The sequence below is a fragment of the Paenibacillus sinopodophylli genome (assembly GCF_005930355.1).
GTDB classification, from domain to species: Bacteria; Bacillota; Bacilli; order Paenibacillales; family Paenibacillaceae; genus Pristimantibacillus; species Pristimantibacillus sinopodophylli.
In genome coordinates, this window is record NZ_VDBO01000003.1 from 1 (window position 1) to 115,343 (window position 115,343).

79 protein-coding genes and 1 riboswitch (1 of these 80 running past the window's edge) are annotated in these 115,343 nt (G+C 45.7%); of the genes, 8 read left to right on the forward strand and 71 right to left on the reverse strand.

Annotated features, from left to right (window positions below):
• Window positions 1–601: 601 nt before the first annotated feature.
• Window positions 602–2,629: a sensor domain-containing protein gene (locus FGT79_RS15050; protein ID WP_171056258.1), complete on the forward strand. Its 2,028-nt coding sequence runs from the start codon at window positions 602–604 to the stop codon at window positions 2,627–2,629.
• A gap of 174 nt (window positions 2,630–2,803) precedes the next feature.
• Here FGT79_RS15050 and ligA read toward each other — a convergent pair whose 3' ends face one another.
• The 6 genes from ligA to FGT79_RS15080 form a co-directional block, all read right to left on the reverse strand.
• Complete coding sequence (gene ligA / locus FGT79_RS15055; protein ID WP_138754035.1) at window positions 2,804–4,804, reverse strand: NAD-dependent DNA ligase LigA; 2,001 nt, start codon at window positions 4,802–4,804, stop codon at window positions 2,804–2,806.
• A gap of 61 nt (window positions 4,805–4,865) precedes the next feature.
• Window positions 4,866–7,247 (reverse strand): DNA helicase PcrA, encoded by a 2,382-nt coding sequence (gene pcrA, locus FGT79_RS15060; RefSeq protein WP_138753656.1) that lies wholly within the window; start codon window positions 7,245–7,247, stop codon window positions 4,866–4,868.
• Window positions 7,248–7,496: 249 nt separating this feature from the next.
• On the reverse strand, window positions 7,497–8,216 hold the full coding sequence (pcrB, locus tag FGT79_RS15065; RefSeq protein ID WP_138753657.1) for a heptaprenylglyceryl phosphate synthase: 720 nt from the start codon (window positions 8,214–8,216) through the stop codon (window positions 7,497–7,499).
• Between the two features lie 33 nt (window positions 8,217–8,249).
• The gene (locus FGT79_RS15070; RefSeq protein ID WP_138753658.1) at window positions 8,250–10,766 is read right to left on the reverse strand and encodes a U32 family peptidase; all 2,517 of its coding nucleotides are present in this window, start codon (window positions 10,764–10,766) and stop codon (window positions 8,250–8,252) included.
• A 181-nt stretch (window positions 10,767–10,947) separates the two neighbouring features.
• A complete protein-coding gene (locus tag FGT79_RS15075) occupies window positions 10,948–12,873 on the reverse strand; it encodes a copper amine oxidase N-terminal domain-containing protein (protein WP_171056259.1) in 1,926 nt (641 codons plus the stop codon).
• 45 nt (window positions 12,874–12,918) lie between these two features.
• The gene (locus FGT79_RS15080) at window positions 12,919–14,034 is read right to left on the reverse strand and encodes a S1C family serine protease (RefSeq protein WP_138753660.1); all 1,116 of its coding nucleotides are present in this window, start codon (window positions 14,032–14,034) and stop codon (window positions 12,919–12,921) included.
• Between the two features lie 311 nt (window positions 14,035–14,345).
• Between FGT79_RS15080 and FGT79_RS15085 the strand changes: the two genes are divergently transcribed.
• Window positions 14,346–15,314, forward strand: coding sequence for a sugar phosphate isomerase/epimerase family protein (locus tag FGT79_RS15085; RefSeq protein WP_138753661.1), 969 nt, complete (start codon window positions 14,346–14,348; stop codon window positions 15,312–15,314).
• A 66-nt stretch (window positions 15,315–15,380) separates the two neighbouring features.
• On the opposite strand, the gene FGT79_RS15090 is transcribed toward FGT79_RS15085, so the two are convergent.
• A complete protein-coding gene (locus FGT79_RS15090) occupies window positions 15,381–15,596 on the reverse strand; it encodes a hypothetical protein (protein ID WP_138753662.1) in 216 nt (71 codons plus the stop codon).
• Between the two features lie 561 nt (window positions 15,597–16,157).
• On the opposite strand from FGT79_RS15090, the gene FGT79_RS15095 reads away from it, so the two are divergent.
• Complete coding sequence (locus FGT79_RS15095) at window positions 16,158–17,177, forward strand: DUF7309 domain-containing protein (RefSeq protein ID WP_138753663.1); 1,020 nt, start codon at window positions 16,158–16,160, stop codon at window positions 17,175–17,177.
• A 73-nt stretch (window positions 17,178–17,250) separates the two neighbouring features.
• Here the strand turns inward: FGT79_RS15095 and uvrA are convergent, their stop codons facing one another.
• From uvrA to FGT79_RS15110, 3 genes are all read right to left on the reverse strand, one after another.
• Window positions 17,251–20,133, reverse strand: a complete 2,883-nt coding sequence (gene uvrA, locus FGT79_RS15100; RefSeq protein WP_138753664.1) for an excinuclease ABC subunit UvrA — start codon at window positions 20,131–20,133, stop codon at window positions 17,251–17,253.
• Window positions 20,134–20,149: 16 nt separating this feature from the next.
• On the reverse strand, window positions 20,150–22,150 hold the full coding sequence (gene uvrB, locus FGT79_RS15105; protein WP_138753665.1) for an excinuclease ABC subunit UvrB: 2,001 nt from the start codon (window positions 22,148–22,150) through the stop codon (window positions 20,150–20,152).
• A gap of 223 nt (window positions 22,151–22,373) precedes the next feature.
• Complete coding sequence (locus tag FGT79_RS15110; RefSeq protein WP_246096466.1) at window positions 22,374–23,525, reverse strand: response regulator; 1,152 nt, start codon at window positions 23,523–23,525, stop codon at window positions 22,374–22,376.
• 544 nt (window positions 23,526–24,069) lie between these two features.
• Between FGT79_RS15110 and FGT79_RS15115 the strand changes: the two genes are divergently transcribed.
• On the forward strand, window positions 24,070–31,026 hold the full coding sequence (locus tag FGT79_RS15115; protein WP_171056260.1) for an SdrD B-like domain-containing protein: 6,957 nt from the start codon (window positions 24,070–24,072) through the stop codon (window positions 31,024–31,026).
• A gap of 54 nt (window positions 31,027–31,080) precedes the next feature.
• Here the strand turns inward: FGT79_RS15115 and FGT79_RS15120 are convergent, their stop codons facing one another.
• From FGT79_RS15120 to ftsE, 5 genes are all read right to left on the reverse strand, one after another.
• Window positions 31,081–32,379 carry a PDZ domain-containing protein gene (locus FGT79_RS15120; RefSeq protein WP_138753668.1) on the reverse strand — a complete coding sequence of 433 codons (1,299 nt, stop codon included), beginning with the start codon at window positions 32,377–32,379 and terminating at the stop codon, window positions 31,081–31,083.
• A 105-nt stretch (window positions 32,380–32,484) separates the two neighbouring features.
• Window positions 32,485–33,942 (reverse strand): S41 family peptidase, encoded by a 1,458-nt coding sequence (locus FGT79_RS15125; RefSeq protein ID WP_138753669.1) that lies wholly within the window; start codon window positions 33,940–33,942, stop codon window positions 32,485–32,487.
• A gap of 177 nt (window positions 33,943–34,119) precedes the next feature.
• Window positions 34,120–35,418 (reverse strand): murein hydrolase activator EnvC family protein, encoded by a 1,299-nt coding sequence (locus FGT79_RS15130; RefSeq protein WP_138754036.1) that lies wholly within the window; start codon window positions 35,416–35,418, stop codon window positions 34,120–34,122.
• A 15-nt stretch (window positions 35,419–35,433) separates the two neighbouring features.
• Window positions 35,434–36,351, reverse strand: a complete 918-nt coding sequence (gene ftsX, locus FGT79_RS15135) for a permease-like cell division protein FtsX (protein WP_138753670.1) — start codon at window positions 36,349–36,351, stop codon at window positions 35,434–35,436.
• Window positions 36,341–37,027, reverse strand: a complete 687-nt coding sequence (gene ftsE / locus FGT79_RS15140) for a cell division ATP-binding protein FtsE (protein WP_138753671.1) — start codon at window positions 37,025–37,027, stop codon at window positions 36,341–36,343. The genes ftsX and ftsE overlap by 11 nt, the downstream gene beginning before the upstream one ends.
• Window positions 37,028–37,193: 166 nt before the next feature.
• On the opposite strand from ftsE, the gene FGT79_RS15145 reads away from it, so the two are divergent.
• On the forward strand, window positions 37,194–38,684 hold the full coding sequence (locus tag FGT79_RS15145; RefSeq protein ID WP_138753672.1) for a VanW family protein: 1,491 nt from the start codon (window positions 37,194–37,196) through the stop codon (window positions 38,682–38,684).
• Between the two features lie 141 nt (window positions 38,685–38,825).
• Here the strand turns inward: FGT79_RS15145 and argH are convergent, their stop codons facing one another.
• The 7 genes from argH to argC all read right to left on the reverse strand — a co-directional run bounded on the left by argH (window position 38,826) and on the right by argC (window position 47,050).
• The gene (argH, locus tag FGT79_RS15150; protein ID WP_138753673.1) at window positions 38,826–40,241 is read right to left on the reverse strand and encodes an argininosuccinate lyase; all 1,416 of its coding nucleotides are present in this window, start codon (window positions 40,239–40,241) and stop codon (window positions 38,826–38,828) included.
• Window positions 40,242–40,267: 26 nt separating this feature from the next.
• Entirely contained in the window at window positions 40,268–41,497 is a 1,230-nt protein-coding gene (locus tag FGT79_RS15155; RefSeq protein ID WP_138753674.1) for an argininosuccinate synthase, read from the reverse strand.
• A 48-nt stretch (window positions 41,498–41,545) separates the two neighbouring features.
• Window positions 41,546–42,505, reverse strand: coding sequence for an ornithine carbamoyltransferase (gene argF / locus FGT79_RS15160; protein ID WP_138753675.1), 960 nt, complete (start codon window positions 42,503–42,505; stop codon window positions 41,546–41,548).
• A 46-nt stretch (window positions 42,506–42,551) separates the two neighbouring features.
• Window positions 42,552–43,754, reverse strand: a complete 1,203-nt coding sequence (locus FGT79_RS15165) for an acetylornithine transaminase (protein ID WP_138753676.1) — start codon at window positions 43,752–43,754, stop codon at window positions 42,552–42,554.
• A 5-nt stretch (window positions 43,755–43,759) separates the two neighbouring features.
• Window positions 43,760–44,545, reverse strand: a complete 786-nt coding sequence (gene argB / locus FGT79_RS15170) for an acetylglutamate kinase (protein ID WP_138754037.1) — start codon at window positions 44,543–44,545, stop codon at window positions 43,760–43,762.
• A gap of 50 nt (window positions 44,546–44,595) precedes the next feature.
• Window positions 44,596–45,837 (reverse strand): bifunctional ornithine acetyltransferase/N-acetylglutamate synthase, encoded by a 1,242-nt coding sequence (argJ, locus tag FGT79_RS15175; RefSeq protein ID WP_138753677.1) that lies wholly within the window; start codon window positions 45,835–45,837, stop codon window positions 44,596–44,598.
• Window positions 45,838–46,000: 163 nt separating this feature from the next.
• Window positions 46,001–47,050, reverse strand: a complete 1,050-nt coding sequence (gene argC / locus FGT79_RS15180; protein ID WP_138753678.1) for an N-acetyl-gamma-glutamyl-phosphate reductase — start codon at window positions 47,048–47,050, stop codon at window positions 46,001–46,003.
• Between the two features lie 382 nt (window positions 47,051–47,432).
• Between argC and FGT79_RS15185 the strand changes: the two genes are divergently transcribed.
• Window positions 47,433–48,038, forward strand: a complete 606-nt coding sequence (locus tag FGT79_RS15185) for a hypothetical protein (protein ID WP_138753679.1) — start codon at window positions 47,433–47,435, stop codon at window positions 48,036–48,038.
• Window positions 48,039–48,153: 115 nt separating this feature from the next.
• Here FGT79_RS15185 and FGT79_RS15190 read toward each other — a convergent pair whose 3' ends face one another.
• From FGT79_RS15190 to FGT79_RS15330, 29 genes are all read right to left on the reverse strand, one after another.
• The gene (locus FGT79_RS15190; RefSeq protein WP_138753680.1) at window positions 48,154–49,038 is read right to left on the reverse strand and encodes a YitT family protein; all 885 of its coding nucleotides are present in this window, start codon (window positions 49,036–49,038) and stop codon (window positions 48,154–48,156) included.
• Window positions 49,039–49,135: 97 nt separating this feature from the next.
• A protein-coding gene (gene prfB, locus FGT79_RS15195; RefSeq protein ID WP_138753681.1) for a peptide chain release factor 2 occupies window positions 49,136–50,234 on the reverse strand; the annotation gives its coding sequence in 2 pieces (ribosomal slippage) (window positions 49,136–50,161 and window positions 50,163–50,234; 1,098 coding nt in all).
• 67 nt (window positions 50,235–50,301) lie between these two features.
• Window positions 50,302–52,809: a preprotein translocase subunit SecA gene (gene secA / locus FGT79_RS15200; protein ID WP_138753682.1), complete on the reverse strand. Its 2,508-nt coding sequence runs from the start codon at window positions 52,807–52,809 to the stop codon at window positions 50,302–50,304.
• A 140-nt stretch (window positions 52,810–52,949) separates the two neighbouring features.
• Window positions 52,950–53,495: a ribosome hibernation-promoting factor, HPF/YfiA family gene (gene hpf / locus FGT79_RS15205; protein ID WP_138753683.1), complete on the reverse strand. Its 546-nt coding sequence runs from the start codon at window positions 53,493–53,495 to the stop codon at window positions 52,950–52,952.
• A 257-nt stretch (window positions 53,496–53,752) separates the two neighbouring features.
• Window positions 53,753–53,950: a cold-shock protein gene (locus FGT79_RS15210; protein WP_028608231.1), complete on the reverse strand. Its 198-nt coding sequence runs from the start codon at window positions 53,948–53,950 to the stop codon at window positions 53,753–53,755.
• Window positions 53,951–54,218: 268 nt separating this feature from the next.
• Window positions 54,219–54,917 (reverse strand): acylneuraminate cytidylyltransferase family protein, encoded by a 699-nt coding sequence (locus FGT79_RS15215; protein WP_138753684.1) that lies wholly within the window; start codon window positions 54,915–54,917, stop codon window positions 54,219–54,221.
• A 1-nt stretch (window position 54,918) separates the two neighbouring features.
• The gene (locus tag FGT79_RS15220) at window positions 54,919–55,968 is read right to left on the reverse strand and encodes a nucleotidyltransferase family protein (protein ID WP_138753685.1); all 1,050 of its coding nucleotides are present in this window, start codon (window positions 55,966–55,968) and stop codon (window positions 54,919–54,921) included.
• Window positions 55,969–56,112: 144 nt separating this feature from the next.
• Complete coding sequence (neuB, locus tag FGT79_RS15225; protein ID WP_138753686.1) at window positions 56,113–57,183, reverse strand: N-acetylneuraminate synthase; 1,071 nt, start codon at window positions 57,181–57,183, stop codon at window positions 56,113–56,115.
• A 38-nt stretch (window positions 57,184–57,221) separates the two neighbouring features.
• On the reverse strand, window positions 57,222–58,370 hold the full coding sequence (gene neuC / locus FGT79_RS15230; RefSeq protein ID WP_246096449.1) for a UDP-N-acetylglucosamine 2-epimerase: 1,149 nt from the start codon (window positions 58,368–58,370) through the stop codon (window positions 57,222–57,224).
• Window positions 58,371–58,398: 28 nt separating this feature from the next.
• On the reverse strand, window positions 58,399–59,574 hold the full coding sequence (locus FGT79_RS15235) for a LegC family aminotransferase (protein ID WP_138753688.1): 1,176 nt from the start codon (window positions 59,572–59,574) through the stop codon (window positions 58,399–58,401).
• 22 nt (window positions 59,575–59,596) lie between these two features.
• Complete coding sequence (locus tag FGT79_RS15240; protein ID WP_138753689.1) at window positions 59,597–60,604, reverse strand: NAD-dependent 4,6-dehydratase LegB; 1,008 nt, start codon at window positions 60,602–60,604, stop codon at window positions 59,597–59,599.
• Window positions 60,588–62,882: a motility associated factor glycosyltransferase family protein gene (locus FGT79_RS15245; protein ID WP_138753690.1), complete on the reverse strand. Its 2,295-nt coding sequence runs from the start codon at window positions 62,880–62,882 to the stop codon at window positions 60,588–60,590. The genes FGT79_RS15240 and FGT79_RS15245 overlap by 17 nt, the downstream gene beginning before the upstream one ends.
• A 103-nt stretch (window positions 62,883–62,985) precedes the next feature.
• The gene (locus FGT79_RS15250) at window positions 62,986–65,160 is read right to left on the reverse strand and encodes a motility associated factor glycosyltransferase family protein (protein ID WP_171056262.1); all 2,175 of its coding nucleotides are present in this window, start codon (window positions 65,158–65,160) and stop codon (window positions 62,986–62,988) included.
• Window positions 65,161–65,385: 225 nt separating this feature from the next.
• A complete protein-coding gene (fliT, locus tag FGT79_RS15255) occupies window positions 65,386–65,712 on the reverse strand; it encodes a flagellar protein FliT (protein ID WP_171056263.1) in 327 nt (108 codons plus the stop codon).
• A gap of 1 nt (window position 65,713) precedes the next feature.
• The gene (fliS, locus tag FGT79_RS15260; protein ID WP_138753693.1) at window positions 65,714–66,106 is read right to left on the reverse strand and encodes a flagellar export chaperone FliS; all 393 of its coding nucleotides are present in this window, start codon (window positions 66,104–66,106) and stop codon (window positions 65,714–65,716) included.
• Between the two features lie 18 nt (window positions 66,107–66,124).
• On the reverse strand, window positions 66,125–67,603 hold the full coding sequence (gene fliD, locus FGT79_RS15265; protein WP_138753694.1) for a flagellar filament capping protein FliD: 1,479 nt from the start codon (window positions 67,601–67,603) through the stop codon (window positions 66,125–66,127).
• A gap of 18 nt (window positions 67,604–67,621) precedes the next feature.
• Window positions 67,622–67,999 (reverse strand): flagellar protein FlaG, encoded by a 378-nt coding sequence (locus tag FGT79_RS15270; protein ID WP_246096450.1) that lies wholly within the window; start codon window positions 67,997–67,999, stop codon window positions 67,622–67,624.
• 167 nt (window positions 68,000–68,166) lie between these two features.
• Window positions 68,167–68,937, reverse strand: a complete 771-nt coding sequence (locus FGT79_RS15275; RefSeq protein WP_138753695.1) for a flagellin N-terminal helical domain-containing protein — start codon at window positions 68,935–68,937, stop codon at window positions 68,167–68,169.
• A 270-nt stretch (window positions 68,938–69,207) separates the two neighbouring features.
• On the reverse strand, window positions 69,208–69,978 hold the full coding sequence (locus tag FGT79_RS15280; RefSeq protein WP_138753696.1) for a flagellin N-terminal helical domain-containing protein: 771 nt from the start codon (window positions 69,976–69,978) through the stop codon (window positions 69,208–69,210).
• 119 nt (window positions 69,979–70,097) lie between these two features.
• Complete coding sequence (gene csrA, locus FGT79_RS15285) at window positions 70,098–70,334, reverse strand: carbon storage regulator CsrA (RefSeq protein WP_138753697.1); 237 nt, start codon at window positions 70,332–70,334, stop codon at window positions 70,098–70,100.
• A 1-nt stretch (window position 70,335) separates the two neighbouring features.
• Entirely contained in the window at window positions 70,336–70,779 is a 444-nt protein-coding gene (fliW, locus tag FGT79_RS15290) for a flagellar assembly protein FliW (protein WP_138753698.1), read from the reverse strand.
• A 113-nt stretch (window positions 70,780–70,892) separates the two neighbouring features.
• Window positions 70,893–71,801 (reverse strand): flagellar hook-associated protein FlgL, encoded by a 909-nt coding sequence (gene flgL / locus FGT79_RS15295; RefSeq protein WP_138753699.1) that lies wholly within the window; start codon window positions 71,799–71,801, stop codon window positions 70,893–70,895.
• A 62-nt stretch (window positions 71,802–71,863) separates the two neighbouring features.
• The gene (gene flgK / locus FGT79_RS15300; protein ID WP_138753700.1) at window positions 71,864–73,393 is read right to left on the reverse strand and encodes a flagellar hook-associated protein FlgK; all 1,530 of its coding nucleotides are present in this window, start codon (window positions 73,391–73,393) and stop codon (window positions 71,864–71,866) included.
• A 15-nt stretch (window positions 73,394–73,408) separates the two neighbouring features.
• On the reverse strand, window positions 73,409–73,906 hold the full coding sequence (locus FGT79_RS15305; protein ID WP_138753701.1) for a flagellar protein FlgN: 498 nt from the start codon (window positions 73,904–73,906) through the stop codon (window positions 73,409–73,411).
• Between the two features lie 15 nt (window positions 73,907–73,921).
• Window positions 73,922–74,200: a flagellar biosynthesis anti-sigma factor FlgM gene (gene flgM / locus FGT79_RS15310; RefSeq protein WP_138753702.1), complete on the reverse strand. Its 279-nt coding sequence runs from the start codon at window positions 74,198–74,200 to the stop codon at window positions 73,922–73,924.
• A gap of 112 nt (window positions 74,201–74,312) precedes the next feature.
• A complete protein-coding gene (locus tag FGT79_RS15315) occupies window positions 74,313–74,729 on the reverse strand; it encodes a TIGR03826 family flagellar region protein (RefSeq protein WP_138753703.1) in 417 nt (138 codons plus the stop codon).
• Between the two features lie 112 nt (window positions 74,730–74,841).
• Window positions 74,842–75,735, reverse strand: coding sequence for a ComFC family protein (locus tag FGT79_RS15320; protein ID WP_138753704.1), 894 nt, complete (start codon window positions 75,733–75,735; stop codon window positions 74,842–74,844).
• Complete coding sequence (locus FGT79_RS15325; RefSeq protein ID WP_246096451.1) at window positions 75,732–78,281, reverse strand: ATP-dependent helicase ComFA; 2,550 nt, start codon at window positions 78,279–78,281, stop codon at window positions 75,732–75,734. The genes FGT79_RS15320 and FGT79_RS15325 overlap by 4 nt, the downstream gene beginning before the upstream one ends.
• 151 nt (window positions 78,282–78,432) lie before the next feature.
• The gene (locus FGT79_RS15330; protein WP_138753705.1) at window positions 78,433–78,894 is read right to left on the reverse strand and encodes a hypothetical protein; all 462 of its coding nucleotides are present in this window, start codon (window positions 78,892–78,894) and stop codon (window positions 78,433–78,435) included.
• Window positions 78,895–79,142: 248 nt separating this feature from the next.
• Window positions 79,143–79,226, forward strand: a riboswitch (cyclic di-GMP riboswitch).
• A 29-nt stretch (window positions 79,227–79,255) separates the two neighbouring features.
• On the opposite strand from FGT79_RS15330, the gene FGT79_RS15335 reads away from it, so the two are divergent.
• Window positions 79,256–80,758 carry a SpaA isopeptide-forming pilin-related protein gene (locus tag FGT79_RS15335; protein WP_138753706.1) on the forward strand — a complete coding sequence of 501 codons (1,503 nt, stop codon included), beginning with the start codon at window positions 79,256–79,258 and terminating at the stop codon, window positions 80,756–80,758.
• A 120-nt stretch (window positions 80,759–80,878) separates the two neighbouring features.
• Here FGT79_RS15335 and FGT79_RS15340 read toward each other — a convergent pair whose 3' ends face one another.
• From FGT79_RS15340 to FGT79_RS15420, 17 genes are all read right to left on the reverse strand, one after another.
• A complete protein-coding gene (locus FGT79_RS15340; protein ID WP_138754040.1) occupies window positions 80,879–81,607 on the reverse strand; it encodes a response regulator in 729 nt (242 codons plus the stop codon).
• Window positions 81,608–81,614: 7 nt separating this feature from the next.
• The gene (locus FGT79_RS15345) at window positions 81,615–82,754 is read right to left on the reverse strand and encodes a sensor histidine kinase (RefSeq protein ID WP_281285975.1); all 1,140 of its coding nucleotides are present in this window, start codon (window positions 82,752–82,754) and stop codon (window positions 81,615–81,617) included.
• Window positions 82,755–82,851: 97 nt separating this feature from the next.
• A complete protein-coding gene (locus FGT79_RS15350; RefSeq protein ID WP_138753708.1) occupies window positions 82,852–85,566 on the reverse strand; it encodes a stalk domain-containing protein in 2,715 nt (904 codons plus the stop codon).
• Between the two features lie 276 nt (window positions 85,567–85,842).
• Window positions 85,843–90,225, reverse strand: a complete 4,383-nt coding sequence (locus tag FGT79_RS15355) for an Ig-like domain-containing protein (protein ID WP_138753709.1) — start codon at window positions 90,223–90,225, stop codon at window positions 85,843–85,845.
• Window positions 90,226–90,403: 178 nt separating this feature from the next.
• Window positions 90,404–91,618, reverse strand: coding sequence for a methionine adenosyltransferase (metK, locus tag FGT79_RS15360; protein ID WP_138753710.1), 1,215 nt, complete (start codon window positions 91,616–91,618; stop codon window positions 90,404–90,406).
• A 159-nt stretch (window positions 91,619–91,777) separates the two neighbouring features.
• Window positions 91,778–92,056 (reverse strand): alpha/beta-type small acid-soluble spore protein, encoded by a 279-nt coding sequence (locus FGT79_RS15365; protein WP_138753711.1) that lies wholly within the window; start codon window positions 92,054–92,056, stop codon window positions 91,778–91,780.
• Between the two features lie 112 nt (window positions 92,057–92,168).
• Window positions 92,169–92,654, reverse strand: coding sequence for a hypothetical protein (locus FGT79_RS15370; RefSeq protein ID WP_246096452.1), 486 nt, complete (start codon window positions 92,652–92,654; stop codon window positions 92,169–92,171).
• A 79-nt stretch (window positions 92,655–92,733) separates the two neighbouring features.
• Window positions 92,734–94,821: a hypothetical protein gene (locus FGT79_RS15375; protein ID WP_138753713.1), complete on the reverse strand. Its 2,088-nt coding sequence runs from the start codon at window positions 94,819–94,821 to the stop codon at window positions 92,734–92,736.
• Between the two features lie 219 nt (window positions 94,822–95,040).
• A complete protein-coding gene (locus tag FGT79_RS15380; RefSeq protein WP_212758588.1) occupies window positions 95,041–97,533 on the reverse strand; it encodes an S-layer homology domain-containing protein in 2,493 nt (830 codons plus the stop codon).
• A gap of 657 nt (window positions 97,534–98,190) precedes the next feature.
• Window positions 98,191–102,378, reverse strand: coding sequence for an S-layer homology domain-containing protein (locus FGT79_RS15385; RefSeq protein WP_138753715.1), 4,188 nt, complete (start codon window positions 102,376–102,378; stop codon window positions 98,191–98,193).
• A 261-nt stretch (window positions 102,379–102,639) separates the two neighbouring features.
• Window positions 102,640–103,782: a glycosyltransferase family 4 protein gene (locus FGT79_RS15390; RefSeq protein WP_138753716.1), complete on the reverse strand. Its 1,143-nt coding sequence runs from the start codon at window positions 103,780–103,782 to the stop codon at window positions 102,640–102,642.
• 103 nt (window positions 103,783–103,885) lie between these two features.
• Window positions 103,886–104,590, reverse strand: a complete 705-nt coding sequence (locus FGT79_RS15395; RefSeq protein WP_138754041.1) for a WecB/TagA/CpsF family glycosyltransferase — start codon at window positions 104,588–104,590, stop codon at window positions 103,886–103,888.
• 64 nt (window positions 104,591–104,654) lie between these two features.
• Window positions 104,655–105,803 (reverse strand): polysaccharide pyruvyl transferase CsaB, encoded by a 1,149-nt coding sequence (csaB, locus tag FGT79_RS15400; protein ID WP_138753717.1) that lies wholly within the window; start codon window positions 105,801–105,803, stop codon window positions 104,655–104,657.
• Window positions 105,767–107,911 carry a DUF5693 family protein gene (locus tag FGT79_RS15405; protein WP_138753718.1) on the reverse strand — a complete coding sequence of 715 codons (2,145 nt, stop codon included), beginning with the start codon at window positions 107,909–107,911 and terminating at the stop codon, window positions 105,767–105,769. The genes csaB and FGT79_RS15405 overlap by 37 nt, the downstream gene beginning before the upstream one ends.
• A gap of 35 nt (window positions 107,912–107,946) precedes the next feature.
• Entirely contained in the window at window positions 107,947–109,674 is a 1,728-nt protein-coding gene (locus FGT79_RS15410) for a phospho-sugar mutase (protein WP_138753719.1), read from the reverse strand.
• Window positions 109,675–109,709: 35 nt separating this feature from the next.
• Complete coding sequence (fabZ, locus tag FGT79_RS15415) at window positions 109,710–110,141, reverse strand: 3-hydroxyacyl-ACP dehydratase FabZ (RefSeq protein WP_138753720.1); 432 nt, start codon at window positions 110,139–110,141, stop codon at window positions 109,710–109,712.
• A 358-nt stretch (window positions 110,142–110,499) separates the two neighbouring features.
• Entirely contained in the window at window positions 110,500–111,033 is a 534-nt protein-coding gene (locus FGT79_RS15420) for a CDP-alcohol phosphatidyltransferase family protein (RefSeq protein ID WP_138753721.1), read from the reverse strand.
• A 304-nt stretch (window positions 111,034–111,337) separates the two neighbouring features.
• Here FGT79_RS15420 and FGT79_RS15425 point away from each other — a divergent pair, with 304 nt between their 5' ends.
• The gene (locus FGT79_RS15425) at window positions 111,338–113,491 is read left to right on the forward strand and encodes an Ig-like domain-containing protein (RefSeq protein WP_138753722.1); all 2,154 of its coding nucleotides are present in this window, start codon (window positions 111,338–111,340) and stop codon (window positions 113,489–113,491) included.
• A 116-nt stretch (window positions 113,492–113,607) separates the two neighbouring features.
• Here FGT79_RS15425 and FGT79_RS15430 read toward each other — a convergent pair whose 3' ends face one another.
• The 3 genes in view from FGT79_RS15430 to FGT79_RS15440 are tightly spaced (at most 32 nt apart) and all read right to left on the reverse strand, a layout consistent with a single transcriptional unit that may run on beyond the window.
• Window positions 113,608–113,922 carry a DNA-directed RNA polymerase subunit beta gene (locus FGT79_RS15430; RefSeq protein WP_171056264.1) on the reverse strand — a complete coding sequence of 105 codons (315 nt, stop codon included), beginning with the start codon at window positions 113,920–113,922 and terminating at the stop codon, window positions 113,608–113,610.
• A gap of 16 nt (window positions 113,923–113,938) precedes the next feature.
• Window positions 113,939–114,781 carry a flagellar hook-basal body protein gene (locus FGT79_RS15435; RefSeq protein WP_138753724.1) on the reverse strand — a complete coding sequence of 281 codons (843 nt, stop codon included), beginning with the start codon at window positions 114,779–114,781 and terminating at the stop codon, window positions 113,939–113,941.
• A 32-nt stretch (window positions 114,782–114,813) separates the two neighbouring features.
• A protein-coding gene (locus FGT79_RS15440; RefSeq protein ID WP_138753725.1) for a flagellar hook-basal body protein crosses the window boundary here: on the reverse strand, window positions 114,814–115,343 show its 3' portion. The gene runs 334 nt beyond the window's last position; 530 of the gene's 864 nt are visible here — the last part of the coding sequence; its start codon lies beyond the right edge, outside the window; the stop codon is at window positions 114,814–114,816.

The following is a 115,343-nucleotide window of genomic DNA, read 5'->3' on the forward strand; positions in this document are numbered from 1 at the left end:
GTATTAGGCACGCCGCCAGCGTTCGTCCTGAGCCAGGATCAAACTCTCCAAATTGGTGTTTGAAATGCTCATTACTTAACTAGCTATTGTAAAACATTATCGGATCGACGTGATCCATTTGTTCAGTTTTCAAAGAACTTGTTTGTCACATTTTGTCGTGACAAGAAACTATATTATCATCTTCATTCAACGTTGTCAACAGCTTGTTTCATATTTTATTATGAATCGTTTATGCTGTTTCCCTGCGCCTCAGAAGCGACAAGAAATAATATATCACTTGCGAAAACAAAATACAAGTTGTAATATTTTACATTTTGCGATTTCTTTCACTACAATCGCTCAGCTTCCAATTGACAACCATTCTCAATAAACTTAACATGATGAAGAAGCTCTGCTGCATCATCGTTCCACATCTATTAATAAGGGAGTGTGTCACATCATATCTATTCCTATCTATGCCGTTCTGCCGCTCTCTTCACTCAACAACGAAAGATTAAAGTTGTTACTGTTTATTATTTTGCTCGTTGCACTCTTGATTAGTACAGCCTTATATATGGTACGCAAATCATCACACTTTCCCACACTCCATTCAGGCAGTAATATGCTATTTAATCATATGAATGAAGGCATTGTTATTTTCGATATTGCAGGCAAGCTTGTTTCTTCTAATAATGCTGCCAATAAATACGGCTTCTCTAAGAACAGCATTAACAAGTTACATGCCAAACCTCTCTTCTATCAAGTAGATGGCATTACAAAGCTGTTGCCTCATGAAGAACCGCTGCAGCTTTTAATAGCAGGAGCACAGGAAACAACACAAGAGCTATGGCTAGTACCCGAAGAAGGGAAAGCTGGCAGCATCGTTCGAATCATCAGCAAGCCTCTTTATTCGAACAAACGTATATTGAAAGGCTTCATGCTTGTCGTACATGATATTACACAGAGCAAATGGGCGGAGAAGAGACTTGAGGTTAGCGAGCAGCGATTCAAATCTCTATTCGATCACAATCCAGACATCGTACTCTGGTTTACATTAGACGGCAAGCTGCTGAGTGTGAATCCTGCGCTAGAAAAGCTAGTAGGCTTTTCACCTCAGGAGCTCAAAAACCAAACCTTCGACGACCTTTTCACAGCTGCGGGCTATGAGCCTTTAAGTGAAATCTTGCTAAAGCTTGAGTCTGGCGAGCCTTTGAATAATGAAGCCACTTTGACTCACAAATTAGGCTGGGCTGTTTACTTGCAAACGACTGTCATCCCCATTACTGTCGACAACCAGCTAGTTGGTGTCTATGTCATTGCCCAAGACATTACAGCGAAGAAACAATCCCTGAAAACGATTCAGCAGATTGCCTATTTTGATACTTTAACGGGTTTGCCCAATCGACATCATTTTTTCGAGAAGCTGCGAACTGCTATTGAACAGCATGACCAGCAAAAAAGCCGCTCATTTGCATTGTTGTTTGTTGATCTCGATCGTTTCAAACTCATTAATGACACCCTCGGCCATCATGCCGGCGATTATTTGTTAACCCAGACAGCTAAGCGCATGCAGGCTTGTATCGCCAGTAGTGATTTCATTTCCCGCCTTAGTGGTGATGAGTTTATTATTCTATTAGCCGACTCCGATGCGAGTTCTGCCCTTCAGCATGCGGATCAAATCAGATACTCGATTGCGCGACCTGTCACCTATGACAATCATCTCATGCATACGTCTGCAAGTATCGGCATTAGTCTTTACCCGGAACATACTACACAACTGGAGACGCTTGTGCAATATGCAGATATGGCTATGTACCGCGCTAAAGAATATGGAAAAAATGCAACCTTCTTCTTTGATTCCGAAATGAATGATGCCATCATACGCAGGACGACGCTCGAGAAGGAGCTGCGATCGGCACTCACAAACAATGAATTTATTCTACACTATCAGCCGCAAATTGACGCCCAGGCAGGTTCCATTACAGGTTTAGAAGCGCTGGTCAGATGGATTCACCCAGAGAGGGGAATCGTATCGCCTCTTGAATTCATCCCGTTAGCTGAGGAAACAGGCATCATTATGGCGCTGGGTGAATGGGTTTTGCGTGAGGCTTGCTTCCAAAATAGAAGCTGGATCGATGCAGGCTTGCCTGCCGTAACCGTCGCCGTTAATATTTCAATGAAGCAATTCCAAGACGAAGAGCTATTCGAGACGATTCAAATGATTTTGGAAGAGAGCAGGCTTCCCCCTTCTTTGCTTGAGCTTGAAATTACGGAAAGCATTGGTCTTCAAGGAACAGAACAGGTCATTAAAAAGCTGACAAAGCTAAAAACACTTGGCGTCCGTATCGCAATTGATGATTTCGGAACGGGGTACAGCTCACTCCACTATTTGCAGAAACTGCCGCTGGACACATTAAAGATCGACAAGTCATTCATTAAAGCCATATCGAATGAAAGAGCAGGAAGCTCAATTGTACACTCCATCATCGAGCTTGCGCATAGTTTGCAGCTGGATGTGCTCGCCGAAGGGGTCGAAATGGACTCTCAGCACCAGAAGCTTGTCTCATTCGGCTGCAATCGACTGCAGGGCTTTCTGTTCTCGCCTCCTGTGACAGCGGAAAAAGCCAAAGAACTGCTCGCAGCTTCATAAGCCACAAGTGTAAACAGCTGAGGCATTACTTTGGCGACGCAGCGCGTTTCATTCCGAGAAATTCAGAGAAAGCATAGCCTAAGGATATGCTTTCCTATATTTTAAATAAAACGGGTCTGCCCAAGAGAATCATCTCTTGAACAGACCCGTTTAACCTAACAGAAGCAGTCTTAATTACGCAATTGTCTCGCCTAACAATCGAAGCAGCTCTGCCTCTTCTTCAATTACGGTAATACCGAGCTCCCTCGCCTTCACAAGCTTACTGCCAGCACTCTCTCCAGCTACGACGAAATCTGTTTTTTTGGACACACTTCCAGATATCTTGGCACCGCATGCTTCAAGCAGCTTTGCAGCCTCATCTCTAGACATTGTCGGCAGCGTGCCTGTAAGTACAACGGTTTTCCCACTGAATACACTATCGTTTCTCGCTGCGAGCTGCTGCTCTGCTTCCGCTTTAACGCCAAGCTCGCGCATTCTCGTTATACTCGCCATAATAATCGGGTCCTGGAAGAAACGAACAATGCTTTCTGCCACAATACTTCCTACGTCAGGAAGCGTAATTAATTCATCCGCTTCAGCCTGCATAATAGCATCTAATTGCCCGTAATGCTCAGCCAGCATTTTGGTCGTCGCTTTCCCTGTATTCGGAATACCTAATGCGAACAGAAATGATGCCAGCTCTCTATCCTTCGATTTCTCGAAGGCTGCCAGCAGCTTTAATGCCTTTTTCTCGCCAAAACGTTCAAGCTTAATCAGATCATCATAGGTTAATGCATACAAGTCCGCCGGATCGCGCACCTCACAATCCTTATACAGCTGGTCTGCTGTCATAACGCTGAACGTATCGATATCCATCGCATCCCGCGAAGCGAAATGGGTGATACGGCCAATAATTTGCGGCTGGCAGCCGAGCTTATTATTGCAGAACAAGTGAGCACCGCGCTGCTCCAACTCCGTTCCACAAGATGGACATACTACCGGGAATACGATTTCCTGACCAGATTCCTCATCTGCTTTCCCTAGAATTTCAGGAATGACATCATTGGAGCGCCTAATCGTAACAAGCGTACCCAAAGCAAACTTGAGGTTTTTGCGTTCAATATCACCGATATTGTTAAGCGTACAATTCTGTACGGTGACACCTGCAAGCTCTACCGCTTCAACACGCGCGACCGGTGTAATTTTCCCAGTACGGCCTACTTCCCATGATACTGCTTCCAGCACCGTTGCGGCCTCTTCCGCCTCGAACTTGAAGGCAACCGCCCAGCGTGGAAACTTATCGGTATAGCCCAGTGCTTCTCGCGTACGCAAGTCTACGACCTTGATGACAGCACCGTCGATTAGAAAGTCCAGCTTATCTCGCTGCTCTGTTACACGAAGCAGCTCCTCCTGCACTTCTTCAATAGTGTTCAGATACGTCACATAAGGATTCACTTTAAAGCGGTTATCGTAGAGAAATTGCTGCATGTCGCGATGATTCGTGAACGAAACGCCGTCAGCAAAACCAATATTATAGAAGAAAGCATTCAGCTTCCGCTCGGCCGTTACTTTAGGATTAAGATTACGAAGCGCTCCAGCGGCCGCATTCCGTGCATTCTTAAGCGGCTCTGCCGCTGTCTCATTATATTTCGCAAGCACAGATAGCTGCATAATGCCTTCACCCTGCACCTCAACGATGCCGTCGTTAAACGGAATTGTTAGCGGAACAGAACGAATGGTACGCACCTGTTCCAGAATGCCTTCTCCTACCGTCCCATTCCCGCGTGTTGCCGCCTGTACCAGCTGCCCATCCTCATAAGTAAGGTTAAGGGTTAATCCATCAAACTTGAGCTCTACCACATAGCTCGGCTGCGGAAGCGGCTCTTCATCCGGATGTTTGGCGTTATAATCAGCCACCGCTTTGAGCAATCGTGTATTCCATGTAAGCAGATCTTCAACGTTTTGTGCCTTATCTAAGCTCCATAATCGAGCGCGGTGCTTATAGGGATCGAAGCCTTTCAACAGTTCAGCGCCTACCCGCTGTGTCGGCGACTCGGGAAGAATGACGCCAAACTCTGTTTCTAGCGCCACTAGTTCATCGTATAGCTTATCGTAATCCGCATCGTTAATCGTCGGTTGATCCATCGTATAGTACCGATAATTATGATCCGTAATAACCGCAACAAGCTGTTGCATCCTCTCTAATTGAGCGCTCACGGCAAGCTCCTCCTTCTAATCGTTCAGAATAACAGACCCGCTATACTTTCGTTATTGGCGCAAAGCCCGCTAACAAGCGCTTAATGCCGATCGGGGCCGGAAAAGCAATATTGAGCTCCATGTCCTTGCCTGTTCCTTTGACGGAGACGATAACACCAATCCCCCACTTGCCATGCGACACTCTCTCACCCGAGGCAAAATCACCAGATGCCGCAGCACCCGCTGCTCCGCCGCCTTGCTGTGCTGTGCGCGCCGCATCTTGAAGCGGTGTGCTCACCCGCACTCCGCCTCTGCCACCAGCAGCAGGAGCAGTGCTACGGGCCGGGGACGAAGCTCCCGCTCCACTACCAGGTGCTCTTCCTTGAATACCTCGGCTTCCCGGCGCGGCTGATCCTGTACCTCCTGTCACACTAACTCCGCTTCTTGAGCCGCCGACTGAACGTGAATAACCGCCGCTGCCACTGGATGCACCCTCTCGAACACTTTCCGGAATTTCTTGTAGAAACCTCGAAGGCAGATTCGAGTTCGTACGCCCGAACAATGTACGCATCCGCGCACAAGTCAGATACAGTCTTTTCTCAGCACGTGTAATCCCTACATAAGCAAGCCGGCGCTCCTCCTCCAGTTCTTCATTGTCAGCAAGTGCACGGCTGTGTGGAAACACACTCTCCTCCATCCCAATAATGAAGACAACCGGAAATTCCAACCCTTTGGCGCTATGCATCGTCATGAGTGTTACGGCGTCCTTATTCTTCTCCGCTTCCTCCTCATCCTTGTTCAAGGAATCAATATCAGCAATGAGAGCAAGATCCGTCAGGAAAGCGACGAGGGTACGATCTTCGTTCCGTTTCTCAAAGTCCATCGTGACAGACAGAAACTCGTCGATGTTCTCAAGCCTCGCCTTTGATTCGAGCGTGTTCTCCTGATGAAGCTCGAGCCGGTACTGAGACAGCTCAAGCACCTTCTCTGTCAGCTCAGTCACGGACAAATATTCAACCATCCGCGTCAGGTTATCAATGATTTCATAAAACTCTCGCAGCAGTGTCCGTGTCCGTCCATTGACCTCGACCTCTCCTAGATTGTTCAGCACACGATAAATCGAAGTACCTCTGCGCGCAGCCTCATCGGCAAGCTTGCCCACCGTTGTATCTCCAATACCCCGCTTCGGCACATTAATGATCCGTACCAAGCTGATATCATCATCCGGGTTCGATACGAGCTTCAAATAACCAAGGATGTCCTTGATCTCTTTACGATCATAGAACTTAATGCCGCCTACGATCTGATAAGGAATATCTGATTTGATCAAAATTTCCTCTATAACCCGCGACTGCGCATTCGTGCGATACAGAATCGCATGATCGGCAAACTTTTGCCCCTTGTTCGCACTCTTCCGAATTTCTCCTGTTACGAAATACCCCTCGTCATGCTCAGTATCCGCCTGATAGAGAGAAATAAGATCACCCGCGCCTTGATCTGTCCACAGCTTCTTAGGCTTGCGGCCCGTGTTCAGCTTAATAACCGCATTCGCCGCATCAAGAATATTGGCAGTAGACCGGTAATTCTGCTCCAGCATAATTGTGCGCGCTTCGGGATAATCGCCTTCAAAATTCAATATGTTTGTAATATCGGCACCCCGCCAGCGATAAATCGATTGGTCGCTGTCACCTACGACGCAAATATTATGATGCTTATCAGCAAGCATTCGCGTCAGCATATATTGCGCTCTATTCGTATCTTGATACTCATCTACGTGAATATAACGAAACTTATTCTGGTAGAACTCCAGCACCTCGGGTACATCTTTGAACAGTTGAATCGTCATCATAATAAGATCGTCGAAATCGAGCGAATTGTTGCTGCGCAGCTTTTTCTGATACTTCGTAAACACCTGTGCTACAATGCCGTCGAAGTAATCGCCGACCTTCTGCTCGAATTGCTCAGGCGAGATCAGTTCGTTCTTCGCTCCACTAATCGCCGCTTGTACTGCTTTAGGCTCAAACTTTTTGGTATCGATATTCATATCCTTCATACAGCCGCGAATTACCGATAGCTGATCGGAAGAATCAAGTATGGAGAAGCTTGAAGTGAAGCCGATCCGATCAATGTCTCTGCGTAAAATACGAACGCACATCGAGTGGAACGTCGATACCCATATATCCCGTCCCGACGGCCCAATAAGTGCGCTGACCCGATCCTGCATTTCACGTGATGCTTTATTCGTAAAGGTGATAGCGAGAATACTCCAAGGCGCTACACGCTTCTTCTCAATGAGGTAAGCTATACGATGAGTCAGAACGCGCGTCTTGCCGCTGCCCGCTCCAGCCATAATCAACAGCGGTCCGTCAGTCGCTTGAACAGCTTCTCGCTGCGGTGGATTGAGCTTCTGTACCGCTTGCTCGATGCTCATGAAATTAAACATAATCCGACTCCTTTGTTCCCATTTGTTCGCCTCTTCTCAGTGTAGACAACGCCCTCCACTGTGTCAATTTACTTATCCCCAAATCCTGTTCTATCTCTGCCTTTATAAAGGATAATTAATCGATTGCTAAGATATCCCTGCTCGCGAAGGCACATATACAGACAAATAGTGCCGCACAGCATAAGAAGCGAGTCTCCCTATGACGTACAGCACTATTCGGTACCCTGTAAAATATTTAATAATTATGATTTATTTCATTTCAAGACTGCTGCTAGCAACCTCTTGTACGGCTGTCACTGTAGCCAACGCCGAAGCTAAATTGCTGTATATCACATTTCCAACGACAACAGTATGCGCAACCTCGGCTGCCTGCCTTGCTTTGTCCTCGTTATCAATCCCGCCGCCATAGAAAATCCGCGCTTGAACCGCAGCCGTACGCGCACGCTTGACCAGCTGCATGTCGCCAAATCTACCACTATACTCCAAATAAATAACAGGCAATCTCATAAGTCGATCCGCCATACGAATATGGGCAATAAGATCCGTTTCTGAGAGGTCTGTCTTTGCTTCTGTCAGCTTAGCGGCAGTTGCATCCTCATTTAATATAATATAGCCTTGAGCAGCCGTTTCCTCCCAAGGAACAAACGTCCCGTACTCCTTCAACCCCTCCGTCTGCCAGCCCGTTATCCACTCCGCCTTGCCCGTATTGAGAACCATTGGAATAAAGTATCCATCAAATCCAGGAACCGCGCCGTCCAAAGTCGATACCTCTAGTGCACAATCGACTTCATATCTCCGAATTCGCGACATCAGATCAACGATATTCTCGAAAGTAACACCACTTGATCCGCCAACAATGACCGCATCTGTTCCCGAGGTACAAATCGCATCGAGCGCTTCATCCGATATTTCCCGTTCAGGGTCGAGCTTAAACACATGCCTCCAGCTCGCAAACCAACTACCATTCACGAATGACCACGCCCCGCTTTATAATTGCTATCGTTATTTCACCAACTGACCCCGTGTAACGCCAAGCTGATTAATCGCCTTGAGGCTGCGCCATACCTGCGTTCCGCTAATACGTCCATCCAGTGCGTCGCGGTAAAGCCCCAGCACTTCAAGCACCTTCTCCGGTGTTTCTTCCAGAAACTCAACACGGAAATTCGATACGCCCATGCTTACGAAATTACGGATATATTCGGCGCCAGATTGCTCAATCGCGTTGTATACCGTATTGCGGCAGCCTTCATCCACACGTACGGGATGCGCCATTCCGATTCGGTCCTGCAAGGAAGCACGCTGCTCCTCACATGGACGACCACAGTTCGTAAAGTCAGTGCCTTCGCTCATAAAGGTGCAATAGACACAGTGCTCGGTATGAAACATAGGCAAATGCTGATGAATAACCATCTCCAGCATCGACGTATCTGAGCTCTCCAGCAAGTCAACCATCTGCTGAATGTTCAGGTCATACGAAGGCGTAATCAGATCAAGGCCTACCTCAGTGAACAGGCTCACCGCTTTGTGATTGGCCACATTCAGCGAGAAGTCTCCGATCAGTTTCGGGAACGGCTTATCGGGATTTGCAGCGCGTGCACGAAGGTAGTAGTAAAGCGCTCCTGTGTTGCGCACAAGTACAGCATCCGGCTGCAGTTTCAAAATATTCGCATGATAGCCGTTCTCTCCCGGCATATGAATACGCGGCGTCGCAAGTGCAATAGGCTTGCCCGCTTCCCGCGCAGCGGCGATAGCCGCAGGGAATTGCTTAATAAATTCGAAATCGGCATAGACGATAGAGACATCGGTTTTGACTGCTGCCTGCACCTGCTCAAGCGTCCGGCACAACGCGATCAAGTTGGCGTCCTTCCCGCTTTTCGGAGCCAATACATCTTTCTTAGGCACATCCGCTCGTGCATCAACCGCATGTTTAATGTACACCGGCGGCTTCGGACGCTCACCAGACAGCAAGTCCACCGCTTCACGGCGCAGCCGGTTCAGCTCACGGATCGGTACGATCAAGTCACCCTGCAGCTCAACCTCGAGCTTCTCCAGTTGATAGACCGTGCCACCTAAACGACCTAATTGATCCTCCAGCAAAGCAGCGTCCATTGGACGCTTCTGCGCTTGCTCAAGCTCAAGCTCGGTAACGACCTCAATGGTCGTTCCTTTCTGCACATCCGTCCACCATGTACGCATCGGCTGGCCTAAAGCACCCGTTACCCGTATATGAAGCGGAAATACGCGATACGGCTTTTCGGTTTCGAAAGAGGCTCTAAGACGCTTATCCAGCGCCGGATCATTTGTTTTCCAAACACGATCACCTACGTGTACCTTGCGCAGATCCACATCGTTCCGGCCTGCAACCAGCTCGATCATCGTGCCTTCCTGCGCTTCGCCTTCAATCTTCACGCCTTGGCGGCGAATATCGTATACGCGTCCGCCCTCTTCCTTCTTCGTCGGGTCGCCAGCATCAAATACAATGCCGTCGCCGCGCTTCAGTGGTGCGTCGATCCGCAGCGTAACGGCATCGCGCATAATGCGCTCCACCTGTCCGAGGTATACACCGCGGCTTTTCGGGAACGTGCCCTCCACTAACATCTTGTTGTTCGTCCCCGACAGGAAACCATGCGTGAAGCCGCGCGAGAAGCTTTGCTGCAGTTCACGCACATCCTCTACCGACGGCTTCGATAAGTCGCCGTCGAAATATTTGTCGATCGCGCGCCGATACTTGCTCACGACATTCGCGACATACTCCGGACTTTTGAGACGTCCTTCGATTTTGAATGACTTCACGCCCGCTTGGATGAGCTCTGGCACAATATCGATTGCCGCCAAATCCTTCGGCGACAGCAAATATGCGATGTCTCCCATAGGCTGAATCTCGCCATCGACCATAAGATCATACGGCAGCCGGCAAGCTTGTGCGCATTCACCGCGATTCGCAGAGCGTCCTCCCCACATCTCGGATGTCAGACACTGCCCCGAATACGATACGCATAACGCGCCATGCACGAATACTTCCATTGGCAGCTTCGCTTGCTCGCCAATCGTTCGAATCTGCTTGAGGTTGTTTTCGCGCCCTAGCACGACCCGTTCAAGCCCAAAAGGCTTCGTAAACTCGACAGCCTCGGGCGAGGTTATCGTCATTTGCGTCGATCCATGAATGGGGAAGTCCGGAGACAGCTCACGAATCAGTTTCACTAAACCTAAGTCCTGCACGATAACGGCATCTACGCCTGCATCAATACACATCTCAATCAACTTCTGAGCATCTCGCAGCTCGTCTTCAAATACAAGTATATTAAACGTCAAGAAGCCCTTTACTCCATACGTATGAAGAAAAGCCATAATTTCCGGCAACTCTTCGCTGCGGAAATTGTTCGCGCGAGCACGGGCATTAAACTTCTCTACTCCAAAAAATATCGCATCCGCGCCATTAGCAACCGCCGCTCTCATGCAATCCCAATCTCCGGCTGGCGCCAGCAGTTCTATGTCCGATCTAACGATTGTATCTGTCATGTAATTGATCCATTCCTCTCATCCTTGAAACCTGCTTATACTATTTTAACAAACCGCGGACATCTATACCACTACACAATACTGGCATACGTGCACATTCCAGTTCTGTACTCCTCCTTTCTTTCCACACATAGAAAAAGACCGACTCCCTATGCTGGAATCGGTCTCTCCTCTTCGTTCATTAATTGAATCGAATAGATTGAATTGTATCGTTAATGATCTTGGTATTACTGCTCGTTGCATGAACGTCGTATAGCGAGAATATAAAGACCACAGATCCACCGCTTGTATCAAACGCGATTAAGGTTTGAGTGTTGGGAAGATCATCTTCCGGCTTAGACGTATACAGGACAATCTTCCGAGCGGTTTTTCCATTAATCGTTATAGTAGAGGAATCTTTAATGGTATAGCCTTCAGCTACTTGGTCTGGTTCTGATACGAATTCCCGCATGGAAGCAGTCAAATCAGCAGCACTAGCCTCAGATTCAAAAATAGCCATTTCGCCCGATCCATACGTATAAACAACTTCGTCTTTATTGAAATTGTTTTGCAATCCTTGCCAATAAGAAGGCACTTCAATTGAATATCCATTTGTTGTGCTTCGTTTCGTCACTCTAATGCTTCGATCCATCAGATCAAACTCATCTTCAACCTGTCCAAAGCTTTTCTCTACAAAAGCCGTATCCACATCTAGTGAGGCTAACGCTTGTTTAAATACAGCATTACTCTTCGTCGCGCTCGAGGACGGGTAGCCATAATCGATCGAATAGCGATAGCTGCCCGAAATGAACATGACCTCGTGATAAGTAAACCAAGTATTACCGCCATATGTGTATTCATAGCTCAAAATAATGGCTTGACCATCTTTAATCTTCTGTGTAGTCGTAGCGAAATTGCGCAGGTTCTCGCTGATAATATCCTCACGAATTCTCGCTTCACGTCTTGTCGCCCAATTCTCAAGCGTATCTCCTGCCACAATCGACGAGAAGGAATAAGCAAGTACATCTGTTCCGTTAACGTAAGTAGGTGTTGATTCAACCGAATCACTGTACCAATCTGCCGGCAGCTTAACCGTTAAGCCATAATCCTTATCATTAAAGGTAATGTAGCCATCCTTTACCTTTGTAATATTTTTGATCGTTTTGTCCGTTTCGCTATAAGAAGGCGTAAAGCTGTTAAGCAAAGCCTGATAGCTGTTCAACACCGACTTATCCGTTCCTTTAAGTCCAGCAATAACGATGTAATAGTGATCTCCGTTTTGAATGCCACGGTATTCGTAATACATTTTTGTGTCTTTTGTATACGTAATTTGCTTCTCGAAAGTATGACCATTCACGGTAATCGTACGCTTATCCACCGTAATCTCATCCTCGTCGTAATACGCATACAGAACATCACGTTGTTCTTCGCTTGTCAGCTTGTCATCTCCGACATTCTCAATAATGACGTTTACCTGTGCAGCTACCTTTGATGTATCTGCTGTATCTGCCCATTTCACAAAATCACCGTTATCGCTTTGGATGACCTGTACAAGACCAGCAGGATAGTTCAATGTCCATCCGTAGTAGCTATCACCCACTTTTGTTTTCCCATAATCTGAATCAATGGATGTGCCTCCTTGCCCGGATGTTTGGGCGCGCACTCCGATAATGACGGTTTCTTTCGTGGCGCTATCTACGCTGATTTTCGCGCCGAATGCTTCAACAATTACGCGAAGCGGAACCATTGTTGAGCCCTTTACAACGATAGGGGCAACCGCAACTGTTTTTGCTGCTCCATTTATTTTAACCGTTTTACTGCCGAAGGTTAGAATGACCTTGCGATCATTGTACGTCAAAGTCAGAACATTGCCGTTTTCTAATTTGAGTCCTGCACCAAATGCATTCGTAATGACCTTCAACGGAACCATTGTTGTGCCAGCACTCACGTAAGGTGCTTCCACAGTTGATGCCTTGCCATCGATTTTGACCGTTTTGCTGCCTGCCTTTAATCTCACTTCAACCTGACTGCTTTCATCTGCAGCGAACGCTGCTGCTGGCAGCAACGATAATACTAGCAATGCTGGCAGGATGAGCATGATCATTCTTTTCATTACATTCCATTTCATTCGTGTATGGCTCCTCATATTTAAAATAATTGCGAATACGTATGATTATCCCTCGACCAAGGTCAGCTTGCGTGTAATAAGGTCGCCATCGCTTTGGAGCATGACTTCAACCTGCTGGCCAGGCAAATAGCCTTTCAACAGCTCATTGAGCTCCACAATTGCCGACACTTGCTTACCTGCGACTTTATAGAGTAAATCGCCGCTTTTAATACCTAACTTTTGCGCAGAAGCTGATGTGACGTTTTTCACGGTTAAGGGGTCTGATGTCGGGATTCCGATGAGCGCAGACCAGCTTTCTTCCAGTTCAAGACCAAGCGACGCCCGTTTGACATGACCATATTTGAAAAAGTGATTCGTTACGTATTGAACAGTATCCGCTGGAATTGAAAAACCTAAATTATCAACGCCAACTTCTACAAATTTCAGTGAGTTTATGCCGATGACCTCACCTTTCATATTCACAAGCGGACCGCCACTGTTCCCTGGGTTAATCGCTGCATCCGTTTGAAGTAAATTGTAAGCGGAGGATACACTCCGGTTCATACCGCTCAGAATTCCGCTTGTAGCCGTATTGCGAAGCGAGAACGATACTGGTGTACCAATGGCTACAACCGTATCTCCAACCTGAACCTTCAAGGGAGTTGGTGCCATCTTCGCGATCGGAAGCTTTGTTGCTTTGATCTTGACTAATGCAAGATCGCTTGCCTCATCATGATGTGTACGAACGGCATCATATTTCTTCCCGTCCGCCGTCACTACGACCAGATTGCTCATGTCTTCAACAACATGTGCATTCGTTACAATCCAACCGTCTGCACGTATAATGACACCTGTACCATGTGCCAACGCGTAACGCGGATCTGCTGAACCAACATCGTTTGGTTTACCAATAATAGCTACAACTGCCGGCGATACTTTTTTGATAACTGCTGGAATATCATTCGGTGTATAGCTGTAAGTATTTGTCTTCGAATCGAAGGTTCCTGTCCCCCCGAGCACATTGGTAAGCGAACTTGCCTTTACATACACCTCACCATTTATTTTTGTTGCATTCATGGCGTATGTTGCCACGCTGTTCGTCCCTGCGGCCCAAGTCGTGCCTGCGACGAGCAGTGCTCCTAATGCGATTAAACTGCATATGCGGAGCATTCGGTTCTTCATGATCCCACTCTCCCTATCCATCTCTCTAAATCTATCAATCTTTTTTAAACGACTAGACCTTATTCCAAATATAGTAATCAGCAATAAATATATAATATAATCCCATTAATAACAATGAAAATAGGCATACTTTATACACCTAAATTTCAGCGATTATTTTCTGACTTGCACCTGCACTATGCTGGTTTTGCTTTGTTATTATGCGATTGTGGCAAATGTCATTCTGGTTATGTGTTCTGATTATAGAAGTGGTATACTATGTGGGACTACTAAATCAATCCATTCAATGGATTCGGGAGGTAAATGAATACATGAAATTAGGCGTATTTAGCGTTCTATTTGCTCAAAAACCATTCGAGGAAGCACTCGACTATATCGCATCCAAGGGACTCGACGCCATCGAAATCGGAACGGGTGGATATCCTGGCGATGCGCATTGTGATCTTGACGGATTGCTAGCTGACGAAGGAAAACTGAAAGCGTTTAAGCATGCAGTAGAATCACGCGGATTGATGATTAGCGCGCTGAGCTGTCACGCGAACCCCTTGCATCCTCAGAAGGCCATTTCGACCGAGCATGATGAGGTTATCCGCAAAACAATCGAGCTCGCAAACCGACTTGAAGTTGCTGTTGTTAACACTTTCTCCGGCTGTCCAGGCGACCACGAGGATGCTAAATATCCGAACTGGCCGGTAGCCCCTTGGCCAAATGATTTTCAAGATATTCTCAAATGGCAATGGGAAGCAAAAGTTATACCATATTGGTCTGAAATCGCTAAGCTCGCAACTGCGGGTGGTGTGAAAATCGGTCTTGAGCTACACGGCGGCTTCTCTGTACATAGCCCAGCTACACTGCTCCGCCTTCGTGAGGCTGCCGGCAACGCAATTGGCGCCAACCTCGATCCGAGCCACATGTGGTGGCAAGGTATTGATCCCGTACAAGCTGTACATATCCTTGGACGTGCAGGAGCCATTCACCATTTCCATGCGAAGGATACAACAATCGACCCAATAAACGTCAATCATCATGGCGTAACTGATATGCAGTCATATGCGCTTATGTTGGATCGCGCTTGGCAATTCCGTACGGTTGGTTATGGTCATGATCTTAAAGTTTGGTCTGATATTCTTAGCGCACTTCGTCTTGTCGGTTATGATTATGTGGTCAGCATTGAGCATGAGGATGGACTTATGTCCGTTGATGAAGGCTTCACAAAAGCTGTGCAGAATCTGCAACAAATTCTGATCCGCGAGCCGCTGGGCGAGATGTGGTGGGTATAAGTTTAAAAGAAATATAGAAAAAGGTCTGCCAGACTTGTCCGGCAGACCTTTTTCTATACGAAATGACTACGCCAACCATACTTTAGTGATCATAATAAAATCGATCAACAAGAACAATCCAAGCGATACAGCTGTAAAACCGATCGCGAAAATGTTTTTCTTCGGACGAGTCGTCAACAACCGAACGAAACCGATTGCAATCAATACCGTAAAGGCAAGCATAAACCAATCGAACGTACCTATTTTACTTGCGGCTTTAGCTGCTTCTTCTGCCAAAAACATAAAGGGACCTCCTTTTTTTCGCACGTAACCTATTTTATTATATGTTAGCTTTTTGTGGCTTCCGACGCAAGCCTGAATTAGGATTCGTAACAAGTTTGTCACGTTTTTTTTGAAATATAACCATTTATAAGTTTGTTAGCTTATAAAAGACTTATATTTCACCGTCAAAGCTACTTCAGCGTCTAAAGGACGCCAAAGACATTTTTGCTTGAAATATAAGAATGTATAAGTTTCACCCTTATACTCCGCTTATATTTCTCGGACTGAAACGCGCTGCGCCGCCAAAGGACTTCGACAGCCATTTCACCTTGCTGTATTTATACAATGTCCTATTATTTGAATATCTATAACGGTAAAACAACAAAATCCAATCTGCTTTTCATGCAGGTAAACACACTAAGCTGCATCTATCCATTAAATTATTTTTGCTTATATTGTACATTCCTTCATGTTATAATGATTCAAAATTCGCCTGTATATAAAGACATTTTGTTTTCAAACCCTTATGGTTTATAACGAAAAACAACCTATACCAATAAACAGAAAACGAGGAGATTTAACATGCAGCCATCTAGTCAGCAGTGGGAAAGGCTTTATGAAGCCGCAATCGCTTTTAAGGCAGCAGAACCATGGAGCATATTGGAAAACGACGACCTCTTTGCAGTCAAAGACCCAAACTCTGAATTAACAGGCTACTGCTGTGTCATGGGTGCAGGCGGTGAGGTTTATGGGATGGCCTTATATTTGGGCAGAAGCGGTCTAGATACTTTGCTCGCTATGTTTAATGATGAAATAGACGAGGACCCTCTTTTTGTTCAACATTGTCTTATGCTCTCCTTCGATGACCGTGAAGATCTACATCCGAAAGAAAAAGACATCATTAAAAAACTTGGCTTGAAATTTCGTGGCCGCGGAGCATGGCCGAGCTTCAAGCTGCATGAACCTGGCTATTATCCATGGCTGCTGGAGCAAGCCCATGACGTATCCTTTTTAACAGAAGCATTAGAGCAAGCCATACAGGTTGCAGCCACTGTCCGTGAAGATCCACACTTCCTCCATTCGCAGAATGATCTGCTCCTGCACCGTGTAGGGAAACCTCAATCAGACGGTGTATTAGCTTGGCAAAATGAGTGGCAGCTGCCTGCTGAAGAGAACGAGAAACAAGTCGGTCAATCGCCATACGTGCCGAATGAGCTACTGCTTGCTAAGTTAAAAAAAACAATCAAATCATCTAATAGCGTGTGGGAGATCGATCTGTTTTTCGTGCCTGCACCTGTAATGGAGCAAGAAAGACCTTATTTCCCCATGGCCTTAGCTGTAATGGATCAAGACTCGCAACAAATTATTGCCATGCACATGTTTGAGCAAACGGAGGCTCCTATTGTCGTTCCGCAAAAGTTTATAGAACTGCTGCAGATGGTCAAGCAGTTGCCGGACAAGCTTGTGGCTCCTAAAGCTGCTGCCTTTCAACATTTATCACCTGTTATAGACTTTTTCTCTATGAGCTGCTTTATTCAAAATGGTCCTTTGATGCTTGACGATTTCAAACAATCTTTATTCGAACGTTTCGGAAGAAATTAAGCGTATCAAGGTAAATCTACATAAAGTACACAAGAAAGCAGGCTGAGCGAACAGCCTGCTTTCTCATTTGTGCTTATTCTGCGGCAGCAGCAACCTTCTGCTTCTCCTCATGCAACGCAACCGTTCTTGCACGGTCCCGCTCGAGGATCGGCTTTAAATATTTGCCTGTATACGATTGTTCCACTTTGATGACTTGCTCAGGCGTTCCTGTTGCTACGATCATGCCTCCGCCGTTACCGCCCTCCGGACCTAGATCAATGAGGTAATCTGCAGTCTTAATGACATCCAAATTATGCTCGATGACGAGTACGGATTCACCAGAATCGACCAAACGATGCAGCACATGCAACAGTCTGTCGATATCATGTACATGCAAGCCTGTTGTCGGCTCATCTAGAATGTATAGCGTTTTACCGGTCGAGCGACGATAAAGCTCAGCGGCCAGCTTGACGCGCTGTGCTTCGCCTCCGGACAACGTCGTTCCAGGCTGTCCAAGCTTCATGTAGCCTAAGCCAACGTCCAGCAAAGTCTGTACTTTACGCAATATACGCGGAATATTCTCGAAGAACGTGCACGCATCCTCGATTGTCATCTCCAATATTTCTGCGACGTTTTTACCTTTATATTTCACTTCTAACGTCTCGCGATTGTAGCGTTTACCTTTGCAAATCTCACAAGGAACATACACATCGGGAAGGAAATGCATCTCGATTTTGATAATACCATCCCCACGGCAAGCCTCGCAGCGTCCGCCCTTAACGTTAAAGCTGAAGCGTCCCTTTTTGTAGCCGCGAACCTTTGATTCTGAAGTACTTGCGTACAAATCGCGGATATCATCGAATACACCTGTATAAGTAGCTGGGTTTGACCTTGGCGTCCTGCCAATCGGTGATTGATCGATGTCGATGACCTTCTCCAGGTGTTCAATGCCTCGCATCTCCTTGTATTGGCCTGGACGTGTCTTCGCCTTATTAAGATCACGAGCAAGTGTTTTATACAAAATCTCGTTAACGAAAGTTGATTTCCCTGAGCCGGACACTCCGGTCACAGCAGTAAACACACCCATTGGAATTTTCACATTGACGTTTCGAAGGTTATTCTCCTTCGCTCCACGAACCTCAAGCCACTTGTCATTCGTCTTTCTGCGCTCTGAAGGTACCTCAATGAACTTTCGTCCGCTCAAATATTGACCCGTTAAGGAATGTTCATTTGCCATAACCTCTTCAGGTGTTCCCTCAGCAATGATCATTCCGCCATGAATACCTGCGCCTGGTCCGATATCAATAATATAATCAGCAGCGAGCATCGTATCTTCATCATGCTCAACAACGATCAGTGTATTGCCCAGATTGCGCATATGCTCAAGTGTCTCGATCAAACGATCATTGTCCCGTTGGTGTAAGCCGATGCTCGGCTCGTCCAATATATATAGAACACCCATTAAGCTTGAACCGATCTGTGTCGCCAGTCGAATCCGCTGCGCTTCTCCGCCTGACAAAGTTCCCGCTGCACGGCTCAGCGACAAATACTCTAAGCCTACATTAACAAGGAAGCCTAGACGGCTATTGATTTCTTTTAGAATGAGGTTTGCAATTGCAAGCTCCTTCTGCGATAGCTCCAATGAAGTGAAATAGCGCTGCGCATCTCCGATTGAGAACGAAGTAACTTGAGAAATATGATGATTGTGAATCGTAACAGCCAAGCTCTCCTTGCGCAGCCGTTGACCCTTGCAGCCAGCACATGGCTTGGCGCTCATATAATTCTCGATATGCTCTCGCATCATATCAGAGGCCGTGTCTCTGTAGCGCCGTTCCAAGTTATGCACGATGCCCTCGAATGGGACATAAGCTTCCTTCCGATGGCCAAAATCATTCTCGTACAGGAAACGGACGCGTTCTCCTCCCGTTCCGTAAAGAAGCTTCTTCATTTGCTCAGGCTCAAGCTCCGATACCGGCACATCCTGACGGATACCATAATGGACGCAAACGGCGCTCAGAAATTGCGGATAGTAATTCGATGTACTGCCTGCCCATGCAAGAAAAGCAGCATTCTCGATTGATTTGCTCATATCAGGCACAAGCAGCTCCGGGTCGACGATCATTTTGACCCCTAAACCATCGCATTCCGTGCATGCGCCATAAGGACTGTTGAATGAAAACATTCGAGGTTCCAGCTCTTCAATACTAAATCCGCATTCTGGGCATGCCAGATTAGAGCTGAAGAGCAGCTCTTCTTGATCAATAATATCAACCAGTACGCGGCCTTCGGATAGCTTGAGCGCTGTTTCCAGCGAATCAGCTAGTCGTGTCTGAACATCAGACTTTACTACGATTCGGTCTACCACAACTTCAATGCTGTGCTTTTTATTTTTCTCCAGTTCAATCTTTTCACTAAGCTCGCGAAGCTCGCCGTTCACGCGTACCCGCACAAACCCTTGCTTCTGTATATCAGCAAGTAGCTTACTATGCTCGCCCTTGCGTCCTGATATAATTGGAGCCAAAATTTGAAGCTTCGTTTTCTCTGGATACTCCATAATGCGATCGACCATTTGCTCCACCGTTTGCGCTGTAATTTCAATCCCATGATCCGGACAATGTGGTTTCCCGACACGCGCAAACAACAACCGTAAATAATCATAGATCTCCGTTACAGTACCAACTGTAGAGCGCGGGTTGCGGCTTGTTGTTTTCTGGTCAATGGAGATGGCTGGTGACAAGCCATCGATAGAATCGACATCAGGCTTCTCCATCTGGCCAAGGAATTGACGAGCGTAAGCAGATAGAGATTCTACGTACCGGCGCTGTCCTTCCGCATAAATTGTGTCGAAAGCGAGTGATGATTTGCCCGACCCGCTTAGTCCTGTCAGTACGACAAATTTATCACGCGGTATGGTAACATCAATATTTTTTAAATTGTGGGCACGTGCGCCCTTAATTACTATCTTATCACTAGCCAATCGTTTCTCCCCCTACTTAGCCCATCTCGGCGCGCAGCTCAAGCAGCGCATCCCGCAGCTCTGCCGCTCGTTCGAATTGCAAATTTTTCGCTGCATCCTTCATTTCCTTTTCCAGCCTGTCAAGAAGCGCCAGACGTTCCTTCTTATTCATCTTGCCCGCTCCAGCTCCGGTTAAGTAATCGGCCTTCTGCTCCGCCACCTTCGTCGCTTCAATAACGTCATGCACCTTCTTGCGTATCGTCGTCGGCGTAACGCCATGCTTCTCATTGTAAGCAAGCTGTATAGTACGACGGCGCTCAGTTTCTTTGAGCGCGCGATCCATAGAGTCCGTTATTTTATCGCCGTACATGATTACGCGGCCTTCACTATTCCGTGCTGCGCGTCCAATCGTCTGAATAAGCGCGCGATCCGAGCGAAGGAAGCCTTCCTTATCCGCATCTAGAATCGTAACCAGTGAAACCTCTGGCAAATCTAAACCCTCACGAAGCAGGTTAATCCCAATTAGGACATGAAACACACCAAGCCGAAGATCCCGCAGAATAGCAAGCCGCTCCAACGTCTTAATATCGGAATGGAGATATCTAACCTTTATGCCTATCTCCTTCATATAATCAGTTAAGTCCTCGGACATCTTCTTCGTTAGCGTTGTAACAAGAACACGTTCATCCTTCGCAATCCGATCACGGATCTCATTCAGGAGATCATCAATTTGTCCTTTTGTTGGACGAACCTCGATGATCGGATCAATAAGACCAGTAGGGCGAATGATTTGCTCAATCATTTTATCTGTATGTTCAATTTCATATGGTCCTGGGGTCGCAGAAACATAAACCAGCTGCTTCGCCTTTGCTTCAAACTCTTCAAAGCGAAGAGGTCGGTTGTCCATTGCTGACGGCAGCCTGAAACCATGATTGACCAGCATCTCTTTGCGGGCACGGTCACCATTGTACATCGCCCGAATTTGTGGCAGCGATACATGCGACTCATCAATAACAATAACCATGTCATCCGGGAAGTAATCCAACAATGTATAAGGCGTAGCACCACGCTCCCTAAAGGTCAGCGGGCCCGAGTAATTCTCGATGCCCGAGCAGAAGCCCATTTCTGCCATCATTTCAAGATCGTAGCGTGTACGCTGCTCCAATCTTTGTGCTTCAAGCAGCTTGCCTCCTTCACGCAGCTCAGCAAGACGCTCCTCAAGCTCCCTCTCGATATTAACGAGCGCAACCTTCATCGTCTCCTCCTGCGTAACGAAGTGAGAGGCGGGGAAAATGGCAATATGATCGCGTTCGCCGATAATTTCACCCGTAAGCACATCAATTTCTGAGATTCGCTCAATCTCATCCCCGAACAATTCTACGCGAATAGCCCGCTCATTATTGGCAACCGGAAAGATCTCAACAATATCGCCGCGGACACGGAACGTCCCCCTTGTAAAACTAATATCATTGCGCTGATACTGGATGTCTACCAGCTTGTGCAGAATGGTATCGCGTGACTTTTCCATTCCCACTCGGAGCGAGAATACTAAGCCTCCATATTCATTAGGCGAGCCGAGACCATAAATACAAGACACGCTTGCAACAATAATGACGTCCCGACGCTCGAATAAAGCCGACGTCGCGGAGTGCCGCAGCTTATCAATCTCATCATTTATGCTAGAATCCTTCTCAATGAACGTATCCGATGAGGGGATATAAGCTTCAGGCTGATAATAATCGTAATAACTCACGAAATACTCTACTGCATTGTCAGGGAAGAAGCTCTTAAACTCGCTGCATAACTGGGCTGCAAGTGTCTTATTATGTGCAATGACCAGCGTAGGCCGGTTTAGCTTCTCCACCATATTCGCAATGGTGTATGTCTTGCCTGTTCCCGTAGCGCCGAGCAGCGTTTGATGCCTCTTACCGGCGTTAATACCCTCTAGCAGCTGCTCAATCGCTTTGGGCTGGTCACCCTGCGGCGTATATTCCGACTTTAGTTCAAACAGCTTCGTTCCTTTTACAAGCTCGCTCATGCCACGAATCCACCTCATCATTCCCAAGTGCTATTGTTATATCAGTATGGACAATTATATGAATTTCATTTCATTTAAGTTTACAAAATAAGAATGTTTGTTCCCGTTTATTATACCTTTATCTTTTAAACGACGCAATGCACTGGGTTCAAAAAAAATACGCACAGCTCGGTCTGAAATTGACCTTCACTGTCGTATTGTCTCTAAGGAACGGCACTCCCCTTTAGGAGAACCGTTCTTTTCCTATTCTTATGTCCAGCCACTGATTATACCAGCCACTAAGCTGTTCCATTACAGGCAAGCCTAGTTCTGTCTCAAGCGTTTGTACCATTTGCCCATAATGTGCCGTAATCTTATCGTAATAACCCAGCTCATCATAGAGCTTCATAACAATCAAAGCTTCCGCTTCATTATATGGATCGACGATATGGATTCTTTCGAATAACTGCAATGCTTCTGGATGCTGCTCCGCATGTTGGAAATAATACTTAGCAAGATATCTTGCATGACTCAGCCAAATCTGGCGAAGCCGTTCCCTCTCATGCTCCGCCCATACATAACCGTGGTCCTGCAAGTAATCGCCTTCATAATCCCCCAGCAGTTGAAGCAGCTTGTCCTTTCGCAGCTCTAACGGCACCGTTAACTTGTCCAGCTCCTGCTCCCATTTCTCCGTATCCAGCACAACTTGTCCCATATCGAGAATATAGCCTTCCTGAATACTGGAGTTCTGTATAACGAGATCCATGCCCATCTTCTGCAGACACTGCCGAATTTGATAAATCGACGTATAGAGCTGGGTCATTGCCCGTTTCAAATCCATCTCAGGAAAGAACACCTCAAGCAACGTAGACTTATGAACAAGCTGCTTCCGATGGTGTAGCAAATAAAGAAACAGCTCCTGTGCTTTGGCGGTTCGCCATTTCGGTATCTCAGGTGAATTTCCAAGTGATTGAAAGCGAAGCGTTTTGAAGCAATAAATCTTCTGAGACCGATCCACTGCCACAAACGGTTTGATCTGCCCCGATCGGCGCCTTATTAGGCGTTCAACTGTCTTCTGAATGCGAGATTTCTGCAGTGGTTTGAGGACATAATCGACGGCATTCAGCTCGAATGCCCTGATCGCATATTCATCATGCGCCGTCACAAATACAATGTCTGCGTCAGGACAGACTTCTTGGATCATTTCTGCTGCTTGAAGACCTGATATTTCCGGCATATGAATATCGAGGAATACAACTTCCGGCTGCAGTACCGCTGCCTGCTCTACAGCCAGCAATGGATTCTGAAAGCTGTCGATTGCTGTCAGCTCCATCGCATCGCTTAGCATACGTTCCAACTGAACCAGAGCTAGCCTTTCATCATCTATTAAAAGCACTTTCAATCGCTTCACTCCTATTGTTAATCTAAACCCTTCCTAGTTAGTACTGCATCTAATCATTGCTTTCTTTTAGTATATCGGCATATGCCTGATGTTCATTTATGCTTCTTCAAATATATAACCTATCCGATAGGACGAAATTGTTCAGAAATTGTACAGATATAGTCTGTATAGTGAATCATGATGCAGATAAAGTCGTGACTTGACGAAACGTGACGGTATAAGGCGTTATCTGTTCCCTTTTTCTGTGGCCACATTACTTCTCAGGATTCGAGCAGCTTGCTAAATTAGTCAGCATGGGTGAATCGTGCCAAATGTATTCTATCAGGCATTAATTGCCATGGAGATTAGTGAACCAGCTTCTATAATTCTGACATTTCACAAGTACCTGTCGATTACTTCCTAGACTTTTAACTTCTACGCAAGCAGGCTGACTTTATTAAGGAGGCTGATATCGGCTACTTCTCGTTTACCTGGAATAATGCGTCATTCTGCCACATGCAAAAGTATTAACAGACCGAAAGGAAGGAAGAAAGAAACCATGCTATTTCAGAACATGCGGAAAGGTCGTACTCTCCCCCTTGTCATTCTGTTCGCCTTGCTGTTGCAAACAGCGCTGCTTCCCTTAGCAACTCCAGTGCAGGCGAGCACGCCAATTGACGGACTTACGATCATAAAAACCGCGGATAAGACAAATGTAAACGTGAATGATGAATTCAGTTACTTCATTAACGTAGCGCTTGCCAGCACTGTAGCCTTAGCAAAGGATTTGAGGATCGAGGACGTTGTTCCCGCTCCCTTTATCATTCAAGGCGTAACAGGCGCTGGAGCAACCGGAAACACCGTAAGCATTAACCGTCAAATGAGTCCCGGAGATTCGCTGGAAATTGAAATTAAGGTCAAGGTAGGCAACACGTACACCAACTCCCTTGTCACCAAGACTAACACTGCGACCGCTACGGAAATTTCAAACGGAAACGTGAGCTCAAGCAACGTTAATGTCAGCATCGCTGCGGATGCTACGCCAGCTCCTACCGCTCCGCCAACAGCAACACCAACTCCGACACAGTCTACCTATGACAAGTGGGCAGCCTTCAAAACTCAGGAATCCGGGTTTACAGGCACTGTCCTCAATGTAGGCGGAGACATCAGCTATAAAGTCGGTATTAAATCGGTACAGAAGAGTAACACGCTTCCCGCCGGCGCACTTAAAAACATTACCTTGGTAGATACTTACCCGGCAAATGCAACCGTGACGCTTGCAGATATTCAACATTCAGCAGGTCCTAACGTTACTCCTGTAATCAATACGACTAATCGTACCATTACCTGGTCCAATTTCGATTTGGCATCTGGGCAATCATTTGAGGCTCTTGTCACACTCAAATTCTCAGATTCACTCGGTTGGCTTGGACCCATTAATCAAACAAACCAAGTAGACATTACTCAATACACCATAGAAGGACCACCCGAAACTGAGGTGACCCTTGAGCATGCAGAGGTTATTACCAAGTTCGGTCGACCAGTATCAGGTGGAGGCGCGATCAATAAAAACCGTACTTTCGACTATCGTTGGCACGGACAAGAACAAACCTATACCATTGGCGGTATTACGAATACGGCAACTGGCGTGAACTCGGAGCTGCGGAATCTGGTTCTTACAGACACGCTTCCAACTGAGCTTACGTACACGCAGCTGAAAATGCCTAACCGTCAGTGGACATCCTTTACTTATGTACTGAAAAATGGCGGCTCAAACACATTTACTCCAAACAGCAATGGCAATGCCATAGAGAAAGCAGCAACAGGCAGTAACCTATCCATTGGTCCTGCAGGCAATATCATAGTGCCAGTCGGCGATTCATTAGTGAGTGTTTCTTGGACATTTGCATCGTTGCCGATTAACCAAACGATCGGCGGCATTGAAATCAAAGGTTCGGTCTTGGACACAGCTACAGGTCCTAGATCAAGCGAAAATGCAGCCTGCGGTACGGTTACTCCAAATGCAGACCCTAATGTTGAGCAAGGAGATACCATTAAGAACTGTGCTGTCATAACTTATGACGCTTTGACTGAGACATCACCAGGTGCCTGGGGATATGCTCCCAAAACACCCGGAAAAGCAGTAGCGAATTTCCTGATTAACGAGCCTAAGCCTTGGCTTAACGCTTGGAAGGATAGTCAGCCGAACAATGCGTTCTACGGTCCTTTAAGCACTGTTCCATTTACGATCCACATTCGAAATAAAGTAGATGCAACTGGACCTTGGGTAAACCCAGTCATTTACGACCTACTGCCTCAGGACTTCAATTATTATACGAATCCGAAGCAGCTTGATTTGCAGACGGCGCTCGCTGAATCATTTACGATTACCGGTTTGCCATCTGGCGCTGTAGCTCCAGAACTAGAAATTCTGCCCGACTTGAACGGCAAAACACTTGTGAAATGGTCATGGCCTTCAGGCATCTCTCTTGATCCGGGTACTCAGCTAAACATTACTTACAATGGTCAAATCCGCGCAGGTGCTCTAGCGACAGGCGGAGCTGTTATCTACGTCAACAATCTGTATGCAGCTCCGGCTGACCCGACTACGCAATTCTGGCATGATCAAAACAGCAATCCTTTTGACCCTTCCGATTTCCCAGGCTGGGCTGCTGACAACGCAGGACGCTCAGAAACAGCACTTGGATTTGAAATACCCCCTACTGGTCCTGATGTGCGCTACTATGTCAATGCCAGTGCGCCAGTAGTTGTCAGTTCAGCTGCTGTCGTCAAATCAACAAAGTGGAACAAAGGGGATCTCGCTCCCGTATTCGATGCAGCTAATTCAGGCGGATATAGCGGCCCACCTTCTATTTCATTCACTCCATTTGATAGAGTTGAAGGAGATTCTGAATACACAGAATTCCCAAGATTCAGTTCTACTTATGAGGGTGGCTCTGCCGATTACAAGCTTGTTATTCAGAATAGCGGGAATACCCGATTATCCAAGATTGACGCAATCGATATCCTGCCATTTATCGGCGATCAATCTGTACTAGGAAACACAGCTCGTGGTTCCGAATGGCGTCCAAATCTTGCTTCAACCCCTATTTCAGGAACTGGTAAAACATTTACTTATGTCCCTGAGGGTGGCGGCCCAAGCAAAACGATCACTTATGACTTGAACGTCTATTACAGTCTTTCAGCTGACAAAGGCACTATCGTCAACTTTTCAAATGCGGTAGGCAGCAAAAACGGCTGGATTAATCAAGCAAGCTTCACAAGTGATGACCTAACAGATATTCAATCGCTATACTTTGAGTTCAAAAACATCAAAGGCAGTGATGGCAGCAATGATCTGGCTCCTGGCGACTATATCGTTCTTGGCTGGGACATGAATGCACCAGTAGGAACAGAAACAGGTAAAGTTGCTTGGAACTCCTTCGCGATTCAAGCAACCAGCGCAGCCAGTGGCAGAACGATGCTACCAGCAGAGCCAAACAAAGTAGGTTTCTTAGTTCACCCTACTAATCAACATGTGCCTCTTGGCGAGATCGGAAACTTTGTCTGGTTTGATAGTAACCGCAACGGCATTCAGGATGAGGAGTATCCTGGCGACAGCGGACAAGGCGCAGGCATTAACGGTATTCAAGTTAATCTTTATAAAGACGGAGGAACGACTCCGTATAAAGAAACCATTACCGGCTATCATCAAAACGGAAGCCCAGGCTACTATTTGTTCCAAGGTCTTCCTACCGGTCAATATGAAGTAGAGTTTGTTCTTCCGGAGAGATATTCTCCGACAACGGCTAACACGCCAGGAGCAGATCCTACACATGTAGATAATACGGATTCCAACAAGGTCACTAAGCTTGCCACTATCGGCACGTACACGCCATATCGTACGGACAGTATCACTATTGATGTTCTGACAGCAGATAAGATCAAGAACTTTACAATTGATCTAGGTCTTGTTGAGGGTGGTTCGGGAGTTCCTTCGTTCCCTTCAGCTGAATTTGTCAAATCGATTACAAACGTAGCTAAAGGATCTTCAACTGATGCGCCAAGCATTAGCCACGTTGTTGTAGGCAATGAGGTCCAATACGAAATCGAATTTACGAACACTTCAACAGTAACCCTGCACAACATCAAAATATCGGATACGCTTGATCGCAATCAAGCAGGATTTGCTTTCAATAGTCTGACGTATGACGGCTCTGCCATTCCAATTAACGGCAATAGCCATTCACGTTCTGATATTATTTCAAGCATTAGCAATTCAGGAACCGAGCCTTATATCGTTATTAAGAAGTTAGCTCCGAATAAGAAGATTGTACTTACAGGCACTTATTCTGTTACCTCTGATGATTTCGATTTGAGCGAGCTCGATAATAAGGCTACCGTTTATTACAATGAGTCCGAAGATCCTCTGGAGGATACAGCAAGTATTCCTACAGCAGGGGTCGAAGTTGTCAAAACAAGCAGCAGAACCTCCGCATCGAGCGCTGATGCTGGTGATTGGATCGATTATCTCGTAACCGTCTCGAACACAGGCAGCAGCACCTTGACGAATATCGTCATAACCGATACGAAGGTTACAGGAATTCCAAACATTCCATCTCTAGAAGCTGGAAAGTCGATTGAAATTACCTATCCGTATCAATTAACAAGCACGGACGTCAGCGGTGCTACTATCGTTAATACAGTCAATGCAGATCCCGCGGAGACTCCTCCGGTTTCGGATACGCACATCATCACAGTTACAACTGATCCGCGAGGCTCTATTGGCGACTATGTTTGGTTTGACCTTAACGAAAATGGCATTCAAGACGCAAGTGAAAATGGCCTTAACGGCATTACTGTAAAATTGCTTGATGATAACAAAAATGTAATTGCTACAACACTTACTCGCGACAAAGATGGAAAAGCAGGACATTATTCGTTTAAAGGCTTGCCTTTTGCTACCTATTATGTTCAGTTTATTGTACCTGGTGATTATGATGTCACTGCACCGAATAAAGGTACATCCAGCACTGATTCCAATGCCATTGATGCATCGGGTGTAACGGACGCTATTGTGCTTACAGCACTTGCTCCTGATGACCTTACCATTGATCTTGGATTATATCCTCGCGGCGAAATCGGCAATTATGTATGGCTAGATCGCAATCGGGACGGTGTTCAAAACGAGCAAGAAAAGGATGGCATTAACGGCATTGTCGTGAAGCTGTTCAAGGATAACGTAAATGGTACAGAAATTGCTACAACGACAACAGCGAATGATAGCAGCGGCAAGCCTGGCTACTACCTATTCGACCATCTGCTGTCTGGCAACTATTTCGTGCAATTCGTGATTCCTAATGATTACAACAAGACTGTCGAAGGCTCTGTTCCAGGTTCAGGTACAGATTCTAACGTAACAGACAACAACGGCATTACACAGCAAATTGTTATCGGAGAAGCAACTCGCTGGGTTGATCACACGATTGACTTGGGGTTAGTTGGCAAAGGCAGCATCGGTAACTATGTATGGGTGGACCGTAATGACAACGGCAAGCAGGACGAAGAAGAAAAAGACGGTGTCAACGGCATTAAAGTAAACCTATACGATAACAATAAAATCCTTCTCGAAGAAACGGTGACTGGAAACGACTCTAGCGGCAACCCTGGTTATTATTTATTCGAGCATCTGGTCGGCGGAGATTACTATGTCGAATTTGAAGTGCCAAGCATCTTCGGTCTTGCAAAAGCGGCTGCTGCAGGCACTACAACGGCAACAGACTCCAACCCAACTGTCAACGGAATGACACAGGTCATCCAGATTGGAGCGACGGCTCCTGCTGGCTGGAGCGACATGACGATTGATTTAGGTCTTGTCGGCAAAGGCAGCATAGGTGATTATGTATGGCATGACCGCAATCGTGACGGTATTCAGAACGAAAAGGATTCAGACGGTATCAATGGCGTTGTAGTCAAGCTTTACAAAGGCTCCGCTACCGGAACTCCGGTCGCACAAACGACTACCGCCAACGATTCAAGCGGCAAGCCTGGCTACTATAAGTTTACTGAGCTGCTTGAAGGCGACTATTATGTCCAATTCGTTCTGCCAGTAGATTATGAAAAAACAGCAGCAGAACGCGGTGGCAACAATGGTACGGATTCTAATAGTACGAACAACACCCACACCACTGCAAAAATCGAAATCGGTGAAGCAGCTGGTTGGATTGATCCAACGATCGATTTGGGTCTAATTGCTAAAGGTGAAATTGGCAATTATGTATGGCTTGATCGCAATCGTGACGGCGTACAAAACGAAAACGACGCACAAGGCATTAACGGCATCACTGTTAAGCTCTACAAGGATACGGTAACTGGTACACCATATGAAGAGACAACAACGTATACTGGACCAGACGGCAAACCGGGTTATTATTTGTTTGATAACCTGCGCGAAGGCGACTATTTCGTACAGTTCATCTATCCTACAGATTATGAGAAAACAGTTCCAGGTGCTGGTACTGACTCAGCACTAGATTCGAACCCTACCGATACTAGCGGAGTTACTTCAGTCATTACAATTGGTCATACTGAGGGATGGGTTAACCATACGATTGATCTTGGCTTAATCGCCAAAGGCAAAATCGGTAACTATGTTTGGTACGACATCAATTCAAACGGTAAGCAAGATGATGATGCTGAACACGGATTTAATTATGTAGTTGTTAAGCTGTATGACAAGGATAAGGGCTTCCTTGAACAAACAAAAACAGCTAACGACTCCAACGGAAACCCTGGTTATTATTTGTTTGATCAATTGTTAAATGGACAATATTACGTAGAGTTTACCATTCCTGCTGGCTTTGTTGTGACGCAAGCTGAGGCAACTGGTGTATCTGCTGAACTAGACTCCAACAAATTGACACATGGTTTAACAGAGGCGATTTACATCGGGGATAGCGCGCCATTTGGCTGGGAGAACTTAAGCATTGATTTAGGCTTATACAACGCTCCTGTTCCACCGGTGCTGCCTTCGGTAATCCCGCCTGTACAGCCACCTGTACAACCTCCGGTTCTACCTCCTGTTAATCCAGATCCAGAGGTTCCGGTAGTACCTGTCAATCCGCCGGTAGAACATGAAGCAACTGAACAGGACAAACCCATTAAGGGCCATGTCGACATTCCAGTAGACAGCAAGCCTAGCATAGGTGAAAAACCGTCGCATGGTACAGTCACGATTGACGACAAAGGCAACTGGGTTTACACACCTAATCCTGGATACACAGGTAAAGACAAGTTCTCTATTATTGTGAAGGACAAAGACGGCAACGAAGAGGAAATTTTCTTCGAGATCGATGTAGAGGTGCCACAAGGCGGTATAGATAATGGCAATACTATTACACCACCTGTGAGTAATCTTCCAAAAACAGGAGAACAAAGCTACCTGCTTATGCAAATACTAGGATTAAGCTTGCTGCTTCTAGGCGTAGCACTTCAGTTCAGACGTAAGAAATCATAATACAAAAAAAGACTGTATACGGCGATTCTGCCGCGTACAGTCTTTTTTTTGCTCTTAATGTTCCACTTTGTCCACTGAAGCACCACCGCGTCGATTAGAAGCATGATAACTTCTAAGCAGCTCCAGCAACGAGGCAGGGCCTGTTGAAGCGTAGTAGTTAGCCTGTTCATCTGGGGCAAGGATAACGCCAAGCTGATGATGCTCGCCTGCAAATCTCGCCCGTTGCGCGAACTTAATTTCACCCTCCAAATTCAGCACCTCCAGCTTACAAAAAGCGGAATTCAGTACTAGGGCCTCATAGAGATCCTCTTTGGTTTTTACACGTACACCATTCACCTTATGCAAGATTTCACCAACACCAAGCCCCATCGCTGAGGCTGGTGTCCCAGGCACGATTCCCAATATACGCAAGCCACGCGAATCATGGACATAGAGCGGCGACTGTGCGGCCTCCTTAGCACGGCTGCGCCATATAATCGCTTCATGCAAGAGGAGTGAGGCGATTGCAGCAAGCGGCAGGAGAATGGGCTGCCACCATGCGAGAGCAGCCACGCCCGCCAGACAGATGCTGTACAAAAGCAAACCTTTAGCTGCATGCTTCGCTTTCTCGCGCGGCAATAATGACCTTGTCATCTCCGTAAAACCGATAATCATAGGTAATGCCACAAATGACCAGCCTTGCGACCAATCCACTCCGAACAGTGGTTGCCAAGGCAATTCTGCCATTGAAGCGCCATTGCCAGTAGACGGAACCAGCATAAGAAGGGGGATTGGCCAAAATCCTTGCAGCATGTAGCCGCCCACAAGCTTCCCTCGCTTCCCCTCTATAAATAGCGGGGTAGCTAACCGATGCCCTTGCCAGCGGACCAGCAAAGCTTCCGCAAGGTGCAGCATCGCTACCAAGACGAGCAATCCTATTGCATCTATGCTTGCAAGCGAGACTGCTGCGAAGCCAAGCCAATCCGTTCTCTCACCCAGTGCCGTCCATCCGACTAGCCATTGGAGAAGGGTAATGACCCCTGCACTGTAAGCGAAGCATAGGTACCGAATGCGGATAAGCATCAGAATGGCCGCTACTGCCCACAGCCATATTACCGCCGTTCCAGTTAATGCCACACCGATAAAAGCTCCAACGACAGATACTGCAAGACCGATAAGCAAGCCAGCGATTAGCGCTTTCAAAACCAAGCTGGGCCAATGATGCAGCTTAACCGCGAACATTTGCCTCTCCATTCTTATCTGCCTCGTATATTGTAAGATGATAAATAAAACCGCAATATAATAAAATGGCTGTGCAATCAATTGGACAGCCGCTTTCCCGAGCATTTCCAGCAACTCGATCGCCGTTTCCAAAGCTAACACTCCTTCACTCGTTCCACATTTCCTAATCGGTTTAAAAAAATAAAAGGCCGACTCCGTTAAACAGAGTCAACCTCTTATTCATTCGACGCTTGTGGTTTATTTCCTGCTTACGGCTTTAATTGCTGCATGGAGCTGGGTATCGTTCTTCTCATCCTGAATCCATTTAATAACCGCATTCTCAAGCGTATCTCCGGTTAGCTTATCGACCTGTCCCGTAGCCGGCAAGCCATGTTCCGCTTGGAATTTGTTAACGGCCTCTACTGTCTCGGAACCGTAATAGCCATCTTCACGCTTAGGCTCATAACCGAGTCCATGCAGCATAATTTGAACACTGCGGACCTGTTCGCCTAGCATATCTTTTTTCAGTGTCTCTTCGAGGGCAAGCCTCGCAACCTTGTACAAGTCTGGTGGCTCTACAGCAATGTCCGGCTTAATTCCATTTTCATGAATCCAATTGCCTTTAGGCGTCAACCACTTCGCAATCGTCATCTTCAACAAACTGCCGTCTCCTAGTGCTTTATTATAGCTCACTTGAACCGTTCCTTTACCAAAAGAGGTTTCGCCAACAAGCTTCGCGCCAGCGCTTTCCTGCAAGGCACCTGCTAAAATTTCCGAAGCACTTGCGCTTCCAGTGTTCATTAGCACCGCGATGGGATAGGATTTGCTTTGGCCCTCAGAGAGGGTCTTCTCTCGCTTGCCTTCCCGATCCTCTACTTGAACGACTGTCGTGCCTTTAGCCAGGAAGGATTGGGCAATATCGACGACTACCGGAAGCACTCCGCCCGGATTGTTGCGTACATCCAGCACAAGTCCCTTCATGCCTTGCTCCTCCAGCTTGGCCAGCTCCTGCTTAAAGCGCTCTGCCGTATGCAAGGAGAACTGTCTAATCTCAATAACACCTGTCCCATCTTGATGCAGCTTGCCATATACCGTCTCCACATCAATATCATCACGGATAAGCACGAGCTGGATGGGATCGGAGAAGCCTGCCCGCTGTACTTGAATTTTCGCTTTCGTCCCTTTAGGGCCGCGGATTTTGGCAACTGCATCCTGTAGGTTCAAGCCATCAAGCTTATCACCGTTTATAGATAACAGCACATCCTTGGCAAGTAATCCAGAACGTTCAGCCGGGGATCCTTTTATGGGAGATACGACAACAATCTTTCCATTTTCCAGCGTCACTTCCGCACCGATGCCTGTAAAAGAGCCCTCGATAGACTCTGAGAAATGCTGTGCGACATCCTTCTCCATATAAACGGAATACGGATCGTCGAGCGAGGACATCATTCCACTGACCGCTCCGTCGAGCAGCTCATGTCGGTCAACCTTTTGATAATATTTGGTCTCAATTAACTCCAGCACCGCATTCAGCTTCGTTAGCTCGTCCTCTTTCAGTGCGAACCGGTCACCATCGTCAGCTGCTGACGCTGTGAGCGCAGGTGCTGAATGCTGGTCTGGATTAATTAATTGATCCGCGATCGTCAGCGTCACGAGTACCGATGCAATCATCGTCAGCATAACGAACGCAAATACTGTACGTCCTTTGAAATGCACCTGTCTACACCACCTTCTCATCTTCCACGGTCTTAGCTTTAAGACCCCCCTAGTATATGACAATTGACTTCCAATTATTTGTCTTATCCAGAAAAGATGATCATTTCATCAGGTATGGGTCAAAATTTCCAAAGGCAGCCACACGGGCTGCCTCTGAAAGTTGCTTATAGATGAAGCCTATTTTAAATAGCTGCTTGGGTTTACTGGTGTTTGATTTACTCGTACCTCGAAATGCAAATGCGGACCGGTTGAGTTGCCCGTACTGCCAACTTCCGCGATCTTTTGGCCTTTTTGAACTTTCTCGCCTTTTTCAACCTTAATGCCACCATTGCGTATATGGCCATATAGCGTCCACAAGCCATTTCCGTGGTCAATGATGACACAGTTCCCATAACTGCTCCAGCTTTGGGCAACCAATACAACGCCATCCTCAGCCGCATAAATATCTGTACCCTGAGGTGCTGCGAAATCGATTCCTGTGTGCGTATGCTTTTTGCCCGTAATCGGATGAACTCGGGTGCCAAAGTTAGAGCTTACCCGGTAGTTGTCTCTAATTGGCATTCCTAGTTTACCGCCAGAGTATGGATTAGAAATACTATTTTTCTCTGCGTTCAGCTTGGATACCTTTGCAGCAAGCGCCATCAGCAAATCTTCCTGCTCCTTGCTTATGCCTTCTAGCTCTTCAAGCGTGCTGTCTATTTGTTGAAGCTTGCTATCTAACTGATGAAGCTTGCCGTCCAGCTGTTGAATGTTGCTATTATAGCTCGCAATCATCAATTGCTTTTCTTCTTCCTTCTTGGCAAGATGAGCTTCATACTGCTCCAGCTTCTCATAAATTTTGGTCATTTCGCCAAACTGCTTCTCCACCTCAACTTTTTTGAGGGCGACAAGTTCTTTCTCTTGCCTTTGTTCCGCCAAAATGTCGCGATCCTGCGACAAAATAGATTGAAGAGCATCAAATCTGTCAATAAAATCAGTAAAGCTCGTCGCACTCAACAATACATCCATGTACGAAACAAATCCGTTTGTATACATAAGACGCATACGTGACTGCAGAAGCTCATCCCGGGTCGTTACCCGTTCTTCAGCCTGATCAAGCTCTAATCCGGTCTGAAGCAGTTCTTCTTCCTTCTCATCACGCTGTGCCAACGCATTTGTTTTATTAATAACAACATTATCAATTTCAGCCATAATGTTATTAATTGATGCTAGAGCCTCTGCCTTCTTGTTCTCAATGTCACCCTTCTCGCTCTCAGCTACTTCTGCCTGCTGGTGTGCATTAGCCGCTTGCTGCTTCACGTTTGCCGCTTCTCGCTCCGCTTTGGCCGCGCGCTGCTCAGCAGCTCTCATCTCCGCTTTCGCAGCTGCGATTTGTTTCTTGATATCGGTAAGAGAAGCCGCTTCTCCTCCAGTTGGTTGCCATACAAGTACTACGAGCATCATCATAGCCACAACGAACAGCCATTTTCTCTTCATCACGTTCGTATCCACCTACACTTTCAAATACTTGCGTATCGAAATCGTACTGCCCCAAACACCAAGAAGCGTTCCAAGTACAATGAGCAGCGTCGCTGTCAGCAGACCTGACTCCTCTACCGTAACCAGCTTAATCATCATCAAAGACAATTCCATTTGCGAAAATTTCACAAGCTGTGAATATCCAAGCAATACAGCTGCCGTCGTAACAACGGAGCTAATAATGCCAATCAAGGCACCTTCAATGAAGAACGGCCACCGAATAAATGAATTGGTCGCACCTACCAACTTCATGATGCCGATTTCTCTTCTTCTTGCGATAATCGTCATCTTAATCGTATTCGAGATTAGGAACATCGCTGTGACCGACAATCCGATTACAACCACTATGCCTATGTAACGAACAGCATTGGTAATTTTGAATAACGTTTCTACTGTGCCTTGCCCGTACTTGACCTTAGCAATGGGGATAAGCTCGTCTGCTTTATTGATCGCTTCGATCTGCTCTGCTGCAGCCTCGATCGATTGCGGATCATAAACCTCTACCGTAAACGAATCAGGCAGCGGATTTTTTTCCTTCTCATAACCATCCAGCAAGTCCTTGTTGTCCTCGCCCAAGTTTTTTCTCAGCAGCTCAAGACCCTCCGCTTTCGAAACAAATGTTACTTTTCTCACCTCGGTAAGATTACCGATCTTGTTCTGGAGCTCCGTTATTTTTTCTTGCTCCACATTAAGCTGAAGAAACACACGAATTTGAACCTGACTCTCGATTTGAGCAGCCATATGATTAACATTCAAGGCTAGCAGTAAAAATACACCGAGTATGAAAAGCGATATAAATATCGAGCTCATCGATGCGAAAGACATCCAGCCATTTCGGATGATGTTTTTGGCGCCCTCACGGAAATGCCGGGTTACGGTTCTAAGCTTCATAGCCGTACTCCCCTCTAGCCTCATCACGTACGATATCACCATTCTCGATTGCAATAACGCGCTTGCGCATAGAATTTACGATGTCTTTATTATGAGTAGCCATTACGATCGTCGCCCCGCGGAAGTTAATCTCCTCAAGCAAATTCATAATACCCAGCGACGTCTCTGGATCTAAGTTTCCTGTAGGCTCGTCCGCAACAATGACAGACGGATTATTAACGATCGCCCTTGCGATCGAGACGCGCTGCTGCTCTCCGCCGGATAGCTGCGCCGGTAAGCTAGCATGCTTATGTTTCAGTCCAACGAGGTCTAGCACCTCCATCGTCCTTTTCTTAATCACTCTAGTCGGCGCTTCTATAACCTCCATCGCAAAAGCGACGTTTTCGAATACCGTTAATTTGGGTAATAATCTGAAATCTTGAAAAATAACGCCTATGTTGCGCCTCACAAATGGAATTTTGCGCGGCTTTAGTTTTCCTATATTAAATCCATTGACTGAAATTTGACCCTTCGTCGGAACTTCCTCACGATAAATTAACTTCATAAACGTAGATTTCCCTGCGCCTGATGGTCCTACTAAATAAACAAATTCGTTGCGATCTATACGAACAGAGACGCCTCTTAACGCATGCGTTCCGTCGGTGTACGTTTTCCATATGTCTTGCATCTCAATCACATTATCACATCCTGTTTATAGTCAGTACTACTATTTCGACAGTTTGTGCTGAATTCCTTCATGAGAAGCTCGCTTTCCTCATTTTTCACAAATCTCATAAAAAATCGTTTGTCGAATCAACCGTTGAATTCGCTATAGACAAAATTACAGCGTATGGAGCATATACATGAAGTACTGCCTTGTTTTCCACATGCAGAAAGGAGTGATTCATATCATAAAACGGATTCATATTGGCATCATCATCGCTGCTTCCCTGTTGCTTCTCGCAGCTGTAAGCTCAGGCTTTGTCTGGAATTACGCACTGCAAAAAACAGTTCCCGAGCAGGTTGATGCCGGCGGTATTGCCATTGGCGGCTTACCGCTGCAAGAAGCGCTGCATGTGCTGGATCAATATGAGCAAGCGCTGCTGCAGAGGACAATTTCGATTCAAGCTTCTACAGCGGCAGCAAGCGACAGCAAGAGCTGGACCGTCTCCGAGCTCGGCTACAAAGCAGCATTCACCGGTGCACGGGAAGCTTTAGCTAAGCTCACTGAAGGCGATATATGGGAGCGTGCCGTCTATCGGTATCAATTTCAAAAAACATATGTGCTCCTTCAAAGCTGGAATCCTGATGTGTTCGATGCAGCCGTACGCAAGCAATGGAGCTGGATCGAAAAGAATGAAACCAAAAATGCCACGCGAACAATTACGGGTGACGACCAGATTGTTTATGAGCCTCATGTAGATGCTTATCGACTGGATACAGCTGAACTAACCGCTCGCGTTGATGAATGGGTTATCGTTCCTAAGGAAAAAATCGGAGCTCCGGTCGAGAAGGCTTATGAAGCCTCCCTACCGATTTCGACCGTTCACCCCGAACTTACGCTGGAGAAACTGAAGGATGAAGGAATCGAACGTAAAATCATGTCTTTCTCCACAGATTTCAAGACGAGTGCGGAGGGACGTGCCTATAACGTTACCGTTACGGCCGAAGCTCTTAACGACTGGGAGCTTGCACCCGGAGAAGTGTTTGACTACAACAAGCTGATAAAACGCGCTGAGGAACTGTACGAATATCGAGAAGCGCCTGTTATTCTAAACGGAAAGCTAGTTCCCGGCATCGGTGGTGGAATATGCCAAGTATCGAGTACATTGTACAATGCAGCGCTGCGAGCCGGTCTCGAAATTGTTGAGCGTCGCAACCACTCCTTGCCTGTCGCTTATTTGCCGATCGGCCAAGATGCAACCTATGCGGGCGATGCGATTAACTTCCGTTTCAAGAATACGACTGGCAAACATTTGATCATTCGAACGCAAGTAGAGGATCGCAGACTTACCGTCAAGCTATTCGGAACGATGAACGCTGAGGAGAACTATGATATCGAATCCGTCACGCTCCAGACGATCGCCCCTTCCATTCAGGAAAGAAACAATGCTCAATTATCGCCTGGCCAGAAAGTCATCCTAGAAAAAGGAAAGCAAGGCTACATTGTCGAAACCTATCGCACGCTTACGAAAAATGGCAAGCTCATTTCTCGTGATCGTATATCTCGTGATACTTATAAAGCACAACCCACACTGATCGAAGTTGGACCACGCAAGGAAATTGGCGGACCAGCTGTAACACCAACTCCTGCTCCGAGCACAAAGGAGCCTATATTGGAGGACGGCATTTAATGCTCAGTCTTATTGAATAAGTTAAGGAGCAGCTACACCTGGTAAAGTCGATAAGAACAGCAAAAAAGCAGTTCGGCTGATTGCCTGTTAAGGCCTCGCCGAACTGCTTTTCACAATCAACACCACGAATGGCGTTATGTTTTATCTGCTGCGTTCTAAATATTCAGTTACCCACGCTGCAGTCTGCTCTAGTACAACCTCAGCACGTCCGATTGCATCCTGCACCTGCGTTTTGGCTGTGCCGCCGTAAACATTACGTGCATTGACAACTTGCTCAGGTTGAAGCACTGCATAAATGCGGTCATCGAACAGCGTCGAGAACTGCTTGAATTCATCCAACGTTAGATCAAGCAAATATTTGTTTTGCTCTATGCAGTACAATACCGTTTTGCCGATCACTTCATGCGCTTGGCGGAAAGGCAATCCTTTGCCTACGAGGAAATCTGCAATATCAGTCGCATTCGAGAAATCCTGATTCACGGCTTGACGCATACGTTCCTTGTTCACCTTCATTGTAGCAATCATAGGAGCGAACAGTTGAAGTGCGCCTTGGAGCGTCTTCACGGTGTCGAACATACCTTCCTTGTCTTCCTGCATGTCCTTGTTGTAGGCAAGCGGCAAGGATTTGAGCACAGTCAGCAAGCCGACAAGATCACCGTAAACACGACCTGTTTTGCCGCGCACGAGCTCAGGAACGTCCGGATTTTTCTTCTGCGGCATAATGCTGCTGCCCGTACAGAAAGCATCATCAAGCTCGACGAAATGGAACTCGGTGCTTGACCATAGAATGAGCTCTTCGCTGAGACGAGATAGATGCATCATAATGATCGACGCGTCAGCAAGAAACTCAACGATAAAGTCACGGTCACTTACTGCATCAAGGCTGTTCTCATAGACGCGGTCGAATTTCAACTGACTCGCCACAAAGTGACGATCAATTGGGAATGTCGTTCCCGCAAGTGCTCCCGCGCCTAGCGGCAATACGTTAATACGTTTGTAGCTGTCCTGCAAACGCTCGATGTCACGCCCGAACATGGAAACGTAAGCCATCAAATGATGCGCGAACAGAATCGGCTGTGCACGCTGCAAATGCGTGTATCCAGGAACAATTGTATCGATATTCGCTTTCGCTTGCTCAATAAGCGCCAATTGCAGCTTGTAGAGCATATCGACGAACTCGACAACGCGTTTGCGAAGCCATAAATGCATATCTGTTGCCACTTGGTCATTCCGACTGCGTCCCGTGTGCAGCTTACCGCCAACGGAGCCTACATCATCTATGAGCGTTTTCTCGATATTCATATGAATATCTTCATCACCAATAGAGAATTCGATATCGTTACGTTTGATTCGCTGCAAGACACGGTGCAAGCCGTCTTTAATCTTCTCTACGTCGTCAGCCGGCAATATACCTTGCTTGCCCAGCATCGTCACATGTGCAATGCTGCCTTGGATATCCTCCTCGGCAAGCTCTTTGTCGAACATAATAGAAGCTGTATATTCCTCTACCAATTGATCCGTTTTCTTCGTAAAACGACCGCCCCATAATTTACTCACTGGTTCGTTACACTCCCTTGTAAAGCTTATTTATTGCTGACTGCCGAGGAAACCTTCAAGCGCAAAGCGTTCAAACGAATAAAGCCTGTTGCATCGCCTTGATCGTAAGCTTGAGAAGGATCTGCTTCCATCGTTGCAATGTCAGGGTTGTACAAGCTAACCGGACTTTGCACGCCTGCTCCGATAACGTTCCCTTTGTAAAGTTTCAGACGAACAACGCCGCTTACATTCTTTTGCGATTCTGTTACAAGTGCTTGCAGCGCAACCCGCTCAGGAGCAAACCAGAAGCCATTGTATACAAGCTGGCTGTATTTCGCGATCAAGGAGTCACGTAGATGCATAACCTCACGATCCATCGTTAACGATTCCATTTTGCGATGAGCAGTGAATAGGATCGTTCCGCCTGGTGTCTCATAAACGCCGCGGCTCTTCATGCCGACAAAACGGTTTTCTACCATGTCTACGCGTCCAATACCGTGCTTGCCGCCAAGCTCATTAAGGGTATCCATTACCTCAAGCGGACTAAGCTCCTTGCCGTTGATTGCCGTACAATCTCCCTCTGCGAAAGTAAGTTCAACATATTCAGCTTGATCAGGAGCGTTCTCTGGCGATACGCTCAGCACATACATGCTCTCGTTCTCTTCAGAGCTAGGATCGAACCAAGGATCTTCAAGCATACCGCTCTCAAAGCTGATGTGCAGCAGGTTGCGGTCTGTCGAATAAGGCTTAGCCGCTGATGCTGTTACTGGAATATTATGCTTCTCAGCGTACGCGATCATTTCTGCGCGTCCTGGGAACTCCTCACGGAACGCTTCAAGGCGCCATGGCGCGATTACACCGATTTCTGGTGCCAAAGCAGCAGCCGTCAGCTCGAAACGCACCTGATCATTTCCTTTGCCTGTTGCGCCGTGTGCAATATAAGCAGCGCCTTCTGCACGTGCAATATCAACCATCCGCTTAGCGATAAGTGGTCGAGCAATCGAAGTACCTAGCAAATATTGACCTTCATAAAGCGTTCCCGCTTGGAACATCGGATAGATGAAATCCTTTGCGAATTCTTCGCGAAGGTCATCGATGTACACTTTGGATGCGCCAGTTGCTAGTGCTTTAGCCTCCAAGCCGTCAAGCTCATCCTTTTGCCCGATATCTGCTGTGAATGCGATAATCTCAGCGTCGTATGTTTCTTTCAACCATTTGAGGATAACTGATGTATCCAATCCGCCGGAATAGGCGAGTACGATTTTTTCTTTTGCCATTGTAATATATACTTCCTTTCGAATGAATTCATATCGTTAAGTGGTACGCTAGGACATAATAGCTGCCATAATCGCTTTCTGAGCATGGAGACGGTTTTCCGCTTGGTCAAAAATAATAGAGCTGTCGCCATCGATTACGCCTTCGCTCACTTCTTCGCCGCGATGAGCTGGCAAGCAGTGCATAAAGAGATAATCTTTCTTGGCATATTTAATCAAAGCCTCATTCACCTGATAAGCGGCAAAAGCAACTTCCCGCTCCTTCTGCTCCGCTTCCTGCCCCATGCTCGCCCATACATCCGTGTACACGATATCGGCATCGGCAATCGCTTCTTTCGGGTCGCGGCAGATGTGGATTTGGGAGCCTGTTTCCGCTGCATGATCCTTCGTCTGTTGAATAATATCTGCATCCGGCTCATAGCCCTCAGGTGTCGCAACGGACATATGAAGACCAAGCTTGGCAGCACCCATGAGTAGAGAGTGAGTCATATTGTTACCGTCGCCAATATAAGCAATTTTGAGTCCTTCCAGACGGCCTTTCTGCTCAAGAATCGTCTGATAATCGGCAAGCGCCTGACATGGATGCGATAGATCCGTCAACCCGTTAATGACAGGAATCGTTGCTCCACGAGCCAATTCAACAACCTTACGGTGCGCGAAGGTACGAATCATAATACCATCTAGATAACGCGACAGCGTCTGTGCCGTATCCCAGATCGTCTCGCCGCGGCCGATTTGCAGATCATTCCCGCTGAGGAAAAGTCCTTGCCCGCCAAGCTGGTACATCCCCACTTCGAATGATACGCGTGTGCGAGTGGATGACTTCTCAAAAATCATGCCAAGTGTTTTTCCTTTCAGCACATGATGCGTTTCGCCTGCTTTTTGCTTTTGCTTCAAATCAATGGCTAGATCGATCAAGTAACGAATTTCTTCCGGCTTGAAATCGACCAGCATTAGGAAATCGCGCCCCTTCAAGCTTTGCGCAATATCTTCATTTACAGTTCCTTGCATGGTGTAGCCCTCCTTCTGGTTAAAACAATATGCTTTGTGAATCTCATTAGGCAACAGGACGTTTCTCTTCCAATAGCTCCACTAATATCGCAACAGCCATGTCAATTTCTTCATCCGTAACCAACAAATTAGGCAATAAACGAATAACGTCCGGACCGGCTGATATGGCAATCAATCCGCGTTCCTGTGCCTTGTTCAAAAGATCAGCAATCGGTTCTGCACACGCGATGCCGACGAGCAGACCGAGACCTCGCACTTCATGCACAAAAGCATTGCCCGCGAGCTTCTGTCTAAGCTGATCCATCAAGTATTCACCTTTTTGCGCCGCACGCTCAGACAGGCCTTCGCCTACTATCGTCTCCACAGTTGCTTTCACCACCGCTGTCGCAATCGGCGTGCCGCCAAACGTCGATCCATGACTGCCTGCTGTGAACCCTTCGCGCAGCTTTTCCTTCGCTGCCATTGCGCCAACTGGGAATCCGCTTCCGAGACCTTTTGCCATTGTGAAAATATCCGGCTCAATGCCATAATGCTCGTAAGCGAACAGCTTGCCTGTACGTCCCATTCCCGTTTGAATCTCATCAACGATAAGCAGGATGCCTTGTTTCTCACACAACGCAACCAGCGCTTTGAGATATTCAGGGTCAACAGCATTGATCCCGCCCTCTGCCTGTACCATTTCCAGCATAACGGCTGCTGTACGATCAGACACAGCAGCCTCAAGTGCTGCGAGATCGTTTAGTGGAATCGTTACAAAACCTTCTGGGAGCGGTGCAAAACCTTCCTTTACCTTCGCTTGGCCTGTTGCCGTAAGCGTAGCAAGCGTACGTCCATGGAAGGACTGCTCAAACGTAATAATTTCAAAACGTCCGTTATTCAGCACCTTCTGATTGTATCGGCGTGCCAGCTTGATTGCAGCTTCATTCGCTTCTGCACCCGAATTACAGAAAAAAACAGCATCCGCACAGCTATTGTCTGTAATAAGTTTGCCCGCTTCCGCTTGGTTCGGAATATGGAATAGATTCGATACATGCCATAGCTCATCCAACTGCTTAATCAAAGCTTCCTTGATTTGTTTTGGGGCATGCCCCAAGTTCGTAACGGCAATACCGCTCATGAAATCAAGATACTTGGTTCCTTTGTCATCCCATAGCCAGCTTCCTTCGCCCTTAACCAATGCCATCGGATATCTGGCGTAGGTAGGAAACAGAGATTGATCAGCCGCAGCTGCCGTTTTTATATCGCTCATTAACGTTACACCCGCCCTTCATTCGTCTGTACGATCCGAGTACCTACTCCGCCTTCACGGACAGCTCTCGTCAGTACGCCCGGCTCCTCGCCGCTTACAATCACAACCTCGCGGACCCGCCCTTGTATACACTGTATCGCTGCGCGCACCTTTGGAATCATACCGCCATAAATTTCACCACTGGCAATCATTTCTTCAATCTCGGCAACGGAAGCAACCGGAAGCACCTGCTTTTGTCCATCTACCGTTTTGAGAATGCCTGGCACATCCGTTACTACAATCATGCGCTCGACGCCTAAATGGGATGCCACAGCACCTGCAGCCGTATCGGCATTGATATTGTAGCGTTGCCCCTGATCATCAATCCCGATTGGAGCAATAACCGGAATGTAGCCCATCTCCATTACACCTTCAATGATAGCTGCATTCACATCGGTAACATCGCCTACAAAACCTATCTCTTCCGCATTCGCTACTGGTTCAGCCTGTATCAGCTTACCGTCGACACCAGAGAGCCCCAGTGCCCGTGCGCCGTTTAGTTGGATCTTACGAACAATTTCTTTGTTGATACGCCCTGCTAGAACCATCTCGACAACGTCGAGCACGGCGTCGTTTGTTACCCGCAGGCCATTCACGAAACCGGTCTCGATTCCGAGCTTGCCAAGTGTCTCCGAAATCGCTGGACCGCCGCCATGTACGATTACCGGAAGAATGTCAGCCTCTTGCAGCTTGCGCAGCTCATCGAAAAAGCTGTTTGGAAGTGCTGCAAGCGTGCTGCCCCCACATTTCATTACAAAACGTTGCTCCGCCACTGAATCAAAACCTCCAAGACTTTTTTGGATTACGTCCGATACGCCGCGTTAATGCGGACGTAATCATAAGTCAGATCACAGCCCCATGCCGTTGCCTGACCTTCTCCGTTATGTAAGTCAACGCGAATAACGACAGTATCACCTTTTAAATATTCCAAAGCAATCTCCTCATCAAAAACGACTGGACGGGATTGCTCTAATGTTACAATATTACCCAAACGAATATCGACTGTTTCCGGGTTAACCGGTTGGCCTGCACGGCCTACAGCAGCAATGATCCGTCCCCAGTTCGCATCAGCTCCGAAAACAGCAGATTTCACAAGCGATGAACCAATAACCGTCTTCGCAATGGCTTGAGCAGAATCATCGCTGATCGCTCCATTTACCTGTACCTCGACAAGCTTAGTAGCACCTTCACCGTCACGGGCGATCGCCTTCGCAAGCACCTCGCATACGTAGCGAATAGCCGCAGCAAACGCTGCCCAGCCTTCATGAGCTTCCGTCAGCTCATTGTTCCCTGCAAGTCCGCTCGCCATAGCGACCAGCATATCATTCGTACTCGTATCGCCGTCAACCGTAATCATATTGAAAGTCAGGTCTGTCGATTGGCGCAGCAATTGCTGCAGCGCCTCGCTGCCAATCGCCGCATCTGTCGTAACGAAACCAAGCATCGTCGCCATATTCGGATGAATCATGCCAGAACCTTTTGCCGCTCCCGCCACGTAAACGCGTTTCCCATCCAATTCAAGCTCCACACACACCATCTTCTGTACTAAATCTGTCGTGAGAATTGCTTGACAGAAATCATCTGCGCCTGCGCGCGTACCTGCAAGTTTAGCGGGTAATCCGTCTATGCCCGTTCGTACTTTGTCCATCTTGAGCAGTTCTCCAATGACGCCTGTTGATGCTACAGCCACTTGCTCGGCGGGTACTCCAGCAGACTCCGCAAACCTAGCACGCATCTCGTAGGCATCCGCGTCTCCCTGCTTGCCTGTGCAAGCATTCGCATTGCCGCTGTTGACTAGCACCGCACGCAGCACGCCGCCTGCTGCGATACTATCGCGAGTTACTTGCAGCGGTGCAGCTTGAAATACATTTGTCGTATACACGCCTGCAGCAGCAGCTGGCACTTCGCATACAATAGCACCTAGATCATGACGCGTCGTTTTTTTGAGGCCGCAATGCAGTCCACCTGCCGTAAAGCCTTGAGGAGTTGTAATCGAGCCGTCCGTGACGACTGAGAACAAAGCTTTCGAATTTTCCTGTCCCATCGTAAAATCGTTTCTCCTTCACCTGTATGAATTCGGATATAAGCCAAGCGTAAACGGCTGAAGCCATCCTCTGTCGGCTAAGCTAACGTTTCGCGTAGAAATATAGATAAAGTTAGTAAAATGTTATGCTTTCCTATATATTGAAAAACGGTATGATACTTTATTAAGGATATACTGGTACAAATTGCAGACCGAGCGTTTCGTCCCATCCCATCATTAGGTTCAAGTTCTGAATGGCTTGGCCTGCCGCACCTTTTACCAAATTATCAATAACAGACACAATCGTTACGCGCCCCGTACGCTCATCGACTGCGAATCCGATATCACAGTAATTGGAGCCCCATACTTCCTTCGTAGTCGGCCATTGACCTTCTGGACGAATACGTACAAATTTGCGATTGGTGTAATACGAACGGTAAAGCTCAATGAAATCAGCCGTGCTGTGTCCCTCTTGTACAGTCGCATACATCGTAGACATAATACCACGGGTCATCGGTACAAGATGTGTCGTAAAGGTGGTGACAACCGGCTTGTTAGCCGCATCTGAGAGCACCATTTCGATTTCTGGAATATGTTGATGCTGATTTAATTTGTAAGCCTTCAGGTTTTCATTTAACTCCGAGTAGTGCGTACCTAGAGAAGCGCCGCGACCTGCCCCTGAGACACCTGATTTGGCATCAATAATAATCGTGGAAGGATCAATCCAGCCAGCTTTCACTGCAGGAATAAGACCAAGAAGCGTAGCTGTTGGATAACATCCCGGGTTAGAGATAAATGGCGAATCCAATACTTGATCTCCATAAATTTCTGCCAAGCCGAATACTGCTTGCTTCAAGTAAGCTTCATCTGCCGCGGGCTTTTTATACCATTGTTCATAAAGCGCTGGAGATTTCAAACGGAAATCACCAGACAAATCTATAATCTTGAGGCCTGCTTCCAAAAGCGACGGCACCAGCTTTGATGCCACTCCAGCAGGCGTAGCCAGAAACACAACGTCTGCTTTCGCTTTGATAGCAGCAGGGTCTACATCATCCAGCAGTTCCTCACGGATACCCGTCAAATGCGGATAACCCTCCGCTATAGGCGTACCTGCGCTGGAAGACGAAATGACCGACGTCACCTCTGCCAGAGGATGGGATGCGAGCAGACGAATGAGCTCTACACCGCCGTAGCCTGTTGATCCGATAATTGCTATTTTCACCTTTGAGCTCATATTATTCTCTCCCCGAAACGAAATGCCGCAGGCTTACCCATGACGCCACCTGGGCTGTATCTATTACTCTTTCCTTGTACGGAAAGGTTGTCATCTTCTTCAGCTTATAATTGTACAACATTCGGCAGTTGATGGAAATATGCAGGTTGTTCCGTATTATTATACATTCGAATTCATATTAATACAACGAGCAAATGTGTACATTTTAACCCATTCTCAGTTAACATAGATGAAAACTTTTATGCAAATACAAGAACACCTGTTCTTATTTTTATGTTATCATACAACTAGCAGAAATGATATACTATTGGCAACGAGAGAAAGAAGAACGGAGCTCCATTCAGCTAAACAGCTATTCATTTGCATGGGAGGCGATTTCATTATGACAGAACAAATTTTACAACAAATCCTTCACGAGCTAGGTTCATTAAGGGATGGACAGCAAGGCATCCAGAACACCATAGGAGGAATGCAAAGCTCAATAAGCGGCTTAGAGCAAAGCTTTGGTAAATTAGAGCATACCGTCGGTGGCTTGGGGCAAAGTTTTAGTAAGTTAGAGCATACTGTGGGCGGCTTAGAGCAAAGCTTTGGTAAATTAGAGCACACTGTGGGTGGCTTAGAGCAAAGCTTTGGTAAATTAGAGCACACTGTGGGTGGCTTGGAGCAAAGCTTTGGTAAGTTAGAGCACACTGTTGGTGGTTTGGAGAGTACCGTCGGCAGCATGCAGCAGACGCTCACGGAATTAAAGGACGAGCAGCAAACGACAAACCAGCGCCTGCATCGAATTGAAGGGCTCGTCGTTGATATTCCACTCATTCGTCAGGCAACATTAGAAACGCTCGATATTTCCAAACGACTTGATGCTGGTCAAGCAAGCTTTGAGCGCAAAGTAACGTCCGAGTTGAATACGCATGGCTTTGGCATTGACATTCTAAATCGTGAGCAGCTAAATCTCAAAACGGATATCGAGAAGCTTAAACGAAAATAAGCTTTAAACCTAAATCGCCAACAAGGATACAAGCTGCAACGCCATTTCACGGCAGCTTTTGCTTGTATCTCTTCCCGTCTTTCCCTCACCCTTAATACAGCCCGCTATATCTAAACTAAGCTTCAAGCTTAAATCCTTGCCCCAGCACCTCAGCCGTGTTGCTAATAATGACAAAAGCGCCAGGGTCAATCGTCCGTACCAACTGCTTCAACTTAGGAACCTCATTCTGCCCAACCACTACCATAAGAACAGTACGACCTGCCCCTGTATATCCACCGTGACCATCAAGACGAGTTAAACCACGATCCAAGTCATTCAATATCGCGGAGCTCACCTCTTCTGAATAATCGCTAATAATGAATGCTACTTTGGATAGCTGCAATCCACTTTGAACGAAATCAATCGTCTTGCTTGTTACGAATAAACCGATCAACGCGTATAAAGCAACCTCGGGTGATATGATGATGCCTGTCGCCACAATCACACAACCGTCAAAGCAAACGATAGCTAAGCTTAGCGGCAATCCCGTATACCGATGCAGAATTTGCGCTGCCAAGTCCAAACCACCTGTGGAAGCACCTCCACGAAACACCAAACCTAGCCCAAGGCCAACTCCAATACCGCCATAGATAGCTGCAAGAAGAGGATTGTCCGTAGGCGATTCGAACCCAGCCGTCAGCAAAATAAATAGCGGCAATATGATGGAGCCCAGCGCCGTTTTCGCGGCAAACTTCTTACCTAGCAGCCACAGGCCTGCGATGAACAGCGGAATGTTGATGGCCCACTGTGTAATTGCAGGCGTAATGTTCGCTACCCTCTGCACCAGAATAGACACGCCTGATACACCGCCAGAGGCAATACCATTCGGTACCATGAACATATTGAAGCTTATCGCTACAACAACCGACCCGATAAGTAGCTGTGCTATGTTCCATGTTGATTGGGCACGCGGACTCAAGCTCGGTCCGCTCTTCCTTCTTTTCATTGCATTAGCGTTCATTCCACATACCTCCTTCCAAGCTGATTTATCGCAAAAAGAAGAGCTCCACACGCTGACCGTGTCGGAACTCTTCCCCTATTACTATGGTTTAAGCATGTCAAATCTGATGACGCAAATACCCATCAATAAACGCATCAATATCGCCATCCATGACTGCTCCAACATTGCCTGTCTCAACCGAAGTCCGATGATCCTTAACCATACTGTAAGGATGAAATACATATGACCGGATTTGGCTGCCCCAGGCAATCTCAGATTGCTCGCCTCGTATATCGGCAAGATGCTTCAACTGTTCTTCAATCTTTCGATCATACAGCTTGGAGCGAAGCATTTTCATCGCACGTTCCCTGTTCTGAATCTGGGAGCGCTCTTGCTGACAAGCAACTACAATACCCGAAGGAATATGCGTAATACGAATGGCCGACTCCGTCTTATTAACGTGCTGACCGCCTGCTCCGCTCGCGCGGTACGTATCTACCTTCAAATCCTCTGAGCGTATCTCGATCTCGATACTGTCATCAATCTCCGGCACGACATCACAGGACGCGAACGATGTATGCCGACGGCCCGCAGAATCGAATGGAGAAATACGAACAAGTCGATGTACACCTTTCTCAGCCTTCAAATACCCATAAGCATTGAAGCCTTTGACGAGAATGGTAACACTTTTGATTCCAGCTTCATCACCAGGCAAATAATCAAGCAGTTCTACCTTGAAGCCACTCTTCTCCGCCCAGCGCGTGTACATCCGGTACAGCATCAAGCCCCAGTCCTGCGACTCGGTTCCACCTGCGCCAGGATGCAGCTCCAGAATGGCATTGAGTTTGTCATAGGGCTGGTTAAGGAGCAATTGCAGTTCAAAGTCACTGACCTTGCGCATAAGCTTCTCAACGCCGCTCACAACATCGGAGGCTAGCGAATCATCGCTTTCCTCCTCCGCCAGCTCCAGCATCATCTGCAGGTCTTCCTGCTCGCTATTCAGCCCATCATAATGGTCAACGACGGACTTCACAGCATTCAGTTCCGCTATGACGCTCTGTGCTTTTTCATTATCATCCCAAAAATCAGGAAATGTCATCTTCTCCTCGAAGTTGGCAATGATCTCTTGCTTAAGATCTAAGTCAAAGAGACCCCCTAAGCTCTTGGAGACGCTTAGCCATTTCACGCAGGTCTTGTTTCACCGTTATGTCTATCATAGCGTCCGCTTCACCTCAAAATAATTGTTCGTTCTCTACATTATTCCGTGTCTTCCAATGCCGTGCCTTACTTACCGTGGCAAAGCTTATACTTCTTGCCGCTGCCGCAAGGACAAACATCATTGCGTCCAACGCGCTCCTCGCGCTTAGCCGGACGCTTCTCAATCGCTTCTCCGCCGCCACTTGTCGTCGTCGTTTGACCTTGAGCAACCTCTTGACGCTCTAGGTTGTTCTCTACACGCGCCTTCATGATATATCTAGCAACTTCCTCATGAATGCTTTCGATCATTTCCTTGAACATCTCGAAGCCTTCGAACTGATACTCACGAAGAGGATCGGTACCGCCATATGCACGTAGATGGATACCTTGACGAAGCTGATCCATCGCATCAATATGATCCATCCATTTGCTATCAACTGCGCGCAGTACGACAACCTTCTCGAATTCACGCATCGTTTCCGCGCCAAGCTCTTCCTCGCGCTCATCGTAAGAAGCTACGACCTCGGCTAAAATATAGTCGACGATCTCTTCTTTCTCTTTGCCCCAGATCTCTTCCTTAGTCAAAGATCCTTCGTTCAAGAAGGTCGCATGCGCGTAATCCACGATTGCTTGAAGATCCCACTCTTCCGGAATGTCCTCTGCACAATGTGCTTCTACAATACGCTCAATAACAGGCTTAAGCATATCCATTACTTCTTGACGAATATTTTCCGAACTTAGAATGTCACGGCGCTGTTTATAAATAACCTCACGTTGTTGGTTCATCACATCATCATACTGAAGGACTACCTTACGAATGTCGAAGTTGTTGCCCTCAACGCGCTTCTGTGCAGATTCAATCGCTCTTGAGATCATACGGCTTTCAATCGGCTGATCCTCATCAAGACCGAGCTTGTCCATCATGCCCATAATATTCTCAGAACCGAAGCGGCGCATCAGCTCGTCCTCAAGCGACAAGTAAAACTGTGACGAGCCCGGGTCGCCTTGACGGCCGGCACGACCACGCAGCTGATTATCAATCCGACGGCTCTCATGACGCTCTGTGCCGATAATGTGCAGACCGCCAAGATCAGCAACAGCATCACCTAGCAAAATATCCGTACCACGACCAGCCATATTTGTTGCAATCGTAACGGAACCCGCCTGTCCTGCACGTGAAATAATTTCTGCTTCCTCAGCATGGAACTTCGCATTAAGCACCTTATGCGTTACGCCGCGGCGTTTGAGCATATCAGATAGCTTCTCCGAATTCTCAATGGAAATCGTACCGACAAGCACCGGTTGGTTCTTGCTGTGGCGCTCTACGATTTCTTCCACAACCGCTTTAAACTTGCCGTTCTCAGACTTGTAGACTACGTCTGCAATATCCTTACGGATCATAGAACGGTTCGTAGGTACCTGTATAACATCAAGGCCATATATCCGTTTAAACTCTTCTTCCTCCGTTTTTGCCGTACCAGTCATACCAGCAAGTTTACGGTACATACGGAAATAGTTCTGGAATGTAATTGTCGCAAGCGTCATGCTCTCATTCTGAACCTTCAGTTGCTCTTTCGCTTCGATCGCCTGGTGCAAGCCATCGCTGTAACGACGTCCGGACATCAGACGGCCGGTGAACTCATCGACAATGACAACCTCTTCTTCTTCCACAACATAATCCACATCGCGCTTCATAATAAAGTTTGCTTTGAGCGCTTGCTGAACATGATGGTTAAGCGTCACGTTCGCATGGTCGAACAAATTCTCGATCTGGAAAGCTTTCTCCGTTTTCTCAACGCCTGATTCTGTCAGCATGACACTGCGCAGCTTAATATCAATCGTGAAATCCTCTTCAGGCTTCAAACGACTAATAAAACGATCGGCTGCAAAATAAAGCTCTGTCGACTTCGCTGCTTGTCCGGAAATAATAAGCGGAGTCCGCGCCTCATCGACCAAGATGGAATCCACTTCATCGATGATAGCAAAATATAGCGGGCGCTGAACCATTTGTTCCTTGTAGAGCACCATATTATCACGTAAATAATCGAAGCCGAATTCATTATTCGTTCCATACGTAATGTCACAAGCGTAAGCCGCTTGCTTCTCATCATGCGACAAGCCATGAAGGTTACAGCCAACCGTCATACCTAGGAAGCCATACAGCTCGCTCATAAGCTCACTGTCCCGCTGTGCCAGATAGTTATTGACGGTAATAACATGTACACCTTTGCCCAGCAAAGCATTCAAATAAACCGGAAGCGTCGCAACGAGCGTCTTACCTTCACCCGTTCTCATCTCCGCGATCTTGCCCTCATGCAATACCATACCGCCTAACAGTTGCACATCAAAGTGGCGCATACCTAGCGTTCGCTTGGAAGCCTCTCTAACTGTCGCGAATGCTTCAGGCATAATTTTTTCCAACGCTTCGCCTTTTTCAATTCTTGCTTTGAATTCCTCAGTCTTTGCGCGCAACGCTTCATCGGACAATGCCGTATACTTCGACTCTATCGCATTTATTTCATCAACCGTCCGCTGGAGCCGTTTTACCTCGCGCTCGTTATGGTCACCAAATATCTTCTTCACTAATCCGAGCATGGAATTCCCCTTTCGTAATTACGCCTCTTTGCATTAAATTGTATCAGTTTGTAGACACCGCCGCAACGAGGATACTTGTAAAAGAAAAAGCCTTCCTCCTTATCGGAGAAAAGGCCCTTCAATGTTAAGTATAATGACGCTTATCCTTGCTCAATTAATCCATATTTCCCGTCGCTTCGTTTGTATACAACGCTGACTTCCTTGTTGTCTACATTCGAGAATACGAAGAAGCTATGTCCTACCATATTCATTTGTAATATCGCTTCTTCCACGTCCATTGGCTTGAGTGCGAAACGTTTGGTTCGTACTAATTCCAAATCGTCTTCTTCCTCTAACACGCCCACTGCGGAGCCTTCCTCCTTGAACAGTGCACGTACACCGCTGCCTTGACGGAATTTGCGATTTACTTTTGTTTTATGTTTGCGAATTTGTCGTTCGAGTTTGTCCGCAACCAAGTCAATCGATGCGTACATATCCTCGCTTTTCTCTTCGGCTCTGAGCATAACGCCGGTGAGCGGAATGGTCACCTCAACTGCATGTTTGCCTTTGGTGACGGATAATGTCACGTTAATATCGGAGTTGATTGGTGCTTCGAAATATTTATCCAATCGGCTGAGTTTTTTTTCGACGTATTCTCTCAATGCGTCTGTCACTTGAAAGTGTTGACCTCGAATGTTGTAGTTCATGGGGAACTCCTCCTTTACATGTGCTTATTATATCATATGTAAGCGCTGAGATCAAAATAGTTTTTGTTTTATTTCGAATTTTCAGATAAATAAATTAGTAGATGTAATAGAATATTCACAACTGAGGGTGCTCATGCAAGTACATATGTATATCTGTATATGCAAAATACAATAAAAAAAAGCCCCGGTTTTCCGGAGCTGATGTTAATCGCATATGTGATGATCCATAATATGAGTTGGCTGGATCAGCCGAATGATTACAGTTTAACTACGTTTGCTGCTTGTGGTCCGCGAGCGCCCTCTACAATATCGAATTCCACGGATTGGCCTTCTTCAAGTGTTTTGAAACCTTCCGTTTGGATTGCGGAGAAATGGACAAACACGTCGCCGCCTTGCTCAGTCTCGATAAATCCATAACCCTTTTCAGCATTAAACCATTTAACTTTACCTTGCATGTGCAAACATTCCCTTCATCTTCAAATGCTGTGAATCATCTCATTGCATAACCCACAATTTGACTATAACATCGACTTCACGGAATTGTCAAACAATTTGTTGTAAGCGGATTCATACCTGCTGTTTTAGTAATTGCACATGACCAACTCGTGAAACCGCAGGATTACATTCGATCGATACCCATTCCTTCAGCGTCAACTATTCTTGCTCCTCCTGTCGACGAAAGCAATCATTGCAGCTCTGGCTATTCACCCTATTCTTTTACCTTTAGCTCGTTTTACTTGCACTACTTTCAATTAAAATTTCACACAAACGAAAATCGGTTAAAGTATCAATATCGATAGATCTTTCACTCGGCATAACATAGGCTACTGTCTCTTTCGTCAAAAACGTTTCTGTCTGCTTCAATTGTTCGATACTAGAAACGTACACAGCGCCATTCAGAGCATAAACTTTAGGTAACTCCTGCCTCGGTAATGCTATCGTTTCGCCCATTACTGGTTTCATTTTATTCTCTTGATTCACTTCAAACATCCAATAAGGACTTTTCTCTTGCTCGGTTACCGATACGACCGCTGTAGTAGCAGAAGCAACTAACAACTCTATGCATTTATCAATATCATTATAATTCCTGAGAGGTGACGTAGGCTGTAGAAGAACAACATAATCATAACCAGGGATTTGATCGATTGCGTGCAGAACTGGTGAGATGCCTGACGAATCATCTTGTGCCAAGCTTGCTGGACGACTAAAAGGGACATCTCCCCCGTATGCGATGGCTGCTTTTATAATAGCTTCGTCATCAGTAGAGACAACGGCTCTATCTATATATACCGATTTATTAGCCTCTTCGATCGTCCATGCTATAAGCGGCTTTCCACCCAGGTTGCGAATATTTTTACCAGGAACCCCTTTCGAGCCTCCTCTAGCAGGTATGATGGCCAAAACCTTTTTATCATTTATCATATTAGAAAATCCCTTCTAAATATTCGCTATTCGCTCGTTCAAAGTCATCCATTCTGCCGATATCCATCCAATATTCTCGAATCGGAAATGCTGAAGTTGGTGCATTAATCTGCAGCAGCTTGTCGAACAATGAAGGCATATCATAGAAGGTTTCCTCAGGAATATACTGCAGCACCTCAGGAGATATTACATAGATTCCACCGCTAATAAAAAAATGTTGAACGGGTTTTTCTTCTATGCTTTGAAGTCTATAATTATCTACCTTAACAACGCCATAAGGTACTTGAAACTCATATTCTCTGACACACATTGTAGCCTTCGCCCTTGTATCCAAATGAAAATCAAGTAACTGCTGAAAATTTACTTTCGTTAATAAATCGCCATTCATAACAAGTATAGGTTTATCCGGTATGAACGGCAGCAAGCTTAACGCTCCTGCAGTACCTAACCGTTTATTTTCCTGCAGATATATAATTTCAACGCCCCACTTTAACCCATTCCCGAAATACTCCATAATCATCTCTGCTTTATAGTTAACGGATATTATAAAGCGATAAAAACCGTTTGAGATGAAGTTCTCTAATATCACTTCAAGAATAGGCTTGCTTCCAACCTTTAATAATGGCTTAGGACAGTCCCTTGTTAATTCACCAAGTCTTGTCCCTAATCCGCCTGCCATTAATACGACCCAATTGTCGCTGCGTTCATGTCTAATGATCTCACCTAGCAGTTCTAGGCGTACGATCTTCCCATCCGGGTCAGTAATCGGTATTTGCTTTAAGTTATAATTTTTCATCTTGGCAAAAACAATATCTTTACTGTCCGCCTCAAGTGAGGTAATCGGATCCGTTTTCATAATTAAATTTACTTCACTTTTTAAATCAATTCCCTTTAGTATCCCCCTGCGGATATCACCATCCGTAATCGTTCCAATCAGTCGTTGATTGGTATCAACAACAAGTGCAATTTGCGCAGTACCTTTATCAATAATATGTAGAGCCTCTAATATGGAGGCTTGTGGTGAAATTAATAGTTTATCAATCTGCTTCATTCCCAGTCCCCCTCGTTACCCCAGCTTGTACTCTATATATCGGTAAGCGCTCGTTATAAAATAAGAAAAACCGCAAGAATATAGCTCTTTGCGGTCTGGTAAATCATTCTATCGTTCGATATATAAGCTCTATTAAAATTGATTTCAGTCAATTAGATCATCTGCTTGATAAGCTCTACTCGCCTGTTTGCCAAGTAAACTCCAGTAAGCAGATGGAGGCAAACCACTGCCTGGCCGTTTTAGAGTAAGGTTCGCCTCTGTCATTATTTCCCCAACGCCAATCGGCAGTGCCGCAACTATACTTTTCCGGGCTGGACTTGCATTGCGCAACTCCGAAGCTGCCGGAATTTTATTAGATATTCCCATTGCCAGCTCTACATTTCGAATTTGACTAACTAGTCCGCTCAGCTCTTCCGGCTCCATAGAGGCCAAATGGTCAGGACCTTCCAACCGTTTATCTAGCGTGAAGTGCTTCTCTATAACAGTAGCTCCTAATGCAACAGCGGATACCGATACTTCTGCACCAATGGTGTGATCAGAATATCCTGTAAGTAAGCCAAATGCTTGGCGTAAGGTAATCATTTTGTTCAAGTGAACATCACCATACGAAGTAGGATAATCGGTTGTGCAATGCAGAAGGGTTACATTCTTGCGTAGCAATGCCTGTCCTTCCTCTGAACAATAAGCCTCCCTGAAACCAGATAACGAAGGGATGTTCTCATTACCCAAATAGGCAAAAGCTAAAGCACCTAGCGCTTCTTCGATCTCCCCGAGTATGGATATTCCAGTTGATAATATAACGTTGGCTCCACTTTTGCCGGCATGATATAACAGGGGGAGATTTGTAATATCTCCTGACGATATTTTTAATGTTTGCAAGCCTAATTGCTCTGTCAGCAGCTTGAGACTCGATAGATCGAACGGTGTTGACAAAAATTCAATCCCAGCTATCTGACACTCACTCATAAGCTCTACGTGGTCTTCCGCAGACAACTCCAGCCTGCGTATCATCTCCAGTTGCGATTCTTCTGCATCCGTCGTTTTTTTCTGATAGTCCGCTTTAGCCGCATGTCGGCTGACCAGTTTATCTGCCTGAAAGGTTTGAAACTTCACTGCATCTGCACCAGCTGCTGCTGCTGCATGAACGAGTTTCTTAGCCATTTGAAGCGAACCGTTATGATTAACGCCAGCCTCAGCAATAATATATACACTCATGCAATGACCTCCATTTAACTTCTTGCGCAGCTTCCATCTTACCCTTCAATCTCATAAAACTTTTTGTTAATGATTCCGTCTAGATCAGCATTCTTCAAAACGTGTTTAACTTTGCTCGCAGTCATTCCATCTCCATATAAGGACAAGGACTCTTCAACATGTGATTTTATAAACACCGGATCAAGCGCTTCGGATATAGACTTCATAATCTCTTCACTTTGTTCTGAGGTTTCAATTATGGTTGATCCCTTCAGTCTACCCTTCTGCCTGTTCCCAATATCGATTGTCGGCTTTTTAAACATAGGAACCTCAATTATGCCGCTAGAAGAGTTCCCAATTACAACATCAACATATTGCAAGGCACTCAAATACCTGAGCTTTCCAAGCGACTGAAAACTTACGGTACGCCCAGGGTTTTTATGCGTGTAATCATCTATCATATGGCCAATGATTCTACCATTTGTGTCCGCATTCGGTTTAGTGAAAATGATATTGGCATGTTTAAAATGATCTAAAGCCGCTAACAAGGCTGTAGTCAACTCCTCAGAGCTCGCCTGCTTGAGCGTAAGAGGATGATAGGTTACTAAAAAGTTTACGGCTCCCAATTTAAAATCAATTGAAGCTTCAAATTCTTCTCTGGATAGCAAATTTAATTGCCGAATATTATCCAGCCCTATAGCGCCCACGTTAAATACGCGGTCTGGTTGCTCGCCTAGTTGAATGACCCTATTGCGATACTTTTCTGTTGAAACAAAGTGCAGATGCGACATTTTGGTAATTGCGTGTCTAATGGCTTCATCCACAACCCCCTCCGTGCTTTCTCCTCCATGAAGATGAGCAATAGGGATATTCGCTATCATTGCGGCTTGTGCAGCCACCATTGTTTCAAAGCGGTCACCAAGCAACACAACGATATCAGGATTCAAACGGTGGAATACGTCAGCAAAACCAATCAGACCCAAGCCCATTGACTTGGTAACCCCGACACGCGTATCGCTAGACAGTAACATCTCGACCTTTTCATCGATATAAAAGCCGTCGTCCAATATCTCCTTGTAGGTGTTGCCGAACTCAGGAGCTAGATGCATGCCTGTTACGGCTAGCTGCAGCTTCAGCTCCGGATCTGCCTGTATCTCTTTCAATAGGGGATAAAATAAGCCGTACTCAGCGCGAGATCCTGTAACCACGCATATTTTCCTCACTTTGTTTTCTCCCTCACTCCATTAATTTCACACCGCTTGGAATATTAATGACTCGCATTTCCAAGTCTTCAGTAACACTCAAATCCATCCGGGGGCAATTCTGATACATGTGCAAACGATGCATGGGGGTCCATATTGGCCGAGTCATCATGCCAGCTTCGTTCGTGGCATCTAGAATTTGGTTTCTTAAATGCTCATCAGACTGATCGAGTACAATAGCGTTAAGCCAGTAATTACTCGAAACATGATTCTGTTCTTCGAACCACTGAACGCCATCTACTTCCAGCCACGATTCTTTATACCGCTGTGCAAGTTTCCTTTTTCTTGCTAAAAAATCCGGCAGCTGTTCCAATTGTGCACAGCCTAATGCAGCATTCAAATTAGGCATCCGCATATTAAAAGCTGTCTCGTCGTGCTGAAAGGCCCAACGATGCGGAATTTTGGCAGTTGTCGTCAGATGCTTTACTCTTTTGGCTATCTCTTCATCCGCTGTGAGAACAGCACCGCCGCCACCCGTTGTAATAATTTTATTGCCATTGAAGCTTAACGCCGCCAATTTGCCATAGGTTCCTGTATGGCGGCCTTTATAGTAGGAGCCAAGTGATTCTGCCGCGTCTTCGACCATTACCAGCCGATACCTTTCACATACCTCTACTAGCGCATCTAATTCAACCGGGTGTCCAAACGTATGCATGGGAACCACAACAGAGATTCTACGCCCTGTTTGCCGGTTATAAGCAAATCCATCCGGTTTAATGTGTACAATCTCTTGCAAATACTGGTCCAATTTAACTGGATCTACACCCATCGTTTCATTTGCTACGTCAATGAGATGAGGAACAGCACTGCAATAGGAGACTGCATTTGCGGTTGCAACAAAGGTTAAGGATGGAATAAGCACCTCATCATTAGCCTGAACACCTGCCAGCAGCAAGCTGATATGCAGAGCCGAGGTACCATTCATGACAGCAATAGCATAAGGTGAGCCTGTATATTCTGCGAGATCACGCTCGAATTGGTCAACGTATTGTCCTACGGAGGATACCCATCCTGTATCTAGACATGCCTTTACATACTCCCATTCACTTCCCTGGAATGTCGGCTCATGCAGCGCCGTGAAGTTTTTGGGATTAGAAAGTACTTGCTGAATAGTCTCCAGTATTACCGTTGGTAAATGTTCTTTACTCATTGCAAGGCCTCCTAAGTTGTATCTATATATTATATTGATCGGCCTTGTATTTCGACAAATTGTTCTGATTCGTAAACCATTGTACCGTTTGTTCAATTCCTTGCCTAAAGCCTTGAAGCCCTCCGAATTCAGGCGTCCAACCTAGAAGCCGTTCAGCCTTCGAATTGTCAGCCCATAACCGTTCTACTTCACTTTTCTCAGGCCTAAATCGAGCTTCGTCACTTACAATCTCAATATTCTTATCCATGACCTCGCTGATGAGTTTAGCCGTATCGCCGATGGAAATTTCATAATTGCTGCCGATATTAATTTCCTCGCCGATACCGTTATTAGACTCTAGCATCGCAATAAAGCCATTAACCGTGTCCTGAACATAATTGAAATCCCTAGTGGGATGAATGGTTCCGAGTTTAATTTGTTTATAGCCCGATGCAATCTGAGTAATGATAGTCGGAATAACGGCTCTCGCAGACTGGCGGGGCCCGTACGTATTAAATGGTCTTATAATGCCCACAGGTGTTTGAAAAGAGCGATAGAAAGATAAAGCTAGCTGATCTGCAGCAATCTTTGTTGCACTATATGGCGATTGTCCCTGCAGCGGGTGTTCCTCTGTAATCGGAACGAATCTTGCCGTCCCATAAACCTCGCTTGTGGAAGTGTGAATGATTTTGGAAATATTTAATTCACGACCTGCCTGCAATACATTTAGAGTCCCCTTAATATTCGTATCGATATAGGTATCTGGAGAATGATAGGAATAGGGAATGGCAATAAGAGCCGCCAAATGCAGTACTGCGTCGCAGCCTTTCATCGCCTCCTTCACACCATAAGGATCACGGATATCGCCTGCAAATACTTCGAATTTCCCGCGAACATCTTCTGCACACTGATCCAACCATCCCCAAGTATTAAATGAATTGTACATGGTGAAGGCACGAACCTCATACCCGCTGCGAATCAATGCTTCTGTCAAATGTGATCCAATAAAACCATCTGCCCCTGTTACCAAAACCTTACGATAGCTGCTCATAATGTGCTCCTTCTCTTAAATTGATCAGCTCAATTGCGGCTTCCATTCTTTGCTTAGTCTCAATCACAATAGCCATTAGCTCCGCACTTCGGTCGATCATCGTTTTTATAAGAGGCTCCATACTATTGCGATAAAAGATAACTTGATCCCGCAGCGTTGTAGCCGCATTCAACTTCGACAACTCACCTTCAAATTGCTTTAGTTCTCCTCTACACGCCCTCATGTACAACCCTTTAAATGGATTGCTGGTAGAAACGATTTCCCACTGCCTGTCTATTTCGGTAATCGTGGACAAACATTTCTTTGCATTCGTTCTACTTAGCCCTGTAAGGAGCCCAATTTGGGTAACTATTTTTCTACATTGACTCTCGCATACCTTCAATTGCTCGGGTAATTGAGCGATACGTTCGTAAATTTCCGTGGTTTGCTTTTTACTATAGCTTTGTAGACCTATCAATTCTTTACTAAAGAAATTCTCTTGTATAACACTATTATCCAACCGCTGTAAAACTTCTTCCATAGGCTCCCAAATTGTGTGCCTGATTTTTGCACCTAAGTGTGTCGTATTAACAAACCGGATGCCAGCGTATTGCGATAGGAGATCCTCTAAATCGTACAGCATGGCTTTCATTCCGTTACTCGTCCGATTCATGGCTCCTTGTACATTTTCTACTGTAAATGTGGCTTCCTTAATTCTCGTTTCATTTTGTTCTTCAGATAAATGCTTTGCACCACTGGCATATACTTGCGTACCTGAATACGATAAATCCTGCCCTGCAAATACAATTTCCTTACAGCCCATATAAATAGCCGCTTGAACGGCAGTCCCTGTCACGGAATGTGTCGTTTTGAATACCACGCTTTCCGCTCCGCGATTGCCCATAAAATGCTCAATTGTCGAATCACTCTTAAGATGCACATGAAGCAAACCGCCCTCTCTATGTTCGATGATTCGATAATCAATCATCGCTGCAAACAACAGCGGAATATGATTGACGTCAAGAGGCTCGAAAGCTTTATAATTCCCCTCAGACCCATCTATCGAAACAATTAAATGCGGTTCTATTCCATGATGAAGCAAGGCTTGGATCGCTGTACCTGCAGCAATAATGAAAGCATGCTCCTTCATTTTTCGCAAGTATTCCATATCTACTTCCAGAGACGGACCTGCTCCAACGATAACAGCAGTCACTCCATCCAGCTTATTCGCAAGCTCTGCAATGGACGGAGTAGTAAGAAGTGATTTTACATTATACATGCTATTTCTAGTCCATTCGAGTCCAAATCTTTTGAAATTATAAATACCATTATTATGGTCCATAATCGCCTTTTCCGCATAACTGTAAATCACTTTAAGCTCTTCAGCTTTGATCTTACGATATACGAGAAGCACAACAATGTTAGGTCTTTCACTGCTGAATTGGTTAAAGCTTTTCAGCATATCATCCACAGCATCTTTCGAAGTACCAACAGCAAATCCGATTATATTCAAGCTCTCAAAGAGGCTATTTATGTCTATTACGCTCATTGCTGCGAGCAGCACCTGTACGTCTGGCTCATAAAGAAATAGACTGTGCTCGGAGTAGACTTGTGCATACTCTTTAGCATGATATCCATAACCGAAACCGTACATCAGCACCTTTGACTTCACTCGCGCGGTACTCGCCATTTTACTTATCCAGGTTTTTGCCTCGTTCACCGGATTAAACTGACTGTATACCTGCATTGGCTTGCCATTAGTTGCGGATATGCTCAGTGTAGGCATTCCATTTCTAGCGTATGCAATATGGTAATGACGATGATCAATCAACTGTATATGAAGCTGCGAATATACCTTGGGGTAGCTGCTCTTTAGATATTGCATATTGGCAGCAAAACGTTGTTCCCGCTTACTCTTTACATCTCCAAACTCAGCAGCAAGCTGCTTAAATGTGGGTATTAATTCAAATCGTATACATTCACTGGCACCTATGTAATCATCTTGGTCCATGCTTAGGTTCATTGCTCCAAAATTAGCCTTAATGCTTGCAAGAGCACGAACAATGGAATCATGCATAGGATGGTAGCTTGCTTCTTCATCCAGATCTACGTGAATATCATTCAGTGTTTTATAGAGATCATCCATTCCCTCGACCATGTCGCCAAACTGTCGCCACGATTGCTCCGTCATAGGGGCATGAAGCAGGTCCTCAACTACCAAGCAAGCCTCAATAAGTTTAGGTAAAAAAAGTCTAATATCCTCTATCATTTCGTCTATCGGATATGGAGTGTTAGTCATCCGGCGAGCCTCCTGTCATTCTACCCTATATATATCGGTTTGGTAGAAAGATATAATAATAAAAACCGTCAGGAAATAATATCCCTAACGGCTCCATAAAGCTTTACTTGTATACTTGCTGACTGCTATTTATACTCTCTTCTACCCTGCGTTTAGCCTCTTTCACAACTTCAAACAACTGTGGAGAGTAACTAATTAGTTTTTGAATTAGCGGCTGCATAATCTCTTGAATCAGCTTCGATTTTATAACCACATTTTGTTCAGTCGCCAACTCTGGCAGGTCACGCTCGAATCGGTTCAAATCATTTTTGAATATCATAAAATAGAAAGCCTTAAATGGGCTGCTGTGAATAATTGCTTTCCATTCCGTATCAATTAAGTTAAACATCTCATAGCATTTCTTCTGGTTTGTCCTGCTTAGCCCGGATAGCTTCCCTATTGTATCATCAATACGTTTTAAACGTTTCTCATTCAGTAGCATTTCATTTGGCAGCTGTGCAATATGTGTACGTATTTTATTTACACGATTTTCTTCATAGCCCGTCGCCTGTTGCAGCTCTTTAATGAAAATCGTATCCTCAAGACTCTTTCCTTGAAGTCGTAACAGAACTTCCTCCATCGTGTTCCATTCTGTATGCTTGATCTTAGCGCCCATTTGGGTAGTATTAATAAAACGAGCATCTGAAGCAAACTTCAAAGTCATGTTTTCAATATCCAATAAGGTTAAACTCATGGCATGACTGGTTTGATTCTGCGTTCCTTGCACATTCTCTACGGTTACACCCATAGCTTTAATCGCGTTAATGACTATTTCATTTCTCTGCTTCGACATATGCCTAGCACCCGGAGAATAGGTATTTTCATTCGGATAAGATAAGTCCTGACCTGTGAATACTATTTCATTACAGCCCAAATATACGGCTGCTTGTATGGCTGTCCCAGTCACTGAATGGTTCGAATTAAAAATAGGATCTGGTTCTTTTAGTCCCATGAAATGTATCGTAGGCGAGTCATTGATAAAATGAACATGGCACAGGTTTTCATTTTTTTCATCAAGAATACGATACTTGAGCATGGGTGTAAAAAGTAATGGAATATGCTGTATATCCAAACCCTTAAACGCATTGTAATTCGCTTCGGATCCATCCATCGATACAATGAGATGCGGCTCAATCCCAAAATGAAGTAGCGATTGAATCGTTGAACCTGCCGCAATAATGATTGCATGGTTCTTGAGCTTCCGCAGACACTCGATGTCTGCTTCTAATGAAGGTCCTGCCCCTGCAATAACGGCTGTCATTCCCTCAAACTTATTCTTTAGATGTAGAATGGAGGGAGTTGTCAACGTTTTCCCTAAGTTGTACATACTGTTTGTAGCCCACTCCATACCATATTTCTCATACATACGAACAGTGCTGTCATAATTTAATATCGCTGTTTGGGCATCCTTAGAAAACTCTGTTACATCCACATTTGTTATACGATCATAGATAGGAATTGAAATGATTTCCGGGTCACCCTTCATAAACTTTAGAAACCGGAAAAACAGTTTATCCCTATCTGATTTGCTTGGTCCTACTACAAAATCCGTTATGTTAAGTTGATCGAATAATTCCTTCAGATCAATGATACTCATAGCAGCCAATAATAATTGTTCATCAGGCTCATAAATAGAAAGCTTCTGTGTCGGATATAATTTCGCATAGCTTCGCGCATGATACCCTAATCCTAAACCAAACATAATGATTTCTGATTTATGTTCCACTTTTTCTGCAAGTGATTTCGCCCATCGTTCAGTCGCAAAGGCCGGATCGTATTGACTATACAAATAAATTGGTGTTTCTCCATCTGTAACCATGCATAGATTAGGCAAACCATTACGGGCATATGCCTGTTGGTAATGGTTTTTTTCTATTACAACTTTACTCAATTGCATATGCAGCTTTGGGTACTTTTGCTGTAAAAAAGTCATGTTGGCTGCATACCGTTGAGCACTTATTTCCTTAGTATCTCCAAGTTCAATCGCAAGCTGTTGAATAAGTGGCGTTAACTCATACCTTATATAGTCGCTTGCCGTAATAAAATCTTCACCATCCATACTGGCATTCATCGCTTGAAATTTTTCAGGTAATGAATTTATCACAACATTTATGGAAGCCTTCAGCACATCAAAGTGCTCTAGTTCTTCGATCTCTGTATCAATCGAAGTTAGTGCTTTAAACAGATCATCTAAGCCTTCTACTAGTTCTCCGAATTGCTGCCATGTCTGATCCGTCATCGTTTCATATAACACTTCAATGACTGCTTCAGATGCATGAATAAGCTGCGGCAAAAAAAGCTTAATCTGTTCAATCGTTTCCTCTACATACTGTCGACTTTCCATTTTGTCTCCTCCTAGCTTCTAATTAGTATATCGGATTTTACGCGCCTCAAAATAATATGAACCGCTAGATTAAATCTCTAGCGGTTCATATACCCTATTTCCTTTTGTAACTAGAAACAATTAATTTTTTCGATCAATAAAGTAGCTCTCCGATGACGAACTTGAATCGTAGCTATTTTTTTGTATGCGTGTCTTATTAACCTTAATAATCATCGCTGCTGCTTCTTCTTTTAATTCATTCATCCGAGCAACCATAACCTCATCATAACCGACGATTATCCGCAGCATACGCTTCTCTTCTTCCTCTAATTCGGGTCGAAGCTGTAGGATTGGGATGACCTCATCTCTCAACTGAATGAGATCCATCCATTCATCTACGCTCGTATCCTCCAAGCGTCTCGCTAGCTCCAAAGTCGTTTCGTACAATTCAATTAATGTACCACTCACTTTAAACCGTCCCCGATTGAACAGTTCCTGGTGCACTTTTTATCGCCTGCTTCCACGCATCACGAAGCTCCATCAGATGTCCAAGCACTTCGTTGGCCATCTTCGCATCTTTTTTGAAATTCGATTGAATGAGCAAGTTTAACATATACTCATAGATACGAACCAAGTCTTTTGATATCTCATATTCATGGTCGAGCGAAGCAATCAGTTCATTGATAATCGCCTGCGATTTCATCAAGTAAGTATTTGCCATTTCTAAGTTGCGTTTTTCGATTCCTTCTATGGCCGTTTTAGTAAATCTTATTGCTCCTTCATACAGCATAATAATAAGTTGACCTGGTGCCGCTGTTTGAACAGAAGACTGTTGATATACTTTGTATGGCGAATTAAGCAAAACTTTTCACTCCTTTAACTACGAATAAAAGCTACCCAAGGATGAGGATTGGCTATTGTATTTATTGATAGCTGACTCCATAGCGCTAAATTGCTTATAATATTGCTCCTCCATCCGATCGAGACGGGTAAGAAGACTACTTTCTCTCGTTTTCATGTTTCTAATTTGTGTACTTAATGTCGAGTTATCCTTAAAGCTTGCATTAATATCTGTGCTCACAAGCGAAGTACCGGCCTTTTTGGAAAGGGTGTTCAAAGCTGTCATAGATGATTTAGACATTTTACTAAAAACGCCTGTATTCCCCATAAATAAAGCTGTTACCTCACTCGGGCTGGATTCTAGCGCGGTCCTCAGCTTGGTTTCATCTAGTACGAGTTTACCTTTCTCGGTATATCCGCCTGTAGTAATTCCAATTGAAAGCTTCTTGCCGTTTCCATCCACAATTCCGCCAACAAGCGATGTCACGGTAGTTCTCAAATCAGATACAAGCTGGGAAAGCGTACTATCATTACGAAGTGTACCACTCCTTGCTTTGGCTTCCCATTGCTCAATTTCTTTATCCGACATTTCTTTCTTTTCTTCACTCGTTAATGGAGCAAAGCTGCGGTTTCTCGCCTCGGAAAGCTCTGTGTTAATTGAATTTATCAAATTGTTATATTCTGTGACAAACGACTTAATGGTTTCAATCGTTTTATTCGTGTCCTGCGTAGTTGCAATTGCTGTTGAACTGTTTGCAGCAGTCTTCGCTTTAACCGTAAAATCGATGCCGCCAACCACAAAACGATTGTTAGCTTGATTGTATTCAATTCCGTTGATTTGAACCTTGGCATTTTTACCATCGGTAAACGTTTCAGTTGCATTCGTTGCACTAAAGCCACTAACCGCTAACCCATTCACCGTTGCCCCATTAGTGTCTAGTTCCGTAGCACCCGTCTTGGACGATGTTATAGAGAATGAGCCTGAATTAGCATCATACAAGGCCGTAGCTTTAACAGAACCACTAACCGCATTAATTTGCTTTGCAAGCGTACTAAGCGTATCAGATCCATTTGCAGTAATGATAACATTATTGATCTCAATGACAGCAACATTATCGCCAGTAATGTCGAAGCCTAATTCGCTTAACGTTTTATCCGCTCCACCGTTCGTTGTCCCACCGCTGAATTTAAACACAGTATTCGCAGCTTTTGCCACTTCGTCTACGCGAACATCTAGAGATCCTAGAGCCGTTGGAGAAGTAGAATTAACCGTTAGTGCAGCAGTATCGCCGCTAACCTCTGATGTTTTTGCACTCATTGCATTCGACAAATTGAAAGCACTTAGCTTATTATTCCGGAAATCAACAATCTTTGTGCTTATCGAACGATAGTCCTCTTGCTGCCACTCGACCTTTGTCCGATTCTTAATCATAGTATCATACGAGCTTCTCTTAGCCTTCATCAATTCTTTAACCATTGCATCAATATCTAATCCAGAAGCAAATCCTGAAAGTCGCATCTGTCATTACCTCCCTTATTAAACCCTCTCGTCAATGAGGATGCCTGTCAATTCCATAAGCAGCGCAGCCGCGTCGAGTAATTTCTCTTCAGGAATTTCACGAATGACATCCCCGCTTTCCTTATCCTTCACCTTGTAAACAATGTGATTCGTGGCTTCATGTACAGATCGCTCAATGGTCGTATCCGGTCCTTGAACAGCTTCTATTATACGTTTCACGCTTCTTTTCACATGCGAATCATCGCCATTCGAAAACGCATTTTGTTGTTCATTTACGATTACTCGATCATTATTTTGCACTGCTTGAACGACTGCAGCTTCCTTCTCCGGTGTGCTACTTATTTTCTTATCTGTCAAATAGCCCGTCGTGGTGTGTGCGGATGAAATATTCATCATCAATGTTCCCACCTTGTTTTCATTTATCTTCTTATTATAATATCGGCCTTATCTCACGTCTTTGTTAGCATAATTAATAGAAATATACGTATAAAATCATTGTTTTTTATGAAAATATATAAAAAAAGCCCTTAGAATATCTAAGGGCTCTTTTATTACTAAAAGAATTATTGCAGCAAGGACAATACGCCTTGTGGCTGCGAGTTTGCTTGAGCAAGCATCGATTGAGAAGCTTGTAGAAGAATGTTATTCTTCGTAAGGTTAACCATCTCTTTCGCCATATCTGTATCACGGATACGGGATTCAGCTGCTGTAAGGTTCTCTACAGTCGTACCCAAGTTGTTCGAAGTGTACTCTAGACGGTTTTGTACAGCACCCAGCTTAGCGCGCTCTGTGGAAACCGCTTCAATCGCTGATTCAACAGCTGAAAGTGTGCTATCTTTGTCAAGAGCATTAAATGCAGATGTCGTGATTGAACCGATAGAAATCGATTGCGACGCATCATCGGATTGGATAAATGCACCAGAAGTAATGTTTTTACCATTGAATTTCGTGTCGTTCATGATGTTGCCGATTTGCGAGCCGAGCTCATTAAGCTCAACATTGATGTTCGAAATGTCGCCAGCTGTGTATGTACCGCTGTTCAACTTCTGAACGTTCAATTCTTTCATACGGCTAAGCATCGAACTTACTTCGTTCATTGCGCCCTCAGCTGTTTGTACAAACGATACTCCGTCTTGTACGTTCTTTTGAGCTTGCTCAAGACCACGGATTTGACCGCGCATTTTCTCGGAAACAGCAAGACCAGCAGCATCGTCAGCTGCACGGTTGATACGAAGACCGGAAGATAGTTTCTCCATGGATTTGCCAGCAGCGGCGTTGTTAAGACCCATGTTGCGGTGAGTGTTCAAAGCTGTAATGTTGTGATTAATACGCATTGTAATTTCCTCCCTGAAATGGTTATTTAGTCCCACATCCATGTGGTAAGCTTTATTCAGTTGCTCTAATAAGCTCTATACTTATTATCGGTGTTATTCAATAAATGTTTATAGCTGAATTTAATCTTTTTTCATTTCTTTAAGCTTGTTGATGCGCTCACTTGCATTAATGCGCGATTTCTCCACGTTTTGATACATGCTCTCTACTGAAATATGGATATAAAAAAAGAGACCTTAGAATATCTAAGATCTCTTTTATTACTAAAAGAATTATTGCAGCAAGGACAATACGCCTTGTGGCTGCGAGTTTGCTTGAGCAAGCATCGATTGAGAAGCTTGTAGAAGAATGTTATTCTTCGTAAGGTTAACCATCTCTTTCGCCATATCTGTATCACGAATACGGGATTCAGCTGCTGTAAGGTTCTCTACAGTTGTACCCAAGTTGTTCGAAGTGTACTCTAGACGGTTTTGTACAGCACCCAGTTTAGCGCGCTCTGTGGAAACCGCTTCAATCGCTGTTTCAACAGCTGAAAGGTCGCTAGTGCTGGAAAGGCCACTGAAACTACCTGTTGAAATCGAACCGATAGAAATCGATTGCGATGCATCATCAGATTGGATAAATGCGCCAGAAGTAATGTTCTTACCATTGAATTTCGTGTCGTTCATGATGTTGCCGATTTGCGAACCAAGCTCATTAAGCTCAACATTGATGTTCGAAATGTCGCCAGCTGTGTAAGTTCCGCTGTTCAACTTCTGAACGTTCAATTCTTTCATACGGCTAAGCATCGAGCTTACTTCGTTCATTGCGCCCTCAGCTGTTTGTACAAACGATACTCCGTCTTGTACGTTCTTTTGAGCTTGCTCAAGACCACGGATTTGACCGCGCATTTTCTCGGAAACAGCAAGACCAGCAGCATCGTCAGCTGCACGGTTGATACGAAGACCGGAAGATAGTTTCTCCATGGATTTGCCAGCAGCGGCGTTGTTAAGACCCATGTTGCGGTGAGTGTTCAAAGCTGTAATGTTGTGATTAATACGCATTGTAATTTCCTCCCTGAAATGGTTATTTAGTCCCACATCCATGTGGTAAGCTTTATTCAGTTGCTCTAATAAGCTCTATACTTATTATCGGTGCTATTCAGTAATTGTTTATAGCTTGATTAATCTTTTTTCATTTTTTTGAACTGATTAATAAGTTCACTTGCAGTAATGCTTGATTTCTCTGCGTTTTGATTCATACTCTCTACTGAAACATAAAGCTCCTTACGCAATATACCCACTTCTCCCGGTGCTTTTATCCCAATCTTCACCGTATCTCCGGTTAGCTCTAATATGCTTATTTCAATATCATCGCCTATGAGTACTGCTTCGCCTTTCTTTCTCGTCAATACAAGCATTTCATTCGCCCCCTGCCGATACACGCTTTGAAAACAACGGTTGATGAATAGAATAGCCGCCATTCGGCAATATATACTGCATGCCTGTAAGATCGGTTGTATTTATAATAATAGGTGCAGCCAAATTTATCGTTGCAGCATCCAATTCGCCCTGCACATTGACTATGTTATAGACTTGAATCTGTTCCTTGCTATGTAGATTCATCGTTTCTTTCAATTGATCTGGCAAGTCAAATTCATATTCTTGAAAAAAATCAAAAGGAGAAGCGATAATGAAAGCGAGTGAACCATCCTCTACAGACTGTAGATACTGAAAGGGACTTTCCTCTATAACAACAATCGTAAAACATCGATATTTTTTGAAGCCTGGCATTCCTCCCGAAAAGGTAATCACCTTTTCTTCTTCATACTCCAATAAACCAAATCTGCTTGTTTCGAGTTCCATGGTGTTCACACTCCAATTATGTATTTACTAATAGAAGAAGCTACAGCATCGTTACCGATTCCATAGCTTCATGATATACCCTATCGTTGTTTCAACTATTCGAGCCGCTTATATTAACGTAAAAAATCAATTAAAGATTTGCTGATGACCTTAGCGCCTACAGAAAGCGAAGCCTCATAAATCGTTTGGCTCGTTCTAGAATCAATAAGCACCTGCTCCAAATCAGCGTCCTCTACCTTCGATTGCATATCCGTCAAACTGAGCTTAAAGTCTGCCAATCTAGCTTGCATCAGTTCAACACGATTTGCCTTGGCTCCGATTTGTGCACGACCATTTAGCATCCTATCATAGCTGCTTTCAATATTCGGAATTTCAGAGGAAATACCTGTGTAATTTCCGTTATTTAATTGAGTTGTAATGCGATCAATAACTGCAAATACATTATCCGTTGCATTAGCGGCACCGAATACATCATTACCCGTAAGGCTAATTCCTATTTTCACGTTCGTACCGACTGAATAATTAACAGATGTATTATCCGTCACGACCGCTTTCGCGTCAAAAAGCGGATTAGTCGTATCATATGGTATTCTATCGAACATTTCTCCATTAAAAATGTACTTCCCGTTCATTTTGCTGTTGGCAATATCAATCATTTGATTTTTCAGCTCTGCAACTTCGCTTTTTATAGCGTCCAGCGCTTCTTGCGGATTAGTACCGTTAGAAGCTTGGGTTGACAATTCCTTCAACCGCTGCATGATATCACCAGCCTGATTGATGATTGTATCTGTGAAATCAAGCCACGATGCCGCCTGATCTGTATTTTTCTCAAATTGCTCGTTACTTGCAAGCTCCGACCGATAACGCAAGGAATACGTAATGCCTACCGGATCATCTGATGCTTTATTCAGCTTAAGTCCTGATGATGCTTGCTGCTGAATAGAAGACATCGACTTTAAGTTATTATTGATATTACGGGAAAGCTGCGAGTGCATCATTCCTTGCGTAATCCTAAGCGCCATGATGAAGCCTCCTATATAAAAATATACAATCGAGTACTTTAACTTTATATGATCTCATGGAATTAACGTCCTACAGTACCTGTACCATTAATTAGTTTATCCAGCATTTCGTCAAACGTCGTCATGAAGCGTGCTGCTGCAGAATAAGCATATTGATATTTGATCATATCTGACATTTCTTCATCTAAAGAAACGCCGCTGATCGACATTCTACTGTTATCTACTTGGGCTAGTTGTGCCTCAGCGTTGGAATTGTCGCGAGTAGCCGCTTGACTTTTAACGCCTAATGCGCCAACAACAGCGCTATAGAAGTCACCAACTGTAGCAATCTTCACCGTTCCGCCTGATGCCGTCTCATCGAATGAAAACTTCAAATCCGATAATTGACCCATTAGCAACGCTAAGCTATTATTGCCCTTCACGACTGTCGTTACACCATTCTCCACAGTTGTCCTCATCGATGAGGCAATTTTATTGGAATCCGTTGCAATGCTGGCATTAAGCTGGATGCTTGCAGCCGTAATCGTAGTCGAACCATTTTTTATCGTAAAAATATCTTCGCCTGTTGAAGGTGGATTCGTGAGGGTATATCCTAGCTTATGGAGACCATTAATACCCTTTACAACCATTACTTGATTTGTTGCTGTCGGAGTCGTTGTTCCCGGAAGAACAGAGCCAGCCGGTATTGTTACTTCGACGTCGCCATTTGCAATGGTATTCGCTAATGTGTCCAACTGTTGCAAAAGATCCCGAACATCATTCAAAGAAGTATACATACCATGAATTTTACCGCCTGTTAGCGTACCGCCAGCGAAAGCTGTTGCAAGCGTCGCAGGAGTCATTGCCGTGGATGCCCCTCCCTCTACGAGAGGTGCTCCGCCCATTGTAATCGAATAGCCGTCGGCTGTTTCCGTAACGTTAATATTGACAAGGCTGGAAAGCTTGTCAGTAAGGTAGTCACGCTGATCCCGTAAGTCATTTGCATTATCACCGAGAGACTCGATTTTCTTTATTTGTGCATTAAGGGAAGCGATGGAGTTCGTCATCGTGTTCGCTTCCGCAGCTGTTGCTTCTATATTCGAATTCAAATCATCTTGCAAGTCAGTTAGTTTTCCGCTCAAGCCGTTGAACGTATCCGTCAATGCCTGTGTGCGTTCTACCAGAATCTCCCTAGCAGTCACGTTCTCTGGATCTTTACTCAGATCTGACCATGCATCCCAGAAACCAGAGAGCACTGTGCGAATACTCGTTTCTGACGGCTCATTAATAAAGGACTCAAGCTTACTTAACGTGTCCGCTTGTATGGAGGTACTGCCTGCTATATCCGATTGCTCACGATATTGAGCGTCCAAAAAGGCATCCCGAATACGTGTTATCGATGTATACTCCACGCCCGTTCCCAATTGCCCTGGGGCATTTGATTTGGATATGCCATAAGCTTCAATTGGTCTCGTTGCCACCATGGTAACCTTCTGTCTCGTATACCCTTCGGTGTTAGCATTCGATATGTTATGACTTAATGTACTCAAAGCCACCTGTTGTGTAATCAAACTCCGCTTAGACGTTTCCAGGGAGTGGAATGTTGAAGTCATCGACTTGCCTCCTTCTTACGCTCTGCTGTCAAAAATTTTGTTGCTTCGATTGCCTGCTTGCTGATTCATGGGATGACGATAAACGAGATCCTCATTCGGATCATCAACCATGAGACCGATTGAAAAATCTAAATAGTCAAGAGACTGCTGGATGAGTTGCTGATTCAAATCATTCGCATGCTTTAATTGTGTCAGTAAGCTTGTAAGCTTCCCGTGCATGTGAATGAGCTCCTCTTTCTCATTCGGATTAGTAACAGCCTTTATGAGTTCAGACAGCACGCCGCTCCGGATTCGAAAACCAATCTCTTTAATATAGCGTACCGTTAAGAGAACTCTTTGCTGCTCCAGCTTCTCTGCATTAGCAGCCAGCAATTTTTCCTTCTGGGTAAGCACATTCAGAGTAAGAACATCATTCTTCATTATCAAAGCTTTCTTCTTCAGCTCAATGTCAAGAAGCTGCTCATAAAGCCTATATTGCTGCTGAAGAGTATCAACAATCTGGGAAACAGACATGCTTCTTCACCCGTTCTATTCTGATTGTTTGTTTCCGAGATAAGGAAGCAGCTTCTCTGCGATCTTGCCCGCTTCCACATGATAAGTGCCCGATGCAACTGAATTCTTCAGTTCTTCAATATGCTTCGTTCTGTCCGTCCCGTTTGTCTTGCTGGATGTTAGAAGCTCCTTGGCTGCAGCAGAAATTTGGACCTCGTCCTTCTGCTTCGCCTTATCAGCGGAACCTACACGTGCGTCCTTTTGCTTCTGGTAAGGGTTAACTCCACCAATCCGATTCGTTTCATTTATTTTCATCTTATCCACCTCATTTATCTACAGGAACTAAAAAAGCCGATTACCTTTACAAGTATTATCGGCTTCAGTCAAGTGAAATTTTATAGGCAAGAAAATATTAGCATGATTTCGTTTATTTATCTTTATACCTGTCTAATCCTTTATACACTCCGTTTGGATTAAATGCGCTTTTCAAATCTTCTTTTCTTGCTATATCCTGAAACATCTGCTTTTTGTCCTTCTCAATTCGATGGCGGCAGTTATCGCAAAGATTATGCTCTCTAATAAGATTCCCACAAGATTCACAAGGGTAGGACATATTCGGTGCATTCATAATGGAGATGCGGCCCTCGCGTATAAATTTCGTGATTTGCTTAACGGATACGCCCGTTGCATCTGCTACTTCGGTTATGATGGAACCTTTGAACTCACGTAAATAGTTTGCGCAAAGTTCGTATTCTTTATCAATATCTCGCATGCAAACCGGGCACACGTCTCTAAAGTTTTTGGCAAAAAGCTTTCCGCAGCGAGGACAGTTATCCAAGTTCATCGCTCTGAGCCCTCCTTTTATGGTTAAACGAATCAGTTATTACCATTATTCTAAACGAAAGCGCCAACATTTTCACTATGAATCTATTGCTATCATTGGAGTCATCATATAGTTAAGAGCGTGCCCATGTCAAAATATACATTTCAATCGGCCATGCAGCGGAATCTATTAAGGCCTGCGAGCAAGCCTCCGCCGTGCTTCCTGTCGTATAAATATCGTCTATCAACAGAATACGAGAGACCGTTTGACCCTTATTTCTCTCGTTCGTGGAATTGGAAATTCTCGTATACACACGCTGAAGCTGATCCGCTCTGACGTTAAAAAGAGACTGTGTGTCGCGCTGCCGTTCAGCGCGGCTTTTAAAGCTTTGCTTCTCGGTATGTCGGGTTCGAATGAGCAGTTGCATGAGCGGCAGGTTATAATCATTTGCTATACGACTTGCAAGCTGCTCTGCCTGATTAAAGCCCCGCTCGTTCTCTCGCTCCATACTAACGGGAACATAGGTGACAGCATCCCAACAATCTGTGAATCTTGTTTCAGACTTCGTATTCGGTTTTTGGCTTCTACTGGTTCGCAGTATGATTTCAGTCGTCATCGCTTCAAACACTGGCAGAAGCATCGCCGCAAGCAGCGGAGCAAGCTGCTCATTGCCGCGGTATTTATACAGGGCGAGCATCTCTCTCATCGCGGAATTATAATGAACCGCGCTGCGGTTGAATTGAAATGCGCCGTGCGGACTGCGAATGCAGTCCTCGCACGGGATTCCTCGCCCACAGCGAGTGCAGGCGATGCGGGTCAGCCACGGTATGGCGGAGAGGCAATCTCCGCAGAGAGACTCCCGAAGCTGGCGCAGCAGCTTCGTTTGCACTGCGCTGCCCACGCTGCGAGCTGCGGATTGCGGTTTGCCGCATAGGAAGCATGCGGCAGACGTTGGCGCGAGCAGTTGCGCGCCTGCAGCAAAGGCGGAATGCAGCCGCCTGAGCCAAGCTAGCGGCGAGACGGTCATCGGTGCGAGCCTCCTTTACCGCTGGGGAGCAGATAGCCTTGCTTGCGGGCTATCCGGTTCATCGTTCGAATGTGGCTGACGGCTTGCTGCTGCGGGCGATTGCGCTCCCGGCTGCAGAAATAGACATGGCCAAAAGGATCATCCGCCGATCTTCCCGCCCTGCCCGCCATCTGCACCAAAGAAGCTTCATCGAACAGACGACCGTCCGCATCGAGAATGTAGACGTCGCTTTTGGGAATGGTGACCCCTCTCTCCAGTATCGTTGTTGTAACGAGCACACGAATATCCCTTGCCCGGAAGCGCAGTACTTTGTCAGCACGCTCTGCGTCCTGTGAAGAGGTAGCTGCTACTGCCAAACAAGGTAGAGCAGCCCGCAGCAACGCGGCCATTGCCTCTGTTTGCGCAATCTGCTGTACGAACACAAATAACTGTGCTCCACGCGCGAGCGAGGTTCGCAAGGCGGAGAGCAGCTTCGGCGGCAGCTTCCGCTGTTGCAGCATTTGCTTCACTGCAGGCGTTTGAAGCAGCTTGGGTACCGGAAGTGGATGGCGATGATAGCGCACAGGAACTCTTGCATGCGGAAGCTTGCCGCGCTTCGCTGCCCGCTGTAGTTCACTTGGCGGCGTTGCGGACAAGAGCAGCCTTGCTGCGCCTGGTGCACAGCTTTTGTCCGCTGCATAATGCAATAGGGGATCGCCGGCGAACGGAAATGCATCGAGCTCGTCCACTACAACCAGATCAAACCCCTGATAGAAGCGGAGCAGTTGATGCGTAGTTGCCAGCGTAATGTCACCACTCTCCCAGCGCTGCTCGCTTCCTCCGTATAAGGTCACCACAGCCGCGCTCGGAAAAGCTTTGCGTATTCGGGGATCCAGTTCAATCACGACATCACGGCGTGGCGTAGCGATGAGCGCCTTCCCGCCTCGCAGCAGCACAGCCTCCACTAAAGGAAATATCATCTCCGTCTTGCCGGCCCCCGTTACAGCCCACAGCAGAAACTCTCTCGGACTCGAAGGTTCTCCTCGAGGTAAATGCGGGCCGTTCGTGTAGGCCTCCTCCACAAACGTCAACGCCTTTACTGCTGCCGCCGTCTGCGCAGGGCTCAGCTGCCATTTCCTCAGCCGCTGCTCAATTGGCGGCAGCTTGCCCATCATCGCATCGCAAGGCTCTGCTCCGCTCAATCCCGAACGCTGCCCTGTCACCAGCAGCTCACATTCCCGGCTCCGCCCCATCCCAAGGCACGCCGTGCAATAGGCGCAGATCCTCCCGCACGAGGCACATGCCGTGCGGTGCTGGGACGCCTCCCCGCTCCCGCAGCGCAGACATCTACGCTCGCGCCTGCGGCGTCCCAGCGCCCCCGATTGCCCGCCATTTTCGGCGGCAATCGATCCGCTCAGGCGCACCAGTCCGAGCAGCGCGGCAAGCTGGAGCATGGCGCTCCAGTCTGCCGCGGCGCCGGGACTGCCCGCGCCAGACAACAGAGCGTGCGCCTCGCTGCGAAGCAGCGCACGTCCCTGCACCATAGCCGCGGCGCGCTTAGCACCCGCAGCGATCCGCTCCAGCTCTGCTCTCTTCACTCGCATTTGTCTCTCCGCTTCGTCACGGACTGCTCCCTCCATTCGCATTCCCCTCATCGCTTCTCTGCTCGTCGCTCCTTCCATTCGCGTTCCCCTCATCGCTTCTCCACTCTCCGCTCCTTCCATTCGCATCCCACTCATCGCTTCTCTACCCTCCGCTCCTTCCATTCGCATTCCCCTCATCGCTTCTCTGCTCGTCGCTCCTTCCATTCGCATTCCACTCATCGCTTCTCTACCCTCCGCTCCTTCCATTCGCGTTCCACTCATCGCTTCTCTACTCTCCACTCCTTCCATTTGCATTCCCCTCCCCGCCTCGCTCCCCTCTGCTACCTCCATTCGCATTCCACTCATCGCTTCTCCACTCTCCGCTCCTTCCATTCGCATCCCACTCATCGCTTCTCTACTCTCCGCTCCCTCCATCCACGTTCTCCTCCCCGCCTCGCTCCCCTCTGCTACCCTCTCCCAACGCTCTACTAAACTCATCAATCGCTCCGCTCCCAGCTTTATCTGCCGCTTTGACCTACCGCCAAACTGCAGCCACCGCCTACGGCCTGCATCTGCTTTTTCTTGCTCCACTTGGCGCTTTACCTGCTCCACACAGGCTATTAGCAGCTCTGCAGCCTCTCGGTCATCTACGCTGCTCCCCCCATTGTTCCGGAATACAGCTGCAAACTTATTTAAATGATCAAGCTTGTCCACCCGTTCCACTGCTAGCTTATTCCGCTCAGCAATAACGGTCTTCAATCTTTTGCTACTATACGCGGTTTCCCAACATTCCACAGCCAAACAAGCATCACCGAGCGGCATCCCCTCCTGCAGCAGCCATCCCGCTTCTGCGACATCCGAATTTAGACGCCCCGAACCGCCATAGAGGCCATCCATCCAAAAATGTTTATCAACTTCAGCATGAATAGTCATCCTCGCCTGCCAGCTTCCGCATACCTTAATTACATAGATCTGTACTCTCATCCCTGTTCTCCCCTTCATCATCTATCCCATATTCAGCGTCTACTCCTACTCATGCACCCACATGCAGCAAACGAAAAAAAGCACACCCGATAACGCGCAGCGCGTCATCAGGTGTGCTTCACCCAAAATATTCATTTGTCAAAATTATATCCTAAAATGGCATTTTCGACAAATCCGACGGATTCTGTAAATCAATCAGCACAGCGTGATCCGATTGCGATACGACGCCTTCGGCTTGCAGCAACCACAACAACTGCGTACCGTCAGCAGCCTTCATTTGAGAACGCTTACTGTCCACATTTTGAATAGCTGTACTTATTCCACTACTATGCACCTTGACTGCTCTTCCATCTCTGGATAATCGCTCAACAATGGCCAGCGTTTCATCGGTCGCCCCTTGATCGACAATTGTAAGCCGAACATCCTTACCCATTCTCCGCGAGAAAGAAAACAACGACCGCATATACCATTCCATATTTTTTTGCTGAACGTCCGCCACAAGCACATAATGCTTGCTAGTCTGCTGCCTGCCTCGCCAAATGCGATAAGCCAGATGCACCGACAATGCAGCCAGAGCATAACAGCCAATAACCATAAATAAAAGTTCCAACATGGCGGCCACCTCCTTATGCTGTCACTATATGCTCGGAAGAGCCCACTGGTTCCGCCAGACGGGACAAGATTACAAAATGTGTATATAGCCTGAGCAACTTTATTATTACTGTGATTAATAGTCAAAATGCGACAAAGAAACACCCTTGAGCAATTTACAATATATGCTATCATTTTAATACGAAGCCTTGCATATATAACATATGCGTGAACATGAAAGGAAGCGGTGATATACGAACGCTAAGTTCGAACAGCCAGGGAAGCGATGAAGTATAGTCTGTATGTGGACACTTGGATTATATGGAGCGAATAGTGTAACCGGCCCTCTTAGAACACCAACCTATCTAAGAGGAGAGTGAAACATGCGTTTTTTTAGAAAGCAAGTCGCTTTAAGTTTAGCCTTCTTATTGATTTTTTCGATCGCGTTCGGCTCTATAGCCCTGGCGGAAGGAGGGAACGGCGACAATTCTTATGAGGACGATCCGCCTTCTGAGAACAGCTGCGAAGGGTACTCTTCCAATAGGGAATATATTATCGCTACCCATTCCAACATCGTTGACAACGGCGACGGTACGGCAACAGCTACCTTTACGACGACTGAGGATTGCGTAAGAGTAAGCTTCTCCTCCTATGCAGGCCCTGCAGATTGGAAACCCGCTCCTGGTGAAACGACAATCCCCTATCAGAAGCAAGTCCACTTCGATGGATATTCGATCATTTATCCAAAAGCCGGCAGCCACAGCATTACGGTACGCCTTCCTAGCTGCCAACCGTATCAACTCGACATATACAGCGGCGATTTAATTACCAAGCTAGGGGTAGGCGCGCATGGTGACAAGATTAAAGCCTGGAAGCTAAAGCTTACAAGCACATGTACAGGCAGCATCGTGGTTAACAAGCATATCAACCATTCAGAAGGTGCTCCACATGCCGGTATTACCTTTGAGCTTTGGCATAATGATGTATTGTTCCGCACTGGAGCAACAGGCGAAGGCGGCATACTGAAGTTCGAAGATTTGCCAATCGGATCTTACGTCCTGAAGGAAATAACGTTAACAGGTTTTACAACGGATTTATCTTCGAGTGAGCTAATCGAGGTAACCGCAGCTTCGAGCGTATTGCAGATCGTTATCAATACACCTAAGCTGAAATTAGCTACCGCGTGCTCGGCTGATCCAGAAGCGACAAGAAGCTGGATCGTAACCAATGAAAGTAATATTGAGGTTCCTTTCTACTGGGAGGTTCCTGGCTCATCTCAGACTGGCGAAGGGAATATTCCAGGTAATACTTCCGTAACCGTCTCAACTTACGCAGTTGCATCGAACCCTGAACTCCGAACTACAGCAAACCCAAACACACTCACGGTCATTTGGGGCAATGAGAAAGAGCTTTCTCTCGTGAACAGCGGCGAGACTTGTACAACACCTACACCTACACCATCAAATTCACCTACACCTACGCCTACTACATCGACAACACCTACACCTACACCTGAGACTACGCCTACAATTACACCTACTACACCAACAACACCTAGGCCTGAGACTACGCCTTCCTCTGCGCCTACAAATACACCTAGCGCAACACCTTCTGCGACACCAGAGGTTACACCAACGGTATCGCCTACACCTAAGGAGACCGAAGTTGTCATCATAGACGATGAGCAGCCTCCAGTTGGTGGCGGAGATGTAGATCCAGAGGTAGATTCGGCCACCGACACCGTGATCGATGTGCTGGATGAGCAAGTACCGCTTGACACTTTGCCTAAAACCGGCGCTTCGAGTCCCGTTCCTTACTACCTGATCGGCGCATTCGCACTTACGGCAGGAATCATCTCCATCCGCAAGCAGAAGCAAAGTAAGTAGCTTATAGAATCATGAGGCTTAGATAGAGCCTCTGCCGGAAACAAGCTAAATAAACAGAGAAACCCCCGTAATCGATCGATTACGGGGGTTTCTCTGTATGTATTCTTCTAGCAAGTATCTTTACAAAGTAACCCAACCATATTTTATTGATTGGATAACTGCTTGCGTACGGTCATCTACTTCCATCTTCTGCAAAATGCTGCTCACATGATTTTTAACCGTTTTCTCGCTAATAAATAAAAACTCGCCAATTAGCTTGTTGCTTTTGCCTTCTGCCATCAACCTTAAAACCTCAGCTTCACGACGTGTTAACGGGCTCTCATCGCCTGCAACGAATTTAACGCCCGGCTCTTGGGCTGCTGCTGCCCCTGACACAATTCCCATCTCGTCCAAGTACGTCATGCGGCGAAGCTGATTAATAAGCTTGCCTGTTACTTTAGGATGGATGTAAGCATGGCCTTGTACCACAGAGCGAATCGCATTAATGAGCGATTCCGCTTCCATATCTTTCAGCAAGTAGCCAGTTGCCCCTTTGCGAAGCGTTTCAAACACATAACTCTCATCATCGTGGATGGATAGAATGATAACCTTTACATCAGGGAACAAGCTCTTCAGCCGTTCAGTCGTAACGACACCGTTCTCGATTGGCATATTGATATCCATTAGCACAATTTCTGGAATCGTATGATTGCAAAACTCCATGACTTGAATGCCGTCTCCGCATTCGCCAATGACTTCAAGATCATCTTCCATATTCAGAATCCGTTTAAGTCCTTCACGAAATAGCTGGTGGTCATCTGCAAGTAAAATTTTGATTGTATTCACATTGCCAGCAGGTTTCTGGATCATCATCATCTTACTCCTTTCTAGATTCGGCAGTAGTAGGTATATCTATTACAATCTTCGTCCCGCTACCAGGATTTGAGTCTATATCCATCCTTCCTTCAATCAGCTCAATCCTCTCCCTCATTCCTACCAATCCAAAATGTGCGTTTCGAGTAGCGTCTTGCTCAATTAAGTCGCTGTGAAATCCTACGCCGTTGTCTTGAATAAGGAGTGAAATATGCTGCGGCTGATAGTTAATCTCGAGCTTAACATGTGTTGCGCTAGCGTGCTTCAACGCATTGGTGAAAGCTTCTTGAACCAAACGGTATATAGCCGCTTCCATTGCAGAGGGCATTCGAGCCTCTTTGCCAATTAACTCGAATACGGTATGTATTTTTGTTTTCTCTTCGAAATCCTGCGTGAACTTCCGCAATGTAGGTACAAGTCCCAGATCATCCAGAGCCATCGGACGCAAATTGAAAATGATTTTGCGAATTTCCTCTAGTCCAGAACGTACCTGCCCTTTCAAATCTACTAATTCTTCCTGTACCATCACAAATTCCTGCTTGATAAGCATACGTTCTGCAATTTCTGTTCGAAGAACGATATTCGCAAGCGATTGCGCAGGTCCATCATGAATCTCCCTAGCAATTCGTTTGCGCTCTTCCTCTTGTGCTAGAATAATCTTCAAGCCTAGCAGCTGCCTTGTCTTGGCAGATTCAATGATTCGGGTCACCTGATTCAAGTCGCCTGCTAAATATTCAAGCACGACATTAATTTGCGAAGCTATCGTTTCTGCCCGCTCAATGGAATTTTCCACATTACGCACTCGCTTCTGCAAATCATCCCGTCTTGCCTTTAGGTAAGACTCCTTCTCACGATATACCATCAAATCAAGCTGGATTTGGGTCGCCTTCTCATAGGCTGATTTAATATCATCTTCCTTATAGCGCACGAAATCCCGACTAACCTCTGTCAGCCTTATACGCGCACGGCGATAGTCCTGCTCGAGCTGGTCAACCTTTTCGATCGTTTTAACCGTTTCTTGAAGAACGATTTCAAGCTCCTGCTCCAGCGATTCCAATTCCGTGCGCGCTGATTCACATATTTCATAAATTTGATATTTGCTGTCTTCCATGACCTCAATTGCATTCTTAATCACTCGATTTATATCGCCTGTAAGGTGGTCCACTGTAGATCGGCAACCTTTCTGTATTAAAGGTTAATCTACTCTATCATACCACAGATGGGATATCTTTCGTCCATCGTTAATCGATGGTAATCTTTTTGCTTTTCCCGTCGTAGCCCACCTTTAGACCTAGTTTTTCAGAAAATAGGCGTACTGGTATCAAGGTTCGATTATTCCTGACGATCGGCGTTACCTCGGAGGTTTGCAATGCACCATTTAGAATGAGATCCTTTTTACCTAGTGTCATTTCCATCAATTTATTGCCGCGAAGTACCGTTACTTGACCCGTCTGCCCATTGAACAGCAGCTTAGATCCCATCGCATCTGATACAAAACGCACAGGCACGTACGTTACCCCGTTCAAAACGAGCGGCGCCGAATCCAGCTTCAGCGATTTCCCGTTAACCGCTGCAGTCGTATTACCTACAGTCATTTCGACCTTAGTATTCGTATCTACCGTTACTGTAGGTGGATATTGAAGCTTAATATTATCTAGTCCAATTGCACCTGATGGCGACCGCTCATCCTGACCTTCCGCAATGGTTACAACATAAATGCGCTTTAGCTTAACAGGGAATTTCATTCCTGCTGCCGATAGATTGACCTTAACATTTTTCCATCCCGTGAAGTCCAGCTGTTTGGCCAGGTCGAGGAGATGGGCCTTGCCGTCCGCATCAATGAACTCCGCGCGCACCCAGTTCAAACTGTTGTCACCGTAAAGATCTACCGTCATAGAGGTAGGAGATCCTTCTATCGTACGCCCATTTGTATTAAACACTGCATATGATGCTTTCGTTCCCGTACCGTTTGTGAAGTCATATTCCACCCGTAAAGCTTTGGCGGAGGTTTGTGCTACAAAATCAGAAACAAGCTTTACGCTGCCTGTGGTTGTATCAGCAGGTGTCACCTGTGAGGTAATCGGGTACGCTGTCTTCTCGAAATCCTCGAAGGAGCTGACCGCTTCGCCCTGCGTAAACGGAATCATTGCCGGATACCCGTCGTAGCGGGCAATTGCGTAACCTGTGGATACGCCAGCGGTCACCGATTGCACCGTTAAATTATCGCCGGACACACTTGCTGTAAAGCCGATAAACTCCCACTTCACAGAGTCAGCGCTCAGCTTATGTGTACTCCCGTTTTTCAGTTTAACGGTCAAAGGAGCCGTTATAACCGCTCCTTTTGCCAATACGCCAGCTGACGTATCAATGGACAAGGAGGTGATTTGATCCTGTCCTACCACTTCAATATCCTGCTTCGTCGTAATGGCACCCGACTTCACGCTAATTGTCGTCTTGCCCGCTTTAGCAGCCGTAAATTCATTGCCTTTAAACGTACCGATTGCCTTCTCAGTGCTCCACACAGCGGACGAGTTGTCTACATCAAATGGATTGTAATACGTATCATACCCTTTGAGCGAATAAGACGACTTTTGACCTATAAGCATTGTGCTTGCTCCACTAACATTTATGCCTTTCAATGTACCTTTAGGCGCAGAAGTAAAGACTCCAATTCCATTGGCGACGCTTCTTTGAGTCGTGCCATATTGCGTTGCATGTGATAGCTGGAGAGCGTAATTGCCAAGCGGCCGCTCAATCATCGTGGTTGAGCCACCGCCATCAAGATTGACGCCTTTAAAAACACCCAACTGCAGCATTACCTGCTGAAGCTCTTTCAGGTTGAGTCCTGTGTTTCCATTATATCGTTCACTTGTAATCAGGTAGACCTTTGTTCCATCCTTCGAATAGCCGACACCTGACCTAGACGTATAAGATGAGCCGCTGACTCCTGTAATATCGCGGGAGAACGGCGCTGACGCTCCAGCATTGACTAACAATGTATGACCACCGGCCATCATCTCGAAGGACGCAGGATCCACCCTAGCTCCTGTAGTCTGGGATACAAGTGAATAATCGGCTCTTATCTGCTCGCCAATATGCAAATGCTCCTTCACATAAGTCGCTGCTGCTCCATGTGTGCGGAGAATGTAGCCATCCGCTGGTGCTTTGCCCGCAATAGCCTTGTCAATCGAGATCTCCTCGATGATTCCATTGCGCACTAAAACCTCTGTTGGCGTGGAGCCTGAGTTTTTCGGACGCTCTGTACCGCCCCAAGCGCTAGTATAAATATACATCTTATTCACATGACTGTAATTTGAGCCCATTGTCTCTGGCACATATGCCGACTGGTTCAAACCCTCCAGCAAGAAGGTGGAGCCATCCGCAGCCGTTACTAAGCCTTCGAAGGAATAATTGTCGATCATCGGCTTCCGCTCCTTCGACACCGAGAATGCGTACATGCCATTTAGCTTTGAAGGGCTGGACATAAACATGCCACTAGAAACTTGGCCGCCCATCGGCGCCCCTTCATTCCCCATTACAAATACATCCGCATTAATGGCCGCTACCGCTCCGTTTTCCTTCGCCATATTCAGAATCGAGTTAACTTGCCCGATACTATTATTTTTTCCACTTATCGCATTTAAGGATACGTAAGGATTAGATAGGTCGATTTCAATTACATGCACGCTGGTCTGCACCTTCGAGCTGCCCCGCGTTGTATGGAAAACATAGTCTAAGCGTTTAGCCCCTGCAGTAACATACGATTGCTGTGACAGCTTAAGCACAGGATCACTGGCTGCAGCATCTGCTACCGGTGCACCAATTGCCTTCTGCCAGCTGCTTGGTAGAATAGATGCAATCGGCTGAACGAGCAGCGCTCCACCCAACATGACGATAATAATCCGTTTTCCTAAGCCTTCTGACTGCCGTTCATCGTTTTTTTGAGCCTTAACCATTAGATTTGCAACTCTCCCATCCATTAATCTAATAGTTATAGACTACAAGAGTGATAGAAAAGTTACGTCTGATAAAAGACTACTATCGTTTTATTCCAACTGATAGATATGTCCTATGCTCCAGCCATACCAAGTTGAAACGGCTGAAGTCCTCCTCTGGCGGCATAAACTAACGTTTCGCATTGAAATATAGAAAGGTTATGGAGATATGCTATACTTCCCTATATTTGAAAAAAGCTCCACTCATCTTCGCGATGAGTGGAGCTTTCTCTATTATTATGGTGTCAAGAAGCTCACTTTTTGCAGCAGTCGCAAAATCATAACGGCTCCCTCAGCACGGGTAGCATTCGTTAGCGGACTCAGTGTCGTTGCTGTTTTGCCGCCGATAATTCCAGCATAAATCGACTTCGCGACATCTTCCTTCGCCCAAGCGCCTACTTTAGCACGGTCGGTAAAACTCTGTAAATATGAATTGCTCGATTGTGGAAGTTGAACAGTAAGTCCAGCAACCTTCGCTGCCCTCATCATCATAACGGCCATTTCCTGACGCGTAATTGGACTGTTAGGCTTAAAGGTACCATCTGTGTTGCCTGCTACGATTCCTGCTGCTGAGGCAGCACCAATATATGCCCCCATAGCGGTATTCGTATTGACGTCCTTGAACTTAGCTGCTGCTGTACGGTCACTGCTAAGTCCTAATCCTTTGGCGATATAGGTTGCGAACTCTCCGCGAGTAATGCTTTTGTTTGGTTCAAACTTCGTTGCCGTAATCCCCTCTACGATGTATTTCCGGGACAACGTGTGGATAGATGCCGCTGCCCAGTGATTGGACAGGTCACTGAAGCTCGCGGTGTTCGTCACTAGCGCATAAGCACTGTTTCCCTTCCGTTTGAACGTAGCTTTTGTCTTGCCGCTGGTCGTCTCGATCACAGTAGGAACGTAGGATATACCTCCTGTCGTTGGATCGAACCATACGACCGAGGAGTTGCCTGTGCCGACATTCAAGCTCGTCTGAATCGTACGCGACACGTAACCGTTGAAGTCATTGAGCGGCTTCTGTACAGAACCGCTGACAGCTACAACGTCGAAATGATATGGACCCGCAAGCAAGCTTGCGTTAGAGCTGTTTATTTTGGAACTTATGTTACTCGTCAGCGTTGATAAGCCTTGGTCAATTCGAATGAGCAATTGGCCGTTTGCGCTATTGTTGCTCAGCAAAGAATTAATCTTAGTGAAATCTGCTGCATTCAACTGCAGTTCATAAGTCGCATCGCCTAATTGTACCGCGAAAACTGAGTTTGCATTCAAGCGATAGGCTGTGTCCAATGCACTGATTGGCACCGCTACAATCGCTGCACTTTCAGATGCAGGTACTTTAAAGGCTACCCGTGGCGTAGCAAGGCCTGCTGAACGAGCTGTCTGGTAAGCAGTTAGTATCTTCTCTCCATTTACCGTATAACGGTTAGCTTGTACGCCTGCCGGAGAGACGTCTGTTACCGAGGTAGCTGCTGTCGTTTTTATTCCAATACCGCCACCCTCAGATGCTTCATAATCTCCAGATAAACTATCGAGTATCGTCGTTTGGTTTGCTGCACTTATATTCGTAAAACTATTTATTGTCGATCCATTAATAGTACGAAGACCTGTTGTAGCAGAATAATAAGTAACATTAACCGATTCACCTACAGCGATAGGAGCAGCAAGCGTCAAAATCACAGAGGATCCACTGATATCCACTCTTGATACATTTTTTACCGAATCATTAGCTCTAACGAGAAACTGTACGGTTGTGGGAATATAGCTGCTGCTCAAAGATTCTGAGAAATTAATCGTTACCGTCGATCCTTTTGCAATGACACCATAAATGTTCCCGTTTTGACTGCCGCCTGAAGAACCGTTTGACGTGGCATTGTTAAAGGATGCTGCTGCGTTTCCATTCAAATCTGTAATTAATGATATAGAAGCTAAGTAGGACACAGAAACGGATTGGCCTGCATTTACTGCTGATGCTAGTGTTAATAATACTGAATCTCCAGATATGCGTACTTGAATGACAGAACGAGCACTATTATCAACGATTACACTGTATTGACTTACTAATGGAACACTCTGCGAATTTAGCGTTTTATTATACTTCAAGGTAACAGTAGCTCCGCTGAAGCTCACCGTCTGTAATGTTGGCAAACCTGTATCGGGCACGCTGTACAAGCTATAATTTGGAATTGCAGCCAAGTAGTTGCCGCTTACGTCTCTGATGGGAAATGATCCTGGTGTATAAGTAACATTAACGGTTTGATAATTCTGAATCGTACCGTTAATAGTCAGTAATATATTACTGCCTTTGCTTGAAATTGATGTCGCATTGTATTTCACTCCGCCAACACTCACAGCAAACTGGAGATACGCATAGCTGTTTACGGTCATCAAATCTTTATCAAAGGTTAAAGTAACCGCGGTACCAGAGGCATTGCCTCCCACCAATATAGGCAGCGTGATATCCTTTGCACCAGAAACATCCTGATTAGCAAGACTTCCTGCTTCATTGCCTGATGTATCCTGAATAAGACCAATGGCTGCTTTCGTATAAGAAAGCTTAACCACTTGTCCTGCCACAATCGGACTAGACAAGCTAAGGTAAACAGCTTCTCCTCTTATTTGCACTCCAATTACGGCACGCGGCGCACCATTCACCGTTACATAAAAGCTGCCCGTTGATGGAATTGCGTTCACATTCAGATCTTCATTATAGGTCATCGTAATCGTGGATGCGGTCCACTCGATCTTACTGATGACTGGCGCCACCGTATCTGAGCCAAATGTACGGAACGTCCATTGATGCTCATTTAGTATGCCAGCAAAGCTATTTCCAGCCAAATCTGTCACTGCGCTAGCATCGATCGTTATATAATATTGTGAATTTAGATTTAATGCTTGAGTTGGTGATATGACTAATACGTTAGTTTGGCTTCCGTCTACGTAATAAGAAGCTGTGATAGGAGACAACAAACTATTCCCAATTGGATTGAACGTAATCGAGCCGCTATCGCCTTTCTTGATCGCTTCGCTGAACGTTGCGGTGAAGGTCTGGCTAAGCCCCACTGATACTGCGTTGTTAAGCGGGCTTAAGAGCGTTAATGTAGGTCTAACCGTATCTTGAGAAACAGTAAAGGACCATGCATTCGCTGATGTAAGTCCGGCGTAATAATTGCCTGCCGCATCCCTAACAGCGCGGTTACCAATCGTTACATAATACTTCGTGTTATTGACGAAAGCCTTCTCCGCTTCGCTGCTGATGGCTTTGTTCACGTCAACCGTCAACTGATAAGTTCCACCGCCTGTCACACGCTCAGATGTAATCGGAATAGAGCGGAACAACGCACCTGTCGTCGATTCTCTAATTTCAATAGTTCCGCTGCTTGGAAACACCGGCTCATTGAATGTAATTTGGAGCAATGAGGCAAGGCTTGTTATAGAGCTGCCCGTCGTTGGTGTAAAGACCGTAGCCACTGGCGGTATCGTTTCATTGCCGGGATCAGTACTGAAATTCCATATCGATGCTCCGGATATTCCGTGATACCACTGGTCGCCGTTTGGATCTGGCTGTGTAAAGGCGCCTGCATCAATTAATACATAGTATGCCGTATTAGCCTCCAAACTAGTGCTAGGCGTAATTTTGACGGTGTTGTTGGTCACAACGACCCTTGGAGACAGCGCGTTAAAACGCTCAAATGTCGTATTGTTGCTAATTCTGCGAATCTCAATGAACTTGTTGTTGCGTGCTTGCACATTTTTGTCGAAGGTTATGGTAAGTGTCGTATTGGTTGGCACTGATGTAGCATTATCTGCCGGTACGAACGGCGCTGCCACGTTCACAGGCGCTGCAGCAGTCGTTAGGCTCCAAGATGTCCCAAGATACAAATTCCCTGCTGCATCTTGAAAGGCCGTGTTCGGAACGACAACTGAATAGGTAGTATTCGGTTGAAGTGCCGCAGGAGGCTGTATGATAATTTGATTCGTTCCGCTGCCTCTGACTGCATTAGAAGTAACAGCAATCGCTCTGTTGTCCTCCAAGGAGCTTATGAGCACGTTTCCGCTGGCTACATAAACCGGCTCATCAAATGTAATGACGATCGGTGTAGTAATAGCTGCTGCATTTCCTGTAGGAGATAGACCTGTATGGGATGGTCTTGTAGTATCAACGGATGCAACGGTACGGAAATTCCAACTGCTCGCGTTAATAATACCAGCAAATCCAGTCCCGTTGGATTGATTGACGAACGCCCCTGCCTCTACCAGCACATAGTAATTCGTATTTAATGCAAATAACTGGGACGGATCAATAGTTACAATGCGCTGTGATGAATCAATGGTAATACGATTTGATGATAGTGGAATGCTTTCCACCAAATTACTTGTTGCATAGTCATAAATAGAAATAGAAGTTGAGCCTGAGCCCTTGCTAACATTCTCATCAAAGGTCATCTTTAAATCAGCAGTAATGGGGACGTTAATCAGATCGTCTGCCGGACTCAAGCTTAATGCGACCGGACCTGCAGATGCAGCAGACGCCTGCTGTGGTTCTGATGCCCAGCCTGCAAGACTTAATTGAAGCATCAGCATAAGGGCGATAAATGATGACAGCTTGCTGGTTCGATTCATTCCAATTCACTCCTCAAAAAATTACACTCGTACCTTATTTGTCGGTTTCATCACATGAAAAATTTAGGTTATCCTACTTTTTGTTCGGTAACAAAATAAAAAAGCTGATTGCAATGTAGACTAGCTACGTTGCAATCAGCTTTTAGCACCCATAAGGCGATGTTATATTATATAAAGCTTATACGCCGCTTTGTACACCGGCTTCTGCTTTTAGCTGCTCTGCTTTGTCCACGCGCTCCCAAGGGAGATCGATATCCGTACGGCCAAAATGACCATAAGCAGCAGTTTGTCTATAGATTGGACGACGTAGGTCAAGCATTTTGATAATGCCTGCTGGACGAAGATCGAAATTGCTAGTGATCAGCTCAACGAGCTTATCTTCACCGATCTTACCAGTACCGTAAGTGTCCACATTAATGGAAACCGGCTGAGCTACACCAATTGCATATGCCAATTGGATTTCGCATTTATCTGCAAGTCCTGCAGCAACGATGTTCTTAGCTACATAACGAGCAGCGTACGCCGCTGAGCGGTCAACTTTTGTAGGATCCTTACCAGAGAATGCACCGCCGCCATGACGCGCGTAACCGCCATAGGTATCAACGATAATTTTACGGCCGGTTAGACCCGCATCACCTTGTGGACCACCAATTACGAAGCGACCAGTAGGATTGATAAAGTATTTTGTTTCCTCATCAAGCCATTCAACTGGAACAACTGGTTTGATTACATGCTCAAGAATATCTTTTTGGATTTGCTCAAGCGTAATTTCTTCCGCATGCTGTGTCGAAACAACAATTGTATCCACACGAACAGGCTTACCGTCTGCATATTCAATCGTAACTTGTGTTTTGCCATCTGGACGCAAGTAAGCAAGCGTCTCGTTCTTACGAACTTCTGACAAACGACGAGCAATACGATGTGAAAGAGCAATTGGAAGCGGCATAAGCTCAGGCGTTTCGTTTGTTGCAAAACCAAACATAAGACCTTGGTCGCCTGCACCGATATCTTCATTCTCTTGCTTCATATCTTTGCCGTCACGAGTTTCAAGCGCTGCGTTGACGCCTTGAGCAATATCAGCAGACTGCTCATTGAGCGATGTCAATACCGCGCAAGTGCTGGAGTCGAAGCCGAATTTGGCACGCGTGTAACCAATTTCTTTAATTGTGCGGCGTGCAATAGCTGAAATATCAACATAATCAGCACGGCTGCTAATTTCACCAATAACGAGAACAAGTCCTGTTGCTACTGAAACCTCACAAGCAACACGAGCATATGGATCTGCTTCAAGGAATGCATCCAAGACAGCATCGGATATCTGATCACAAATCTTATCCGGGTGGCCTTCAGTAACGGATTCCGATGTGAACAAGTGGCGTCCTTTAACCGACATACGTATCAACCTCCTACAACCTTAGTATGAAATAAGTGCGGACATTCTACATAAAAAATGAACCTTTTCCGTTAGGAAAAGGTTGTTTGACAACTCTTCTAAAACAGTATGATACCGAAAATGTCGCTTTGTGTCAATGGACGCCGCCATATTCACCTGTTATTGGTACCCGTTTAGAACAGATTCTGCCTGCGCGATTAGTCTTTTTGTAATCTCACCACCGACTGATCCTGCCTGCCGTGTAGATAAGCTTGACCAGTGCACAATGTTACCGCTGCCGGCACCTGTCTCGGCTCCCAATTCTCCTGCAAATTCAGAATCTACTCCTGCGCCTGTGAAGCCTCCTGAGGTTAATCCAAATTCTGCAGCAATCTCATACTTCAATTGGTTTAATGCAGCTTTGCTTGTCGGAACGACTACCTTATTCGAACGACTCATGTGAAACACCTCCAGATGAATGTAGAGCACATCACTATTGTGCGTTCTGGTCATTCATTTGAAGCGTATATTCTATTGTCAACTCGGGTAAAATGTAGATCATTCATCCATATTATTGCAACGTGTAGCTGCCCTTAACCAACACAGTCAATCCATTCTTTTGGTTCGGGTCTGGCAATATTCCCCGACCCTCCCGAGGGAACAAGAGCAAATGATTCGTAGGGACGGCCTTGCCCTTCGTTAAATCGGTCCCACCGGTTAAATCTGCAATCCCACTCGCATCTGAGCTATATGCAATGGCTTTGCCAACGCGTACGATTACCTCCGTACCTTGTCCAGCCATCAATGTTTTTCCAGCTGGCACTGTTACGACTTCTAGCTCAGCTGCAGCTACCGGCGTTGAACCTCCTGTTGACCCACTGCCGCCATTCGCCAGCAATGCATCTACATAGCTTTTTGTAACGACAGGGTCCTCTGCTGAGCCAGGGGTCAGCGCATTTGATTCGGCCTCAAGAGGCGAAGCAAAATTCACGCCGACCCATATTCCGGCTCCTACCAATACTGCTGCTACAATTCCTCGTGTTACGTTTTTTTTCACTAGTAACTCTCCTCTCTCTTTCATGCATCTCCTAATAGGATACTAGATTGAACAAGGAGAGACCAGTTTTTTTCGTTTGTTAGTGATTTCCGTCAAGCCAGTTAATTGTGGAAGACATTTGAACTTGTTTTGTGAACAGCTTTTTCTTACTTCCATTGAATGTTTCATAAACATTCAGTGAATAACTGCTCCAATAACGATTTGTGGTCATAGGTTTGTTTATTGCATTATAGTTTTCTCCTACTTTCCACTGAATACTTCCTTCAGATTTCCCTTCCATATCTAACACTTGTGACCATATTACATCATTGGTAGGCTCATATTCTAGCTCAAACAACAATTTGGATTGGCTGAATCCGTTATAGCTATAGTCTCTTGTAACCACACCGCCAACATTCAGAGCTAGTAAATCCTCATAAGCAAAAACATTAAAATAATTCAAATCTAATTGATAAGGGCCAACCTGTAGATCCACATAGCTGTTTGTATCTAGCTTCTCCTCTGGCAATCCGAATAAAACGGCCCTAATATATCCTTTCGGCGTGCCATTAGATACTTTGATTAACCCATTCTCGTCAAAAGCTTCGCCTAGCAACAATTGAAGACCTTCGCTGCTGACATTAGCCGGAAGCTCCGTATAAACAATATATTGGTCTTTATTCGCTGGGCTAATCGCATTAGATGATTTTACTATTTTTGCATCATAGTAATTCCCGCTTACTGTTTTGAAGTACCCCGCGAATAACGGCAATAGATTGCTACGCGTTTGATTATTGGACACGTCCATATAAACGGCGTAGATATCACTCGTATTGCCTTTATAAGTGCGTACATCTGTTACTTTTACAGTCATTTGTGAGCCGTTCGATATCTGCGTGTATGCATTGCCTGATACAACAGAGTAAATAGGTGTAATGACAGACTTAGTTACTTCTGCGACAAGCAGTTTTTCTTCTTTAACGGTTTGATTCAATTTGAGCAGAAACTTCTTCCATTGATACTCGTAAGGAAGTTTTCCAATATAGGTGACTGTCGTTGATGCTCCTGGCGCAAGTCCGATATCACCCGTATTTTTGATTGCCTGGCTTTCAATGGTGATGTTATCATCTACAACCATTGTGCCAGCGAGTGACGGCAAAGGTAAATATACTTTTTCTTTATTCGTAATAACCAATTTCGCTATTACGTTATCATCATTGTTCCAAGGGAAACGTTGAACCGATTGAAGCTCTACTTCATATTGTCCATTGTCGTCTGTAAACGTTTGTTTAGTAGAAGATGTTGTTGTTGTGCTTATCTTGACAGGCACTTCAAATGCCGCAACAGGCAATTCAACCTGCCCGGATTCAGCTGCACCAATTTTTTGTGTAATAATCAGTTGCCAGCCTGTAGTTGGAACTGTGTTTGGAATTAATCCTGTTAGAGAGATCGTATTGAGAACCGTTGGCTCTAATAATTTATTCTGGTCTGTCGTATTTTTGAGCTTAAGTTGAAATAAACCTTTTGAGGTTTTCATGTAATAAGCGTATTCCGGCAAGGTAACGCCTAGTTTACTTGTGTTACGTGCGATATATGAAATGTTGATATTATAAATGTCGTTTACTTTGGTTACACTAACTTTGTCAACACGTGTATTAACTGCTGTATTGTTTATTTTAATGCTTTTGAATCCACCTGCTTTGACTACGTTAGAGTAATTGGTGGGGAATGTGAATTGCCCTATCGTTTTCTCATATCCAGCTACCGAGAAATCAAACTTGATAAAATTCAGAAGCAATTTATCCAATGTCACACTCGCAGCTACTTCACTGTAATACGTTAATGTTGTGGAAGACTTAGGACTTACCTTCTTTTTACTTTCTTTATCCAATAGCGTTAAGGTATAGCTTGTTCCACTTTTTGTTTTCAATCGAGCCCAATAATCAACCAAATTTATAGTCGTGCTGTCCCCATTATAAATCGTGAACGTAAAGCTGGCCGTACCTCCTTTGGAGCTCGGCATTAAATTGGCATCTGTCAGCTCTACATAGGAAGTACCGGACAAATAAACTCTCTTATTGACTGCCGTCACAGCAGCTGCACCTGATATAGGTATTGCAGTTAGTAAAACAGTTAAAGCGACCAATAGTGATATAAAGACAGATAATCTTTTGAAGTTCGTACGCATGTTTGTTTGATCACTCCGCATTTTAGAATTTAATATATTAGACGCATAAGCAACCGCTTTAGTTTCACGAGATTGAAATTTCTTTTAACGGCTGCTGCGTATAATAATTACTATAGCTTGTTAATGTGAACTGCGTGTGAACGATATAAACATCTGAGAATAAAAAAGAAAGCTGAGAGTTAGACTCTCAGCTTTCTAATTTGGTGTTAGTCGTTGTTCTTAGTTAGTTACAACGATGATAACGCCAGCTTCAGCAATACCGCCGTAAGTTGTACCACTTGCTTGAACGACTACTTGGTATTGACCTGTAGCAGGACCGTAGTTAGTACCGTCTGCAGCTACACGAAGATCTGTAAACGATCCAGTAGAAACTGAATCCAGAGCTTTTTTCGCCAAGAAGATTTGTGTGTCAGCAGTTACTACATAAGTAGTGCCACCAGCAACGATTGTTTTAGTGTCATTGTTTACAGTCAACGTAGCTGATACTGCAGTTGGAGCAACAGCTGTAACTTCTTCGTAAACGGAGTTGTTAGAGTTTGCTTTGTCAGACAAAGTAACTAGGCTGTATTTCGCCAAAGCGTTAAGTTGATCGTAAGCAAATCCAAGAGTTGCGTCATTGCTTACTGCAAAAGTTTTGTTTTCACCATTAACGTTTAGTGTTACTGAGTAAGTTGAAGATGTAGCACTTGTTGATGATTTTGCAGTGCTGATGTACAAACCGTGTACTGCAGCAAGATCAGTTGCAACGCCATCAGTTGTAACTACAACATACTTCGCTACGCCAGCTTCTGCTTTAACAGCTACTTTCGAACCTTTAACCGCATCAGCAGCAGTTGCAACTGTGATAGTAGATTTAGTGCTGTCAGTTGCATTAACTGAAGCTTTCAGGTAGATCGTGTTGCTATTAAGAACGTAGTTTGTAGTAGTGTTAGCAGTAGGTGCAGTAGTAAGCTTAGTAGCTGTTACTGCAGTTACCGCTTCGTCTGCAGTTAATGAAACAGCACCAGTTGTTGCTGGAAGGTCAATAACACCATCTGCATCAAACTTAAGTTCTACCAAAGTGTTTTTCAAAGCTACAGTTGTATGAACATCTTTTGTATATACTGTTGCAGCTTTCGAATCTTTCAAGGAGTAGTAAACTACTTTTGTGTAACCATACAACACTTGACCATCTTTGATGATGTCAACGTTAGTTTGAACATCTTGGATAAGAGCGTATTGGCTGTTGTCTACAGCATTAGCAGTTGCATAGTATGCAACTTTGCCATCTTTGTTCAGGTAGTACGTGTACTCAGTACCAATGTTTGCTGCAGCAAGACCCAAACCAGCGTCAACTGCTACGTAAGATTTTCCACCTACATTGTAAGTAGTATCAGTACCGTTTTTACCTACAGACTCAAGTTTACCAGAAACAGTGCTGCGAACTGCAGCTACAGTAACTGCTTCGCCTGCATCATTTACAATCACGTTAAGAACATCAAGTGATTTCAAATCAGCAAGAGTTGCCGCTTTACCATCTAGAGTAATTGTTGAGCTGCTAACTACTTTGAAAGTAGAACCATTCTTAGTAGTTACACGGCTGTAGTCTTTGTATGCTACAACTTCGTCAAGAACTTTGTTTGAATCCCAAACGTTAACCAATAGAGCTTGAACGTTACCAGCGCCATTCAAGAGAATAGTGATATCTCTGTCATTAGCTAGTGCGTAGTTTGTTGCTTGCTTGTCTGTGTTTTCGTAAGTAACGATTCCAGCAGCGGAAGTTTTAACTGAACCATCGTTGTAATAAACAGCGCTAGATACAGTTGAAACATCAGATGTAGCAGAGATGATGTTGCCAGCTGCTTGTGCATCTGTGATAGCAAGAATTTGGTTGCTACCGTTTTTCTTAAGCACGCTTACTGAGTGGCCAAGAAGGCTGCCCAGGCTTTTGCCGCCAGTTACAAAGAAATTAGCTGCAGTAGCTTCGTTAGCATTGTTAAGGCTAACTTCTTTGTTGCTGTTCAATGCAATACCAGTAAGGATTTTGTCTTCAGTAGTTCCAAGTTTGTTGATCAATGGAACAACGTTTGCGTTTGTTGCAATTTTCTTACCTTTTGTATCAACATCAAGTTGATTGCCATCTGCATCGTAACCAACAAGTGTAGCGCCCAAAGTGTTCGATGCCAATTCAGCAACTACACCACGGTTAGCTTTAGTACCTGTTGCAATTTCAACGCCGTTAAACAATTCAAGGTTATCGGCTTGAAGAATTACGTTATAAGGCCATGAACCTGAAAGGTATTTGTCTTGGTAACCAAGAGCACGAACCAAGATTGCTACTACCTCTTCGAAAGCTACGCTGTCGGAAGGACGGTAGTTGCCGTTAAAGCCTTGGATAAAGCCTTTAGCAGCTGCTACGTTGATGTATCCAGTGTACCAAACGTTAGTTTTAACATCTTTGAACGTTGGTTTAACATTGTTCATCAATGTTGCTGCGCTTTCGTTACCAGTAGCGATAACAACGATTTTCGCAAGTTCTGCACGAGTAATCGCGTTCTCTGGTTTGAAAGTACCATCTTCATAACCTGCAAGAATACCTAGTGCAGATAGTTCTTCAACTGCGGATTGTACTGGTTTACCCACTACGTCAGTTGGTGTTGCTGCAAAAGCTGGAACGGATAATGGAAGCACTAGAGCTGAAGCTAGTGCAAATGCTGCTATTTTTTTCTTCATAACCTTTATTTCTCCTCCTCTAGATACGTGCGGTTGTTGAGAGTTTTGTTTAAATAGTGAATTGCTCTTTTCCCTCATAGCCAGTTCACCCCCTTTCCAGAGTTGAGCATAGATTTGATATAAATGATGTCTACGATCACGATAAACCCATTTGTAAGATCATGTCGTAGAAACTTGTAAAAAATACGAGAAAATTGCTAGAGTCGCGCCACCACTATAACATTATACAATGGGCGGGCCGTACCGTAAAGAGGAAGTTGTGAATTCATTCCAATTTCTTTCCAACAACAGTAGGTCTAGCGCATTAATTCGGGTCATTGTTACAACGTCATGTATTTAAACGCACGTTGCAGCGAAAAGTTGCGATGTTCCGAAAAAAAGTTGAAATTTTATTTTGGTTGAACAGTTACTCATAAGCGGAGCTTACTCGTGTTTGTTGATTACTTCGTAAGTATAGCTTGTTTTCATAGAGATCGTCGATGTTAAACATTTTCCATGGATAATGTTTCTCGAACTTGTGGAGAATTGTTATTTGCACAATCGTTGCCTCTGTCATCATGCTCACTAATCTCAAATAAAACGAGGCAGTACCCCATGAATGAGGAGCTGCCTCGTTCTGCTTTAGAATTTTTAGCTCTATGTCATTAAATTAATCAATTACCCAATGCTTGGAAGTTTCTTCAAATCCGCTAATATACGAGCAACGATAATCGCTGCATCAGAACGTAGAAGATTGGATCTCGGTTCGAACACAGAACCAGCCTTTGGATTACTTGCATCGACTGGTGAGCCTAGAATATACTTCTTCTTCGCAATAGCAAGTACAGAGCTTTTTGCGTAGGTATTCACATTCCCTGCATCTTTAAATGTTTTTTCTAAATCCTTATCAATCTTTGAAGAGTCTGTCGCCAGCTTCATATCGAGCGCTCTGGCAATGATAACAGATGCTTCTTCCCTTGTTAAGTTAGAGCTTGGTTGGAATGTTCTCGGGCCTGTTCCGCGGATAAGGCCTTCCCTTGCAGCAGTCTCTACATATCGGTAATCCCACAACGCATCTGGATTAATAATAGCCGGTACGTCATCAAAGTGCGGCTTGCTCAGCTCATAGTTGAGCGGAATATCGAGCGCTTTAACCATCATCCTTGCGAACTCACCGCGCGAGATATAAATGTTTGAGCCGAAGTCATCGAATCCAGCAGCATTCATTATTCCTTTTGCATAAATAGCCTCAAGGAAGTTTCTAGCGTAAGGATGTGATGTCATATCTGTATAAGAATAAACCATTTTACCCACAACATAATAGCCGAATTTATTGAATGGCACAGTTATTGTGTTTTTCTTAACGTCTACCGTACCACCAATATTTTCCCAATACTTTGCTTTCACATCATAACGATATACCGTAATAATTGTACCAACACTATCTTTCATATTCGGGTCGAAAGCTAATGTTAGTGTTCCTGTTTTGGATGTAACAAGCTCTCTATCATCCGGTCGCTCGTCATAAGTAGGTATTTTCGTTCCGCCAGTCCCCTTAGCATTCGGGAATTGGTAAGGATCTACTCCTCTTGTTAACGGATCGTAAGTTGTTGTAGCTGGATCATCGGCTAGACCTGCGTCAATCCAATATACTGGGCTTGCTTTCGTGAACCGCGTTGGATAAGACAGTCTGAATCTTGTACCGAAGCTCTCCAAAATAATGTTGAAGTTTGGCGGCAATGCTTCTAGCTCACGTCGATCAACGACACCGTCCTCTGCATTTGCTATGGCAAACAAAAGATTATGACCAGTAAACACTTGGTTCTTTAATGCTGCTGGTACGTTGAAATCAGTACGTATGAGCGTTGTACCTTTCTCAAATTTCAAATTGACCGCTCCATCAAAAACTTTATGGTTGCTGGCCATTGGATCTAGGTATTGAGCGCCTGGAATATTCGTCGGTGCATATGTGATTTCAATGCTGCTTTGTACTTTATCGTTCGCACTTGTAATAATGAAATCAATTTTGTTTTTCCCGACCTTTAGCTTGTCTACAAATACTCGATAGGTGTTTTTATACAACAGTTCGACAGTTGCAGGGTTGTTGTCGGAATCGAAATCAATTTTTTCCGCTAGCTGTTTGTTGATCGTAATCGATTCTGCACCTGGTGCGTCAATGATAACCTCAACATAGTTTTGGTTTATAATGCTCTTGTTCGGTAAGATCGGGCGCAGAATCGTGTATGGCAGCGAAGTTGGATCCACTTCCAAACGATAGGATGCTTTCGGACCTGTCTCACCATTGTTGAATACCGTAAACGTATATACGCTGGAGCTTCCGTCTGCATTCAATGCTTGTCCTGTCAAAATGAATGAGAACGTTTTGGTTACGATATCATATCGGACAGACAAATTGGCAACATCATTATTAGCGGTATTATTAACCGTGCCAATAATCGTTGTCCCTCTTGTAATGAGAAGCTGTTTGCTTAGATTCCAATAAATTGGATTGGAGAATGCTGTGCTCTCTACTTTGAGAATATAGCTTGTAGAATCGGTCAAATCAGCTGATGAATCCATTTGTTGAATTTTCGTTTGAATATTGCTCACTATAGCTGCATCTGTTGCACCTGCAGCAACAAAATCGATAAAATCAAAAGTACCAAAAATATTCATATTAGCTTCATTAGTCGTATAAACGCCGCCACGATTCACAAAGCTTGGATCATTCGGGAATGGTTCTGTATACTTGCTTCCATACGGGTAAATAGTTGTTCCTTCTACTGGAATGACCGGTAGATTTGTAGGAATCATATACAGCTTGATTGTTTTTTCGTATGAATTTTTGCTGCCTTGGAAAACAAATTTAATTTCATTTTCCCCGCTGAACAATGCATTAAAAGCTTTTTCCTTCTCGTCCACATCGGTTGTCACAGAAGTGTCGTCCAAAATTCTAAAGCTTGTGGCCGTGCCATTGGACTGCAGCCTAATTGGCGTATTATTTACATAGAAAAAGATCGTCTGAGCCGTGTTTGTGCCGCTGTCGAAATCATAACGAATTTCAGACGTGTTATTAATATTGTTAATCACACCTTTGAAACTGCTCAGTGCCGTTGTAATGGCATCGTTTATCCGCTCTGATTTCAATTTATTCGTATCATCATAAACAGTCATATTATCAAATACGCTTGTGTAGCTTACATAAGGTCCGAACAGCATTGTGAACTTAACCTGTTTGGTAGCCCCGCCCGTCCCGCCAACCTGCAGCGTAACCGTTTGTGTTCCTTCGAAAGGCAACTTTTTGAAAATCAAAATTTCACGCTTGTAAATTTTCCCGTTAATGTTAACAAACTTATTAGCCAGCGTGTCAGTCACATTCTCTACATTGTTTACATCCGTGTAGGTGTAGCCTGTTGCTGGCGCGTTTGAGACGTTCTTAATTTCTGTTACAGCAACAGATTCAGCTGTGTCGGATAAGCTTGCATTGCCAACAAGAACTTCCATTGCGAATGGCACGCTATAGAGATTAGCGCCTTCTAGCGGAGTTCCTGTCAAAGCTTCACCATTACCCGTACGATATCCGCTCAGGTAATTAATATTTTCGATGAATTTTTTCGAAGCATCCTGCAAAGAAAAGCTCATAAGGCCTGTACCCTCATCGACAGGTGTCTGACCGAGTGCAACCTTCTTAGCGTTCTGTGCAGTCAACACAATGTTGTAATTTTTGTCCACTACAAGTGGGTTCGCTCCCCCTGCATGATTGGCACCGATATTCGCTGTAAACTCATAAATGAAGAAAGCTTCCTGACCTGTATACGTGCCTACCGGAGTAGCGATTTGTCCACCCGGTTGTACAAGAGTTCCACCATTCCCCGTTATCGTATACTTCATTGGAATGCTTCCTGTACCAGAATTAGGATTCGGATGCGGATCAAGTATGCCATCTTGCGGTGCATCATCGGCCAAATAGTTAGGTACAATAATTTTACCCGTAACTGTAGTCGAGCTCGCATTGGTAACCAGCAAATTAGGGCTGTATTCAAGAGGCTGAGACGAGTTAATCGTACTTCCCGCACCCGTTATGCCATTTAAGTTCACGTCATAGAACGTTACCTCGCCATTATAGAAAGCAACCTCACGAGTCGTTTCAACCGTTTGATTCGCGTTTTTCACTTTGATCGTAACGAGATTTTTACCTTTTTGAAGCGTTATGGGTGACGCCGCAAACTGATAGCTGTTAGAGCTGTTTACGGAATAGGTTTTGCTGCTCCCGTTAACATCTACTGTTACCTGCTGAGCATTCGGCGCAAAGCCCGTAATACTGATATCCGCCGACTGGCGTCCCGCTGATGCAGTAGAATGGACAACCGTCGTTCCCGCTTCTTCAATATTGAATTTGTTTCCATCTAGTTGGGCAACTAAGTCATAAAATACCGGACCATTATGATATTCGATATAGATGGAGTTTGTAACTTCCCCGCCGCCTTGAATACCACGGAATGTGATACGGTTCAAGCCTGGAAACAGCTCGACGTTATAGACCTGTATATTGAAACCATTAATATAGATATTGCTTGTAATGTTCTTACGCTCTGATCCAATCTGATCGTCAGATGGATCTTCATTGCCTTTGTTATTGATAATTTGATGTACACTATACGATACTGATGAAGGGTCTACTCCTGTAATTGAACCTGTTAGAGTCAAACTTGGATCAGTCGTCACCCTCGCCTGCATGGATAAATCCTTCTCCGTTGGGAAGCTAAAACTACCTGTCGCGGCATTCGCCACAGGAGATGAACCGAACGGCGGCAACAATGTAATCAATAACGCCAGTGTTAATGCTAATGACAATAATCTTTTCAAAACAGTGTTCCTCCTTTATGTATATAACGAGCATGGGTATTAGGAAAGTAGTTGGTCAGACGACTGAGCGGCTTAATTATGAATGAACCTTCCTCCCTTTTCCTCTTTAGCCAGTTATCATACGCTTTGCAGTTAGACGCGCTGACCGCAGAAAAGTTCTGTACTGTTGTTATCGGCTTGCAGTCCCTATTTTTTTAGCCATATGAGCATTTAGGAGCAAAAAAAGAGCCCCGTTTCCCATTTGGGACTCGGAGCTCATTGTTATTTGGAACGTGATTCAGCATCAAGCTTCAGCCTGAGCCTCATCCGGGTTAGAAAATTAATTAACGGTCTGCGTGTTTTGTCCACAATCCCAGTCACTTCGGCACCGATCTGCAGGAAGAACATGAGCATGCAAATAACGGCAAAGGTAATCCAGTTCGCTGCACTTGACTGAACGACAGCCGACTGCACGATCGCAAGCGCTCCGAAGATTGCTGCAACTCCCCAAATGATAAGTACTGTGCGGCGGTGACTGAAACCTAGATCACGAAGTCGGTGATGCAGATGGCCTCTATCCGGCGCGAATATCGGCTTCTTGTTCACCCATCGGCGAACAATTGCGAAGAAGGTATCCGAGAGGGGCACCCCGATAATAAGCAGCGGTGTTACGAACGACACAATCGTTACTTGCTTGAAGCCAAGCATGGACAATGTCGCGAGACTAAAGCCGAGAAACAATGAGCCTGAATCGCCCATGAAAATCTTAGCTGGATGGAAGTTGAACACGAGAAATCCTGCAATCCCGCCAAGAAGAAGCGTACTGAGCAGAATAACAGGTTGGAAACCCATCAGCGAGGCCATCACAACGATTGTTGCAATCGCGATGCCCGATACGCCTGCGGCAAGCCCGTCCAAGCCATCAATTAAGTTGATCGCATTCGTAACGCCAACGATCCAAAAGATAGTAAGCGGAATGCTGATCCAGCCCGCGATAGGCTGCATCGTTTCACCAAACGGAATGTTCAGCAAATCGATCTTCACATCGAAGACGAATACAACGACACACGCTGCTGCAATCTGACCGAGCAGCTTTACCTTTGCTGACAGCTCGAAGCGGTCATCAAAGGCTCCCAAAATAATAATCATCGTACCGCCAACAAGCAGCGCATTAATCATGTTAGAATCCTGTGGTCTAAGAAGACCGTCTGGTATGAATGGCGACAAGATAAAAAATGCGCCAACAAATGCGATATAAATAGCTAGACCGCCAAGACGCGGCATGATGCGCGTATGTACTTTGCGGTGGTTTGGTTTGTCTATCGCGCCTACTTTGAATGCGAACTTCTTAACAAGCGGCGTCATTGCAATGGCTAGAACTAAAGCGATAATGAACCCAATTGAATACAGCAAGCCAACCGGCATGTGTGCAACTCCCCTTTTCTTTCTACCGAAGTGAATTATACTCCGATTGGAAAAGAAACTCCAACCCCGTTTTCAACCAATTTAGCCGATTTTAACGAGAATTTCATGGTGTAATCCGAGGTTTTGTTACGTTTTCTTTGTCGCGAAGCACTTTCACTACGAATTTCGGCAAAACAAGCATTCTTTTGTATCGTTTTGGCTCTTGAGCCAAGCGGTAGAACCACTCCATACGAAGCTTCTGAAAGATCATCGGAGCTCGCTTTAGCTTGCCTGAAACGACGTCAAAGCTGCCGCCGACGCCCATAATTAGCGGCACGCCGAGCTTTTGCTTGTATTTCACGATCCATGGTTCCTGCGTATCCGCTCCGCGTGCAACAAATAATAAGTCAGGCGCTGCATTGCGAATTTCCTCAACCACTTCTTCGTCCTGCTCCGGTCCAAAAAAACCGTTCCGATAACCAACAATTTTCACCTGTGGATATTGAAGCTGCAGCTTCTCGGCCGCCGCCTCAATAACCTCTTGCGAAGTACCAAGTAGATAAGCCTTCCACCTTCGCTTCTCCCCTTGCTCAAACAAGCGATGCATGAGGTCAAAGCCCGTTACTCGCTCAGCAACTGGGTTGCCAACGTACTTGGCCGCCCATACGACTCCTGCTCCATCGGGCACGATTAGGTCGGCCCGCCGAATCATGGCACTGTAAGACGCATTCTCTACTGCTGACATAATCATGATTGGATTTGCGGTAATGACATGCGTTACCCGTCTTCCCTCAATCGCTTCTGTTAAATAGTAAACTGTTTCGTCCATGCTCGCCTTAGAGAATGGTATGCCGTAAATGGGCACAGTGGGTAGTTGTTTCGACAAGAGGAACTCACCTCGATAAAGTATGACGCAATAAGTGAATAATTTGTTGCGCCGGTTTTTGCGATTGTTGTTTTAATAAGTCGATTGCTGGCTTATGTCTCGCTTGCCAGCCCGATTTATCGCTCAAAAGCACGCTTGCCTCTTGCGCGAATGTCTCCGGATCAAGCTGTTCCGTGGAGCCGATTGCCCTCAGTCCTAATCGATTAAGAAACTGATCGATCTTTGGGTCGTAAGACAGGCCAAGCATCGGCACCATTTGGCCGGCAGCATAGATGAGCGCATGGAGGCGCATGCCGAGCAAAGCGTCGCACTTGCTGACCTCCAGCAGCATTTGCTGGGGGTCGCCCTCTGGCGCGGCGAGCTCGGCGGTGGAACCGTTGCCGAGCCGGCCGCGCAGCCGTTCCATCACCTGCTCCGACGCTTGCGTGTCGGAGGGGGTGTGGAACGGCAGGAAGCGCAGCCGGACGGGCATGCGCTTCGACAGCGCGACTAGCGCTTCGGCGACGCGGGCCAGATCGGCGCCGTCGCTGCGCCAATGGCGCAGCGATACGCCGACCAGCGGCGGCTCTGAAACTGCTTGTCCCCCCGCGGATGTCTGTGAACCGCTGGGGAGTGGCAGTCCCATAACAGGATCAGGTACGATATCAATCTTATCCGCTTGCACCCCTATTCGTTCAAGCAGTGCAGCAGATTCGGCATCACGCACCGATACATAAGCGCTTCGTCTCATGACGTTACGAATGAGAGGATCCATCCAGCGACGGTTAACAGGACCGATGCCTTGCGAATAAGCAAAGGTAGGTTTGCCGAGCAGCTGCGCCAGCTTCATCACTCCCGTGTAATACGGAATGGTTTTCGTTCCGGTCGCATCCTGCAGCAAGCTGCCTCCACCGCTAATCAAACCGTCGCTGCTCTTCAATGCGTTCCACAGATCAGACGGATGCATGCGGCGAACACTCTCCACACTGTACATGCTGCTTGTCCAGGCTGGGTCGGCAGACAATACAATTGGCTCAATCTTAATGCCTTGTGCTGTGCCCTGTTCTTCTAAAGCTAGCAATATCGAACGAAGTACTGCTTCATCACCGCTGTTGTGAAAGCCGTAATAGCCCGAAATGACTAAGCGACGAACTTGCGAATGATTGCCGGTGCCCATTTACGAATTGCTCCTTCCACTAGCTGCCATGCCACAATCAAAATACAGCCTATTATCATTCCTGTACCCAAGCCAAGCAGTACGCGAATCGCTGAAATATAGAGCGGTGTATGAAGGTGAGCAAATGTGTCGACCATTGAAAGCTGTCCAATCGATCCAATAATAATAAGAAGCCATGCAGCACGATAGCGAAGCGATAGGAAAAGACCTAGCAGCAGCAGCGGATGCGCTAGCAAAAACTCTTTAAACCGCGGTCTAACGCCGAAGTTGGACTCTAGGAAATGTCTAATAACCAGCTCCAGCGAGGTTACTTGTCCGCCATTCCCTGTCCGAGACAAATAATAATAACCGATAATGCCAATTACACCCGCAAGAATAATCCAAGTAAGCGTAATCGGCTTTGAGAGAAGCTGCTTCAATTTGCCTACAGACAGTTGACCATTGTATAGAAGCACATAAACGGCAACCAGTGCAATGGGAGCCAGATGCAGCAAGCTTACACCGCGGAATTGCTCCAGCACCAAATTATAAGTAATGTTATTCAATAAGCCGAATACAATAGGAACGGCTGTCAGCGATATGAGTGTCGCTGCAATGAACCAATTGAGTGCTAATCCAAAACGCCGACCGATAGACAAGGCCGGGAATATCCATTTCATCCGGTTGACATTGTCATATACAGCCCCAGGCTGCTGAGGTGTGTTGCCTTGTTTGCTCCGGCCAATCGACCAATCCTTGCCTCCAAGCACTCGGCGTTCGCCGACCGTCCGAGAATAGATCCGGTTCATTACCCACACGAGAGCAAGCGTCGGTGCAGCAATAGCTGCTCCTAAAGCTAGACCCTGCTCCATAATGGAGCTGTTCAGCTTATACAAACCTGCGCTGCCGAACAATCCAATAATAAATACCGGAATGTACACGCCAGGAATGAAAGCACCGATTAACAATGCAATTAACGCAATTGCACCTGCAGCAACAATGGCTCTAACCGGTTTATTCCAAGATGGCTGCTCATAATCGAATGCTTTTGGCGTGCCTGACGCAAAGCCAGCCTCTGTGAGCCTCTCGATAATACCATTCTTTTCACTGAGCGCTTCAGCAAGCCTGTCCAAGGATTGGACGATTTTGGCTTTGTCCGTATTTGATTGAGCAGTTCCGTTCAAGAAGAACATACGAATGTTGCGATCCTTCGCCGCTAAGAGGAAACGATCAGCAATCGCCTCTGGGGACATGGTCATTCCGTCATTCTCAGACAAGGAGTAGAGTCTGACTACATTATAATTTGTAATATATGCTAATTTATTTATGCCTTCTTGAGGTTTTTTCAAATTTTCAATAGTCGCAAGGCCGAGATCATATTTATTCAGCAGTTCTCCGAACTGATACAAACTGTTATCCATCGCTTGATCCGAAGCACCCTTCACCTTATCCCCATCGAATAAAATGCGATTAACCCCGTATGATTTCAAATTCGCAAGCACTGCATCCGTTGCAGCTTGATCGTAAGGCTTCACACGATCGGAGAACCGCGGAAGTATACCTAGGCCTGCATTATGAATCTCCTGTAAGGACATTGGATCGAAATCCATCGTTTTCATAATCGCTTCTGCAATTGGAATCTCGACAACGATTCCGTTGCGTCCACCATATGACCAATCACTATAAACAGCCTCAGAACGATCAAGCGCCTCACGTACGATTGGACCGATCATTTCTTCTTCTTTAGGACCGTTAAACAAAATATAAGTAAAGTTCTGACCAGCTTGCTCGAACTTGCTCTGCAGCAGTGCAGCATCTCGCGAGCTGTAGAAAGTCAGCCTACCGGATAGCTGAAGCTCCTTGAGTGAGCTCTCATATACAGCCATCGTTGTAATGCCCGCCTCTTTCAGCATCGCAAGCTTCTCTTGCAAGAAAGCCTGTGGCCTTGCCTGACGCTCGGCTACCTCAATAATATCGCGGTAATCAAACACATACTCCACTTGCTTAGACGACTTTTCCATTTCCATTCGAACAGCGCCGAGCGGCATTGCTGCCGCCACCCCTAATAGTGCAATAATCCAAAGTACAAATCTTGCGCGCCGATTCCATTGCTGCCAACGTAAAAACACGTCATTCCTCCGTCCTAAACAGGTTGTTTTTCGTTCTATTCGCTACGGTCTACCCGTTCCATTACAGAGGCTTTCAACGTTTCCAGCGCAGCAGCAGCGGATTCTTTCGACTCGCCTTTCACTGCAAAATAAACCTTGATTTTGGGCTCAGTTCCCGAAGGACGCAAGCAGAACCAAGAGCCGTCCTCACGCAAATATTTCAATACATTCTCAGGGCGTAGGCCATCATGGCCTTTTGCATAATCCAGCACTTGCTCTACTTTAACTCCACCGATTTCTACTGGCGGATTAAGGCGCCAATCATCCATAATCGCTCCGATTTTTTGAACACCGTCAAATCCCTTGAGTGTACGAGACTCCAAGCCTTCCAAATAGAAGCCGAACTCTGCATACAGCTCAAGTAAAACATCGTACAATGTTTTCCCTTGGCTGCTATAATATGCCGCTGCTTCAGCAATCAATAACGAAGCAACGATCGCATCCTTATCTCGTGCGTAAGTACCAGTCAAATAACCATAGCTTTCTTCATAGCCGAACAAAAAGGAGTGCTCACCCGTTTGTTCATAGTTTGTCATTTTTTCCCCAATATATTTGAAGCCCGTAAGTGTGTTTTCTACTGAAACGCCGAATGAACGGGCAACGTCAGCACCAAGCTCACTGGTTACGATTGTTTTGATAACAACGCCATTATGTGGAAGTTGGCCGCGTTCCTTGAGTTGACCGAGCACGTAATGCACCATCAGTGCGCCAGACTGGTTTCCGGTAAGGACTACATATTCGCCCACATTATTTTTTACAACCGCGCCCATCCGGTCTGCATCGGGATCTGTGCCGATAATAATATCAGCATTCACCTGTTGAGCAAGCTTAATCGCAAGCGTGAATGCTTCCCGCTCTTCTGGATTAGGCGATTTGACCGTACTGAAATAGCCATCTGGCTGCTCCTGCTCCGGTACGATATGAACGTTCTTAAAGCCGACCTTCTTCAGTACCTCACGCACTGGCATGTTACCTGTTCCATGCAGTGGGGTAAATACGACGCTGAACTTCTCGCCGATCTCGCCTTTTATCAGATCGCCATTCAAGCTCTGTGCAACAACTGTATCAATGAACTGTTGATCAGCCTCGTCGCCTAGCCAGCGCAGCAGCCCCTTGGCTTCCGCTTCCTCGCGAGAGAGTCTGTTCACTTCGTCAAAACCTGCAATACGGCCAATCGCGGCAATCACTTGCTCCGCCTCTTCAGGAATTAGCTGGCAACCGTCTGCGCCGTAAGCTTTGTATCCGTTGTATTCAGGAGGGTTATGACTTGCCGTTATGACTATGCCGCTAGAAGCCTTGAGTGAGCGAACAGCGAAGGAAAGCTGCGGTGTAGGACGCAGTGCTGTGAACAAATAAGTTGTAATGCCATTGCCTGCAAGCACTAGCGCAGCGTCTAGCGCGAACTCAGGTGAGTAATTGCGAGAATCATGTGCAATGACTACCGATGGAGCCTGTTCCCCCGCTTTAGCTTCGGCAAGCAGCCAGTTCGCAAGTCCTTGTGTTGCTTTCCCAACCGTATAAGCGTTTAAACGGTTCGTTCCTGCGCCCATCACCCCGCGCAGACCTCCTGTACCAAACTCAAGGTCGCGATAGAAGCGATCAGTCAATTCCTTCTCGTCGCCTGCAATGCCGCGAAGCTCTCCCTTTGTTGCATCATCGATAAGCGGATCATTAAGCCAAGCCTCATATTTTTCAATTACGTTAGCGTTCGTTGATTCAGTCATAGGTTTCAGCCTCTTTCATCCAAAAATTTTATTTTTTATGAAGGATTAGATAACGCAAACATAAGCTCGCCTTCGGCAACGATTTGATCGCCCACTCTGGCGGTGCCTTGTCCTTTTCCAATCGAGCCCTTCAGGCGCGTAATCTGTACTTCCAGCGTCAGCGTATCCCCTGGTTTCACTTGGCCGCGGAACCTGAAGCCATCAATCCCCGCAAAAAAGCCGAGCTTGCCTTTGTTCGCTTCAATCATCAGCATCGCAACCGTACCTACCTGCGCGAGCGCTTCGACGATTAGTACGCCAGGCATAACTGGATATCCCGGAAAATGTCCTACGAAATAGGGTTCGTTCATCGTCACGTTTTTAAGTCCGACAGCCCGTACACCCGGCTCCACCTCTAGAATCCGATCAATCAGTAGAAATGGAGGGCGGTGAGGAATAATTTCTTGAATTTGGTTAATGTCCAACATGGTAAAAAAAGCCCCTTTCGTTGTTAGGTAGTATAAAAAGCGTCGAAATGTACGACACTATACATATCCATCATAAAACTGCAGTTTATGAAGGTTAAGATAAGAGGCTTGGCTGCTTGGACCCGAAGTGTCCTCCGCCAAGCCTCTTTGTTCACGTATAGGAAAGTTTACGAATTTGCATATACTTTCTCTATACGTCTACGCGAAACGCGAATATAGCCGCCAGAGGACGGCTTAGCCGTTTACGCTTGGTCAATAAGGCATAAATAAGATCGCACTTCTGCATTCCTTATTCATGATTAATGCGAGCTATTACTGTTTAAATCGCCCGCTTATGCTATGTAGGTGCCTCAGAAGTTTACGAATGTCCAGCGGGCGTTTCTGTCAGCGGCTTATTCAATGATTTGAACATGGCGATATAGACAATAGATGTTACGAATGAGAATGCAATAACCGCCCATAAATAGGAATGCGCATGAGGCGCTTCAAAGAAAATGAGCATAATAGCCGCATAGAACAGCACCGTTGTGAGCTTCCCCATCCAATTGGCTGGAACGGTCTTCTTCCCCCGAAAGTGAAAAAACATTCCTCCAGCTATCATGCCCAAGTCGCGCAAAAACATCGCTGCTGCCGCCGCCAAGGAAATATGGCCGGAGATGAGCAACGATACGATAACGGTGATGAGCATAAGTTTATCGGCAAGTGGATCAAGCATCATGCCAAGCGTGGTAACTTGGCCATTTCTACGCGCAATATAACCGTCTAGAATGTCGGTAACGCCCGCAGCAACCATAATCAGAAAGGCAGGAATCATGTGGCCCTTTATGAACACCGCTATGTAGACGGGGATCAATATAAAACGTAATGATGTTAAGAGATTCGGCAGATTCAAATTTCCACGCTCCTCTACCTGTTACTGGCCGTCCATCATGGTTCCCAACTATTATACAACTACCTCCCACAAAAATAAAACCTTCCCTGCAATACAAGCGCTCGGCTTCCTTTAATACGGTTTAATCTTCCGCAAGTTTACAAAATTAAAATAACAGTTTTTCCCTTTGTTATTCATTTTCCCCCTCAGGTTTCCGTTATTAATAGAATAACATTTACTTTAACCAAGAAAGGACAGGGATGTAGTGAATTTAAGTTTACGCTTTAACATGTCGTTCAAAGAAACTCGCAGGTGGCTTTCAGTCATGCTTGCATTTGCCATGATTATGACCTCAGCAGTAGGTGTGGCGCATGCAGCTGATGATACGGTAACTAGCATCGAATTTTCTTATGATTCGGACGATTACGACAACAGCACATCGTCACTAAAAACATTCGTAGAAGATGACAAAGTTAATTTAACCGTATTTGCTAACGTTTCTGGCCTATCCAACAAGAAGGCAGTTACTTCGGATGTCACATGGAAATCTTCAAACACTTCACTCGTAAAAGTAGAGAATGGCGTATTAACCGGCGTTGGCAAGGGAACCGCGACGATAAGCGCTACTTATAAAGGCTTTACCATTTCGATTAAAGCAACTTCTGATTATGTGTATGATTCCATTACGCTTATACAGAACGATGGAAAAAATGCACCTGCATCGAAGGACATTGAAATCGGTCAGGCGCTGGCATTTACTTTGAATGGAACAAAAGGATCTACAACTCGTGACGTTACGGACGACGCAGCGTGGTCAACCTCGAACTCCATGGTTGCAACTGTAGATGATGGTGTTATTACTTTACTGGGTGTCGGTACAACGACTATCACAGCTAAGCTTAAGGGAAAATCAGCTAGCACTACACTCAATGTCACTTCACCGTACAAGTCGATCACGTTAGATCAAGTCCTCTCCAGCAATCTATTGCAGATTGACATTGGCAGTGATGATGTGAAACTAACAGCCTCCGTTGCGCCTAAAACAGGCGGAGCAGTTGAACCGGTAACAGATACAGCCAAATGGGTCAGCGCGAACGAGAAGATCATAACAGTCAAAAAAGGTGTCGTAACAGCCGTAAGCGCAGGCAAAACGACAATTAATGTCTCTTACAAAGGCGTGTCGACAACGGTCGATGTTGTCGTACGTACAGCTTATCAATCGATCAAGCTGTCGCCGGAGAAAGAATACCACATGCTGCTTCAAGCCCCAGATCTTCATATCCAAGCTGAGGTTCTGAACAACTCGAATGACAAAGAGAATGTAACAACAACAGCGGAATGGACGTCGTCGAACGTTATAGTCGCTACTGTAGATAAAGGAAAAGTAACGCCAAAGGCAGTAGGCACAACCAAAATTACAGCAAACTATAAAGGCGTTAGCCGCAGCATCGATATTACGGTCTATCCTAGCATTTATGCACTAAGTGTTGAGAGTGAAACGATTGACGGCTACAAAGACATCAGTGGGGAACTTCCAGTAGTAACGGCAACGACCTTTGATGGAACGAAAGTAGACGTCTCCAAAATCGTAGAATGGTCTTCCGCAAATGAGAAGGTCGCAACGATTGCAGATGGGAAATGGACAGCTAAAGCACTCGGTGATTCTGTGCTGACCGCTTCCTTGCAAGGCTATAAAACAGAAGTAAAGCTTACTGTTCATGTGAAGCCACTGAAGCTAGTTGCTGACGTGAAGGATCTAAGTATTATTTTAGGAAAAGAAACATCGCTCCCTACCGTTAAAGTTATTAACGAGGACGGTGAAGAAGAGGATATCTCTAGCAGAGTCAAATGGAAAACGACCTCAGAGGATATTGTTTTAAAAGAAACAACGATGAAGGGCTTGGATGTTGCTACCCTTACATTAACCGCCACATACCTAACCAAAAGCGTATCTGTGAAGGTGAAGGTCGAAGAAGAAATCGTTAAGCTGGTCGTCGATCCCGTAACGATTGACCTTTATCCAGGCAAGAGCAAATCGGTGAAAGTGACCGGCTATTACAAAAGTGGCAAACAAGTTTCACTAGGCTCTAAGATGAACTGGGAAGTCGGCAACGCAGCAATTGCAACCGTTAGCAGCACCTCTGTTAAAGGCGTTTCAGTTGGAACAACCAAAATTTCAGGCTCTTACCAAGGAAAAAGTGTTGTTGTTCCCGTTGTTGTAGTTGCTAAGCTGAAGTCACTGCTTCTATCGAGCAAATCCGTACAGCTTAGCGTAGGCGGAACCTATGCTGCCAAGCTGCAGGCTAATTTCACAACCGGCAGCCCAGCCAACGTTACAGACAGTGCGGTTTGGGTTTCCTCCAAAGCAAGTGTCGCTACTGTAGTAGGCGGTAAAATCGTCGCCGTCGGCAAAGGCACAGCGTCCATTAAAGCTACTTATGCAGGCAAGAGCGTCACCATACGTGTAACCGTTAAATAGAAAATAAGGTCCACTCCCAGTCATGACTTAGCGACTAGGGAATGGACCTTATTTCTTTAGCAGCCGCAATAACAAAAAAGCCATCCCAGAAAGTGATAACGGGATGACCTTTATTATTAGGTATCAGCAAATACGAGATCATAGAGATGCTGCCATGTTGCCCAACTAAACACATCTGTCTCTTCTTGCTTGCCTATTACGACATAACCAATATAGAGACCTGCCACAAGCATTATAACCATGATAATGGGAACGATGCTTTTGCGTAAAATCCACAGCAGCACGCTTAGCCATTTGGACCTTTGTTTTTTATTTGAGCCTTTATCCGCCTTCGCCCGCGTCTCACGCTTCTTCCTGCCGGATCTGCCCTCTTCCGCTGTACTCTTGAACCCACTGTCCTCGCGGTTCATTCGTTCATCGGCCATACTCATCAACATCATCCTATCCTTATGCGCGAAGCCCGTTCGTCAGGCTCATCATCGTATCGCTTGACGATAACGCTCTAGCTGCCAATTGATACGCGCGCTGCACATTAATTAGCTCCGTCATCTCATCCGTCAGCTCGACATTGGATTGCTCCAAATAGCCTTGACGGAGGACGATGCTATTCACCGAATCCGGTACGATTTCCTGTACGACATCGCCAGCGTCAATGCCGTTTGCGACAACAAACAGATTATCAGAGACCGCAGTCAATGCCGCCGGGCGGGATGCTTGAAGCAGCTTAATGCTGCCAAGCGAAATCGTACGATCAGAGGATACCCCTAGAACCGTCCCATCCGGATTAACGCGAAGACTATAGCCCTGTGGTACGATAATATTGCCTTCTACCACGTTTCCAGTCAATGGATCTGTCACATTAGCCACAACCGGGTATCCGTCTTCCGTTGCCAGAATCGTATCACCGTTTCCGTTGACCGTCAACTGAAACGCCCCGTTACGCGTATAGGCACGGTTACCAGCTTCGTCAACTTGCACCTCGAACAGCGCATTGCCTTCGATGGCGAGATCCGTGTCCTTGTTCGTACCTTGCATCGGACCTTGGGATAAATTCGGCTGAACCATCGTCATGCGAGAACCCCAGCCTTGCGTGAAGTCCATCGGCGTTTTACGTCCTGGCTGACTGAAAGCTTCAGGTTGCGTTCTCATGTTCGTCAGCAAATCCTCAAAGGTCGCTTCCTTCCGTTTGTACCCAACCGTATTCACATTCGCAATATTATCAGCTAGAAGATCCAGCTTCTGCTGGAGTCCGTTCATCGATACCATCGCGTTAATCATTGAACTGTTCATGTTTCGTGCACCTCCGCTGCTTCAACCTGTTGTTATACGCGACCTACGTCATTGACTGCCTTGCTCAAGCTTTGATCATAGAATTGAATGACTTTTTGGTTTGCTTCATAGGCGCGAAGCGCTGACATCAAATCAACCGCAGCTTGCGCAGCATCAACATTCGAGCGCTCTACGTAGCCCTGTCTAACTTCAACGCGCTCTCCTTGCGCGATAGCCACAGCTTGGCCGTCTTCTTCCGCCAGGCGGAAGCTTCCGTTTCCGTCACGAACAAGCGTATTCGGATTATCTACACGGCTTATGAGCAGTTGAACGCCAATATCCTGACCGTCTGTATCAACAAAACGCTGATCGTTCGTCAATATCAATCGTTCCAATCCAACACCGGCAGGCATTTGGATAGGCTGTCCGTTCGTACCAAGCACACTTGAGCCGTCACTCCCCATTAGGAAGCCTTCCTCAGTCAAGGTGAATTTACCTCCGCGCGTGTAGCGAGTTTCACCGTTCTGATCCTGCAAAGTAAAGAACGCCTGCGGCTGATACGTCACCTCTCCATCCGCTCCCA

Excerpts from the sequence above, each read along its gene's own strand:
- FGT79_RS15365 (WP_138753711.1), bottom strand. The coding sequence starts at position 92,056 with ATGAGTCGTTCGAATAAGGTAGTCGTTCCGACAAGCAAAGCTGCATTA.
- FGT79_RS15315 (WP_138753703.1), bottom strand. The coding sequence starts at position 74,729 with ATGAACTTGGATAACTGTCCTCGCTGCGGAAAGCTTTTTGCCAAAAAC.
- FGT79_RS15115 (WP_171056260.1), top strand. The coding sequence starts at position 24,070 with ATGCTATTTCAGAACATGCGGAAAGGTCGTACTCTCCCCCTTGTCATT.
- csrA (WP_138753697.1), bottom strand. The coding sequence starts at position 70,334 with ATGCTTGTATTGACGAGAAAGAAAGGCGAAGCAGTACTCATAGGCGAT.
- flgM (WP_138753702.1), bottom strand. The coding sequence starts at position 74,200 with ATGAAAATAAATGAAACGAATCGGATTGGTGGAGTTAACCCTTACCAG.
- metK (WP_138753710.1), bottom strand. The coding sequence starts at position 91,618 with ATGTCGGTTAAAGGACGCCACTTGTTCACATCGGAATCCGTTACTGAA.
- FGT79_RS15185 (WP_138753679.1), top strand. The coding sequence starts at position 47,433 with ATGACAGAACAAATTTTACAACAAATCCTTCACGAGCTAGGTTCATTA.
- uvrB (WP_138753665.1), bottom strand. The coding sequence starts at position 22,150 with ATGAGCGAGCTTGTAAAAGGAACGAAGCTGTTTGAACTAAAGTCGGAA.
- ftsX (WP_138753670.1), bottom strand. The coding sequence starts at position 36,351 with ATGAAGCTTAGAACCGTAACCCGGCATTTCCGTGAGGGCGCCAAAAAC.
- FGT79_RS15090 (WP_138753662.1), bottom strand. The coding sequence starts at position 15,596 with ATGTTTTTGGCAGAAGAAGCAGCTAAAGCCGCAAGTAAAATAGGTACG.
- FGT79_RS15435 (WP_138753724.1), bottom strand. The coding sequence starts at position 114,781 with ATGAACAGTTCAATGATTAACGCGATGGTATCGATGAACGGACTCCAG.
- hpf (WP_138753683.1), bottom strand. The coding sequence starts at position 53,495 with ATGAACTACAACATTCGAGGTCAACACTTTCAAGTGACAGACGCATTG.
- argF (WP_138753675.1), bottom strand. The coding sequence starts at position 42,505 with ATGCAAGGAACTGTAAATGAAGATATTGCGCAAAGCTTGAAGGGGCGC.
- FGT79_RS15355 (WP_138753709.1), bottom strand. The coding sequence starts at position 90,225 with ATGAATCGAACCAGCAAGCTGTCATCATTTATCGCCCTTATGCTGATG.
- argJ (WP_138753677.1), bottom strand. The coding sequence starts at position 45,837 with ATGGGACAGGAAAATTCGAAAGCTTTGTTCTCAGTCGTCACGGACGGC.
- fliD (WP_138753694.1), bottom strand. The coding sequence starts at position 67,603 with ATGCGACTTTCAGGATTTGCTTCTGGATTAGATATTGATGCAATGGTT.
- FGT79_RS15085 (WP_138753661.1), top strand. The coding sequence starts at position 14,346 with ATGAAATTAGGCGTATTTAGCGTTCTATTTGCTCAAAAACCATTCGAG.
- FGT79_RS15350 (WP_138753708.1), bottom strand. The coding sequence starts at position 85,566 with ATGGTTAAGGCTCAAAAAAACGATGAACGGCAGTCAGAAGGCTTAGGA.
- FGT79_RS15145 (WP_138753672.1), top strand. The coding sequence starts at position 37,194 with ATGAAGTACTGCCTTGTTTTCCACATGCAGAAAGGAGTGATTCATATC.
- FGT79_RS15190 (WP_138753680.1), bottom strand. The coding sequence starts at position 49,038 with ATGAACGCTAATGCAATGAAAAGAAGGAAGAGCGGACCGAGCTTGAGT.
- ligA (WP_138754035.1), bottom strand. The coding sequence starts at position 4,804 with ATGCAACAGCTTGTTGCGGTTATTACGGATCATAATTATCGGTACTAT.
- secA (WP_138753682.1), bottom strand. The coding sequence starts at position 52,809 with ATGCTCGGATTAGTGAAGAAGATATTTGGTGACCATAACGAGCGCGAG.
- FGT79_RS15380 (WP_212758588.1), bottom strand. The coding sequence starts at position 97,533 with ATGAAGAAAAAAATAGCAGCATTTGCACTAGCTTCAGCTCTAGTGCTT.
- FGT79_RS15240 (WP_138753689.1), bottom strand. The coding sequence starts at position 60,604 with ATGAGCAGCTATCGTAAGGTTTTGGTAACAGGGGCAGATGGTTTTATT.
- FGT79_RS15250 (WP_171056262.1), bottom strand. The coding sequence starts at position 65,160 with ATGACGGATCAGACATGGCAGCAATTCGGAGAACTAGTAGAAGGCTTA.
- FGT79_RS15245 (WP_138753690.1), bottom strand. The coding sequence starts at position 62,882 with ATGACTAACACTCCATATCCGATAGACGAAATGATAGAGGATATTAGA.
- FGT79_RS15155 (WP_138753674.1), bottom strand. The coding sequence starts at position 41,497 with ATGGCAAAAGAAAAAATCGTACTCGCCTATTCCGGCGGATTGGATACA.
- FGT79_RS15395 (WP_138754041.1), bottom strand. The coding sequence starts at position 104,590 with ATGGACGAAACAGTTTACTATTTAACAGAAGCGATTGAGGGAAGACGG.
- FGT79_RS15425 (WP_138753722.1), top strand. The coding sequence starts at position 111,338 with ATGCTTGCATTTGCCATGATTATGACCTCAGCAGTAGGTGTGGCGCAT.
- FGT79_RS15270 (WP_246096450.1), bottom strand. The coding sequence starts at position 67,999 with ATGATGAATATTTCATCCGCACACACCACGACGGGCTATTTGACAGAT.
- flgK (WP_138753700.1), bottom strand. The coding sequence starts at position 73,393 with ATGACTTCAACATTCCACTCCCTGGAAACGTCTAAGCGGAGTTTGATT.
- FGT79_RS15080 (WP_138753660.1), bottom strand. The coding sequence starts at position 14,034 with ATGAAGAACCGAATGCTCCGCATATGCAGTTTAATCGCATTAGGAGCA.
- FGT79_RS15220 (WP_138753685.1), bottom strand. The coding sequence starts at position 55,968 with ATGAAGCAGATTGATAAACTATTAATTTCACCACAAGCCTCCATATTA.
- FGT79_RS15050 (WP_171056258.1), top strand. The coding sequence starts at position 602 with ATGCTATTTAATCATATGAATGAAGGCATTGTTATTTTCGATATTGCA.
- neuB (WP_138753686.1), bottom strand. The coding sequence starts at position 57,183 with ATGAGTGTATATATTATTGCTGAGGCTGGCGTTAATCATAACGGTTCG.
- FGT79_RS15340 (WP_138754040.1), bottom strand. The coding sequence starts at position 81,607 with ATGATCCAGAAACCTGCTGGCAATGTGAATACAATCAAAATTTTACTT.
- FGT79_RS15235 (WP_138753688.1), bottom strand. The coding sequence starts at position 59,574 with ATGAGTAAAGAACATTTACCAACGGTAATACTGGAGACTATTCAGCAA.
- FGT79_RS15325 (WP_246096451.1), bottom strand. The coding sequence starts at position 78,281 with ATGAGAGTACAGATCTATGTAATTAAGGTATGCGGAAGCTGGCAGGCG.
- FGT79_RS15095 (WP_138753663.1), top strand. The coding sequence starts at position 16,158 with ATGCAGCCATCTAGTCAGCAGTGGGAAAGGCTTTATGAAGCCGCAATC.
- FGT79_RS15280 (WP_138753696.1), bottom strand. The coding sequence starts at position 69,978 with ATGCGTATTAATCACAACATTACAGCTTTGAACACTCACCGCAACATG.
- FGT79_RS15210 (WP_028608231.1), bottom strand. The coding sequence starts at position 53,950 with ATGCAAGGTAAAGTTAAATGGTTTAATGCTGAAAAGGGTTATGGATTT.
- FGT79_RS15130 (WP_138754036.1), bottom strand. The coding sequence starts at position 35,418 with ATGAAGAGAAAATGGCTGTTCGTTGTGGCTATGATGATGCTCGTAGTA.
- FGT79_RS15390 (WP_138753716.1), bottom strand. The coding sequence starts at position 103,782 with ATGCCGGTTGGCTTGCTGTATTCAATTGGGTTCATTATCGCTTTAGTT.
- FGT79_RS15330 (WP_138753705.1), bottom strand. The coding sequence starts at position 78,894 with ATGTTGGAACTTTTATTTATGGTTATTGGCTGTTATGCTCTGGCTGCA.
- FGT79_RS15215 (WP_138753684.1), bottom strand. The coding sequence starts at position 54,917 with ATGATAAATGATAAAAAGGTTTTGGCCATCATACCTGCTAGAGGAGGC.
- FGT79_RS15375 (WP_138753713.1), bottom strand. The coding sequence starts at position 94,821 with ATGCGTACGAACTTCAAAAGATTATCTGTCTTTATATCACTATTGGTC.
- FGT79_RS15305 (WP_138753701.1), bottom strand. The coding sequence starts at position 73,906 with ATGTCTGTTTCCCAGATTGTTGATACTCTTCAGCAGCAATATAGGCTT.
- FGT79_RS15335 (WP_138753706.1), top strand. The coding sequence starts at position 79,256 with ATGCGTTTTTTTAGAAAGCAAGTCGCTTTAAGTTTAGCCTTCTTATTG.
- fabZ (WP_138753720.1), bottom strand. The coding sequence starts at position 110,141 with ATGTTGGACATTAACCAAATTCAAGAAATTATTCCTCACCGCCCTCCA.
- flgL (WP_138753699.1), bottom strand. The coding sequence starts at position 71,801 with ATGGCGCTTAGGATTACGCAAGGAATGATGCACTCGCAGCTTTCCCGT.
- FGT79_RS15070 (WP_138753658.1), bottom strand. The coding sequence starts at position 10,766 with ATGACAGATACAATCGTTAGATCGGACATAGAACTGCTGGCGCCAGCC.
- FGT79_RS15430 (WP_171056264.1), bottom strand. The coding sequence starts at position 113,922 with ATGAGTATGGCCGATGAACGAATGAACCGCGAGGACAGTGGGTTCAAG.
- csaB (WP_138753717.1), bottom strand. The coding sequence starts at position 105,803 with ATGGGCACCGGCAATCATTCGCAAGTTCGTCGCTTAGTCATTTCGGGC.
- FGT79_RS15320 (WP_138753704.1), bottom strand. The coding sequence starts at position 75,735 with ATGACCGTCTCGCCGCTAGCTTGGCTCAGGCGGCTGCATTCCGCCTTT.
- argB (WP_138754037.1), bottom strand. The coding sequence starts at position 44,545 with ATGAAATGTGGGGGCAGCACGCTTGCAGCACTTCCAAACAGCTTTTTC.
- FGT79_RS15410 (WP_138753719.1), bottom strand. The coding sequence starts at position 109,674 with ATGACTGAATCAACGAACGCTAACGTAATTGAAAAATATGAGGCTTGG.
- FGT79_RS15275 (WP_138753695.1), bottom strand. The coding sequence starts at position 68,937 with ATGCGTATTAATCACAACATTACAGCTTTGAACACTCACCGCAACATG.
- pcrA (WP_138753656.1), bottom strand. The coding sequence starts at position 7,247 with ATGTTTAATTTCATGAGCATCGAGCAAGCGGTACAGAAGCTCAATCCA.
- argC (WP_138753678.1), bottom strand. The coding sequence starts at position 47,050 with ATGAGCTCAAAGGTGAAAATAGCAATTATCGGATCAACAGGCTACGGC.
- FGT79_RS15165 (WP_138753676.1), bottom strand. The coding sequence starts at position 43,754 with ATGAGCGATATAAAAACGGCAGCTGCGGCTGATCAATCTCTGTTTCCT.
- fliW (WP_138753698.1), bottom strand. The coding sequence starts at position 70,779 with ATGGAACTCGAAACAAGCAGATTTGGTTTATTGGAGTATGAAGAAGAA.
- FGT79_RS15075 (WP_171056259.1), bottom strand. The coding sequence starts at position 12,873 with ATGAAATGGAATGTAATGAAAAGAATGATCATGCTCATCCTGCCAGCA.